Origin of the sequence: Alcanivorax borkumensis SK2 (assembly GCF_000009365.1) — a bacterium.
Lineage (GTDB): Bacteria > Pseudomonadota > Gammaproteobacteria > Pseudomonadales > Alcanivoracaceae > Alcanivorax > Alcanivorax borkumensis.
In genome coordinates this window covers 288,357-402,500 of the sequence record NC_008260.1, presented here as the reverse complement: position 1 = coordinate 402,500, position 114,144 = coordinate 288,357, and the positions used below count along the sequence as shown (strand labels likewise).

Sequence of the window (114,144 nt, the reverse complement as noted above, 5' to 3'; positions counted from 1 at the left end):
CAGCTTTCAACGCCTCAATGCGCTCATTTGAGCAGGCACTGAGCAACTCATAGTAGCGCCAAGTCAAACTGTCTGGAAGTGAGAGCAACTTACGGTACATTTCACCCGGAGCATCATTAACCCCTACATAGTTACCCAAGGACTTTGACATCTTCTGAACGCCGTCCAACCCTTCCAAAATCGGCATGGTCAGACAGATTTGCGGCGACTGGCCGTAAGTCTTTTGCAGGGTCCGACCCATTAGCAGGTTGAACTTCTGATCCGTACCGCCCAGCTCCACATCCGCCTCCAGCGCCACAGAGTCATATCCTTGGACCAACGGATAGAGAAATTCATGGATAGCAATGGGCTGATTACCTTTATAGCGCTTGTCAAAATCATCACGCTCCAGCATTCGCGCTACAGTATATTGGCCCGCCAGCTTAATCATGCCGGCCGCTCCGATCGTATTCATCCAGCTGGAATTGAATTCAACCCGAGTCTTACTTTCATCAAGAATCTTGAACACCTGCTCTTTGTAGGTGTCAGCGTTACGCAGTACATCCTCGCGACTGAGAGGCGGACGAGTGGCGCTTTTACCTGTAGGATCGCCAATCATTCCGGTAAAATCACCAATCAGAAAAATCACCTCGTGCCCCAACTCCTGGAACTGGCGCAGCTTGTTGATCAATACTGTATGTCCCAGATGCAAGTCCGGGGCGGTGGGGTCAAAGCCCGCTTTCACTCGTAACGGTCGGCCTAATGCCAGTTTTTTCCGCAACTCCTCTTGCTGGATGATCTCATCCGCCCCGCGGGTAATAAGTGCCAGTTGCTGATCCACCGTGGCCATACCTACCTCTAATTTCCAGACCCATTAACGAAAGCGCATCATTGTAGCACTTGAACGCGGCCAGAGAAGGCGGGTATCTTTGCAAGCCAGTTTTCCGCTGCGCTCCACGGAGCGCGCCAGTCTCTATTTACTCAACTCAGGCTTCACAGACTCTCAATGAAACAACTTATCTCTGCTGCCGGCAGGCTGGTGCGCCAGTTCCCACGCACCCATTTACTGCTGAGCATGGTATTGCTGGGCGGCGTCATCCTGATCGCTTTTCGCCCCGACAGTACCGAACCCACCCCGGAACGCATCCAAAACATAAGTCTGCCGGAACGCGTAACACCGACACCACAACCCACCAACAAGCCCGCCACTATTGCCACAGAATGGCAAACGGTGACGGTAAAAGCTGGCGACAGCCTATCTTCCCTACTCCAGCCTCTAGGTATTGGAGCTCAACAAGTTTACAAGCTGATCGGCAGTGATACACGGCTGGAGCGATTAGCCTCTTTGCGCCCTGGCGACACCCTGCAGGTTGCCATTAGTGACGAACAAACGCTGACCGCAGTACAGTATCACCCCTCCCGGGTGGAAACCCTCACCGCTCGCCTCAAAAATGGCCGCTGGCAGACTCGTATCAGCCAGCGCGAATATCAGAAACAAACCCGTTTTGCCCAGGCTCAAATTACCGACTCATTATTCCTCGCCGGTGCAGCCGCTGGAATCAGTGACAAGCTGACGTTACAACTAGCCAATCTATTCGCCTGGGATGTGGATTTTGTTCTGGATATTCGCAAGGGTGATCGCTTCCGCATCCTTTACGAAGAACTCTACTTGGACGGCGAAAAAGTGGGGGTCGGCGACATATTGATGGCCGAGTTCTGGAATCGGGACCGCCACCTGACAGCCTTTCGCTATAAAACCCTATCCGGGGATGTGGAATACCTAGATATCAAGGGGGGCTCCCTGCGTAAGGAATTCATCCGCACCCCGGTAGCCTTCTCTCGCATCAGTTCACGCTTCAGCCTAGGCCGTAAACACCCCATTCTTAACCGCATTCGCGCTCACAAAGGGATCGACTACGCCGCCCCCTCCGGCACCCCGATCAAGGCGGCCGGGGACGGCAAGGTCATCTTCGCCGGCATAAAAGGTGGCTACGGCAATGTATTAATCATCAAGCATGGTCAGAGCTACACCACCCTCTACGCTCACATGCGGAATTTTGCCAAAGACATGCGCGTAGGCCGCCGAGTGAAGCAGGGCCAAACCATTGGCTACGTGGGCATGTCCGGCCTAGCCACGGGCCCGCACCTGCACTATGAATTCCGCATCAACGGCGTTCACCGCAATCCACTGACCGTACCCCTTCCTAAGGCTCGCGGCATCAACGACAATGAGAGAGCGGAGTTTCTGATCGCCGCCAACCAGCTAAAGGCACAAATGACCCTGTTCTCCGAAGCCTCAACACTGGCCAGCAGCGATGTCTTCTAAGGCCCCACCCGCCCTATTCATAGGGCTGATGACTGGCACCAGTTTGGACGGTATCGACGCTGTCATCGCCAACATTAGTGACAACCATTTCACACTGGTCAGCACCCTGAGCCAACCCATCCCTGAGAGCCTTCGCGGCGAGATTCTCGGCCTCTGCCAGCCGGGCAATAACGAAATTGACCGGGCCGGCGCCGTCAGCCTTCAATTGGCTGAACACTACGCGAACACCTGCCAGACTCTGCTCGACCAGGCGGCCATCGCACCAGAACAAGTTCGCGCCATCGGTTGTCACGGACAGACCGTTCGTCACCGCCCACACGCTGCCGGCTTCAGCGTGCAGCTGGGCTGCCCAGACACCCTCGCTGTGAAAACGGGCATCGCCGTGGTTAGCAACTTCCGCAATAAAGACATCGCTCTGGGTGGACAAGGCGCCCCGCTAGTACCGCCCTTCCACCAACAGCTTTTCGCTCGCCCCGATCAACGCATCGCAGTAGTAAATATTGGCGGCATGGCCAATGTGACGCTACTAGAGAATGGCCAGCTCAGCGGCGGCTTTGATACCGGGCCGGGCAACGTATTGATGGATAGCTGGATTCAGCAACATCACCAGCGGGCCTATGATCGCAACGGCGACTGGGCTGCCAGCGCCCAGCCCGACTTAGCCCTACTCAACACCTTGCTGAGCGACCCCTATTTCCGGCTGCCCCCCCCCAAAAGCACTGGGCGGGAACGTTTCAGCCTTGACTGGCTAAACGAACAACTTGCGAATCATTCACTCACTACCAGCGTAGTCCAGGCCTCACTAGCAGAACTCACCGCCCACTCAATCAGCGATGCACTCAGTGACTTCCAACCGGACCAAGTGTTGATCTGCGGCGGCGGCGCCCATAACCAACACTTGCTAGAGCGCATCCAAGCGCTACTCAGCACCCCAGTCACCAGTACCGCCAAACAGGGATTGGCCCCAGACTGGGTGGAAGCTGCCGCCTTTGCTTGGCTGGCCTGGGCTCGCATGGAAGAAAAAGCAGGCAATGCGCCAGTGGTTACCGGCGCGTCAAGGCAGACCATATTGGGGCAGGTCACTTTACCGTGATCAAGAAGGCAAGGTGCCAAAGCACAGCTCGGCAACTATCAGTTGGCACTGCCAGCGCTTGGTGTCTTTCAGCTCGAAGCTGGCACCTTAAACCAGCCAGAGACCAATCATGGCACAGCCAAAGCCAAGGGCGGCTCCAGCAAAAATATCCGAAGGATAATGAACCCCAAGCAACACTCGCGACAGCCCTACCATCAGCGCCAAGCCCAACGCAAGAGCTATCACCGGCGGGTAAAACACGCAAAGCAAAGACGCCATCACAAAGGCTGCCGCAGTGTGACCAGACGGAAAGCTGAATCGATCCGCCGGCTGGATAAATGCCGACAGGCTTTCCAGCGCATCCGCCGGTCGAGGCCGCTTGATTAGATGCTTGAGCAATACAAACAACGGCATCTCAAGGGCGTAGGCCACCATCGCAGTGAGAGCAAACTCACTGCCACCCTGGCGATCCATCCCCCATATACATAGCGTCAAAGCCACATAAAACGGGCCATCGCCGAAGCGAGAGACCATCCGCGCCAAACGGGCACGACGGGCTGCCTGTGGCTGCTGTAGCAACCAGCACATGGCCCGGGTGTCTGCGGCGGTCATTCGTTGAAATGTCGGTTTTGTCGTCATCATGGGTTCAGTATCTACCCGAAAAGCGACGAATTGTTGATTGAACGGTGAATTTTTTATGACAGCAGCAGGCGTATCATGCAAAGCGCAAAATCTCAAGGGAACACAGAAAAGTCGGTCGCGGGCCACTGAAAAGTGGTCAAAATGTACTTAGAGCACATCAGTTGCGCTTTATTTAGATGGCTAAAGATGCGCAATCTAAAAGTTGCACCTAGATTGCGAACCGGCCTAAAAAGCTGAGCAGGCAAGAAGGTTTTCAACAGCCGACTAGACCGAGAAAGAAGACCCGCAACCACAAGTAGTAGCCGCATTAGGGTTGCTCACCACAAAACGTGAGCCCATCAGGCCTTTTTCGTAGTCGACCACGGAGCCATCCAGATACTGGATACTCATGGCGTCCACCAGCAAAATGACACCCTCTTTCTCTACCGAAGTATCGTCCTCGTTCACCGTCTCATCGAAAGTAAAACCATAAGAGAACCCTGCGCACCCACCACCGGTAATATAAACACGCAGCTTGAGGTTCGGATTTCCTTCGTCGTCACGCAGCTCTTTAACTTTGGCGGCGGCGGCATCGGTAAATGAAATCGGTGCTGACTCGATCATACTCTCGCTATCGGCTGACATTTGGGCAGAAGAAAAGCCACTCAGGTACGAACCCTCCTGAACGGACTGATCATGTTCTAGTACCCGACTAAAACAGTCAAGAATTATCCGCACTCCCCTTCCCTACCACATTCTCTTCGGCTGGCGTCTCAGCCGGTTCTGGCTTGGTAACCTTTTTGGCATCCGGCGCAGGCAGACTTCGACGTTCGTCATCCAGACGCACCAACTTGCCATTCACCTGCGCCCCCATGACCATCTCAACCATGCGATAGTATACATTGCCCTCCACTGAGGCCTTTTCTGCCAGCTCAAGATTCTCCGTGGCGTGCACATCGCCTTCTACACGCCCATTAATTACCACCTGAGCAACCCGAATTTCACCTTTAACCACACCGCTTTCACCGATTACCAAGCGGCCACCCTCCTCGCCCACACTGACACTGCCTTCCACGGTACCTTGGATATGCAAACCTCCGGAAAATTCAATATCACCACGGACGGTTGCGCTAGGCGCAATCAATGTGTGGTTACGGTAATCCTGGGACGACGATCCTGTAGTCATCGAGCTTTTTTTGTATCGGCTTAGCACACGATTCTCCTACTGCCACTTTATCGTTTTTTGTGTCTCGTAACGGCTCATGCCGCCGCTCTCAGCATCCACATCCAGCGCCTGCACCGCCACCCCTTCAGGCACCTTAAATCGGCCGTTCAGCTCTTGGAAGTAGCGAAATCTGAATTGGGTCTCGCTGCCCTCTTCAAGCCAATCGCTGCCAGCAACAATAAACGCTTTACCATTCTTTTCACCGCGCAACTGCAAGCTAATATCACCGGACAGATAACCCCGGTTATCCCCAGACTGTACCAGGACGACACGGTACAAATATTCGCCAGTGTCGCTATTGTGCTGCAGCGTCATCTTTTCAATCTGCAAGCCCCCCTCGCTACCGCCCGGTGCCATAACATTTTTATAAAATAGCACCGCCTCTTCGAGTTCCGCGACTTGATCCTGCAATGCCTTTATCTCCTGACGCACCTCTTCACGAGCCTCCAAAGTCAGCTCTGAATCCGCGCGAAAAACTGCCAGCTGGCTACGCGCGGTGTCCAATTCAGCCTGCAGGATCTTGGCTTCCCCACGCAGACGGCGGTTGGAGTCGGAGGCGTCCATGACACCTCCTGCGCCCAACCAACCGCCAATTAAAAACAGCAGCACCCCAGCAAACAGTGCCACTAACACCAAAACCCGACGCCGCTTCTTCTGCTGAGAAGGGCTCACCGGCATCAACACCACATCATCAATGCCCGCGCGGCTTTTTGGCTTCCTTGCCATGATTATGGCGCCAGCGGAACCACTGCCAGCCCCGCCCCCTCATCCAAGCCAAACATAATATTCATGGCCTGCACTGCCTGGCCTGACGCCCCTTTCACCAAGTTATCAATCACGGACAAAACAACAATCACGCTCTCACCCCGAGGCTGATGCAATGCCAGCCGGCACATATTGGCGCCTTTAACGAAGCGCGTCTCCGGGTGGCTACCCAGCGGCATCACGTCTACAAAGGGCTCATCGGCATAACGGGCTTCAAACGCTGCCTGAATTTCTTCCAACGGGGGCGCCGACGCGGTGAGCTGACCGTAAAGGGTGGAATGAATACCACGAATCATGGGAATAAGATGGGGAACAAATGTAGCGCTTACCGGGCCACCAGCGATATCCGCCAGCCCTTGCTCGATCTCTGGCAAATGTCGGTGGCCGCTGGCGCCATAAGCCTTGTAGCTCTCTCCAGCCTCCGCCAGCAACATCGGCACCTTGGCACTTTTGCCGCCACCACTGGCGCCACTGGCCGCATTAGCGATCAGCTGATCGGGTTTGATCCAGCCGTTTTCTAACAACGGCAAATAACCCAGCTGAATCGAGGTGGGATAACAACCGGCGCAGGCTACCAACCGAGCGTCACGAATCGCTTCGCGGTTCACTTCCGGCAAGCCATAAACCGCATCCGCCAGCAACTCTGGGCAGGCATGGGGCTCCCCGTACCATTCACTCCACAGCTCATGATCCCTCAGCCGGAAATCTGCTGACAGATCCACCACCCGCACACCGGCGTCCATTAGTTCGGGCATCATCCGCATAGCTACATTATGGGGTGTAGCAAAGAACACCACGTCACAGCCTGCCAGCCGCTTTGCGTCCGGCTCACTGAAGACCAGATCAGTTCGTCCTCGCAGGGAGGGAAACAGGTCAGCCACCGCCACACCAGCTTCGCCACGAGAGGTAATCACATCCAATTCTGCATGGGGGTGGTTAACCAACAGGCGCAATAATTCAACCCCGGTATACCCGGTACCGCCAACCACACCCACTTTCAGCGGTGCACTGGCTTGTGCTGGCTGAGAAGACATATCCCACTCCTGAACTGCATCAATAAAAGGAAGCCCTGCATGATAGGGGCGCCATCGATCAGCGGCAAGAAAGCCCCCATAACCGTCTCTCCTTCCAGGTTACGGTCACCCGGGCAGTTGCCGCTCGGGCTCTTTCCCTGCGCCCATCGACCCGGCTTTTTCGTTGCCTCGTTCCGCCGGTTTGTCCTGGGGCTTTTCCAGCGCCATACCCTGACCATCAGAAAGCCGATCAGCCAGAGAGTCATACAGCGGCCGAGGCCAGACAATTTTAGCCACCGCTGCCGACAGTAGCGCCCCCGCCATAAGCGGCAGCAGAATATCGTGGCGGTTGCCCGTCAGCTCCATCACGATCACAAAGGAGGTAATCGGTCGCTGTATCACCCCGGCCAGAAACGCCGCCATCGCCACCAGCGTTACCCCCACCAGCGACGAGCCAGGAAAGAAACCGCCCACCACGTTACCAACACCGGCGCCAGCAGCCAGACTAGGGGAAAACAGACCACCCGGAATCCCGGTAAAATAAGACACCAACGTGGCGGACATTTTCGCCAATGCAAAAGTCCAGTTACCCGGCTGTTCCCCGCTAAGCAAGGTAGAGGCCTGCTCATAGCCACTACCGTAGGTTGCCCCCCCGGTGATCAAGCCGAGAAAGACCACCACTAGCGCACACAGCACCACCACACGATAAGGGTGCTCCTTGGCATAGGGAGAGAGAAACTGGCTTCCCTTTATCAACAACCGGCTGAAGAAACCGCCCAGAAGACCACACACCAGCGCCGTCACGCCAATAGCGGCCCAGTCCCGAGTGATATCCAACGCCCCGTCTGGATGCCCGAAAAAACTGTAGTGGCCCATTATCATGAGCACCACCACACCGGAAAGAATAATCGCCATAATTAGCGTGCCGCTGGTGCGCTGCTCAAAAGAACCAGACAGTTCCTCGATGGCGAACACAATCCCCGCCAGAGGCGCGTTAAACGCCGCCGATACCCCTGCCGCGCCACCCGCCACGATTAAGGAATTATCCACGTATTTCTGATTAAGCTGGCCCACCCGACCCACCGAATACATCATCGCCGCGCCCATGTGCACACTAGGCCCCTCGCGGCCAATACTGGCGCCGCACAGCAGCCCTAGGCAGGTGAGCACGAATTTGCTGAGGATCACGCGTAACGACAGAAAGGCGGGGCGCAACCAATGGTAACGCTGCTTGAGCACCACCAACACTTGAGGAATACCACTACCCTGCGACTCGGTGCCCAGCTGCCTCATTAACCAGACAATAACCACCATGCCCACCGGGGTTATTAACACCGGCAAATATGGAGAACGGGCATGGATTTGGGTGAAAGTGTGGGACGCTAGCTCTGCCACCCAAGCAAACGCCACCACCAGCAAACCGACCATGACAGCGCCGGACCAGAACACCGCACGCAATTTCCAGTCCTGCCAAGAACCCAGCTGGCGGCGACTCAGACGCCGAGTGCGAAATAGGTAGTAACGCATCAGACGACTATGACGTGGCCGCTTATTCACAGCGCTCCTTTACGTAAGACGGCAGCAAGTGGACCGGAAAGAATAGAGTTAAGTCTGTATAGTGTACGCCCACTGGAAACATCTCTCCAATGCCTCCACCCATAAGGGAAATCCCATGCAGTTTGCGCTCGACTACTTTCTCTGGATCAAGGCCTTCCACTTGATTGCTATGATTTGCTGGTTCGCCGGTATTTTCTACCTGCCGCGCCTTTTCGTGTACCACGCCATGGCGGACGACCAGCCGAGCCGCGAACGTTTTAAAATCATGGAACGCAAACTCTATCGGGGCATCATGAACCCCAGCATGATTGTCACTGTGGTTCTTGGGCTATGGATGTTCATGACCAACATTGATGCGTATAAAGGCAGCGGTTGGATGCATGCCAAGCTAGCCCTGGTGTTCCTGCTGATTGGCTATCACCACGTTTGCTTGTCCTACATGAAGAAGTTCGCCGCTGATGCCAACACCAAGAGCGACAAGTTCTACCGCATCTTCAACGAAATTCCGGTTTTTCTGCTCATCGCCATTGTGCTATTAGTGATAGTGAAACCATTCTAAAGCGCACCTCGTACTGGGCGCCCTGCGGTACCTGCGCTAAGCCGCCGCCCAGCATTAAGCACTAGCATCAGGCCTTCCAATGAAACCCAACATTCTTGTTATCGCCGGCCACGATCCCTCCGGGGGGGCAGGCATCCATGCCGACATTGAAGCCATTCAGGCACTAGGCGGCTTCGCGTCTACCCTGATCACCGGGCTCACCGTTCAGAATAGCCAGAATGTGCGAGGCTTCCGGCTCACCGAAATAGACTTACTGCAACAGCAAGCTGACGCACTACTCGACGACATGGACTATCAAGCGATAAAAATCGGCATGACCGGCTCCATCGCCATCGTCGACTTCATCACCCAGCTACTCAAACGGCTGCCCAATGTTCCGGTGATTCTCGATCCGGTACTGGCCGCAGAAGCGGGCGGCAGCCTAGCGCAGGAATCCCTTGCCGAGGTAATGCTCGACACCCTGGCACCACTGTGCGACGTGATGACCCCCAATTTACCGGAAGCGCAGGCATTAAGCGGCCAACAGAGCGTTAGTGGCTGCGGCCAAGTCTTGGTGCAGCGTAGCGGCTGCGCTACGCTAATCACCGGCACCCATGACGATACCGATCAGGTAGTCAACCATCTGTTCACACCCTCCGGTGAAGAGCAATGGCACTGGGACCGATTGCCTCACCGCTATCACGGCTCTGGCTGCACCCTGGCGTCGTCCATTGCCTGTCTGCGTGGCCACGGTCAGTCGCTGCACAGTGCCGTGGCCAATGGCCAGGCTCACGTGGACAAATTCTTGCGCAATGCCTTTCAACCCGGGCAGGGACAATACGTACCCAACCGTCAACCCTGAGCCTGCCATGCCCCTCCATCGCCTCCACGGCCTCTACGCCATCACCGACCCGGCTCTGACTCCGGACGAGCACCTGCTGCCCGCCGCCGAAGCGGCGCTGCGTGGCGGCGCCAAACTGCTGCAGTACCGGGACAAAACCGCCAGCCCCACCCAGCGAGAATACCGAGCCGCCCAGCTGCGCCAGCTGTGCCACCAATACCACGCTCTGTTTATCGTCAACGACGACCCTGCCCTAGCGGCCCAAGTAAACGCTGACGGAGTCCACATCGGCCAGAGTGATGGCGGCATCAAAGCCGCCCGCGATCAACTGGGCGGCTCACGTATTATCGGCGTCACCTGCCACGGCGATTTGACATTGGCCGCCCGCGCCGCTGAAGCCGGCGCCGATTACTTGGCCATGGGCCGCTTCTTTACCTCACACACCAAACCCTTAGCGCCACCGGCCTCGCTGGCCTTACTGCGCCAAGCGTGCCAGCAGTTTCATCAACCCGTGGTAGCCATTGGCGGGGTGAATCCGGATAATGCGCCGCAACTGATCAACGCTGGCGCCGTGTCCGTGGCGGTCATCCACGCCCTCTTCGGACAAACCGACACGGATGCCATCGAAGCCGCAGCACGCCAACTCAGTGCCTGCTTTCAGACCAACCGGTCTGCCCCATAGCGAATTGATTCAAGAGGACACACCATGCCCCGCAAGCACTCTGAACAGCTTTTCCGCCAGGCCCAAAAACATATCCCCGGCGGTGTTAATTCCCCGGTGCGGGCATTCAAAAGCGTAGGCGGCACACCGGTGTTTTTCCATTCCGCCCGTGGCGCACACCTGTTCGATGAAGACGACAACAAATACATTGATTACGTGGGCTCCTGGGGCCCCATGATCCTCGGTCATAATCACCCCCATGTAGTCGCCGCCGTGCAAGCAGCCGTTGAGCAGGGTTTGAGTTTCGGCGCCCCCACCGCCACCGAAGTGGCCATGGCCGACAAGGTCTGCGAGCTCGTACCCTCCATGGATATGGTGCGCATGGTCAATTCCGGCACCGAAGCCACCATGAGCGCCATTAGACTGGCCCGCGGTTATACCGGGCGCAACAAAATCATCAAGTTTGAAGGGTGCTACCACGGCCATGTAGACAGCCTGCTAGTAAAAGCCGGCTCCGGCGCTATCGCTATTCCTGGCTCTCCCGGCGTGCCGGAAGCGGTGACCGCCGACACCCTGGTACTAGACTACAACGATGCCGCCAGCGTCACCCAAGCCTTCAAGGAACACGGCGACGACATCGCCGCCGTAATTGTGGAGCCGGTGGCCGGTAACATGAATTGTGTTCCAGCCACTGAAAATTTCCTGCAGACCCTTCGCCAACAATGTGACGACAACGGCGCGGTGCTGATTTTCGACGAAGTAATGAGTGGTTTCCGGGTTGCCTTGGGCGGTGCCCAGGGCCATTACGGCATCACCCCGGATATGACCACCCTAGGCAAGATTGTCGGCGGCGGCATGCCTGTGGGCGCCTTCGGCGGCAAGCAAGCCATCATGGAGCATCTGGCGCCGCTGGGTCCGGTCTATCAGGCGGGCACCCTGTCCGGCAATCCTGTGGCCATGGCCGCGGGCCTCGCGACTCTCAACCTGATCAGCGAGCCCGGTTTTCATCAAGCTTTGGCCGAAAAAACTACCCGATTGCTGGAAGGGCTGACAGCGGCCGCCCATGCCGAGGGGGTGGCATTCACCACAGCACAAGCCGGTGCTATGTTCGGGCTGTTTTTCACCGATCAAAATCGCATCAGCAGCTTTACAGAAGTCATGGCCTGCGACAGCGAGCGTTTCAACCGTTTCTTCCACGCCATGCTGGACCAAGGTATTTACTTGGCCCCTAGCGCATTCGAAGCCGGTTTTGTCTCTGCTGCGCACAGTAATGACGATATCGACGCAACCATCACCGCCGCTCGCAAGGCCTTCGGGAAAATTTAAACGCACAGCAGGCAGGATCACCTGTAGGAACAACGCTTAGGGTGAGAAACCCGCGGCAGCGCGAACTTGCCTGAAGGCAAGGAAACCTATCCCGTTACTCAGAGAAGCGGGTACGGCTTTCCTCGCCAAGGCGCAGGTTCACGCTTCCAGAGCGCGCCTACAGGCGCCTTTAATAGCGATCGCCTCAGTCGCGCACCAGCGCCACCATTTTCCCACCGGTCAGCGCCAGCAAATCCCGCGGCGCCATGGCGATCTCTAAGCCACGGCGACCGGCGCTCATGAAAATCTCCGCCTGCTCAGCAGCACTACTATCCAGATATAACGGCAAACGCTTCTTCTGCCCCAGTGGGCTAATGCCACCCAGCACATAACCGGTTAGCCGTTGGGCTTTGTCCGCCGGACACATCTGGGCTTTCTTTCCCCCATGGGCGCGGGCCAAACACTTCAGATCCAACTGATGGGCCACCGGCACCATGGCCACCACCGGGGCACCATCCACTAACGCTAGCAGCGTTTTGAATACCCGCTCCACCGGCAAGTTCAATGCTTGCGCCGCTTCCAGCCCGTAACTTGGCGCTTTTGGATCGTGCTCGTAACTATGCAGCCCAAACGCCACCTTGGCGCGTTTAGCGGCGTTTACCGCCGGCGTCATGCCTCAAGCGGTTTCGGTTCGCGCAATACCGCCGCACGCTCCCGAGCCGCTTTCGCTCCGCCCGCATCGCCCTGTCGATCCCGCGCGGTCGCCACCAACTCCCACAACCCGGCTTGATACTCCGGATGCTCCGGCGCTAACCGCAGTGCTTTAAGAGCAAAACCTTCTGCCCCGCGAGCATCACCCTCAGTGAGCCGCAAGTCCGCCAACTCCTTGTATAGCCAAGATGAGTCAGGGGCGATATTCAGCGCTCGCTCCAGATACCGTTCTGCCCGAGAGCTGTTTCCTTGCTGCCTCGCCTGTTCCGCACTGGCTAACAAGCTCAGTGCCGGGGAGCCCTCCAGTTCTTGGCTAGCGCTCATTGGTTGCTGCGGCTCGTGCATAACGGGCTTCACCGCACACCCTGCCATCACCACACTCAGCAGACACAATCGAACAAGCCTGTGAAAAAACAACATTCTGCCCCCTATTGTATTAAACGCGGGTTGAATTGAGAGGGCCATTGGGAAGGCCATTGAGAAAGCCGCCTAAACGGCATCGTGCTGGCCGCTAGCAACCCGCCCAAACCACAGTAATCATGGCCCTTAATCAAACAGCCCCTTAAACCACCCTTTGATGCCCTTACCGGTTTGCTTCACTGTGCCACAACCATCGCTATCTTCGGGAATGGATGCCACCAGCATAGGGTAACGGCGTGCATTGCCACAGCCTTCTGCGCTAACACGGCGGCCGTCCTTGTTCATCCATACCCATTTCACACTGGCAGGGGGCGTTTGCGACAGGCTGCGCTGGGGCAGCTTGCCCATCAATTTGGCCCACACGGGCAGAGCCCCGCTGGAACCGGTGATGCCCGCGTTCTTATTGTCATCGCGACCGACCCAAACCACCGCCAAATGATTGGCCGAGAAACCAGCAAACCAGGCATCACGGAAATCGTCACTGGTTCCGGTTTTACCGGCCACTCTCAGGTCCGCTGGCAACGACGCTCTGGCTGCCCGGGCAGTGCCTTGTTCGACTACCTGTTGCATGGCCCACTGGGTCAGAAACGCCGGCCCGGCGTCCACCACTTCATCAGTGCTAACCGGATAACGCGCTAACGGCCGCCCATCCTTATCCAACACATCGGTAATCGAGCGTAATCGAGTGCTAAAGCCGCCTGTGGCCAAGGGTTGATACATCATCGCCACCTCGAACGGCGTTAGCTCCAAACTGCCCAGCAAAATACTCGGGTACAGAGGAATGTTTCGAGTCACCCCCAAGGTCTTCATGGTATCGGCCACTTTATCTAACCCCACATCCAGACCCAGCCGGGCTGTGGCCTGGTTACGGGACAGCGCCAACACATCCACCATGGGCATGGCGCCCTTGGCCTTCTTATCAAAGTTTTGCGGCGACCACACGCTCCCATTGGGCAATTTCACCTGAATGGGGCCGTCTTCCACTAGCGTAGCCAAAGAGTAGGTTTTCGGTTGCTCGACGGCGGATAACACCACCGCCGGTTTGGCCAGCGAGCCCATCGGCCGTTGCGCATCCAGCGCCCGGTTAAAGCCGGCCTGTCGTGAATCGCGATTGCTCACCAACGCCAGTACGTCACCCTGAGCAGGGGCAACTACCACCACGGCACCGTTGAGCTTTTTAGCTTGCTTAGGGTCACGGTGATCCAAATGATCCTTCAGCGAGCCTTCTGCTGCCAGCTGAGCCAACACATCCAGGGTGGAGTGAATATGCAACCCTTCGTCGCTGAGCACTTCCGGCGGGTAGTCCCTCGCCAGCTGGCGGCGAACCAGATCAATAAACGCCGGAAAGGCATACAGTGCAGACGCCCCCCGCGGCACCACTTCCAGAGGCCTAGCGCTGAATTTCTCGTAATTCGCATTAGACAAGGCGCCTTCGTCGCGGGCCACTTTTAATACTGTATTGCGACGCTCCATGGCTCGTTCCGGGCGACGACGCGGGTCGTACCAGCTTGGCCCCTTGAGCAACGCCACCAAGGTTGCCAGCTGATGAGGCTCCAGTTCTGTTAGCGGCCGGCCGAACAGAAACTGAGAACCCAGCCCCATGCCATGAATAGCGCGGGCGCCATCTTGCCCGAGATACACCTCGTTCAGATAAGCCTCGAGAATCTGCTCTTTGCTATAATGCAGCTCCAATAGCAAGGCCATTGGCATTTCCATCAGCTTACGTGACAGGGTCCGGTCGGAGCTGAGCCAGAAATTTTTCACTAGTTGTTGCGTTAAGGTGCTACCGCCCTGCACTAAGCTACCGGCCTTGATGTTAGCCAGCATTGCGCGACTCAATCCGCGCAAAGAAATCCCGTGGTGGTCGTAAAAACTGCGGTCCTCAGTGGCAATCAGCATATCCACCAGCAACGGCGGCGCTTTATCCAGCGGCACCAACACCCGATCTTCCGCGTGCTGGGGGTGGATACTGCCAATTTGCAGCGGCTCCAGCCGGGCCAAGCGGTCACCTCCGGCTTCCAGACTGCGAATTTGGCCACCGGACAAGGACAAACGGATACGCTCTGGCTGCTCGCCGCCATCACTGTCGTTAAAGCCACGGGTATGAATCAGCAGAGAATGGCCTTGTACGGTAAAGCTACCGGGCGTGCTGGCTCGGGCATCACGCCGATAACGCATCAAATCCAGCAACTTGAGCATGTCATCTTTGGACAACACCCGGCCTTCATACAATTCCACCGGGCGAGCATAAACCCGTGCGGGCAATTGCCAAGCATGTGAATCGAACCGTTCGCGCACCAATGCATCCAAGTACGCCAAACCGGCCGCCCCCAGAACCAGACACACCAGGCTCACTTTCGCGATAAATGGCCAACTGAACCAACGCCGGCGCGAGGAGGAGGGTTTCTTTTTTCGACTGGGTTGCCGCCGCGATTTTGCGGGGGACTTTTTCGTTTTTTTCGCCATGGGCCGGAGTATAGAGAAAATTGTGGGTACTTTATGAGTGTGGAGGAACAAATATGTTCCCGGGGGGTAAACGCCTCACGTCTAGCGTACAAATTTTGCATGCTGCGCCCGGCAGCCCATAATAGCCGCCCCTGCAATCCGCTTCGGAGCTTCCATGACAAAGAAATATGACGTTTACGCCCTCGGTAATGCCCTAGTAGACACGGAAATCGAGGTCAGCGACGCCTTCTTACAGCGTATGGAAGTAGACAAAGGCCTAATGACGTTAGTGGATGAAGCCCGCCAGGCAGAACTGCTTGAAGCTCTCACCGATGAAGCCGAACCCCGCAAGCAAACCAGCGGCGGCTCCGCTTGCAACACCGTGGTCGCCACCCGCTATTTCGGCGGTAATAGTTACTACGCCTGCAAAGTGGCCGACGATACTACCGGCAGCATCTTTGTCGATGACCTAACCACTGCCGGTGTGGACACCAACATGAATGGGCCGCGAGACAGCGGCGTTTCCGGCAAATGCCTGGTGATGTTGACCCCGGATGCCGAGCGCACCATGAACACCCACCTAGGCATTTCAAGCCAAGTGTCCAACGCAGAACTGGACGAGGCGGCCATCGCTGCCAGCCACTATGTGTACCTAGAAGGCTATTTGGTCAGCGGCGACAGCTCCCGGGCTGCTGCCATCAAACTCCGCCAGCTGGCCGAGAAGCACGGGATTAAAACTTCACTGACCTTCTCCGATCCAGCCATGGTCCAGTTTTTCAAAGACGGCCTGAATGAAATGCTCGGCGAACGCGTAGACTTGTTGTTTTGCAACGAAGCCGAAGCCACCAGCTTTACTGGCACCGATAATGTAGACACAGCTTTGGCGGCGCTTAAATCACGCTGCGGCTCCGCCGTGATAACCCTCGGCGCTGAGGGCGCCTTGGCTTGGGATGGTGAACACACACACCGGATTGATCCGGTTCCGGTAAAAGCCATCGATACCAACGGGGCCGGCGACATGTTTGCCGGCGCTTTCCTGTATGCCATTACCCACGGCCATGACTTTGTCGCCGCAGGGAAATTGGCCTCAGCCGCCTCTGCGCGTCTCGTCAGCGAATTTGGCCCGCGCTTGCCGGCTGAGGTTCACCTGCAGCTTCGCAAAGCCACGCTAGGCGAATAGCCCTAAGACGGAAATTGGCGCTCGCCAATCTCCGTCTTTTTTCTACGACAGAGATAGCCTGTAAACATTTCCACCGAACAGCATTACGGAAAGCGCCGAACCATGGAACACATTTGCAACATCAACGACATTGAGCACGAAAGCGCACGGGAATATCAGAAAGATGGCCAACCCGTTTTAGTGGCAAAGTTCGACGGGCAAGTCCATGCCTACCTCAACTGGTGCCCGCATCTGGGCATTGAGCTGAACTTCATGCCCGATGAATTTATGGACAGCGACAGCCAGTTCATCATGTGCGCCAACCACGGCGCCCTGTTCGAAGTGGAAACCGGCAACTGCTTGTCTGGCCCCTGTAGTGGCGACAAACTGATCCCGGTGCCACTGGAAGTGCGGGGCGAGGAAATCTGGCTCGGAGAAGTGCCGCAGCCGGCGTAGTAAGCCGAATGCTCAAACCTGACGCCAGAGGCCAATACCGCAACAGCGTCTTCCTTACTTGTTGATCACATAGGCCGTCCATGTCTCATCCCTTCGATAACCTAACCCCCGATTACATGCTGGATGCCGTAGATGCCGCCGGCTTCCTCAGCGACGGCCGCCTGCTGCAACTGAACAGTTTTGAAAACCGGGTGTATCAGGTGGGACAGGAAGAGGGCCCTCCGGTGATTGTAAAGTTTTACCGTCCACAGCGCTGGAGCGATGAACAAATTCTCGAAGAACATGCCTTTAGTTTGTTCTTGGCGGAACGGGATTTGCCAGTGGTAGCCCCCATAGAGAAGGGTGGCACCAGCCTGTTCCACTGCGATGATTTTTCTTTTGCGGTCTTTCGCCGCGCTGGCGGCCACGCACCGGAACTGGCCAACGACGATCACTTGGAGCAACTGGGTCGCACCTTGGCCCGCTGGCATGCCTGCGGCAGTGACCGCCCCTACACGATGCGTCCCACCCTGCAGATCGTCGACGACATCCGTACCGCCAGCACCTTCCTTTGCGACGACGTAGTGGACCTGAACTACCGCGGCCAATATCGGGACGTAACCGGCCAGATACTGGAAAAGGTGGCGCAACAATTAAACGAAAGTGCGTTCCCGCTACTGAACGTGCATGGCGACTGCCACACCGGCAACATCCTCTGGCGGCCCAACGCCGACAATCAGGGCGGCCCCCACTTTGTGGATCTGGACGACAGCCTACGAGCCCCTGCCATGCAAGACATCTGGATGCTGCTCTCCGGCGATAACGATGAGCAGCAGCACCAACTACGGGTCCTTGCTCGCGGCTACGACACTTTCCTGCCGTTCCCCTGGAATCAGACACGCCTAATCGAGCCGCTGCGTCTTCGCCGCATTATCAACTACGACGCATGGCTGGCCAAACGCTGGGACGACCCGGCCTTTCCCCCCGCCTTCCCGTGGTTCGAATCGATGAACTACTGGGGTAATCAAGTGACCCTGTTGCAGCAGCAACTACAGGACCTCCCCTAATCAACGCCAGCCCTTTACTTGCAGGCCCCATTTCCCCAAGGGCACAGCACCGAGCCACAGAGGCGGCATCCCACATCCGGCGCAATGGGCATTAAATAAGCCCTACAAATCAAGGGGCAACGGCTCTTTTAGCCTGAAGCACTGCGCCGACACCTCGCTCTTCCAGGCCAGCACCTCCACGCCATTCTCTATCGCCTCGCGCAACAACTGTCCATAGCGGGCATCGATCTCATCCGCCGGTCGCGCCGCCGTGGCGCCACTGTGCTGAACGCAAAAGAACAACACCGCGCGTTTTCCCGACGCGACCACATCCATCAGCGTCTGCAAGTGCTTCTGGCCCCGCTCGGTGACCGAATCCGGAAAAGCGATGACGCCGTCATCCTTGTCATCTGGCCCCGGACCCAGGGTGACGTTTTTCACTTCAATAAAGGTATGTGGGTCGGCCCGCTCGCCCAGCGCCAGGTCAAAGCGACTGTCCCCGTATTTCACCTCCCGCTCCACGCCACTGGTTGAATCCAGCATGGGGAACTGTCCGGCCCGCACCGCTTCTTCCACCAACGCATTGGGGCGGGCGGTATTGACCCCGGCCCAGTGGCCGTGAGCCACCTGCAAGGCTTCCAGGGTGTGGCGATATTTGCGTTTCGGATTGCCACTATCCGAAATCAGCGCCTGCTGTGGCCCGCCCAACACACAATTTTTCATGGAGCCGGTGTTCGGGCAGTGCACGGTAATTTCGCTGCCATCGGCGCGAACCACATCTGCCATAAACCGTTTGTAGCGCCGCAATAGCGTTACGGTTTCCAGCGGGGGATCAAACTTCACAGGGACTCCAGATACTGTTCCAGCCGACGCAATGCCTCTGTTAGCCGCGCCTCGCTGCAAGTGTAGGCCAACCGCACAAAATGCCGGTGATCATGACCTTGACCAAAATCCAACCCAGGGGTCATAGCCACCTTGGCCTTTTCCAGCAGGTTCGCACAGAAAGCAAAACTGTCGTCGGTGTAATCACTCACATCCACGTACACATAGAAAGCACCATCCGCCCGCGACACCACCGGCAATTTCAAATGTGCCAAACCATTGAGTAGACACTGGCGGCGGCGCGCCAATAATTGATGTCGTTGCTCCAAAATGGTCAGGGTCGGTTCCTGCAGTGCAGCCAACGCCCCATACTGGGCCGGTGTAGATGGTGCAAGAAACAGGTTCTGAGCCAGCCGCTCAATGGCCGGCACCAGCGGCTCCGGGGCCACCAACCAACCTAACCGCCAGCCCGTCATGCAGAAATATTTGCTGAAACTATTGATCACCAACACAGGAGCCGAACCAGCCAGCACCGATGACGCTGGCTGGGTGTAACATAGACCCTGGTAGATTTCGTCCACCAACAAAATGCCGCCTTTTTCTTGCGCGCCCTGCGCCAGCTGCTGCAAAACCTCCGCCGGCACCATATTGCCGGTGGGATTATCAGGGCTAGCCACCATGGCCACTCGAGTATTGGCTTGCCACTGCGCCATAAACGCTTCGGAGTCCACATTGAAATGGTTGCCGGCCTGCAGTACCACCGGCTGCGGTTCGCCACCCACCAGGCGCACGAACTGTCGGTTACAGGGGTAACCAGGATCGGTCAGCAGCACGCCGTCCCCCGGATTGAGCAATGCCGCCAGCGCCAACTGTAGAGCCCCCGACGCCCCTGGCGTCACGACCACCTGCGCCGGGCTGACTTGAGCCCCAAAGCGCTTCCGGTAATCGTCCGCAATCGCCTCACGCAGGGCCGGCAGGCCAGCGGCAGGGGTATAGCCGGTGCACCCGTGCGTTACCGCGTCCTGAATGGCTGCCAGCACCGGCTCAGGGGTAGTGAAATCCGGCTCCCCCACTTCCAAGTGAATCACGTCATGTCCTTGAGCCGACAGTGCTTGTGCCCGCTCCAGCAAGGCCATCACATGAAAAGGCGGAACGCGCCGAGCAAATTCAGACAGGCTCGGTGTCATAGTCATACTCCCTGAAAATACGTGACTAACGGTGCCCGATAGCAACACCCTGATACGGCACAACAGGGCAAAAACACAGGAAAGAGGGCTCTGTGACAAGATTCCTCTTTCCTGTTGCGCCCGCATAGCTATAATCGGCTAGATTTTCACCAGCGACGGCTTGAAAATGTTCAGTGGCCCGCAGATTGGTGGCAACCCTTACCCTGACGGGGTAAGGTCGAAGATTACATTATGATCGGCCTTGACGATATCAGGCTGGCACCCAAGGATTGCGGGTTACCGATAGAGAGTCGCGAAGATGCTAAGGGAGTTAATTAAAATGGCCACCGGCAAGAAAAAAGCTTCCTCAAAGGCGGCTAAAAAACAAACCCCCGACTCTGCTTCCAGCAGCAAGAACCCCCCTGCATCGGTAAAAACGGCAAATAAGAAGACCCCAGCCAAAAAAGTGGCTGCGAAGAAGGCGACTGCAAAAAAGGCAACCGCTAAAGCCGCAACCAAGCCCGCTGCAAAAAAAGCCGCTGCGAAGAAACCTTCCACCACAAAAACGGCGAGTAAGGCAGTCGCAACTTCTAAGAAAGCCACGACTACCTCACCCGTAAAAGCCCCGGCAGCCAAACGCCAGGCCAAGGCCAAACCGGCCTCCAAGGCCGCCGCAAAAAAGGCCTCCACCAACAAGACAACCCTCGCGACACCGAGAACAAAATTACCCGCATCAGGCAAGGCTACCGCAGCCGCTCGATCTGCTGCTGCGAAAGCCACCGCACACGCGGGTTCTGCACGAACAGCAGCTGCCGGCAAAAAGACTTCGCCGAGCCGCTCCCCCTCTTCTGCTCAGGTAAATTCGAAAGTGAAAAAGAAAACCTCTAGTTCCTCTGCATCACAGGCCCAGGTTCACGGCTTCACGCCTTACCAACCCGGCCCTGATGAGGAATATATGAATGAAAAGCAACGCGAACACTTCCGCAACATCTTGCTGGCCTGGCGCCAGGAACTAATGGAGGAAGCGGACCGCACCATGCATCATCTGCAGGACGAGCAAGCCAACCTGCCCGACCCGGCCGATCGCGCCACGCAGGAAGAAGAATTTGCCCTGGAACTGCGCACCCGTGACCGCGAACGAAAACTGCTTAAGAAAATCGAGAAGACCCTCGATCTGGTTGACAAGGACGACTATGGCTTCTGTGAAGCATGTGGCGTAGAAATCGGTATTCGCCGCTTGGAAGCTCGCCCCACCGCAGAGTTGTGTATCGATTGCAAAGAACTGGCCGAAATCAAAGAACGGCAAGTGGCGGGATAAACCCTCAAGCTCCAAGCGACCACGCGTTATGACTTTCAAGATGAGTCAACTAGGGCCGCGCCCCAACTTGGGATGCGGCTTCCTCGTTTTCAGTCGCTGATGTTTTACTTATAGCTCGTAGCTTGAGGCTACCATGTCGTACCGAGGACGTTTCGCCCCAACCCCCTCTGGCCCACTGCACTTCGGTTCACTGGTAGCCGCACTGGCCAGCTGGCTAGAGGCCCGCTCCTGTGGCGGGACATGGCTGGTGCGCATTGATGATTTGGATCCACCGCGGGAAGTGCCCGGCGCAGCTGATCGAATTTTGAGGCAGTTGGAAGCATTCGGCCTACACTGGGACGAGACCGTTCGTTACCAGAGCCAACGCAGCGATGCCTACCAGGCGGCGGTGACACAATTGGTCGACAGCGGCCATGCCTTTCATTGCCGTCTGACTCGCAAAGAGCTAGCCAGCCTGAACCATTGCCACCCCGGCATCAGCGCCGCTGTGGCCGCTGATGCCGATACTGCCGTACGCCTGCATGTCCCAGACCGCCAACTTTGTTACTCAGATAACATTCAAGGGCACGTCTGCAATAACCTCCACCGTGATGGTGGTGCCTTTGTAATCCGCCGTCGCGATGGCCTGTTTGGCTACCAGCTCGCCTGTGCACTGGACGATGCCGATGAGGCGATTACTCATGTATTACGTGGTGCCGATCTACTTGGCTCAACCCTGCGCCAGCGCTGGCTATTGGAATGTCTTAAACGCCCTATACCCGACTATGCGCATTTGCCAGTGGTCTCCAGCGGTCGCAATGTAAAACTTTCCAAATCTGCAGGCAGTAACGCTCTGGATCCTAATCGGGCCAACCAGCTACTCTCCGCCGCCTTGAGCTGCATGGGCCTGCAACCACCAGCTGATTTGCAAAGCACAAGCCCCGCAGCCTTACTCGCGTGGGCGACAACCCATTACCCTGAACACCAGTGGCCTCCCGGCCACCAACAGCCGTTACCCGACGGGCTCAACGTTGAAGATACCGTTGAGCCCCCTCCGCAGCCAACATAGCCCTTGCCATAAATCGCTGGGGCTGCCTTACAACGCATTCGACTAACCCCGCGTTTCAACTTTCAATCCAAGACGTTCAACCCAGTCCTGCTTTTACACACCTCACCCCCTGACGTATGCTCTTGCACCAGAGGGCCTTAACCACCTATGTATACTGATCGCCTGCTTATTATTTTTATTCTCGGCACCTACCTGCTATCTCCAGCCATCATTGAATGGTGGAGCGAAGGTGGGCGTGCTTGGTATCGCCCCTACCTAATCTGGCTAGGCCTTATTGCCTTGAGTTACTGGATTGCCAAGATTAAGGATGCCGATGGTCTATAGCGTTAGCGACCTCATCCTGATCGCCTGTGGCTACCTTTTTTTCCTTTTTATGGTGGCCTGGATCACCGAGCGCGGCTGGTTACCAGCAAGGTTGGTCCGTCATCCCGCCGTGTACGTTTTTTCTCTGGGCGTATACGCCAGCGCTTGGGCGGTATATGGATCGGTGGGCTATGCTTACCAATACGGCTATAACTTTCTCTCCTACTTTCTCGGCATCTCCGGGATCTTTCTGCTCGCCCCCATATTGCTGGCACCGATACTACGCCTCACGGCCACTTACCAGCTAAGCTCGCTGGCAGACTTGTTTTCCTTCCGCTATCGCAGTCGCCTAGCCGGTGCCACAACTACCGTTATCATGTTGATCGGCGTTTTACCTCTGCTGGCTCTACAACTCAAAGCTGTGGCGGAGTCTATTCAGATCCTCAGCGACACGTCTGATCCCCGTGATCTAGCCGCCGGCTTCTGCTTTATGATGGTGATCTTTGCCATTCTATTCGGCGCCCGCCACGCTACTGCCAGAGAAAAACACGAAGGGCTAGTCGTCGCCATCGCCATGGAATCGCTGATTAAATTGTTAGCCTTTGGCGCAGTTGCATTACTGGGGTTATACGGCGTGTTTGACGGGCCGGAAAGCCTCGGCAACTGGCTGGACGAGCACCCTGAAATGCTGGCCCGGCTCTATTATCCCCTGCAGGATGGTAGTTGGCATTCCATGATCATGGCGTTTTTCGTCTCCGCCGTCGTGCTGCCACACATGTTTTACATGGCGTTCACCGAAAACTTGAATCCCCGGGCTCTGATCACCGCAAGCTGGGCGCTGCCGTTAATGTTTCTAATCATGGCCCTATGTGTACCTGTAATTCTATGGGCCGCCGCCGCCAGCAATGCCCCCACCTCCCCAGATTACTATGCGCTGGGTATTGGCATGGTGACCGGCGGGCATGGAGCCATTCTCGGTTATATTGCTGGCTTGGCCGGCGCCAGCGGCATGCTGATTGTGGCCACCCTAGCCTTGTCTGGGATGTGCCTGAACCACTTGGTACTGCCGGTCAGCCCGTTGCATCGGGGTCAAAACCTATACCGAAACTTGTTGTGGACCCGGCGCATTCTGATCGCCGCCATTCTCGCCCTAGCCTATCTGTTCTATCGTTTCACCGGCACCGAGCACACCTTGGTTGAGCTGGGCGTGCTGTCGTTCGTTGCCACCCTGCAGTTTGTCCCCGGACTGATCGGTGCTCTGTTCTGGCCTTCGGGCAACCGCAACGGTTTATTTGCCGGTCTCGTTCTTGGCTTCCTGCTATGGCTACTGTTATTGCTGCTGCCCATCACCTACCCACAATGGCAATTTCAAGGGCTCATGGAATTGCTCGGCATGCGCTTCCAAACCGGCGCCAACCAATGGCACCACGTGGCCATTGTTTCGGTCACCGCCAACACATTGCTGTACGCCATCATCTCCATTGTTACCCCGATGTCGCAGGCAGAGCAAAACGCCGCCCAAGCCTGTGCTGTGGGTAGCTTACGCCGCCCCTACCGATGGGAACTGAAAACCAAAAGCGTAGACAACTTCATTGAAGCGCTGACCCAACCGCTGGGTCCGATCACCGCCACACGTGAAGTAGAAATGGCGCTGCGCGACCTGCGCCTGCCGCGCACAGAAACACGCCCCTACGCCTTACGGCGGCTGCGCGATCAGCTAGAAACCAACCTTTCCGGCCTGCTAGGACCATCAGTATCGCACCAGTTGATGGACGACCATTTACCTTACCTGCCCGAAGAGCAGCAACGCTCCAGCGAAGATATCCAGTTTATTGAGTCACGCTTGGAGCAATACCGTGATCGACTCTCCGGGCTAGCGGCAGAGTTAGACAGCCTGCGTCGCTTCCATCGCCAAACACTACTCGAGCTGCCCATGGGGGTTATCTCGCTGGGCGCGGACCGGGAGATCATCGGCTGGAACCGGGCTATGGAAGAATTAACGGGGATTACTGCCGCCGGCACTATCGGCTCCCGATTAGCGGACCTAGCTTCACCGTGGGGCGAATTCCTGACCCAGTTCAGCCGTGATGACAACCCGCACCAACCGCAGCAATCTTTGGAGGTGGACCGACAGACCCGCTGGCTAAGCCTCCATAAATCCGAAGTCCTTGGCACCGGCACCTCGGAACAAGCCGGCGGCCAGGTGGTGGTAATTGAGGACATTACCGAGCTGCGCCAAATGGAAGCCCATCTGACTCATAATGAACGGCTTGCCTCTATCGGCCGACTAGCCGCCGGTATCGCCCACGAAATTGGCAACCCGGTTACCGCCATCGCCTGCCTCGCCCAGAATTTAGACAGTGAAACCGACGCCGAAGAACAACTGGAATCGAGCCAGCAAATCCTTGAACAAACCCGCCGCATTACCCGTATCGTGGAATCACTGGTCACCTTTAGCCATTCAGGGGGCATCAGGCACAGCCAGCATGTGCCAGTAAATATCCGCGACACCGTGGATGAAGCCGTATCTCTGTTACTGCTGGATCCAGACCACCGCCAGCAACCCTTCGACAACCGAAGTAAACCCGAACACTGGGTTCAAGGCGACCCTCAGCGCCTACTACAGGTATTCATCAATCTGCTGGGTAACGCCGCCGACGCCAGTATTGATAAACAACCGGTAGTCATTCTCAGCAACGCCACCGATCAAGCAGTGAATGTGATTGTGGAAGATCAAGGCCACGGCATTCCTGAAGAATTGCGCGACGCTCTATTTGAGCCTTTTGTTACCAGTAAGCCCCCTGGTCGCGGAACAGGCCTTGGGTTGGCACTGGTTTACAGTATTATCAAAGAGCACTTGGGCTCGATTCAGGTGGAAAGCCCTGTTGCTGAACAGGGCGGCACACGGTTTATTATTCAACTACCCATGCACACTCCTACCGACGGGGCGTAATACGCCGTTGAAAGACAGGACAGGATCAAGCCATTCATGAGTCACATTCTGATTGTTGAAGATGAGCCCGTTATTCGCGGCGCTCTGCGCAAGCTGCTGGTACGCCATGAACACTCGGTAGAAGAAGCGGAATCCGTTGAGCAAGCCCTCGAGAACAACCTCAATCAGTTCGACCTGATCATCAGCGACCTGCGCCTACCCGGTGAACCCGGCACCAATCTGATCGAGGCGGCTGGCAATACGCCAGTGCTGATCATGACTAGCTATGCCAGCCTACGCTCTGCGGTGGACGCCATGCGACTGGGCGCAGTGGATTACATTCCCAAGCCCTTTGACCACGATGAAATGCTACTCGCCGTGGACCGGGTGCTGAAAGAGGGTCGGCTAAACCGGGGCAACCGTGCCTTACGGCGCGATTTGGAGCGCAGTTTTCCTGTCCGCAATATGGTCGGAGACAGCCCCGCTATGCAGGAACTCAAGCACCGCATCAGCCGTGTGGCGCCCACCAACACACCGGTTCTGATTATGGGCGAGGCAGGCACAGGCAAAGAGCTCACCGCCCGCGCTTTGCACGAACACAGCAAACGAATCAACGGGCCTCTCGTATCAATACAGTGCGCAGCACTGCCCAAGAACCTGCAACTCACCGAACTCTTCGGCGATGATGAACAGCCCGGGCGAATCGAAGAGGCGGATGGGGGAACCTTGTTTCTTGATGAAGTAGGAGAGCTCGCCAGCGATGTGCAAAGCCGCCTGTTGACCTTGTTAACCCATCATGAAATTCACCGGCAAGGGTCTCTGTCCCCCCGCCGTGTCGACGTGCGCATTCTTGCCAGTAACCAACTGGATTTACCCAACCGAATTACTGACGGCAGCTTCCGTCAAGACCTTTATTACCGACTCAACGTCATGGAACTGACCCTTCCTCCGCTCAGAGACCGACACGAAGACCTAGAGCCTCTAGCTAACGCACTGCTGGCAAGGGGCAGTGAGAAACTCAACCGCCCAAACCTACATTTTACGCCACAAGCCTTGGGAGCCATGCACAGCTACAGCTGGCCCGGCAATGTACGTGAACTGGAAAATGTTATCGAGAGAGCCATTATTCTCACCGAAGAAGACGGTATCGGTCCTGCTCAATTGGGTCTAAACCCTAGCCGCCCCCCCCAACGAGTCAGCCGAGCAAGTCTAGACCCCAGCGAAGACCTGTCTCTGGAGGACTATTTCACCCGTTTCGTGATGGAAAATCAGGACAGCATGACCGAAACCGAGTTAGCTCAGAAATTGGGCATAAGCCGGAAAAGCCTATGGGAACGACGCCAACGGCTGGGAATACCGCGCAAGAAGTCCAGTATTCGACGCTAAACCAACCCGAGCTGACCACAAAGCCCAACTCGCCAATTATTAATGGTTAATCCAGAAAAACCTTAATTTAAGACACGAAAAAAGAAATAGGATCAGAAACACGCCCCCAAAGCACCTCAAGTGTTACCGCCCTACACAAGCAGGTAACACAAACGTTACCTGACCCTGACCGCATTTAAGATTGGTTCCCAGTAAAAATGTAAGGCCATGATTTTAATCATTTTTTCGATCAGTTGCATTACCAGGGGGGGACGGGCACTATGAATTCCACGCCAGCAAACAACAACAACAAGGGCGTTAAGGCTTAAACAATAACAACAAGAAAGAAGAACAATAATTTCACGAGCCGATGCAGCGCAGCTGCAACTGATGATTGCAGCAAAAGGCAGAAAACAACACAAACAATAATAATAAACAGAATCAGCGCAAAATATGGGAGTCACAACTTCGGTTGTGGCTCCTTTTTGCTTTCAGGTCTGCGCTCACTCGCCGCCGGCTTGGCCTACTACACCAAAGACATCTCAACTGGCGAAAAAAAGTGCTACTATCTCCGCCTTATTGCTTAATTTAAAGGCCGAATTTTTCGCATGCCCTGCAAGCTTCTCAAACATATGACACGCTGGTTTACTCCAAGTTCCGCAGATTCTGCCGGCCCGCTGGAACCCCGCGTCATTCCTCGCGATCAACATCCCATTTCCCGCCAGCAAGTTTCCCGCGCCGCCCTTAATGTGCTCTACGGGTTACACAAGGGAGGATTTGAGGCTTATCTGGTCGGGGGCTGCCTGCGCGACATCCTCTGCGGTCGCGAACCCAAGGATTTTGACGTTTCCACCAATGCCACCCCGGAACAGGTACAGCGCCTTTTCAAGCGCAGCCGCATTATTGGTCGACGCTTTCAAATCGTTCATGTTCGCTTTGGTCGCGAAGTCATTGAAGTCTCCACATTTCGAGCCAAGGCCAGTGACGACAACCAGGACCGAAATAAGCACCATGCTCATGAAGAAACCGGCATGGTACTGCGCGATAACACCTGGGGCAGCATAGAAGAAGACGCCCTGCGTCGCGATTTCACCATCAACGCCCTGTACTACAATATTGCTGATTTTTCCCTGCATGATTTTGTCGGCAGCATGGAAGATATTGACCAGGAAACAATCCGCCTGATTGGTGACCCGGAGCAACGCTTTCGCGAAGACCCTGTACGTATGCTGCGCGCGGCCCGTTTCGCCGCCAAACTGGGCTTCGAAATAGAAAAAAGTACCGCCAGTCGCATCCCAGATATGGCTGAATTATTGCTGCAGGTACCTTCCGCACGTCTATTTGACGAGGTACTCAAACTCTTCCTCAGCGGCCACGCCCGAGCATCGTATGAACAGCTACAAGAACTGGGCCTGTTCCGCTTCCTATTTCCGGAAACCCAGCAAGCACTGGAAGGAGACCAAGGCAAGACGTGGGAGGCCATGCTACTGGCCGCTATGGACAACACCGACCGCCGTCTGCTGATGGATAAGCCCGTTACTCCCGCTTTTATCTATGCAGTATTATTGTGGCCGGTGATCCAGCAGCGTCTTACCGGTTACTTGTCTAGTGGCCTACCCCCGGCACAGGCACTACACAAGTCCGCCACCAGGGCCCTCAACCTGCAAATCAAGCACACCGCTATCCCCCGTCGTTTCTCCACCGTGATGCGAGAAATGTGGGAGCTACAGCTGCGGCTGGACAAACGTGCCGGCCGGCGTGCTGATGCGATGATGGAGCACCCTCGTTTCCGGGCCGCCTACGATTTCCTATTATTGCGCGAGCAATGCGGTGAAATTGAACCAGGATTAGGCGACTGGTGGACCCGCTACCAGGAAGAAGATGAGAGCGGTCGCCGGGAAATGATCAGCGAACTAGGCAACCGCGGAGGCGGCAACAACAAACGTCGTCGCCGCCGGCGCCGGCCAAAGCCTGCTGCAGATAATTGATGCAAGCGTTTATTGGGCTTGGAAGCAACCTGGATCAGCCGGCACAACGGCTGACCAGCGCCTTGCTGGCCATGGCACACCTGCCTGGCCTTACCTTGCAACACCATTCCCGCCTGTATACTAGCGCCCCCATTGGCCCGCAGGACCAACCCGATTACGTCAACGCTGTCGCCGAAGTGCAAAGCTCATTAACGCCACATGCCTTGCTCAATAGCCTGCAGGCCTTAGAACTGGCCGCCGGCCGTCAACGCTTGCGTCATTGGGGGGAGCGAACCCTCGACCTAGATATTCTATTACTCGGTGATCAACGCATTGACACCGTCGACCTTCAGGTCCCCCATCCGCAAATGACCCAACGCGCTTTTGTGCTTCACCCGCTACTGGAAATCGCACCTCACTGCATCTTGCCCGATGGCACCGCTCTGAGTAGTTTCCTCGATCAGGTAACCGAACAAACGCTTTCACCGCTATCAGAACTGGATCGCGATGCACTCATCGACTGAATTAACCTTAACTGAACGAATTGAACAGCGCCGGCAAGCAGGCACCCTGCCTCGCTTTATCGCTGTGGAAGGCCCCATTGGGGCAGGGAAAACCAGCCTGGCCAAGCGGCTGGCCATGACCTTTGGCTATGATTTGTTACTAGAGCAAGCCGACGACAACCCCTTTCTGACCCGCTTCTATCAGGACCCGACCCGCTACGCGCTGCAGACCGAACTTTTCTTCTTGTTTCAGCGGGCGGACCAGCTGCGTCAGGTCCAGCAACAGGATCTATTTGCCGGCCCTCGGATTGCGGACTTTCTGATCGACAAAAACCGGCTGTTTGCTCAGGTCACTCTCGATGAAGATGAATTTCAGCTGTATAGCAATGTAGATGACCATCTAACGGTGGACGCTCCCCGCCCGGATCTAGTGATTTACTTGCAAGCCCCCTCTCAGGTGCTGCGCCAACGTATCGGCCACCGGGGCAACAATTTCGAGCAGGGTATTGCCAGCGATTATCTGGATAAACTCAGTAACGCTTATACCGAATTCTTCCATTTTTACGACCGCGCCCCGCTGCTCATCGTCAACGCAGCGGAGATAGACCTGGTCAACCATGATCGAGACTATCAGCAGCTGATCAGCGAGTTACTGGACATCCGCTCCGGTCGCCACTATTTTAACCCCCGGCCACTGGTAGGCTGAAAAACTAGCTTCGAGCTACAGGCTTCAAGCTACAACGCGACATGGCCCTGTGCGTACTATAGCCGGGAAGCCCAAAGGACGTTTGCGCGTGGGCATATTGCTCCGAAGCCTGACAGACTTGACCGTGTTGTAGCTTGAAGCCTGTAGCTCGTCCCTGAATTTCCCTGGGAGGTATCCCATGTCCATTACCATTCGAACCCTGCAAAAGCGCAAACAGGACGGTGGCAAATTTTCCGTGCTAACCGCTTACGACGCCTGTTTTTCCCGACTCATTTCCGAGGCTGGCGTAGAAGCGATTCTGGTCGGCGACTCCCTAGGCAATGTTATCCAGGGCCAGACCAGCACTGTACCGGTGACACTGGAGCAAATGGTCTATCACACCCAATGCGTGGCCCGGGGCAATCAAGGCAGTTTGATCATTGCCGACATCCCGTTTATGGGGGCTGCCACCCTGGAGCGCACGCTGAACGCTGCCACCGCGCTGATGCAAGCCGGCGCCAACATGGTAAAACTAGAAGGCAGCGCCTGGCTGGCTGAAGCCATCGAGGTTCTCAACCGTAACGGCGTTCCGGTCTGCGCGCATATGGGCCTGACCCCGCAAGCGGTGAACTCATTGGGCGGCTACCGGGTGCAAGGTAAGGATGACGACGGTGCCGCAGAGCTGCTCAACGCCGCCAAGATTCTCGATCAAGCAGGCACAGCCCTGTTTGTTCTGGAATGCGTACCGCGAGCGCTGAGCGCAGAGATCACCCGTGAAGTTGCGGCACCGGTCATCGGTATCGGGGCCGCCCCGGAATGCGATGGCCAGGTGCTGGTGATGCATGACATGCTCGGCATCAGCCCCGGCAAACCTGCCCGTTTCGTCCGTAACTTTATGGCCGAGACTGGCGATATGCGCGCAGCGTTCAAGGCCTATGACGACGCGGTGAAAGACGGCAGTTTCCCGGCCGACGAACATTGTTTTTAAAATAGCGACAAGCTATAGCGCGAATCAAGGCACGACATACGAAAGCGCGTCGATGATCAGGGTAAACCCAGCTGAGGATGGGCTGGGCCCTGGCCGGTTGGCATAGTATCTTCCACGTTGTGTAGCTTCTTATACCCTGAGGTTCCTAATGCAAACCGCTCATTCCGTCGCCCAGGTGCGCGAACATGTGCGCGGCTGGCACCGCAAAGGCCAGTCCGTAGGCTTTGTCCCCACTATGGGCAACCTGCACGATGGCCATATCAGCCTGGTTCGAGAAGCCCGAACCCGCTGTGATGTGGTCGTGGTATCGATTTTTGTCAATCCCACCCAGTTCGGGCCTAACGAAGATTTCGACCGCTACCCGCGCACCCTGGATGCGGACGCCGCGGCTCTAGTCGAGGCCGGTGCAGATCTACTGTTCGCTCCGTCAGTGGAGGAGATGTATCCGCTAGGTCAAAACCAGACCTGGGTGGACGTAGATCAGCTGGGCGACCATCTGTGCGGCGCCAGTCGCGAAGGGCACTTCAGAGGTGTCACAACGGTAGTTTCCAAGCTCCTCAACATCGTGCAACCAGACGTGGCCATCTTCGGTGAAAAGGACTTCCAGCAACTAGCTATTCTGCGCCGCATGTGTGAAGAACTGCTGTTCCCAGTGAAGATTGTCGGTGCTGCCACCAGTCGCGAAACCGACGGACTGGCACGCAGCTCCCGCAACGGCTTTCTGAGCGAAAGTGAGCGCACACTCGCGCCCCAGCTCTATGCTCACCTGCAACAGGTAAAAACGGAGATTATCGGCGGAGAACGAAATTATCGCGCGCTGGAAAGCCGGACTAGCCAATCACTGAATAGCACTGGATTCAGCGTTGACTATATCACCATCGCCAACGCCAGAACCCTTGCTCCGGCTGGGCCAGACGACACTGACCTAATCGTCGCGGTAGCTGCTAAACTGGGGTCAACACGATTGATCGACAATATATCGTTGGCCGTTGTGCGTGACCGGTGATTCATGCATACTTCCGGCCCCTTGAAGTGCCTGCATGCCATATAATATGGCGTATACAGCAGGCTTCGGGTCGCTTGAGAGGTAACCAACATGCAGTGCACCATGCTGAAAGCAAAACTCCATCAGGCTCGTGTCACCCACGCGGAACTTGAATACGAAGGCTCCTGCGCCATTGATGGTGATCTGATGGACATGGCGGGTATCCTGGAATACGAACAGATCCAGATCTATAACATCGATAACGGTGAGCGTTTCGAAACCTACGCAATCCGCGGCGAAGCCGGGTCCAAAATCATCTCCGTCAACGGTGCTGCAGCCCATAAGGCCCAGCCTGGCGATCGCGTAATTATTTGTGCCTACGCCAACTACACTAGCGCGGAGCTAATCAACTTCAAACCCAGCCTGATTTACATGGCTGAGGGCAATGAAGTGAAGGGCACCAGCAATGCCATTCCGGTTCAGGTTGCCTGATCCCGGGGTTCGCATGAAGAATTATTGAAACGCCGGCCCAACCGGCGTTTTTTTTTGCCACTTCCTGCCTTCGCTTAAGGACGTGCAAGCCTAAGAGAAAGGGCGTCGATGCCCAACTCCACTTTTACCCGCTCGTTTTTTATCTTTTTAACTGCCGACCTTCTTCTGCACTTGAGCATTGGCCTTCAAGTAACGCTTTGTTTACTCTTGGCATACCATGTCTACCCCCCGCTAGCACCTTTATAAGACCATGGTGGAATACACCCGAGCTAGCGCAACGATAATAATGATGAAAACTGGCTGGCAGTATCCCAAGGAGGCCCCAATGTCCCAAGTACATATTCACCCTGTTCCCGCCGACTATAAAAAGCAAACACTGATGGATCGCGAGACTTACGATCGCTGGTACAGCCAATCCATTAATGATCCGGGCACCTTCTGGGCCGAGCGCGCAGAACAGCTTCTGGACTGGAAAACTCCGTGGGACACGGTAAGCGAATGGGACTTTAACGAAGGCCGGGCCGCTTGGTTCAAAGGCGCCACCCTCAACGCCTGTTACAATTGTGTCGACCGCCACCTGCCGGAACGGGCCAACCAGACCGCCATTATCTGGGAGGGCGACGAGCCAGATCAGGACAAACACATAAGCTATCAACAGCTGTTCGAGGAAGTGAGCAAGTTCGGCAATGTGCTCAAGAATCGAGGTGTTAAGAAAGGCGATCGCGTTGTCATCTATATGCCGATGATTCCGGAAGCGGCCTACGCCATGCTGGCCTGCGCTCGCATTGGCGCCATCCACTCTGTTGTCTTTGGCGGTTTCTCGCCGGAAGCTCTGAAAGACCGCATTCTCAATGCTGAGGCTTGCGCTCTGATTACCGCCGACGAAGGGGTACGCGGTGGCAAAACCATCCCGCTGAAAGTAAATGCAGACAAGGCCCTAGACGGTATCGACTGTGTTCACACCTGCCTGACCGTAAAGCGCACCGGCGGAGATGTGGATTGGCAAGCACCGCGAGATGTCTGGTACCACGAGGCCATGGCGGATGCGTCCAGCGATTGCGAACCGGAGTGGGTCGAGGCTGAAGACCCATTATTCACCCTCTACACCTCTGGCTCCACCGGCAAACCCAAAGGGGTTGTCCACACCACCGCCGGCTATTTGCTCAACACTGCTCTAACCCATAAATACGTGTTCGACTATCAGGACGGGGACATCTACTGGTGCACCGCCGATGTGGGCTGGATCACTGGACACAGCTACATTGTTTACGGCCCGCTGGCTAACGGCGCCACCACGCTGATGTTCGAAGGCGTGCCCACCTACCCGGACGCCTCACGCTGCTGGCAGGTAGTCGACAAGCACAAGGTAAACATTTTCTACACCGCGCCTACCGCTATTCGCGCCCTCATGGGGCTGGGCGATGCCCCTGTGGAACAAACCTCCCGCGCCAGCCTGAAGCTGCTGGGCACCGTGGGCGAACCCATCAACCCGGAAGCCTGGGAGTGGTATTACAGGGTAGTCGGTGACAGCCGCTGCCCGATTGTAGACACCTGGTGGCAAACTGAAACCGGCGCCATCATGATTGCGCCGCTACCCGGCGCAGTGGACCTGAAAGCCGGGTCTGCCACTCTGCCCATGTTCGGGGTGCAACCCGGCCTAATGGACCCTGACGGTAACGAACTGGACGGTGCCGCCTCCGGCAACCTAGTGCTCAAGGCCAGTTGGCCTAGCCAAATTCGCACCGTCTATGGCGATCACCAACGCCTAATCGATACCTACTTCAGTGCCTACAAGGGCTGCTACTTCACTGGCGACGGCGCCCGCCGCGATGAAGATGGCTACTACTGGATTACTGGCCGGGTGGATGACGTGCTCAACGTGTCTGGCCACCGCCTAGGCACAGCTGAAATCGAATCCGCTCTAGTACTACACCCCAGCATCTCTGAAGCGGCCGTGGTGGGCTACCAGCATGACGTAAAAGGGCAAGGGATCTATGCCTACGTATCGTTAATGGCCGGCAAGGAAGGCAGCGAAGAACTGGTCAAGGCTCTCCGCGACCTAGTGACACAGGAAATTGGGCCCATCGCCAAGCCCGACCTGATTCACTTTGCACCGGGCCTGCCGAAAACCCGCTCTGGCAAAATCATGCGCCGTATTTTACGCAAAATCGCCGCGGATGAACTGGATAGCCTGGGCGACACCTCCACCTTAGCTGATCCCAGCGTGGTTGATCAGCTCATCGATAACCGCCAAAACAAGTAAGCCGCAACAGGAAACGGCGCAATTTCTGCGCCGTTTTCATTCCCACTGTGACTAATTGATGACCTACCGCTTCTCTGCATTTTCCATTGCGGGCACCCTAGGCGACTATTTGATATTCGTTGTTTGGGGCACTCACGTTGCTGCGTATAGCTTCAAACACACACTGCCATGCCTCTACGTCTTCAGGGTTCGCTGCCGAGCCTGGCAACGTTGGCACCTAGAACCCTAGCGCAGGCTTTGCCGCTTCCGTCAACTATCGCAAATAGCAGCGACTATCATTCGAATCAGCGTAGTTCGGATGCCACCAAAGGCAGGCATTTCTCAAGTGGAGATTGAGGGCGTGCTGCTCACCAAGACCCTTTGGCCTCTGCGCCCCCCTCCCGCCGTCTGTAGCGCCAAATCACAACCATAGATAACCGGCAAACCAAGCAAGCACCCAGCATAAAAAAAGGCCGGCAAATGCCGACCCTTTTTTGAAACCACAAGGCAGAAATTAATCTTCCTTAGCTTCCTTCATCGACAGTTTGATACGGCCACGCTGGTCCACATCAAGGACTTTCACCTTAATGATCTCACCTTCGTTCACGTAATCAGTCACTTTCTCAACACGCTCTTCAGCGATCTGGGAGATGTGCAGCAGGCCTTCAGTGCCGGGCATGATCGCCACGAACGCACCGAAATCAACAACCCGCGTTACCTTGCCTTCGTAGATTGCACCCACTTCAGCTTCCGCGGTAATCTCTTCTACGCGACGGACCGCTTCATCGGCTTTTTCACGGGTTTCACCGTAGATCTTCACGCTACCATCGTCTTCAATGTCAATGGTACAACCCGTTTCCTCGGTGAGGGCACGAATAGTCGCGCCGCCTTTACCGATCACATCACGGATCTTGTCCGGGTTGATCTTCAAAGTCAGCAGAGTCGGCGCGTTGTCAGATACCTCAGAGCGCGACTCGGCAATCGCCTTATTCATCTCACCCAGGATATGCAGACGACCGGCATTTGCCTGGTTCAGCGCTTTCTCCATGATCTCTTCGGTAATGCCTTCGATCTTGATGTCCATCTGCAAAGCAGTCACACCACGGGCGGTACCAGCCACCTTGAAGTCCATGTCGCCAAGGTGATCTTCATCACCCAGAATATCGGACAGCACTGCATAACGGCCGTCTTCTTCCTTCACCAGGCCCATGGCAATACCGGCCACCGGCGCGGTCAACGGCACACCAGCGTCCATCAACGCCATGGAAGTGCCACACACGGACGCCATGGAAGAAGAACCGTTGGACTCAGTGATCTCAGAGACCACACGAATCGTGTAAGGGAAGTCCTGCACGCTAGGCACAACGGCTTCCACACCACGGCGGGCCAGGCGACCGTGACCGATTTCACGACGCTTGGGAGAACCGATGAAGCCCGTCTCACCCACACAGTATGGAGGGAAGTTGTACTGCAGCATGAAGTGGTCCTGGTGGGACCCTTCCAGCGCGTCGATGAACTGCGCATCGCGCATACCACCCAATGTGGCAGTGACGATCGCCTGGGTCTCACCACGGGTGAATAACGCAGAGCCATGAGTTTTCGCCAAAGTGCCCACTTGGCAATCAATAGCACGCACCGCATCCAAAGCACGACCATCAATACGCGGCTTGCCGGATACCACGGCTTCACGCACCACGCTCTTTTCGATCTTGCCGAACAGGTCTTTCACTTCGTCGGCTTCCGGCGCACCGTCTTCACCGGTGGCAAACTCAGCCACACAAGCATCACGCAGCTCGCCCACTTTGGCGTAACGGGCCATCTTCTCGGTAATGGTGTAAGCCTCGCCCAACGCCGCCGCGAACTTATCTTTGATCGCCGCTTTCAGGGTCTCGTTCTGCTCAGCCGGTTTCCAGTCCCACGTTTCAGTGCCCACTTCGGCAGCGAACTCCTTGATGCCCTGGATCAGCGGCTGCATTTCCATATGGCCGAACAATACCGCGCCCAGCATTTGGTCTTCAGACAGCTCCTGCGCTTCGGATTCCACCATCAATACAGCAGGTTCGGTACCTGCAACAACTAAGTCCAGTGCAGACTCAGCCAACTCGGAATAGCTAGGGTTGAGGATGTACATTCCATCCTTGTAGCCCACCCGTGCAGCACCAATCGGGCCACTAAAAGGAATTCCGGAAATAGATAAGGCAGCGGACGTACCGATCAAGGCTGCAATATCCGGATCGCGGTTTTTGTCGGAAGACATCACCGTAGCCACAACCTGCACTTCATTCATGAAGCCCTTTGGGAACAGCGGGCGAATCGGGCGGTCGATGAGTCGGCAGGTCAGCGTTTCTTTTTCGCTAGGACGGCCTTCACGCTTGAGGAAGCCACCGGGTATACGGCCGGTTGCATAGGTCTTTTCCTGATAGTTAACGGTCAGGGGAAAGAAGTTCTGCCCTGGATTGGCTTCTTTTCTACCCACTACGGTGACCAACACTTGGGTGTCACCGATACGGACCATGACAGCGGCGGTTGCCTGGCGAGCAATTTGCCCGGTTTCCAAGGTTACCGTGTCACGGCCAAACTGAATTTGCTTGGTAATTTTATTGAACATATCTCGTCTCTTCTCTCTTCTTCACGACAATCTTCAAGGCCCATGCCTCTGACATACACTCTTCTTTCGTTCACGCATGATATCGAGAAACGCACCACGCATCACTCAGTATCATGGCTAAGGCTGCGCGGCCTTTTCCCCGCACCCTAAAACAACAAAAGCCCGGCTATGCCGAGCTTCTGTTGTTGTAACTTTGATCCATGCCTTAGCGGCGCAGACCCAGCTTTTCGATCAGCTGCAAGTAACGGGTGCGGTCTTTCTTGGCCAGGTAGTCCAGCAGCTTACGACGCTGGTTTACCATGCGGATCAGGCCACGACGGCTGTGGTGATCCTTCTTGTGGCCTTTAAAGTGATCCTGAAGACCATTGATATTGGCGCTCAGCAAAGCGACTTGAACTTCCGGGGACCCGGTATCATTCTCTTTGCGGCCATGCTCTTTCAGAATTTCAGCTTTTTGTTCAACGGTTAACGCCATGATGCTTCTCCAATATGCTCAATTAAGGTCACGGCCAGCCATGCATATTTATAGCTGCCGTCATTATCGGGCGAATCTCCTCAAGAGGCTCCGCCTGCAACCAGACGACGGGGAGCAATCCGCCCGTCTTCCAATATTTCTCCGACACCCAGAAATTCACCACTGGACGCCTGATAAACGCTAACCCAGCCGTCCAGAGGGCGGTCTGAGGCCATCACCGGCTGCCCTTGCTGCAAGTAGTAAGCAGCATTGTCACCCAACTCAACGCGCGGCCAGTCTGCCACGCTGGTGGATAAAGGCAAGAGCAGCTCATCGATTGCCTCAAAACCACCGGTTTCCTTGATTTTACCCAGCTGCTCTAAGGTCAGCATTCGCTCTGCCGGGTAAGGTCCCGCAGACAGGCGATGTAGAGCGGTCACATGCCCGCCGCACCCTAACAGAGCCCCTGTATCTTCCACCAGTGAGCGCACATAGGTGCCTTTAGAGCAGTCCACCTCGAACTCCAGCTCATCGCCGTCGATACGTAGAATTCGCAAATCATAAATCGTCACCGGCCGAGGCTTACGCTCTACGGTGATACCCTCACGGGCCAGCTTATAGAGCGGCACACCTTCATGCTTAATCGCCGAATACATGCTTGGAATTTGCTCGATATCGCCCTTAAATGACAACAACGCCGCTTCAATCTGGGCGGCAGAGGCGGACACTTCCGTAGTGTTCACCACATTGCCGTCCGCATCGCCAGTTTCTGTAGTCACTCCCAGCTTGGCGGTTACTCGGTAGCTCTTGTCCGACTCCAACAGAAACTGGCTGAACTTAGTCGCCTCGCCGAAACAGATGGGTAGCATGCCCGTGGCCAACGGATCCAAGCTGCCAGTATGGCCCGCTTTAGCGGCAGCAAACATTTTTTTTGCCATTTGCAGCGCGCCATTACTGCTCACGCCGGAGGATTTATCCAATAACAGGATGCCGTTGAGATCACGGCCTCTAGGACGACGCTTTGCCACCTGACAGCTCCGAGTTACTCGTTGTTTCCGGTTTCGTCGTCTTCAGGACGCAGCTCCCGGTCTTCTGCCCGGGCCTCATCAATCAATTGCGATAGATGAGCAGCCCGCTCCGGGGTCATATCGTAATGGAAACGTAATTTGGGGGTAGTGCGGGTATTCAAGCCCTGGGCCAGGCTGCTGCGCAGAAAACCGCTGGCCTTGGTGAGCACCTCTTCGGCTTCTGCGCCGGCCTCCTCGCCCTGTCCCAGCAAGGTGAAATACACCTCAGCATAGGACAGATCACGGGAAACCGTTACATCCTGAATCGTCGCCAGATTGACTCGAGGGTCCTTCATTTCGAACTGCAACAACCGGGACAACTCGCGCTGAATCTGGTCAGCGACTCGGTCAGTGCGGTTAAAGCCTTGGGGGCGGCGATGACGGCTCATAGCAAGGTTCGGGCACGCTTTCCCTTACAGGAAGCGAGCCACCTCCTTCACTTCGAAGACTTCGATCTTATCGCCTTCTTTCACGTCATTATAGCTTTTCACTGCGATGCCACACTCCATGCCGTTACGCACTTCCGGTACATCGTCCTTAAAGCGACGCAGAGACTCCAACTCGCCCTCGAAGACCACCACATCATCGCGCAGAACGCGGATCGGACGGTTCCGGTACAACGTACCTTCCACCACCATACAACCGGCAACAGCACCAAACTTGGAAGAGCGGAACACATCGCGCACCTGAGCCACACCAAGAATTTCTTCGCGTTTTTCCGGAGCCAGCAAACCGCTCATGGCTTGCTTCACGTCATCGATCAGTTCGTAAATTACGCTGTAATAGCGCAGATCGATGCCTTCCTGTTCGCACACTCGCTTAGCTTTGGAATCAGCACGAACGTTAAAGCCCAACAAGACACCTTCACTGGTCATCGCCAAGTTAACGTCGGATTCGTTGATCGCCCCCACGCCACTGGACACCAGGTTCACTTTCACTTCGTCTGTACCCAGGTCATTCAGGGCGCTGGTCAGCGCTTCCAGAGAACCGCGTACATCGGTCTTCAACACGATGTTGACGGTTTTGGTCTCTGCACTGCCCATATTTTCAAACAGGTTTTCCAGTTTGGACGCCTGCTGACGCTTAAGCTTAAGCTCACGGTCACGTTCCTGACGGAACTCAGCCACTTCCCGCGCCTTACGCTCATCTGTCACAACCTGGATCTGCTCACCGGCTTCTGGTGCGCCATTTAGGCCAAGCACTTCTACAGGAATAGATGGGCCAGCCTTCTTGATGGCTTTACCGTTTTCGTCAACCATCGCACGCACACGGCCAAAATGAGCACCGGCCAGTAGCATATCGCCTATCTGAAGCTCGCCACCCTGCACCAAGATAGACGCTACCGTTCCGCGGCCTTTCTCAATGCGAGATTCAATCACAACGCCGGTCGCGGAACCGGAGGCCTGAGCTTGCAGCTCTAGCAATTCTGATTGCAGAAGGATCGCATCCAGCAGGTCATCAACGCCCTCGCCAGAGTGAGCAGAAACGTTAATGAACTGGTATTCACCGCCCCACTCTTCCGGGATTACATCCTTGGTGGCCAATTCGTTACGCACCCGGTCTGGGTCTGCCTGTTCTTTATCAATCTTGTTGACCGCAATTATAATCGGCGCACCCGACGCTTTCGCGTGGTTGATCGCTTCTTCGGTCTGCGGCATTACACCATCATCGGCGGCAACAACAATCACCACGATATCAGTGGCTTTAGCTCCACGGGCACGCATGGCAGTAAAGGCAGCGTGACCAGGCGTGTCGAGGAAGGTAATCATGCCTTTCTCGTGCTCAACGTGATACGCACCAATGTGCTGGGTAATACCGCCCGCTTCGCCGCTTGCCACCTTGGCTTTACGAATATAATCGAGCAGAGAGGTCTTACCGTGGTCCACGTGACCCATAATGGTCACAACGGGAGCTCGGTGCTCTGAATCCACACTGTCACGGGTTACCAAATCAGCAGCCAGATGATCTTCCAGCAACTCTTCTTGCCCTTTACTGGCAACGGGCTTATGGCCCATCTCTTCTACCAGCAAGAACGCGGTTTCCTGATCAATCGGCTGGTTAACCGTGGCCATTTCGCCCATTTTCATCAAGGACTTAATTAAAGACTTGGCCTTGATGTTCATGCGTTGGGCCAGATCACCCACGGTAATTGTTTCTGGAACTTCGACTTCGTAGATTTTCTTCTCCGTCGGTGTTTTAAAGCCATGCTGCTTATTCATGGAGCTTTTCATCTTACCGTGCACAACGCCTGCCACCTTGGGCTTGCGGCGACGACGGCGAGACTGGCGCTCCTCACGCTGATAGCTGGCTTCCTGCGCGGCATTAACAATGGATGAGCCCTTGTCATCTTCCACCGCAGGTTTTTTCTCTTCCTGCTCGCCACGCTGCTCCAGCTCAGCCGCAATACGGGCGGCCTCTTCAGCGGTACGGCGAGCGGCTTCTTCTTCCGCTTTCTTGCGAGCTTCTGCTTCCTGCTTACGCTTGGCCTCATCCGCTTCACGCTGTTTGCGCTCGGCTTCTTCTCGCTTGGCCTTTTCTTCCGGCGTTTCTTCCTTCGCAGGTTTCTTGGTTGCAGAAACTTTTGGCACAGAAACACGCTTACTTTTTTCTTCCGCTGCTTTTTCGCCGGCCGCTTTGCGTTCTTGCTCAGCCTTAGCGCGAGCTTCATCTTCCTTCAGACGTGCAGCTTCATCATCCGCAGCACGCTTAGCCGCCTCTTGCGCTGCACGCTTCTCTTCTTCCGCGATCCGCGCAGCTTCTTCTGCCGCCAGGCGTTCCGCTTCTTCACGCTCTTCAGCTTCTACCACATCACGCTTCATGTAGGTGCGCTTCTTACGCACTTCCACATTCACGGTCTTAGACTTACCGGCAGCACCGGTGGTCTTAATGGTACTGGTGGACTTACGCTTCAGCGTAATTTTCTTACCACTACCTTCATCCTCGGCACCATGAGACTTGCGCAGATGCGCCAGTAGCTGCTGCTTCTGTTCATCTGAGACCACTTCGCTGGCATCGCCATGGGGCAACCCTGCGTCTTTCATCTGCGTAAGCAGCTTCTCGACGGGCGTCCCTACGATGTCGGCCAGTTTCTTTACGGTCGTTTCTGCCATGTCAGCAACACTCTCCTGTCCATCTCTGATGGTGCCTGCTTGTTCAGCCTGGAAATGGGCGTTACGCCCCGGCTTCGTCTTCACCTTCAAACCAAGGCGCGCGCGCAGTCATAATCAACTCGGCTGCACGCTCTTCGCTCAGGCCTTCAATTTCCAGCAGGTCATCCACTGCCTGTTCGGCGAGGTCTTCCATCGTAACAATGTCACGGGAAGCCAATTCAACAGCCAACTCGCGATCCATACCTTCCATGTTGAGAAGGTCTTCCGCGGGCTCGGCTTGATCAAACTTCTCTTCAGATACCAGGGCTTTAGTCAACAGCGCATCTTTGGCACGCTGGCGTAAAAGCTCTACGATCTCCTCATCAAAGCCGTCGATAGCCAGCATCTCTTCCTCTGGCACATAGGCCACTTCTTCAAGGGTAGAGAAACCTTCATCCACTAGCACACCCGCCACATCTTCATCTACTTCTAACTCGTTGATGAATGTTTGCAGGGCTTGCTCGGCTTCTTGTTCCTGTTTGCTCTCAGCGTCATCAATGGTCATGACGTTGAGTTCCCAGCCGGTTAACTCAGACGCTAGGCGAATGTTCTGCCCACTACGGCCGATAGCCTGGGCCAATGCAGACTCATCTTCCACGGCAATATCCATGGAATGGCTTTCTTCATCCATAACAATGGAAGCCACTTCCGCCGGCTGCATTGCATTAATCACTAGCTGTGCGGGGTTGTCGTCCCACAGGACAATATCGATACGCTCACCAGCCAGCTCATTGGAAACGGCCTGAACCCGCGCACCACGCATGCCTACGCAAGCGCCAACCGGATCAATACGCTGATCATTGGTCTTTACGGCAATTTTGGCTCGGGAGCCTGGATCACGAGCAGCGCCTTTAATTTCGATCAGCTCTTCACCGATCTCTGGCACTTCAATTTTAAACAGCTCCACCAACATGTCCGGGCAAGCACGGCTGGCAAACAGCTGCGGACCACGATTTTCTTCATTTACGCCCAGCAGATAGGCACGGACACGGTCGTTTTGGCGAACGGCCTCACGGGGAATCATGTGTTCACGAGTAATCAGTGCTTCGGCGTTGCCGCCCAAGTCCAGCACGATAGAATCACGGCTGGCTTTCTTTACCGTGCCACTGACCAAGTCGCCAATGCGATCACGATATTCCTCAACAATTTGACGACGCTCCGCTTCACGTACTTTCTGTACAATGACCTGCTTAGCAGTTTGCGCAGCAATACGACCAAAGGCTTCGGATTCAACTTCCTCTTCCCAGATGTCCCCGATCTGCAGAGACGTATCCTGCTCGTGGGCTTCATCCAATGTCAGTTGCTTACCGAATTCAAAGAGTTCTTCATCAGGCACTACGTGCCATACACGAAAGCTGCGGGCATTACCGGACTCACGGTCAATATCCACACGAATTTCCACGTCTTCTTGCTTGAACCGCTTCTTGGTAGCTGCCGCGAGAGCCAGTTCAATGGCCTCAAAAATTACGTCGCGGCTTACACCCTTCTCGTTTGATACGGTTTCCGCTACCAGCAGGATCTCTTTGTTCATGGCCAGGCCTTTACAAAGACTAAAGTTCTTCAGGGCGTACTCAATTGAAGCGGGGCTGCAACCGAGCACGATCTACCTGACTGTAAGGAACACGCAAGGTTTCGCCATCCAGCTCCACCACCAGCGTATCGCCATCCACGGCCACAATGGCCGCCGTCATTTTACGCTTGCCGCTTACCGGTGCCAGAAGCTTAAGTTGCACATCTTCACCGATATAATCGACATACTGCGTAATGTCGAACATGGGCCGATCCATCCCTGGCGAGGACACTTCAAGATTAAACTCACCGGGGATTGGATCTTCCACATCCAGCACGCCGCTCACTTCATGACTCACGGCCGCGCAATCATCTACCGAAATACCATCTGCATGGTCAATAAACACACGCAGAACAGCCCCGCGCCCCTGGATGTATTCCACACCCCAAAGCACGAAACCCAGATCTTCCACTACCGGAGCCAGCAGCTCGGTTAATTGTTCTGTGCGTTTTGACATAAATCTTTCCGCCGGTACAAACAAAAAATGGGCCCGAGGATGAACAGTAATTGCAGCATTCCCTGCAACGACCGCGGATCCACCGCCCATTTCCACCAACCGGGTCGGTTTGCAGATAACAAAAAGCCCCTACAAGAGGGGCTTTTTGTCCGCTTTGGACCAGAGATGTTTTTCTAGTCCGTCTAAGTGGTAGCGGGGGCAGGATTTGAACCTACGACCTTCGGGTTATGAGCCCGACGAGCTACCAGACTGCTCCACCCCGCATCAAAATCGAGCGCAAATAATACTCAGAGGCGCCCACTCTGTCAAGGCATTATCGAAAAAAGTATTTATTTTTCGAAGCCTTAGTATCAGGAAAAGCCACAGAACCTGATACTGACCAGCTTTCAAGCTGATCTTGGAAAAACCGATAATGCACATCGGTCTTTTTCCTTACGCTTCACTGACAACACTCGCCAGCAAAACGTTCCCTAATTGGTGCCGAAGGCCGGACTTGAACCGGCACGAGCGAAGCTCACTACCCCCTCAAGATAGCGTGTCTACCAATTCCACCACTTCGGCAAAGAACGCTTAACTTACTGCTCCGACTGAGGCACCTCAGTCGGGGCCGGGGATTCTACCTCAGCTTGAGGCACATCCGAAACTTCTTTTTGCTCTTCATTCGCATCCGGGGCCACTGGCACTTCAGTCATGCCCGCCGGAACCTCAGACGGAGACTCGTCAACAACAGGCACATCCTGGTGCTCAACGGTTTCCAGCTCCGGCAGAAAACTACGACTACTGTCCGCTTCCTGACGCGCCATCCAAGCCAAAACCAAACTGGTCACAAAGAATAGTGCCGCCAGTACTGCTGTGGCACGAGTAAGAAAGTTCGCCGACCCAGCACTACCAAAAACGGTTTGAGAACCGCCGCCGCCAAAGGAAGCACCCGCATCAGCGCCTTTACCGTGCTGAATTAGCACCAGACCAATCAGCCCAAGGGCTGCCAATACGTGTACTACATGAACAACAATATCCATAATGTCTCTAATTATTCCGCCGCCTGACAGATCGCAATAAAGCTGTCGGCTGTTAACGATGCCCCACCGATCAGACCCCCATCGATGTCTGACTGGGCAAATAGAAGGGCGGCATTATCCGCCTTTACGCTGCCGCCGTAAAGCAACCGCAGCGATTGAGCGATATCCGGGTCGTCTTTCGCTAAAAATTGACGCAAACAAGCGTGAACAGCTTGAGCCTGCTCGGGGCTAGCCGTCTTCCCAGTGCCGATCGCCCAGACCGGCTCATAGGCCACTATCGCATTAGCAAAAGCCGCAACGCCAACCGCATCCACAACCGCGCGTAATTGCCCACAGACGATGGTGTCAGTATTGCCAGAGTCACGCTCTTCCAGCGTTTCACCCACGCAAAGAATCGGCACCAGACCCGCAGCCTGAGCGTGGGCGAACTTGCTGGCAATCTGCGCATCCGTTTCACCGTATAACGCACGGCGCTCGGAATGCCCAATAATCACGTAACCACAGCCCACCTCGGCTAGCATCGGCGCAGATACCTCTCCGGTAAAAGCGCCATCCTCTTGCTCACTCACGTTCTGGCTACCGATACCAACGGCCCCCGGCATCGCAGATCTGGCCGCAGCCAAATACGGAAAAGGTGGACAGATGACCACCTCAGCAGCACCAGCATAACCCGCCAGAGCGTCTGCCATTTCGGTAAGCAAGTCCTTGCGCCCGTTCATTTTCCAGTTGCCCGCAACCAGAGGGGTTCTATTCATTATTGTCTCTCTTATCTGTAACTCGCTCACACACAATAGATATTCACGCTATGTATTGCGTGAAGCCTGCTGAGTGCCGCTTAATTGATTGCCTTTTCCACCACTTCGGCCAGCTCACGGCACAGGCTTTCCACCCGATCCACATCCTTGCCTTCAATCATCACCCGCACCAAAGGCTCAGTGCCGGAGGGTCGCAACAGGATACGGCCATTACCGGCCAGCCTATCTTCTACATCTGCCATGGCCGCCTGCACATCCCCATTTTCCATAAATCCATCACGATTTGGGCCACGTACATTGATCATCTTCTGGGGGAGCATGGACACGTCTGCGACAGACTCGGCCAAGCCTTGCTTACGACGGGACAAGGCCGCCAACACCTGCAATGCAGAGACGGTTCCATCCCCCGTGGTGGTGCAATCCAGGCACACCAGATGCCCGGAGGATTCGCCACCGATGTTCCAGCCACGCTTATCCAACTGCTCCATGACATAACGATCACCGACCTTGGCGCGTACAAATTCAATGCCTTCAGCCTGCAGCGCCAGCTCCAACCCGAAGTTGGACATTAGCGTTCCTACGACCCCATCCATTTCCGCGCCGTTTTCTTTGCGATCGCGGGCCACCACAAACAACAGCTGGTCACCATCAACTAGGTTACCAGCATGATCGACCATCAATAATCGATCCGCATCGCCATCCAGCGCCACACCGAGATCGGCTTTTTCTTCCACAACCTTGCGCTGCAACGCCTCGGGATGAGTAGAGCCACAATCGCGATTAATATTGAAGCCGTCGGGCTGATTAGCCAGCGGCACCACAGTGGCGCCTAGCTCTTCGAACACATCCGGGGCAATGTGGTAAGCCGCACCGTTGGCGGTATCCACCACAATTTTCATTCCATTAAGGTCTAGGCCTGGCGCCGTGCTTTTGCAAAATTCAATATAACGACCGCGGGCATCATCTATACGTCGCACCTTACCGATCTGATCCGTGGACACCACCGACATTTGCTCATCCAGCAAGCGCTCAATTTCGAGCTCAATTTCATCATTGAGCTTTCGACCATCCGCCCCGAAAAACTTAATGCCGTTATCCGTATAAGGGTTATGAGACGCAGAAATCACAATGCCGGCTTGAGCCGAAAGTGTGCGCGTCAAATAGGCAATTCCCGGCGTGGGCAACGGCCCCAACAAGCGCACATCCACTCCAGCTGCAGAGATCCCCGCTTCTAAGGCTGACTCAAACATATAGCCGGAAATACGGGTATCTTTACCAATCAATATCTTGCTGCCACCACGAGCCCCCAGTACCTTGCCGGCAGCCCAGCCCAGCTTGAGCACAAAATCAGGCGTAATGGGAAACTCCCCCACCGTACCTCGCACCCCGTCGGTGCCGAAATATTTGCGCGTCATGACAACTCCTTTTGCGATTCTCTTTGTGATTCCATAACCGCATGGGCGAAACGCACCACGTCCACGGTTTCTTTAACATCGTGAGCGCGCACAATGCTGGCACCGCGCTCCACGCACATTACGGCCGCCGCTAGGCTGCCTGGCAATCGTTCGTTCACATCGCGCCCCAACACTTTGCCAAATAAAGATTTCCGCGACACCCCAATCAGAATAGGCAACGCCAGAGTCTGAAGCGCATCCATCTCATGCATCAGCTGCAAATTGTGCTGTACCGTCTTGGCAAATCCGAACCCCGGATCCACCAACAGGCGCTCCCGCGAAATACCTGCCCGCTCACACGCGCCGATACGCTCACGGAGCAAGGCGACCACCTCGGCAGTAACATCATCGTAACGGGGGTTATCTTGCATGTTGCCGGGCTCACCCCGCATATGCATCAAACAGACCGGGAGCTGACTGGCCGCTGCTGCCTGAATGGCACCGGGGCGACGCAAAGAGCGGACATCATTAATCATGCCTGCGCCAGCCGCCGCACTCGCGCGCATCACTGCCGCGGTGCTGGTATCCACAGACACTAGCGCATTCAGCTCATAGCTTAGCGCCTCAACAATAGGGACAACCCGGTCAAGCTCATATTGCTCAGACACCGGCGAAGCACCAGGCCGGGTAGACTCTCCCCCCACATCAATAATCGCCGCTCCGTCACGCAACATCTGCTCTGCCTGACGCAGCGCGGCATCGCGCTCGGTAAACCGGCCACCATCGGAAAAGGAGTCGGGGGTCACATTAAGGACCCCCATAACGACAGGCGCGGACAGGTTCAGTGTCCGCGCCCCACAGCTAAGTGTCTTTTGATGCATCATCAATCAGTGCGTGTTAGCAGGCCCACCGATCGGGTCATCACCGGAGGCACTATCACCAGAAGCGGCAGCGCCATTACCCGGCCCCTGATCCCGCCAATCTTTCGGCGGTCTCGGCTTGTGACCACTCATTATGTCTTCGATCTGATCGGCATCAATGGTTTCATACTGCATCAATGCATCCGCCATCAGCTCCAACTTATCGCGATTACGCTCTAGGATTTCTTTGGCGCGACCGTAACAATTATCAATGATGGCCCGCACTTCACGGTCAATTTCTTCCGCGGTTTGTTCAGACATATGCTTGCGCTGCCCCACCTGCTTGCCAAGGAAGACTTCACCTTCTTCTTCCTCATAGGCCAGCGGGCCCATTTTTTCACTCAGGCCCCATTTGGTCACCATGGCACGAGCCAGCTTGGTAGCGCGTTCGATATCATTAGAGGCGCCAGTGGTAACACCATCAAAGCCCAACGTCATCTCTTCCGCGATACGCCCACCAAACAACGAGCAGATGGACGACTCCAAACCACGCTTGGATTGTGAGTACTTGTCTTCTTCAGGCAGATACATTGTCACACCCAGCGCACGGCCTCGCGGAATAATGCTCACCTTATAAACCGGGTCATGCTCTGGCACCAGCCGCCCAACGATAGCGTGGCCGGCTTCGTGAAAAGCGGTGTTCAGTTTTTCTTTCTCGTTCATCACCATGGAGCGACGTTCCGCCCCCATCAGGATCTTGTCCTTAGCTTTCTCAAATTCTTCCATGGAAACCATGCGCTTGTTGGCACGGGCAGCAAACAGCGCAGCTTCATTCACCAAGTTGGCTAAATCAGCACCGGAGAAGCCGGGGGTACCACGGGCAATCAACGCTGGCTCCACATCATCGGCAATTGGCACCTGACGCATGTGCACTTTCAATACCTGTTCGCGACCGCGAATATCCGGCAACGGCACGGTTACCTGCCGGTCGAAACGACCGGGGCGCAACAGCGCCGGGTCCAGTACGTCAGGGCGGTTGGTCGCGGCAATAACGATGATCCCTTCATTGCCATCAAAACCGTCCATTTCTACCAGCAACTGGTTCAATGTCTGCTCGCGCTCATCATGACCACCGCCGACACCGGCGCCCCGGGAACGCCCCACCGCATCAATTTCGTCAATAAAGATAATGCAAGGGGAGTGCTTTTTGGCTTGCTCGAACATATCGCGAACACGGCTAGCACCAACCCCCACAAACATCTCCACAAAATCAGAACCAGAGATACTAAAGAAAGGCACCTTGGCTTCCCCTGCAATAGCCTTGGCCAACAGGGTCTTACCGGTGCCAGGAGAGCCCACCATCAGCACACCGCGGGGGATCTTGCCACCCAAGCGCTGGAATTTGGCTGGGTCACGCAGAAACTCCACTAGCTCCTGCACTTCTTCCTTGGCTTCTTCTACGCCTGCCACATCGGCGAATGTGGTTTTGATTTGGTCTTCGCCCAACAACTTGGCTTTGGATTTACCAAACGTCATGGGGCCACCGCCGCCACGGCCACCACCCTGCATCTGGCGCATAAAGAAGATAAAGATGGCCAAGATCAACAGGATCGGTAACACAGACAGGAACAGCTGCGTCAGAAAACTCTGACGCTGAGGCTCCAAGCCCACCACATTCACATCATTCTGAATCAGCGTGGGCATCAGATTAGTATCCAGGGTCGGCGGCTTAACCGTGCGGAACTGGCCACCATCCGTGTAGGTCCCGGTAATCGTACTTTCGCCAATCTTGGCCTCCTGCACCTTGCCGGCTTCTACCCGCGAAATGAAGGTGGAATAGGGCACATCTGCGGTGGCAGGTTGAGTACTGAGACTAGATGCCACCACGTACAGGACGCCGGCAATTACCAGCCAGAGCACAACATTCTTGGTCATATCGTTCAAGGGAGACCTCGATTAATTCGGGCGCTCGCGCGCACACTAACGAATTTACACCTTACACCATTTACCGGAATCAGCGTAATGCCGGTTCGGACAACAAAATAGCGTATTTGCAGCTTATTTCAGCCCAAAACCCAGCTGATAAACTTCAGTAGAGCGGGCACGACTGGCCGCCGGTTTACGACTGACAACGCGTTTGAAGCGGCTTTGTAGCGCTTTGCGATAATCTTCAAACCCCTCGCCCTGGAACACCTTGACCAGAAACACACCATCAGGCTCCAACACCCGCTCAGCCATATCCAACGCCAACTCTGCCAGATACATAGCCCGCGGCTGATCCACCGCGCTATTACCACTCATATTGGGGGCCATGTCCGACATTACAAGGTCTGCCCGCTGATCCCCCAGCGCCATAAGGATTTGCTCATAGATCACCTCCTCACGAAAATCCCCTTCGATGAAGGTCACATCCGGTAAAGCATCCATGGCAAGAATATCACTGGCTATCACCGTGCCCCTGCCGCCAATCAGCTGACCCGCCACCTGGCTCCAGCCCCCGGGGGCCGCCCCCAAATCCAGCACCGCCATGCCCGGCCTGAACAAACGGTCCTTTTCATTCATCTCCAGCAGCTTGAAACTGGCCCTGGAGCGATAACCCTGCTCCTGGGCCTTAGCTACCCACGGATCGTTAAAATGCTCTTTTAACCAAGCTTTGCTGGTTTTGGAACGGCTGGACTTCGCCATGAACCACTCTCTCCTGAATTTTCTACATCCTCATGTTCTTAGCCAATGCACAGGATGGCTGCTTTTCCCGCGGCTAATCCGTAGAATACGCGCACAGCAACCCTTTCTGGAGTCACACCGTGCCGCTATCTACCCAGGACATCAAACGGTTACGCCGTATTGGTCACCACCTGAAACCCGTTCTCATCTTTGGCGACAAGGGACTCAGCGACAATTTCGTAGAAGAGCTTAATTTGCGCCTTGAGGATCACGAACTTATCAAGGTAAAGGTCAACGCGGAAACCCGCGACGAGCGAGCAGCGATTGTGCAGGCGCTGACTGAAAAAGGCAGCGCCGAGCTAATCCAGCGCATCGGCAACATCGCCCTACTCTACCGCCCAGCCCAACAACCCAACGCGAAACTATCGAATATTTTGCGATACCAGAACGCTTGAGCACTACCCACCTAGTAGGCTACCCGCGGCAGCCATTAAAAAGGCGACGTTTTAACGTCGCCTTTTTTTACGTGCTGTCCGCAAGCGTGACGCACAGAAAACCTAGATATGCTCCACTTGATCAACTTCATACTCACGAGTACCTCCGGGAGTATCGATCTGCACCACATCCCCTTCCTCACGGCCAATCAGGCCACGGGCAATGGGTGAGTTCACACTCAGCTTGCCTTCTTTGATATTAGCTTCGTCGTCACCGACGATCTGATACACCTTGGTTTCATCAGTATCCACATCAAGGATAGTCACGGTAACACCAAAAATAACCTTACCGGTATTCTCAATATCCTGAATATCAATGATCTGCGCATTGGAAAGTTTCCCTTCAATATCAGCAATGCGCCCCTCACAAAAACCCTGCTGCTCGCGGGCCGCGTGATATTCTGCATTCTCTTTCAAGTCGCCGTGCTCACGAGCCTCTGCAATCGCAGCAGAAATACGCGGACGATCTTCTTTTTTCAGTTTTTCCAGTTCCTCGCGCAAGGCTTTAGCGCCCTTGGCGGTCATCGGTACGCGTTGCATAATTATCCTCGTGTCTTTTAACAGGCCGTTGAACATGCCCTGTTAACGGAACCGCCCGGAGCACTCTGCTCCGAGCGCTCCCGACGACGATTTATTTCATTTCTGCGTGCAGGTCCTGCAAGCGACGAACAGTAGGCTCACCACTAATACCCAGCGCCTGGCAAACCGCATGGGCCGCGGCAATGGTCGTTGTATAGAACACTTTGTGCTGCAGCGCCGAGCGACGAATCGCAAAAGAATCACGGGTCGCCTGCTTGCCTTCCGTGGTGTTCACAATCAGAGCAATCTGATCATTCTTGATCATGTCCACAATATGCGGACGCCCTTCCAGCACCTTGTTCACAACCTTCACTTCAAGGCCCGCCTCACCCAGCACCTTGGCGGTACCTTTTGTGGCAACCAGGCTGAAGCCACGTTCAATCAACATGCGAGCCACTTCCACAGAGGCAGGCTTGTCGACTTCGCGCACAGAAATAAAGGCCGTTCCAGTTTCCGGCAGTTTTTCTCCGGCCCCCAGGGATGCCTTACCAAAAGCTTCAGCAAAGGTCTCGCCAACGCCCATCACTTCCCCGGTAGATTTCATTTCCGGGCCTAAGATCGGATCAACCTTCGGGAACTTGGCGAACGGGAACACCGCCTCTTTCACGAAATAGTGCTGAGGTTTGACCTCTTCGGTGAAACCTTGTTCCTTAAGACTGGTGCCTGCCATGCACCGAGCAGCCACCTTCGCCAGAGACACGCCGATGCACTTGGACACATACGGCACCGTCCGTGAAGCACGCGGGTTCACTTCCAGCACATACACCTCGCCGTTTTTCACCGCGAACTGCACATTCATCAAACCCACCACGCCCAGCTCCAATGCCATATCTGCAGCCTGCTGACGCATGACGTCCTGAACATCGTCGTCCAGCGAATACGGAGGCAGAGAGCATGCGGAATCACCGGAGTGAACACCCGCCTGCTCAATGTGCTGCATGATGCCACCGATAACCACATCCGTTCCGTCACACACTGCATCCACGTCCACCTCAATGGCGTCGTCGAGGAAGCGATCCAGCAATACCGGGGAGTCATTGGAAACCGATACCGCGTTCATCATGTAGTTACGCAGTTCTGCTTCACCGTAAACGATTTCCATGGCACGCCCCCCCAACACATAGGAAGGACGAACCACCAACGGATAACCGATTTCTTCTGCTAGGCGCACACCGTCTTCCATGGAACGAGCGGTGCGGTTGGGCGGCTGCTTCAGGCCAAGCTTATTAACCATCTGCTGGAAACGTTCACGGTCTTCCGCTTCATCGATGGCATCCGGCGGCGTTCCAATAATCGGCACACCGGCCGCCTGCAGGGCACGAGCCAGCTTCAGCGGTGTTTGACCGCCGTATTGAACAATCACACCCTTAGGTTTTTCTTTTGCCACGATAGCCAACACGTCTTCCAACGTAATAGGCTCGAAGTAGAGACGATCGGAGGTATCGTAATCGGTAGACACGGTCTCTGGGTTACAGTTGACCATGATGGCCTCGTAGCCGTCGTCCTTCATGGCAAACGCCGCATGCACACAGCAATAATCGAACTCGATACCCTGACCAATCCGGTTGGGGCCACCACCGATGACCATGATCTTGTCACGGTCGGAAGGGTTAGCCTCGCACTCTTCGTCGTAGCTCGAATACATGTAGGCGGTATCGGTGGCGAATTCCGCCGCACAGGTATCCACCCGCTTATAGATCGGCAGCACATTCAGCTCTTCACGCTTGCCGCGCACATCCGCTTCCTTCACGCCCAGCAACTGAGCCAGGCGGGCATCGGAGAAGCCTTTGCGCTTGAGCGCATAGAGGCTGTCGCGAGTCAGGCTGCTAAAGGTGCTGTCGACCAGCTGCTGCTCGGCACGAATCAAGTCCTCAATCTGCACCAAATACCAACGATCAATCTTGGTGATATTGAACACATCATCCACGGTCATGCCGACCCGGAAGGCATCGCCAACGATCCAGATACGCTCAGGGCCCGGCGTAGCGAGTAACTGCGCCACCTGCTCACGGGCGTCCGGCGCGGCCGGGTCCACATGCGGGTCAAAGCCGATGGATTCCGTTTCCAGACCACGCAACGCCTTCTGCACAGATTCTTGGAAATTACGGCCAATGGCCATCACTTCACCAACGGATTTCATCTGGGTGGTCAGCACGGCGTCAGCTTCAGCGAACTTCTCGAAGTTGAAGCGCGGAATCTTGGTTACCACATAATCGATGGACGGCTCGAACGAGGCAGGGGTTTTGCCGCCGGTAATTTCGTTCTGCAGTTCATCCAGGGTGTAACCCACCGCCAGCTTTGCCGCCACCTTGGCGATCGGAAAACCGGTGGCTTTGGAGGCCAACGCCGAAGAGCGACTGACCCGCGGGTTCATTTCAATCACCACCATGCGCCCGTTGTCCGGATTAATGCCGAACTGGACGTTGGAGCCACCCGTCTCTACACCGATTTCACGCAGCACTGCCAAGGAGGCATCACGCATGATCTGCAGTTCTTTATCGGTGAGCGTCTGGGCCGGCGCCACAGTAATAGAGTCACCGGTGTGCACCCCCATGGGGTCAAAGTTTTCGATAGAACAAACGATGATGCAGTTATCCTTTTTATCGCGGACAACTTCCATCTCATATTCTTTCCAACCCAGTAAAGACTCGTCGATCAACAACTCATTAGTGGGCGACAGGTCCAAGCCACGCTGGCAGATTTCTTCGAACTCTTCACGGTTATAGGCGACGCCCCCACCGGACCCCCCCATAGTAAAGCTGGGTCGGATGATGCAGGGAAAACCCAACGACTCAAGAGCGGCGCTGGCTTCTTCCATGTTGTGGGCAATGGCAGAGCGCGGACACTCTAGCCCTATGGACTTCATCGCCTTGTCAAAACGGGAGCGATCTTCCGCTTTGTCGATGGCATCCTCTGTGGCGCCAATCATTTCCACGCCAAATTCTTTGAGCACCCCGTTATGATCCAAGTCCAGGGCACAGTTCAGCGCAGTCTGCCCGCCCATGGTGGGTAGCAGCGCATCCGGGCGCTCTTTTTCAATGATCTTGGCCACGGTCTGCCAGGTAATCGGCTCAATATAGGTCGCATCCGCCATGGCCGGGTCGGTCATGATGGTCGCAGGGTTGGAGTTAACCAGAATCACCCGGTAACCCTCTTCGCGCAGCGCTTTACAAGCCTGGGCGCCGGAATAGTCAAACTCACAGGCCTGGCCGATCACAATCGGGCCAGCACCAATAATGAGGATGCTTTTTAAATCACTTCTTTTTGGCATAGTCACTAACCGTCAAACGTTAATTTCAGTTGCCAGCGCGTCAGACGTCGAGCGTCGGACGTCGGACGCTTATTTCGCTTCCATCAGCTCGATGAAATGATCGAACAATGGCGCACAGTCGCGCGGCCCCGGGCTCGCTTCCGGGTGCCCCTGGAAACTGAAGGCGGGCACATCAGTGCGCTCAATACCTTGCAAGGTGCCGTCGAACAGCGACACATGGGTCACCTTTAGGTTGGCTGGCAAGGTATCTATATCCACCGCAAAACCATGGTTCTGACTGGTAATCATCACCGTGTCATCGGCCAGAGTTTTTACCGGGTGGTTAGCACCATGATGGCCGGTAGCCATTTTCATGGATTTGGCACCGCTGGCCAGCGCCAGCAACTGATGTCCCAAGCAGATGCCGAACACAGGCAAACCGGTGCCAACAATTTCCTGAATCGCGGAAATCGCGTAGTCGCAGGGCTCCGGATCACCGGGTCCGTTAGACAGGAAGACACCATCCGGCTTCATCGCCAGCACTTCGGATGCAGGCGTTTGCGCCGGCACCACGGTGAGCTTGCAGCCGCGCTCGGCCAACATACGCAGAATGTTGCGCTTAACACCGTAGTCATAAGCCACCACATGGAAGCGGGTCTCACCCTGCTCGGTGTGGCCCTGCTCCAGATCCCAGGTGGACTCTGTCCAGCTATAAGGCTCGGCAACACTCACCACCTTGGCCAGGTCCATGCCTTTCAGGCCAGGAAACCCCTTGGCCGCAGCAAGCGCCTGCGCTTCATCCACACTTTCGCCGGCCAAAATGCAGCCATTTAGGGCGCCTTTGTCACGCAAAATGCGCGTCAAGCGGCGCGTGTCGATATCGGCGATGGCAACGATGTTGCGATCACGCAGGTAGTCCGAAAGAGATTGCTCACTACGCCAGTTGCTCACTGTCATGGCCAGATCACGAATCACCAGGCCGGAGGCCCAGATTCGAGAGGACTCTTCATCCTCGGCAGTGACGCCAGTGTTACCAATATGCGGATAGGTAAGGGTTACAATCTGCTTGGCATAGGAAGGATCCGTCAGGATCTCCTGATAGCCAGTCATGGCGGTGTTAAACACCACCTCACCCACGGTTTCACCCGTGGCACCGATTGCAACACCCCGAAAGATGCTTCCGTCTTCAAGAGCGAGAATGGCGGGAACCGTCAACGCAACCTCCAGGCTGATAGGGAATAGGGAGATCTGCGGCGGGTGCGCTCGCAAAAAAGCGAGATGGATTCCTCCACCTCGCTTTTTCTAAATTCTTAATTCGGCGCCCCGCACGCCCATCACGGGCTGCGCGCTATTTTAGGGCTTTGTGGCCCCGCTGTCACGCAGCAATCCCGTTGATAGACCAGTGGCACACTCAGGCCTTGCCCCAACCGGCGCTTTCACCAGCCAGACCAAGCACATCCTGCATGTCGAACAACCCCTTGTCGTGACGGCCCAACCAAGCAGCCGCACGCACAGCACCGCGACCGAACGACATACGACTGGAGGCCTTGTGGGTAATTTCCACCCGCTCACCCTCTGCGGCAAACATCACAGTGTGGTCGCCGACAATATCGCCGGCCCGAATCGTCTCAAAACCAATGGTATGGCGCTCGCGCTCGCCGGTGCGGCCTTCACGACCGTACACCGCACACTCGCTCAGATCGCGCCCCAAGGTCTGAGCCACCACCTCACCCATGCGCAACGCCGTACCAGACGGCGCATCGATTTTATGCCGATGGTGGGCCTCAATCACTTCGATATCCACCTCATCGCCCATAATCTGCGCCGCCGTTTCCAGCAATTTGAAGCACAAGTTCACCCCAATGGAGTAATTGGGCGCAAAACAGATAGCGATATCATCACCGGCGGCACGCACGGCCGCTTTCTGCTCATCATCCAAACCGGTAGTGCCGATCACCAACCGCGTGCCCGCCGCGCGGCACACCTCAAGATTCTTCACCGTGGCTTCCGGCACAGTGAAGTCGATGAACACATCTGCCTCATTTACCACCTTGGCCAAATCGTCCACCAGCAACACACCACAGGCTCCTTGCCCCACCAACTCACCGGCATCCGCGCCGATCAAACTGGAACCAGGGACATCCACCGCCGCCGCCAGCGTGGTATCCGGGTTAGCCAGCGTCGCCTCAATCAGAATACGCCCCATGCGACCCGCCGCACCGATAATACCTACTTTCATGGTGTCTCCTTGATTAAAAACCGGACGTCGGACACCAGAAACCTCGCGCGCCTGTCAACCCAAACGGGAAAACGAAGCGAAGAGAGCCTGGTATCAAGCTGCTTATTCTAGCAGAAAGGGCGATAGGGTCATCGCGCAACAACGAACACCTTCCTAGCAGCAATGAGCAAAACCTCCAGCACACGGACAAGGCCCACAAAAAAGCCCGGAGCGGAAACCACGCCGGGCTTTTTTATTACGCCAACCCTTACTTGGTATCGAAAAAACGCTTAACGCCTTCGAACCAGTTATTCTTGCGTGGGTTGTGACGATTGCCGCCGCTCTCCAGAGATTCCTGGAATTTACGCAACAACTCTTTCTGCTCGCTAGACAACTTCACTGGCGTTTCAATCACCACCTTGCACAACAAATCTCCCGGGGCGCCACCACGTACCGGCGCCACACCCTTGCCGCGCAAACGGAACAGCTTACCGCTCTGGGTTTCCGCCGGGACTTTCAGCTTAACCTTGCCATTCAGCGTGGGCACATCCAGCTCACCACCCAAAGTGGCATCAACAAAACTGATCGGCACTTCACAATACAAATTGTCGCCGTCACGCTGGAAGATATCGTGTTCACGTACAGCCACCTGAACGTACAAGTCACCAGACGGCGCACCGTGCACGCCCGCCTCGCCTTCACCAGCAAGACGAATGCGGTCACCGGTATCCACTCCGGCAGGAATCTTCACCGACAGGGTCTTGGTGTTCTGTACACGGCCTTGCCCCCCACAGTTACCGCAAGGGTCTTTAATAATCTTGCCTTCACCCTTACAGGTTGGGCACGCTTGCTGCACGGTGAAGAAGCCCTGCTGCATACGCACTTGACCGACGCCGCCACAAGTGGTGCACGTTACTGGCTGGCTACCTTCCTTCGCGCCACTACCATGGCAAACATCACAACTATCCCAGGTGGGAATGCGAATTTTTTCATCGCAACCGCGCACAGCCTGCTCTAGGCTCAGCTCCAACGTATAACGCAGATCCGCACCCCGGGACGGGCCGCGACGTCCGCCGCCGCCGCCAGCGCCACCAAATATGTCGCCGAAGATGTCACCAAAAATATCACCGAAGCCGCCAGCACCCGCGCCAGCACCTGGCCCACCGCCCTGACCATTAACGCCGGCATGGCCGAACTGGTCATAGGCCGCGCGCTTCTGCTCGTCGGCGAGGACTTCGTAGGCTTCTTTCGCTTCCTTAAATTTGGCCAACGCCTCTTTATCATCCGGGTTACGGTCCGGATGGTATTTCATCGCCAGCCGGCGATAAGCCTTTTTTAGGTCTTGGGCACTGGCATCTTTCGCCGCACCCAACACTTCATAATAATCACGCTTGGACATAGATAAGCCTTTGGCTTAGCCAGACGCCCGACGCCGGAGGCCAGACACAGAAGCCAAAGAGCATCCGCATCCAACGTCCGGCGTCAGGCGTCAGGCGTTACTTACTTCTTCTTGTCGTCGTCGACTTCTTCAAACTCTGCGTCGACTACGTCATCACCCGCTTGCGGCTGCTCACCTTCAGCACCGGCAGCGCCTTGGGCCTGCTGAGCTTGCTCGGCGTACATTTTCTCGGCCAGCGGTGCGGACACTTCAGACAGCGCCTTGATTTTGGCTTCGATGTCATCCTTGTCGCTGCCCTTGGCGGCTTCTTCCAGCTCGTCCACGGCTTTGGTGATGGCTTCTTTCTCTTCATCGGTGGCCTTGTCACCCGCTTCTTCAAGCGTTTTGCGGGTAGCATGCACTAAGTGATCCGCCTGGTTGCGAGTCTGCACCAGCTCTTCGAACTTTTTATCTTCGTCCGCGTGAGCTTCGGCGTCCTGCACCATTTGATCAATTTCTTCATCAGACAGACCAGAAGAAGCCTTGATCTGAATGGTTTGCTCTTTACCGGTAGCCTTGTCTTTCGCACCCACGTGCAAAATACCGTTGGCATCAATGTCGAAGGTCACTTCGATCTGCGGCATACCGCGCGGCGCCGGCGGGATATCTTCCAGATTGAACTGGCCCAACGACTTGTTCTGGCTCGCTTGCTTACGCTCACCCTGCAACACGTGCACGGTCACGGCCGTCTGGTTGTCATCCGCCGTGGAGAACACCTGCGACGCATTGGTCGGAATAGTGGTGTTTTTCTCGATCAGCGGAGTCATCACGCCACCCATGGTTTCAATACCCAAGGTCAGCGGAGTCACGTCCAGCAACAGCACGTCGGTTACGTCACCGCTCAGTACCGCACCCTGAATCGCAGCACCCATGGCAACTGCTTCGTCCGGGTTAACGTCTTTGCGCGGCTCTTTGCCGAAGAACTCAGTAACGCTCTTCTGCACCATTGGCATACGGGTCTGACCACCCACCAAAATCACATCCGTGATATCGGCCGTTTTCACCCCAGCATCCGCCAATGCGGTTTTACACGGCTCAAGTGAACGGGTCACCAGATCACCCACCAAAGACTCCAGCTTGGCGCGCGTCACCTTCACCACCAAGTGCTTGGGCCCAGTGCTGTCGGCAGTAATGTACGGCAGATTAACTTCCGTCTGTTCGGCGGAAGACAGCTCGATTTTAGCTTTTTCAGCCGCCTCTTTCAGACGCTGCATAGCCAGCGGGTCGCCGCCCAGATCGATCCCGGAATCCGCCTTGAACTGATCAGCTAAGAAGTTGATCAATGCCAAGTCGAAATCTTCACCACCCAAGAAGGTGTCACCATTTGTGGCCAACACTTCAAACTGATGCTCGCCATCCACTTCGGCGATTTCGATAATTGAGATATCGAAAGTACCACCACCCAAGTCATACACAGCGATGGTGCGATCACCACCTTTCTTATCTAGGCCATAAGCTAGAGCAGCCGCAGTGGGCTCGTTGATAATACGCTTCACATCCAAGCCAGCGATGCGACCGGCATCTTTGGTGGCTTGGCGCTGGGAATCGTTGAAGTAAGCCGGCACGGTGATAACGGCCTCAGTGACAGCCTCACCCAAGTAGTCTTCCGCGGTCTTCTTCATTTTCTTCAGCACTTGCGCAGAAATCTGCGGCGGCGCCATTTTCTCGCCCTTCACTTCTACCCAGGCGTCACCATTGTCAGCCTTGGTGATCTTGTAGGGCACCATCTTGATGTCCTTCTGAACCACCTTGTCGTCAAAACGACGGCCGATCAGACGCTTCACCGCATACAGAGTGTTTTCCGGGTTCGTCACCGCCTGACGCTTGGCAGCCTGGCCAACCAAAGTTTCTTTATCGTCGGTGTAGGCGATAATGGACGGCGTTGTGCGAGCGCCCTCTGCGTTTTCGATAACCTTAGCTTTGTCACCTTCCAGCACGGCCACGCAGCTATTGGTCGTACCTAGGTCGATACCGATAATCTTACCCATAGTCGTTCTATCTCCTTCACACTAGCCGGAACCCTTTCGGCGCCCCAGGCAGTTGAATTATTAACTCGTCTGGCTCCTATATGGCGTTCGTTGCCATCATTTCAAGGGAGCTTGTCGATTTTCAGTGCTTCAACTTCTGTAATCACTTTGAGGCCAAAGCCCGCAGCCGGCGCCACTTTCACACCTAATATCAAGCTCAAGCGGCGGGTCAAACACCTATCAAGGAGCCTTACTAACCACCACCCGAGCCGGGCGAATCAGACGACCATTCAGCTGGTAGCCTTTTTCTAGCACTTCAATCACGCTATTGGGGTCCACATTGGGCACCGGCACCATGGTCATCGCTTCATGCAATTCGGGGTTAAACGGCTCGTCTGCGGGATTAATCTGTTCGATGTTATAACGGGCAAACGCGTCCAACAGAGACTTCAGCGTCAACTCGATACCTTCACGGGCGCCCTTTAGTGCATCGTCTTCGGCATCCAGCGCCGCTAGACCACGCTCCAAGTTGTCCGCCACACTTAGCAGATCACCGGCAAACTTCTCCAAAGCGAACTTGCGGGCATGCTGCACGTCACGCTCGGCGCGCTTACGCACATTCTGCACTTCCGCCTGTGCACGGACATCCGCTTCAGCCAATGCCTTCTTAACCTTGGCCAGCTCCACTTCTACTTCAGCCAGCTTCTCTTCAGCGGTGGGCTCAACCGCCTCTGCAGCGGCCGCAGCTTGCTGTTCTTCAACCGTTTCTACCTGTGGTTCGGCATTGTTCTGATCTTTTTCCTGCTCACTCATTGGTCACTCCACATCCCTATCCGGGCTTTTCCAGGAAAGCGGGCAAAGATATGGGAACTATCGGGCAGGATTCAAGGGGGGAAATGACAAGCCTCAAGCTTCAAATCGCAACACGGGCCAAGCGGCAGCCATTCATCACAGCATAATAACCCGCGATCCAACCAAGGAAACACGCCGCTCGCCGATTAATTGCCGCGAGAAAGACCGCAACACAGGGCACGCCGATTTGCGTTGTAGCTTGTGGGTTATTTTAAAGCTGGGTAAGCGCCGCTGAGAGGATCTTAGCGGTGATGTCCACAGTGGGGATAACTTTCCCATAATCCATGCGGGTGGGACCAACCACTGCCAACACCCCCATCGGACCATCATCCGTCGTGTAAGGAGCGGAAATCAGCGAATAATCCTCAAACGGCTGAAACCCTGATTCTCGGCCGATAAAGATCTGCACCCCATCGGCTTTCATGGAGCGTTCAAGCAAATGCAAAATGTCACGCTTATGATTAAAGGCATCAAACAAGTTACGTAGCTGCCCCAAATTTTCCGCCTCAGCGGTCTGAATCAGGTTGGATTCCCCGGATACCACATAATCAGAGTCGGGACGCTCAGTACGCAGCGCCTTATCCGCCACAGCCACCGCCGTCTGCATCAGCGCATCCATCTGCTGGCGATCCGTATTCATGGTATCGAGCAAACCATCGCAAATGCTGTTCAAGTCCCAGCCTGCATAGGTATGGTTGATGTAGTTAGCCGCCTGGCGCAATTCCACTCCATCGTAATCCCGGTCGGTATGAATAATCCGGTTCTGCACTTCGGAGCGATTGACCACCAGCACCACCAGCACCCGCTTGCCCGACAATGGCAGAAATTCCACCTGGCGCAGAGTAGACACCTCGCGACGGGGCACCGCCACCAGCCCGGCCATGCGCGTCAATTCCGCCAGGGTTTTCGATGCCTGGGCGATCAACTCCTGGGAAGACTGCTCCGGCGCCAGCAACTGACGCAGCTCTTTTTTCAAATGCCGATGATCCGGGCGCTCCATCACGCTGGTCGCCAATAGCGAATCCACGTACAGCCGGTAACCCAGCTCTGTGGGAACTCGCCCCGCCGAAGTGTGCGGGCTACTCAACACCCCCAACTCTTCAAGCTCCGACATGATATTGCGCACAGTGGCAGGACTCACTGCCAAGCCGCTACCGCTGGCCAGCGTTTTCGAGCCCACCGGCTGGCCGTCACGGATATGCCGCTCGACCAGTGTCATCAGCAGGCGCTGCTTGCGTTCGTTGAGATCCAGCTTTGTCATAGGTGTATATGTACCAGAAAATCGCCGCACTATTATATAGAGAACCGTAGCCGGATTTCATTGAGCAGGGGCTTACACTCCCAGCGCGAATCCCCTACCATTAACCGGCACTGACCATAAGAACAGTCATCATTGCAAGGATGTCATCATGACCGGCGAAACCCCAAGCAATCCTTACCAGACTCCGGACAGCATAACCCAGAAGCCAAACAACCCCGGAGCCCCTGAACTGGCCAGCCGACTGTATCGCTTTCTCGGCGCAATCATTGATGGCCTAGTGCAAATGGTCATTATCGGCCCAATCATCTATTTCAGCGGGATCTGGGACGCCATGATGCAAAGCAGCGGCACTATCAGCTTGACCACCAGCATCGGCCTGTTCATCGCCGGGGAGCTGATCTTCCTAGCCCTGCAAGGCTGGCTACTCTTTAACCGCCAGCAAACCATTGGCAAAGCCCTTCTCGACATGCGTATCGTCGGCATGGAACAGGACAGCGTTCCCGCCGGCAAACTCTACGGGCTACGTTATTTTGTTTTCCACGTGCTCGCCCAGCTGCCCGGCATCAACCTGATCATGCTTATCGACCCGTTATTGATTTTCCGCTCAGACCGCCGCTGCCTGCACGACCACCTCGCCGGCACCCAAGTGATTCAAACCCAAAGAACGACCACCTAATCACGATTTCGCCTGTTGCAGAGGAACACCATGCTGACCCACTTAAGCGTTCGCCACTTTGCCACCGTTGACCAGCTGGAGCTAGAGCCCGAAAATGGGCTCACCGCCATCAGCGGCGAAACCGGGGCAGGCAAATCTGTCATCATCGATGCCCTAGGGCTCACCCTAGGGAACAGGGCCGACTCATCGATTGTTCGCCACGGCCACGACCGCGCCGAAGTGCTGGCCACCTTCGACCTGCGCAACAACGCTGCCGCACAGCAATGGCTGATCGAACGGGAGCTGGATGATGAAGAACAATGCCTGCTTCGCCGTACCGTGCGTGCCGACGGCCGCTCCCGGGCTTATGTGAACGGCACCCCCACCCCGCTGTCGGAGGTACGAGAGCTGGGTGAACGTCTGATCAGCATTCACAGCCAGCACGAGCACCAAGCACTACTAAAAAAGGATGCCCACCGGCAGTTGCTGGACAATTTCGCCCATGCTCGCGACTTGGCCAACAGCGTGCGCGAGCACTGGCGCCACTGGCAGAGAGCCCGCCGTGCCCACGATGACGCCCTGAACCAAGCCCGTGAGCAAAATGAGAAAGAAGAACTGTTACGCTTCCAACTAGAAGAGCTGGACGCCCTCGCCCTGCAGGACGGCGAGCTGGAGCAACTGGAGCTGGAGCAACAACGACTGGGCAATGCAGAAAACTTGATCCGGCTTTGCCAGCAGTCCCTTGACGCACTTTATGAAGGCGAGGACGGCACCTGCAACGACCACCTTAGCCAAGTTAGCCACTGGTTAGACGATGCGCGCAATAACGACGGCGACTTGGGCAGCATTGCCGACACCGTGGAATCCGCCCGCCTGCAAGTGGAAGCTGCCGCCGACGACCTGCGTCATTACTTGGAAAAATTGGATCTGGACCCGGCGCGCCTCAGCCAGGTGGAAGAACGCCTGAGCCAAAGCTACACCCTGGCCCGCAAGCACCGCGTTCGCCCGCAAGAGCTGGTAGAACATCATCGCAGCCTGCTGGCCGAATCCGATACCCTGGGCAATGTGGATGCCCAGCTGCATGCTCTGGCGGAACAAGAAACGACCGCCCAGCAGCACTACATGGACAGCGCCCGCAAGCTAACCAAGGCTCGCCGCAGCGCCGCCAAGACTCTCAGCCAGCAAGTGCAAAAGCAACTCACGGCTCTGGGCATGAAAGCCGCGCAACTGGATGCCTGCCTGAGCGAGTGCCCCCCGAGCCTGGAGGGCTTGGAGGAAGTGGAGTTTTTGTTTACAGCCAACCCAGGGCAGCCACTCAAACCACTGGGCAAAGTCGCTTCCGGTGGCGAATTATCGCGGGTCAGCCTGGCCATCCAGGTGATCTGTGCGCGCAACCTGACCGTGCCCAGCCTGGTGTTCGATGAAGTGGACGTGGGCGTTGGCGGCGGCGTAGCCGAGATTGTGGGCCGATTACTGCGCGAACTGGGGCAGCATGCTCAAGTGCTGTGCATTACCCACCAGCCACAGGTGGCCAGTCAAGGGCATCAGCATTGGCAGGTGCACAAAATTCAAGAGGATGAGACCACCCACACCCGCATCCAAGAGCTAGATGACGCCGCCAGAGTGGAAGAATTGGCGCGAATGCTAGGAGGAGTAGAAATTACCGAGTCCACCCGTAACCATGCCAAAGAAATGCTGAGCAAGGCGCAGGCGGCGTGACAGAAAACGCAACCTACACGCCACGCCAAACCTCCACCCTAAAGCGCCTACGTGTCGCCTACTTCTTGGGTTTGACGTACAGCACCAGTGAGTGATCCACAATCTCGTAACCATACTCCTCGGCAATAGCATGCTGGCGCGACTCAATCACGTCATCCATAAATTCGACCACCGCGCCGGTTTCCATGCACACCATATGATCATGGTGCTCTTCATCAGCCAGCTCGAATACAGCAGAGCCACCTTCAAAGTTGTGGCGCAACACCATGCCAGCCTGCTCGAACTGCGTCAGCACGCGATATACCGTCGCCAAGCCCACGTCTTCGCCGGAATCCATCAACGACTTGTAGATATCTTCCGCGCTCAAGTGGCGCTCTGCGGACTTCTCCAGCTGCTGAAGGATTTTCACCCGCGGCAGGGTCACTTTAAGGCCCGCTTTTCTAAGATCCTGATTATCCAATGCGTATGCTCCATCTGCCAATCAATGGCGGTTTTGAAAAAGGCGGGAAATTTGTACCACCAAGAGTACCAAGGCGAACTCATCGCGCCGCGAGCTGTCAATAAAATATGACCCTATCGTCAGACCGGAGTTTGTCATAGGTTCCCAAGTCTGTATTATCGCCCGAACACTTAGCGAAGTCGAAAATCATGTCCCGCATTCTAGTTACACTATTACTAGTATCACTTCTAGCCTCTGCCGGATGCAGCACGCTGCGCTTTCCTGGCGTCTACAGAATTGATATTCCGCAAGGTAACTTTGTCACCGAAGATATGCTCAGCGAGCTGCAGCCGGGCATGACTCCGGAGCAAGTACGCTACGTCCTCGGCGCACCCACCTTGGTGGACCCGTTCACTCCGGATCTGTGGCTCTACCCAATGACCTATCGGCCCGGCAAAGGTGACAAGGTTAGCCAGAACATCGCTGTTTACTTTGAGGATGGCGCTTACAGGCGCTATGAGGGCGAGGTTATAGAAGACATCAAGTCCAAAACCTCCGGTCGCAGCGACATCGAATTACAACGTAAAGCCGCAGACCGCAGGAATGACGCTCAATAGCCTTCGGTCTTGCGCTGCCCCCTCACGCTTAGTTCGATGCTTTACCTGCTGATGCCTTTTCTTTTGCGCGCCTCTTACGGTTAAGTTTGGGGTCGGCCGTCAGCGGACGGTAGATTTCCACCCGCTCGCCAGGCTTCAATATATGCCCAGCCGGGTTTGCCACCACTTTACCGAACACCCCCATGGGCGCCTTATCTAGATCGAGATCGGCAAATTGCTCGCCGATACCCGACAGCTTAGCGGCGTCCAGCATAGAGGTACCATCAGGCACATCAAGACCTATCAGCCGCTGCTTTTGCGGTAACGCGTAGACCACCTCCACATGAATCATTGTTTCGCTCACCGTACAGGCACCTGCTCAGCCGGGGCAGAAGGCACCCCATCCACGTCACCGGGCTCAATCGGTTCCGTCACCGGAGCCGGGGTCGGAGTATCGGCTTCGGCGGCACCATGCATCTCGAACACCTGAGCATCAGGCTCCGTCATCTCTGCGGGCAACGCCCGTTGCACAGACCCAACCTCATCAGCGGGCGCCACCGCACTCCAGATGGAATACACAAATAAGGCTATCACTGCCGCCGGAGAGAAAATCCGCACCAGCGCACGCCACACCAGATACAACTTGAAGTTCTTGATGCCCAATTCCTTACGCGCCTGGGTTTCCTTCATCACCCAGCCGGCAAAGATAGCGATTAACAAGCCACCCAGCGGCAACATCACCGTGGTGGACAGAAATTCCATGTTGTCGAAGAAAGTGCCAGCCAGGAAGGTATTATCCTCCCACACATTGAACGACAGCACCGAACCGACACCCAATAGCCAAGCGCCCAAACCGACCAGGATGGCGGCTTTCACCCGGGTCAGACCTTTTTCCACCAACCAGGCCACCACCGGCTCACCCAAGCTAATGGACGAGCTCCACGCCGCGCACACTACCAACAGGAAGAACAAAGAACCGAACAACACGCCACCGGGAATATTCCCGAACGCCAGAGGCAGAGTAACAAACATCATTCCCGGCCCCTGGCCCACTTCCAACCCGCCAGAAAACAACAACGGGAACATGGCCATGCCAGCACCCAGTGCCACCAGAGTATCCAGTATGGCAACGATGGCCACCGTAGAAAGAATTGATATCGGCTTCTTTTTGCCCGTCTTCTGGTCGGTCACCTCGCGCGGCATATAAGCCCCATAGGCCATGATCGCGCCCATGCCCAGGCTCAGCGTAAAGAATGCCTGCCCAACCGCCACCAGTACCGCTTTGCCAGTGAGCTTGGAGAAATCAAACGCAAACAGGAAATTCATGGCGTCGCTAAAGCCAGGCGTCGTCGTCGCGTAACCCACCAGCACCAGCAGCAGCACGAACAACAGCGGCATCAGCACCTGTACGGCTTTTTCCAGCCCACCTTTCACGCCACGAGCAACCACCACCATAGTGAGCAGCATGAACAACGAATGGAAACCTAGCATCAACCAAGGGTTGGCCAACATGGTGTCAAAATGCGCCTCGGACTGGGTGGCCGTAATGCCGTCAAACGCCCCACGGGCCGCTTCCCAAGTGTAATATAATGCCCAGCTGGCCACCGCAGAATAAAACGACAGAATCAGGAATGCCGACAGCGCGCCCAGTATCCCAATGCCAGCCCAACGCTGGGTGACTTTGCTCTCACTGGCAAGCTTGCGCATGGTGTTGATCGGACTCAAACCGCCTTTGCGACCTAGCATGACTTCTGCGGTCATAATGGGAATCCCCACCACCGCAATACACAATAGATACAACAACACAAAGGCCCCGCCACCGTTTTCCCCGGTGATATACGGAAAGCGCCAAATATTACCCAACCCCACTGCCGACCCAGTTGCCGCCAAAATAAAGACCCAACGGCTGCCCCACACTCCATGGACCGACTTGTTTTCTTGCTTCATAACACCATTACTCTTATTCGCGTGGCGGTATTGTCTTTTTTTTGGCAGGGCGGCTCAAGTGACAGCCAGTAACATCGTAAACATTGGTACATAGTCACCTACCCGACACCAGCCCCCGACAGACAAACCGCTATCAGCCAGTCACCCCTTGCTCTATAATTGCCGCCCTATGGGAAAAGCCAACAAAAAAGCCAAAGCACCGTCGGCCACCATTGCGCAAAACCGCAAGGCACGCCACGAATATCATCTGGAAGAGCACTTCGAAGCCGGCCTAGTACTGGAAGGCTGGGAGGTGAAATCTCTGCGTGCCGGCAAAGGCAATCTTACAGAAGCCTATGTCTTGCTAAAAAACGGCGAAGCTTTTCTGTTCGGTGCCCGCTTCGAGCCACTCAACACCGCCAGCACCCACGTCAACCCTGATCCGACACGCACACGCAAATTGCTACTGCATCGTCGTGAGCTAGGCCGAGTATTTGGGGGGGTACAGAAAGACGGCTTCACCTGCGTACCGGTGAGCCTATATTGGAAGAAAGGATTCGCCAAATGCGACATCGCATTGGCCAAGGGCAAGCAGAAATTTGACAAGCGCGCCACAGAGAAAGAGCGCGACTGGAACCGTCAGAAACAGCGCGTACTGCGGCAGAGATAACGCGGTTAAGGCGCTACCTCTGCTCGCTGGGCACTGTCTGAAACTGGGTCATTACGCCGTGTGATGGGTGTCCACATCCTGCGCACGGCTATCGCCACGTAACTGCCAGTAAAATTGCAGCCAAGCGCGCAGCACCGCAGGCATGAAGTAGACAGCGAACAGAATCACAGGAATCCGTACTTCCGGGGTCGCCATATCCACCAAATAAATGCCCGCTGCATACGCAACCAGCGCAAATATCAGCTGCAAAGCCCTGTAAAGCAGCGGCTGAGCCTTCAAAGGCGACAGTGCCTTCTCGGAAACTTGCCCTGCTGACCGAAAGATCGTGTTCATCATCCTTCTCCTTCAATGAACGACAACGCTTTGATCAGCGGCCTTCTTGAAATCTCAATCTCAAGGCTCGCTGTAAAGCCATTGTGTGGTACACAATTTTTGAGCCAGATGTTTTGGGCGCTCATAGCTTCCCGTTCATCTTTTGCCCAACCCCACCACCGAACGATGTAACAATTAGTGGTGACACCGCTATAATGCGCCCGAAGAATGGTAGAACAAGCCCGCACTGTAGGACTGTTAGACAAAAATCGTGTAGAGAGGTAACACTTTTCACAATTTAAAGCACAACCCGCGCGGCCATCATATTGCAAGCCACAAAACCAGGGGCCGCATCCCCGCCCTCTCTCTCAATACTCTCCCTAACATTGAAAATCGACTTCCCTGCCCCCATCCCTTAGAATGAACCCATCACAGGGGCCGACCTGGATTCGACGCCGGTACTGAATTCTGTGGTGCATGCCGAGAAGGTCACGAGTCTCGTAAATCATTTGTGGCATATTAAAGCAATCGCAAACGACGATTCTTACGCACTAGCAGCTTAAACCCTGCTTATCGCCAATCGACCCTGCCTGTGGGGAAGAGCGGCGAGCATCGCAACACAGGCTCGCAGCAAAGTCCGCCCCGGATGGCGCTGTTAAAACTCTTAGGGGCCCGGCTTTCACGTCCTGCCAGTTGGGCTGTGAAGGCTTAAATCAATAAACATGGCTAAGCATGTAGATCTGCAGATGGATTGCTGACGGACGCGGGTTCGATTCCCGCCGGCTCCACCAAACAATAAAGAATAAGCCATTGAAATACATGGCTTATTCTTTATCTTTCAAAGAAAACGCACTGACAAGTGTCCGAATCTTGTCCACCCACAAAGCATGGAAGCCTTGGGGCATGAGAATCACAAACCCTATTTCAAAATCAGGCTTTTTCTGGCTCCCCTCCACCCCAGATCACAAAATCCCTGGGGAAATTACCATTTCGAACGGCGGCAAAGTCGAAATTGAGACCATTGGACACTTCAGGAACTCGCCCACACAGCTAGCGCAAATTTTGGCTGGAAACCATGACGGGGAGGCGCGCATACATGGCCATGTCCAAGAGTTTGGGGATGTAACAGTTGATGACTGTATATATACCAACCAAACACTCTCAACTCTGGGAGGGACTACCCTCTCAGCTAGAAACGCCTATCTAGGTGCCCTCATCAGTGAAAAAGAACCACCACTATTCGATAGCGTCGACTTCTCATTTGATGGACTGAATGAATGGGCAAGGCAAACATCGCTGTCGCAAAGCCGAAGCGAAGATCGAAATGAAATTTCAATTACGTATAAGAAGCCAGAAAACATTGATCTGCGCATTGGTGAGGGAGTATCACTTCATATTATCTACGACTATTCTTCTTCTGGATCTCCTGGAACTCGAACATTAAAGTCAACAACCTCACTCCGACTCTCCTTTGAAGAAGCCACAAATATAGAAGAGGCAATTCGTCTCATTCATCGCATCCAAAACTTTTTCAGCTTCGCAATGGACGAGACAACACACCTACTTCAGATAAACGGAACACATGAGAAATATATAATCCAACATGCCAACAATAGAGAAACTCTAAAACCGATAAAGATTTTCTACCATGGAGCCTATGACCCCGGCACAGAATCACCGTCAATTCTTGCTCCGAGCATGCTGTTCCATCTTCGCCTAGTCAAAGAAACACTAGAAAAAAACCTAACGGAATGGCTTCGTTACTATGAAGTCATAACACCAACACTGAACCTCTATTTCAGCCAAAAATCCGGAGCTTACCGATTTCTAAACGGAAGGTTCCTTGCTCTTGCTCAAGCAATCGAGACACTCCACAGAAACACATCTAATGAAAAGTTTATGGATGAGGCCGCATTCAAAGATATACGGCGACAGATAATCACAGGCTGCCCAGAGGCTTTTAGAGGTCGGCTAAGCCCGATGCTGATTCATGGGAACGAACTAAGCCTAAAAGAGCGACTAGAAAGAGTAATAGACCCACACTCAAAATACTTTGGCGGCAATGAAAACGTCGAAACCCTGATAAAAATGATAAAAGACAACAGAAACTATCTAACCCACTACGATAGAGCATTAGAAAATAAATTATTGGATGGACCGAAACTATATGCTGTTTGTCTGAAGATTGAGGCCATACTTCAAATAAAATTCATGGAACTTATCGGCTTTGAAGAAAGCCTTCTAGACCAAATCATAGAAAGAAGCCACGCCATAGCAAACAAGTTAAGACCCACCTTAACTGACAGTTGAGAGAGGATTTAGCCTCACAGCATCCTGCAGGTGATCAGGCGACAGGTGGGCATATCTCATGGTCATATTGATCGAGGCATGCCCCAGAATTCTTTGCAGCGTTAGAATATTTCCACCATTCATTGCGAAATGGCTTACGCAAAACATGCTCAGACTGTCCTTTTGGCAGCTTAATTCCCGAAGCAATCAATGCTCTACGAAAAGCGCTAAGAACTATTAGCCGAAATTCTCTCAACCTGCCCTCAATCTTCAGAAGAATGATCAATCTACAGAAATGTGGATTCACTCACCTCCCATCGGCAAAGAAATGCTTTAGATTTCGCATGCGAAACTAGAGCGTCTGGATCTTCACCCGCCCTGACATAGAAAAAAACTATGAAATGTATTTCATTGATTGTCACACTGATTTGCTCCACCGTTCATGCAAGCCAACATTGGTGGATACTTGATAGCAATACCGGGCTCTGCAAATTGCATGAGTTCTCCCCCTCAGATGCTTCTTGAGGCCAATAAAGATGCTAGGGTCGATTTATATCTTGAGAAAGCTGGCATCGTTTCGATATGGCTTCCATACGAGCAAAAGCACATCTACTTCGCTACGTCCCTCGATGCTTGCAACCGGGCTAAACTGGCTGCCTCAAAGCCCTCAAAGTGACCACATTTTGTCCATTTAGCAGTGCTTTTATGTGCCAGAAAGCTCACCGACCAAATCATAACCAACTGATTTATATGAGAAAGTGTAAATTAGTGTCAGATTGACCAGTTCGAGAAGCGGGTTCGATTCCCGCCGGCCCACCAAACAAAGAAGGCGCAAGCCATTGATAGCACCATATTCTTGCTATCTTTGGCTTGCGCTTTTTTTATGGCACCGGAAAAGCCTCGCAAAGCAGAAGAAGCTATCACGTATTTCAGCTCATTAGCCGTCCGCCAACGATGTGTAGTGGCGTTGTGAGCACAAGCTTATGGCGCAAGGCGTTCACGCTGCCAGCAGCCATCTCCTTGCTTCACGTACCGAAAACGGTCATGCAAACGACTGGGGCGGCCATGCCAAAACTGGATCTCGGTGGGGATGATCCGGTAGCCCCCCCACTGCTCCGGGCGAGGCACCGGCGCCGAAGGAAATTCCTGCTCCAGCCTCGACACCTCTGCCTCCAACCATTCCCGGCTAGCGGGTCGGCTCTGGGGGGAAATGGCTGCACTCACCTGGCTGGCATAGGGGCGGGAGGCGAAGTAACTGTCTGATTCTTCCTGATCCACTTTTTGCGCCTCGCCAATCACTATCATTTGGCGATCAAATGGCTGCCAGAACATGGTGAAGGACACCTTGGGGTTGGCCGCGATCTCTTCACCCTTGCGGCTGTCGTAGTGGGTAAAAAAGGTAAACCCCTGATTCTCGATTCCCTTGAGCAGGACCACTCGCGAAGAAGGCTGGCCATTGGCGCTCACCGTGGCAAGCGTGATGGCATTGGGCAGCGGCAATTCAGCTTCAATCGCTTCATCTACCCAACGACGGGCCTGCTCCAGCGGATCATCATGGAGGGTGGCTTCGATCAGGCCGTCAGCGTGATATTCTTCGCGCACGTCTTTCATGGTTTCCCCGGCTGGCTGTCATTCTGAGCGGGCAGTATAACGCCCGAGGAGGCCATGGCAGAAGGCTCTCTACACTTCTCTGGCAACACCGCCGGGCTGGCGCGCGGCTAAACGAGGCAACAAATGCCCTGGTGCTACATCGCCTAGGGCGACCAAAGCATCCAACCGTTACGCCAGGATTTGATTGCGTTATTTGATTGTTTTTCTGGAGCTAAAAATGTCCGCCTGCCCATGCCAATCCGGCCTGGATTACCGCCAATGCTGTCAGCCTCTGCATGAGGGCAAACCCGCACCATCCCCGCAAGCGTTGATGCGTTCACGGTTCTGCGCCTTTGCCCTAAACAATACCGCCTACCTGACCAGCAGCTGGCACCATAGCCAGCGTCCCGCCACCCTCACGCTGGATAGTGACGAACAGTGGCTGGCATTGGAGATTCTTCACTGCGATACCGATGGTGACACCGGCACCGTCCATTTCCGCGCGACCAGCCAACATCGCCAAGGCCTCAGCGTCCTGGAAGAAAACTCCCGTTTTGTTAAGGAAAATGGCCACTGGTTTTACCTGGACGGCACACCCAAATCGAGCGTGTTAAAGCTTGGGAGAAATGATCCCTGCCCTTGCGGTAGTAGCAGGAAGTTCAAGAAATGTTGCGGATAAAGAACATTATACGGCCTTACATCCTTTGCAAACTGGATGGCCCGCGCCGACACCAGTAATTCAGCAGAAGACGCGCGCTCCCATGGCCGTCGAAATAGGCCTTGCCAGAGCCTGAATGGAGCCTTCTGCCCTGCCCGTGCGTGATCTCACTGGTTACGCATTGGCGCCTCAATGGCTTAGGATAGCCTCAAAGCCAGACGTTCTAGTTACGCTGATGTTATTGATCCATTTCGCTGATTCTTTAAGGTGTCCCCATGAGCGATTCACAATTTGATGTGGTGGTCTTCGGTGCCTCCAGCTTCGTTGGCCAGATTCTCTGCCAATACCTCTTTGACACCTACGGGGCCAATGGTGAATTGAAGTGGGCAGCCGCCGGACGCTCGCAGAACAAGCTGAAACGAGTAAAAGCCTCTCTCGGCGACGGCGCCAGCACCCTCCCCTTGATCATCGCCAATGCCAACGACGCCGACAGCCTAGACGCCCTCTGCGCGCAAACTCGCGTAGTGGTTTCAACGGTGGGGCCCTACGCCTTGTATGGCGAGCCCATGATCAAGGCCTGTGTCAACAGCGGTACTGATTACTGCGACCTCACAGGGGAAGCCCAGTGGATAGCGGAAATGCTAGAAAAATACGAAACCACCGCCAAGAAAAATGGCGCACGTATCGTGCACTGCTGCGGATTCGATTCCATTCCCTCTGACATGGGGGTCTACTTTCTCCAACAGCAATCTCAAGCGCGCTTTAACGCCCCCGCCAGCACTGTGCACATGCGGGTAAAGGTCGCCAAGGGTGGTGTATCCGGCGGCACCGTCGCTAGCATGATGAATATTGCAGAAGAAGCAGGCAAAGACCCGGCTCTGCGCAAGAAATTGGCCGACCCGTACCTGCTCTGCCCTCCGGACCACGGCTTCAAGAGCCGCCAGAACAGCATCGGACTGGCCAGTTACGATAACGATTTCAACGCCTGGGTTGGCCCTTTTGTGATGGATGCCATTAACAGCCGCGTGGTGCATCGCTCCAACGCCTTGAGTGGCAAGGCCTACTCCGATCACTTCATCTATAGCGAGGCCATGCTCACTGGCAATGACATGGGCGGGCGCATGAAAGCACTGGGTATCGGCGTCGGCACCGGCCTGTTCTTTGTCGCCGCCGCGGTCAAGCCCACCCGCTGGGTGCTAAACACATTTGTAATGCCGCAACCCGGCGAGGGGCCCAGCCCAGAAGCACAAAAAGCCGGCTTCTATGACATCCGTTTTGTTGGCCACACCGACAACAGCGAAACCCTGAAAGTAAAAGTCACCGGCGATGCGGACCCCGGTTACGGCTCCACGGCCAAACTGCTTGGGCAAGCCGCCGCCTGCCTGGCACAAGACGTGGCAGAAGACGCCCCCGGCGGCTTCTGGACAACAGCCACTCTGCTTGGCGAGCCCTTACTGAAACGACTACAGGATAATGCCGGCATGACCTTCACCGTCATCGACTGAAAAACTCGGCCTGCGAGCCTTGCTCGCGGGCTGGAGCTTGCTAAAAACACCCAGTGATCACGACCCTACAAGGCGAGGGCACGGACCACCGCACTGGCCCCGTGATGCTAACCGAGCTGCCGCACACTATTGAGACAGTGAATTCCGCCTACGAAAAACCACACCAATACACAAAACGAGCTCGAGTAATTGCCGTTCTGCACTGCTGACTTCACACCAAAACCAAAATGTTCTCGTTTCCTATTAACCCGACTTACTGGAGCTGAAAGTTCTTTACCGGTAAGGGCGCGGGTGCAACATCCCCCAACGCGTCCGCAACGGAAATCTCATGGATACGACACAAGGCATCCAACGGCAGGTCATTAGGGGCACGCCCGAACGGGGTTTCTAGGTGCTCAGAAAGGCGATCAATACCGAAGAAGGTATAGGCTACGACGGCGGTGAGAATGGGTGACACCCATCCCATGCTTCCAGTCAATACGAAAGGCAACAGGTAGCAATAGACATAGGCTGTACGGTGAACCAACAAGGTATAGGCAAACGGCAGAGGCGTAGTCGCAATTCGTTCGCTGGCAGCCTGAACCTTACTCAGCGCGGCCAAACGCTCATCAAGCATCCTCAAACCCATACTATCCAACGAGCCCTGACGATACTGCTCACCCAGCAGGCTGCCAGCCTGTGCGATAAAGGCATCGGCGGGATTCGCGGTTGCCAATGCTAGATCACAGTCTTCACGCGACACCCAGGCCAACAAATCCTCGCCAACATTTTCTTCCCGTAGCTGCCCTTTCAGGGCGTGGGCATAGGCAAGGGCCCTCATCAGTATAGCTCGCCGGGCAGGCGCATCTTCCCCTAGCAGCGCACCGCTAACCCGAGCCAGGCTGCGTATTTCATTAACCATCTGCCCCCACTGCTTCCTGGCTTCCCACCACCGGTCATAAGAGGCATTGTTGCGAAAACCAAGCAGAATCGACAAAACGATTCCAAGCAGGGTCACCGGCATGATAGTCAGACTTTGCAAACCAATCAGCTGATAGTGGCTAAGCGCTGCAACCGCCACGGAAAACAACGCAACAAAGGCAATATGCGGCAAAATTTCCGGCACTACCGAGCCTCGCAGGGCAAGCAATAGGGCAATAGCGTTAGGACGCTCTCGAACGATCATGGTAGTAATCCGCAGAAATGTCGGGGCTGGCGCCAAACGGCGCCGCTAGCCAATCGGTAGCGCGAGCACCCCCACTAGCAACCGCGCTTACTCACTCACTTAGCTCTTCAATTTATAACCGGTTTTGAAAATCCACCACACCAGCCCCATGCACAGGGTCAGGAAAAACAACGTCATACCCAAGCTAACACCAATGTGTACATCGGCGACGCCGAAAAAGCTGTAACGGAATCCACTAATCAAATAGACAACCGGATTGAACAAAGTCACCGTCTGCCAGACCGGCGGCAACATATCGATGGAATAGAAACTGCCCCCCAGGAAGGTCAGCGGTGTAATAATCATCAAAGGAATGATCTGCAACTTCTCAAACGTATCTGCCCACACCCCGATAACAAAGCCAAACAAACTGAACGTCACTGCCGTAAGCAACAGAAAACTGATCATTAAAAGTGGATGTTGCACGTCATAATCCACAAATAATCGAGCGGTAAGAAGAATAAGCAACCCCAGAATCGTCGACTTGGTAGCCGCAGCCCCCACATAGCCGATCACAATCTCCACATAGGACACAGGAGCAGATAACACTTCATAAATGGTGCCGGAAAAGGTGGGCATGTATATACCAAAAGACGCGTTGGAAATACTCTGCGTCATCAGAGACAACATGATCAGCCCAGGAATAATAAACGCGCCATAACTAACACCATCAATCTCGACCATACGTGAACCGATGGCGGACCCGAACACCACAAAATACAACGATGTGGAGATCACTGGTGATGCAACACTCTGCATCAGAGTACGCCAGGTTCGCGCCATCTCGAATTTGTAAATCGCGCGAATGGAGTGAATATTCATTTTTCATCCCCCGGTACATTGGGTTTTTCACTGGTGGCTCCATTCGAAACCGGGCTAGCGCCAGGCTTACCGTTATGAACTAGATCCACAAAAATATCTTCCAGCGAACTTTGTCGTGAGTGCAGGTCTTTGAAATCGATACCCTGCTCGTTCAGGTGACGTAGCAGTTCGGCAATGCCGGTGTTTTCCTGGTTGGCATCGTAGCTATACACCAGTGAGAAGCCTTCATCGGCCAACGCCAGTTCCTGCCCTGCCAACACATCCGGCACTGCCGTCAATGGCTCAGACAGATGCACGATCAGCTGTTTGCGGCCTAGCTTCTCCATCAGGCGCGATTTTTCATCCACTAGAATAATTTCACCCTTGCTGATAATCCCCACTCGGTCGGCCATTTCCTCGGCCTCTTCAATGTAGTGGGTAGTCAGGATGATAGTGACTCCTTGCTCACGAAGCTGACGTACCATTTCCCACATTTCACGTCGCAACTCCACGTCCACGCCCGCGGTGGGCTCATCAAGAAACAAAATTCTGGGTTCATGGGACAGCGCCTTGGCTATCATCACCCGACGTTTCATGCCACCGGACAACGTGATGATCTTGCTGTCTTTCTTGTCCCACAGAGACAATGCCTTTAACACTTTTTCGATATGGGCATCATTGCGCGGTTTTCCAAAAAGGCCACGACTAAAACTCACCGTTGCCCAAACTGTTTCGAAGGCATCCGTGGAAATTTCCTGAGGCACCAACCCAATGGCACTTCTTGCGGCACGAAATTCGGAAATGATGTCATGGCCTGCGGCCCGCACCGTACCCGAAGAAGGATTAACAATACCGCAAATAATACTGATCAGCGTGGTTTTGCCCGCACCATTGGGCCCCAGCAAGGCAAAGATCTCGCCAGCGCGAATATCCAGATCCACGCCTTTGAGCGCCTGAAACCCGGATTGATAAGTCTTGTGCAGGTTCTTGATCGAAACCACTGCATCCACACGCATTCTCCCTCAATGGCAGCACATCAGGGCTGCCCACTTGCATTAATTCAGGCGCCTATTATGCACACCCGGCAGGCCCTTGGCGCATCGTTCTGGAGCCCCTAGTCCCTTCGCATCAAACCCCAGACAACGTCATTACCGCTACGGCCCCGCGCAGACCGCTGATGTGCTAATATAGCGAACCACAATCAGGTCCGGCGCAGCACGATACAGCGCGACCTCCTGCGCCCGCCCACCCGGGCAACAGCGCAGGATCTCCACGCCAGCGCTGTTGCCAGCCTGAACACGAGAGCCGAGCTCACACCGCGAGCATCACGACTTAGGTCGGACTTCATCTTGCCCGCCAGCGTGCCAGAATAGGGACCACCCCTCAGTCCGGCACAAACTCGGACACTACGGTTTCACCCTCACCAACCGCAATCAGGAGGCAATATGAACGAGAACACCGTAACCGTTATTCCCGGGGACGGAATCGGGCCGGATATCGTGGATTCCACAGTGCGAGTTCTGGACGCACTGGATTGCGGGCTCAAGTTTGAATATGCCATCGCAGGACAGACCGCTCTTGATAAAGGGCTGGAACTGGTACCCGAAGAGACTCTCACCATACTACGTCGCAATCGCCTAGCCCTAAAAGGCCCCATCACCACGCCAGTGGGCGGCGGCTTTACTTCCGTTAACGTCACCCTTCGCAAGACCTTTGACCTGTTCGCCAATGTGCGCCCCGCCCTCTCCATTCCCGGCGTGAAGTCCCGCTATGACAATGTGGACATCATGACCATCCGAGAAAATATCGAAGGCATCTATTCTGGTTTGGGGCAAACCGTCAGCGACGACGGCGAAACCGCCGAGCTGCGTAGCCGTATCACCCGTACTGAGTCCGAACGCTTACTGCGCTTTGCTTATGAAACGGCGACCAAACAAGGCCGAAAAAAGGTCACGGTGGTACATAAAGCAAACATCATGAAATCCACCTCTGGGCTATTTCTAGATGTGGCACGCAAGGTGCGTAAGGATTACCCAAACCTGGAACACGAAGAAATGATTGTGGACGCCTGCGCCATGCAGCTAGCCATGAACCCACACCGTTTCGACGTGCTGGTCACCACCAATCTTTTTGGCGATATTCTCTCCGACCTGTGTGCCGGGCTGATCGGTGGGTTGGGCGTGGCCCCAGGGGCCAACATCGGGGAACATGGCGGCCTATTTGAAGCGGTGCATGGTAGCGCCCCAGACATCGCCGGCAAAGGCATCGCCAACCCCACTGCCATCTTACTGGCCGGGGCGATGATGCTTGATTACATGGAGCAACACGACAAGGCAAAGAAACTGCGCCGTACGGTACGCCATGTGGTCGGCCAAGGTGAAGTAGTGACTCCAGATCTAGGGGGCCGCGCCAGCACTAGCGAGTTTACCGACGAGCTAATTCGCCACCTCACTAACCAATAGCCGCCACCAAAGTAAGTACCCGCCCGGTGGCCCGACATCGTCGGCAACCGGGCTATTGCTCAAACGTTACCTGTAACCTTTTCGAGCGTGCGCAGGCCTGCAGATCTTCAATACCCGGCTTATCAATACGTCCATTTGGCTGAACACGCCCATACGCCTGATAAGCCATGGGCCATTCTCTAGCAGCTTCCGCCGGCGTGTTAGCACGCATCAACGTAACGTAACCATTGCTTCCGGTAGTATTGAATCGTTCCCCGAGACAACTAGCCACTCGATCTAGGCCTGATCCACGGTCAGCCTTGAATTTGTACTTTCCAGAAAACCAGACAATCCGCTGAGCATCTGAATAATAATTCGTTTGCAAATCAGCATTACATTTTGAGCACACATAGTAATACTGAACCAGGCCATCGTATTTACCGTTGAAAACAAGAGCCTCGGATTCCTCATTCGTTAGCACCATAGATTTAGATAACGTTTTCGACCCTCTTATGTTCGTTATATCGACCCTTAACTTAGCGCCCGAGTCCAATCGAGAGAAATCGAACCAGTCATTCACCGTCCAAACGTATGCGACACGCATTTCTTTTCCGCTAAACCCAGACAGCCCCTGTCGGTTAACCTGCTTTCCATTGGCATAAATCTGAAGGTAGAGGCCCCCCTGAGAATCAGTGTAATTCCTCTCTACTATCTCCACCTCCTCGGTTCCCAAACGCCCCGCCGGTAAATCGTTATGAAAGCAATGGATTTAAACATCATTTACCCCGACAACAGACACAATAGAGGTCCCGTACTAAGGCAGGGAACCTCTATTACAAAATAGCAAAAGGAGACGGCCTATCGCATACCCCAATTTGGGTATCAACCCCATTGCTAGTCCTGTTAGGGTGGACTGTCAGGGCAGAAAGCCCTGCAGGTTATCTTCAACAAGTTGGGCCAGAGCATCCAGGTGGGCAGGTTCAGCATTAAGTGCGGAGATATAAGCAAAAGACTCACCGCCAGCTTCTTCAAAATACTCACGGTTTTCTTGGTCAATTTCTTCCACGGTTTCCAGGCAATCCGCAGAAAAGCCTGGGCAGAATACCTGTACTGATTTCACGCCTTCACCGGGGAGGGATTTCATGGTGGCATCAGTATAGGGCTGCAGCCACTCTTCTGCGCCAAAGCGGGACTGGAACGTGGTCATCCACTGGCCATCACTCAGCCCAAGCGCCTTGGCCAACAACTGTGATGTTTGGTGGCACTCATGGAAATATGGATCGCCCTTGAGCAAAAAGCGTTTCGGCACACCGTGAAAGCTAAATACTAACTTGTCCGCACTACCGTTCTTTTCTCGGTAGGCACGAATATGCTCAGCCATGGCTTGAATATAGGGCGGGTAATCCGGGTAATGGCTAATAAAGCGTAGATCAGGCAGCAAGCGTCGGCCCATAAAATCCTGGGCCACGGCATCAAAGGTAGAGCCATTGGTGGAACCGGAATATTGCGGATACAACGGCAACACAACCAGCTTACGAATGCCCTCGTCCTCAAACGCCTGCAACTGGCTGGCAATGGACGGATTGCCGTAACGCATGGCCACACGCACCACCACATCATCGCCATATTTACTCTGCAAGCGCTGACGAATACCTTCCCCTTGGGCAAGGCTGTACACCAACAACGGCGAGCCCTCTTCCGTCCACACGCTTTTGTAGGCTTCCGCAGACTTACGAGGGCGAATGACCAGAATCACCAGATTAAGGATGAAAAACCAGATAAAGCGGGGAATCTCCACCACTCGGGGATCAGAAAGAAACTCCCGCAGATAACGGCGCAGGGCGCCTGTTTCCGGCGCATCTGGGGTTCCCAGGTTTGTAATGAGCACACCAACCTTGCGGGGGTTGAGGTGCTCTAGGTTTTCCTGTCCCTTGTAGGCCATCCTGATTCTCGCTCAGCAATACATGTTGATTCGTTAGTGTAGCGCTAGCACCTCAAAGCGCCATGAAGCCCTATCTATTGCAACGATTAGCTTTCTGGTAGCTCGCCTTCGTGCTGGGCTAAAGCGTCACGGAGATCATCGGGCAGCGGCGCTGAGGCCTGCGTCTTGTGGTCAAAATACACCTGAACGGCCCGCCCTCTGGCCACCAGAGCCCCGTTCTGCCATGCCTGCTGAATCACCACAAAGGAGCTGTTGCCAATGCGCTCAATAGCTGCACGCAGGATCACGTCACTGCCATAGTAAATCTGAGCGACAAAATCGACCTCCACTCGGGCGAGAATCAACGGCATTGATGCTGGATTTTCCGCGTCACCGAAAAGCCGAAACAACGGCGCACGACCGGTTTCAAACCAACCAGTGACAACCGTATTATTCACATGGCCAAAAGCATCGGTCTCGTAAAAGCGGGGGGTAATGGTTTGTTCAAACATGGCTGAATCCAATACAGGAAAGAAGCCGCCATGATACCCATAGCCTCCCATAAATCGAAGCCTTGATGATCACGAGCCGGGGCTTAGGGAACGCCTTGCAGATGATCCAAGTCCGCTCGCAATTTCTCGACGGCCTCTTCCTGGGAATACTGCTCCACCTGCAACTGATCCACCCGCGCCATTAAGGCCTCGATGCCCTCACTGGCCCGCTCCATGGGCTCTCCCATTTCGCTGGATTGCTGCGCGCGTTCTTCCAATTCCCGCAACTCCTCATCCTGCACCGAGAGCTGCTGGCGCGCACGGCGCAACCGATCAGAGACATCGATCAAGGCTCGCTGCTCATCCAGCAGCAAGCGTCGCAGCCGATTGAGCAAGGACTGGTAAGCATCGCTACCCACGGTTATTTGCTGCCAATCGGCGAAGCGCTGCCGCAACAGGGAGGCCGGCAGGCCAGCAGGAAGGTCCGTAAGCGACAAGCTAATCCGCGCCTGGGTCACATCGTCCTTATCGAACAGTCCGGTCTGTTCGCCTTCAATTTTCGCCACACCGGGCAACACTGCTCGCTCCCCTGCCCGAGCCCCCGCCGTCACCACCAGTTCCCGAGTATCTGCATCTGCATAACGCACCCGCTGCAGATCCTCCTGCAGCAGCAGAGCCACATCAAACAGGTAATGGGTAGCAGAATGGTCCTCATGCCCCTCTTCATTGCGCCCCGTCACGGTCAGAGTATCCACCCGCCAAACGCTCAGGTTGTTATCCTGCAAGGTCTGCCGTACCTGCTGTTGCAGATACGCTTGCTTGCCATCATTGCTACAAGAACCAACAGCCAAAAGCGCCAGCAACCCCGTGGCGAGCCCGATCAGGGTGGATTTTATAGTCATGGCCCCTCGCTTTCCTGGTTTGTCTGCTTAATACGCGCCTTCTTGCTTAATTCTTCACCCCACCCATACCGCCCGGCGGGACTGTGTTTTGCCTGACAAGCCGGTACAATGCCGCCTCTTTCTCCCCGCCGGTTGCTGAGAGTACTCCGCAGCCGTCGATGGCGTGCCCCCGCCGCTCTCTCGTTACAGGATAGTCCTTTGATTTCTACCGCGAACATCACTATGCAGTTCGGCGCCAAGCCACTGTTTGAAAACGTTTCCGTCAAATTCGGCAACGGCAACCGTTACGGCCTAATCGGCGCCAACGGCTGCGGCAAATCCACCTTCATGAAGATTCTCGGTGGCGAACTGCAGCCCAGCAATGGTCAGGTCATGCTGGATTCCAATGATCGCCTTGGGAAATTGCGCCAGGACCAGTTCGCCTTCGAAGAATACACGGTTCTGGACACCGTGATCATGGGGCATACCGAGCTGGCCACGGTAAAAGCCGAACGCGACCGTATCTACAGCCTGCCGGAAATGAGCGAAGAAGACGGCATGCGCGTGGCGGAACTGGAGATGCAGTTCGCAGAAATGGACGGTTACACCGCCGAAGCCCGTGCCGGGGATCTGCTGTTGGGCCTTGGCATTCCCGAGGAGCAACACGCGGGCCCGATGACCGCAGTGGCCCCCGGCTGGAAACTGCGCGTGCTGCTCGCCCAAGCGCTGTTTTCCGATCCGGACGTATTGCTGCTTGATGAGCCCACTAACCACTTGGACATCCATACTATTCGCTGGCTGGAAGATATTTTGGTGGCCCGTTCTAGCACCATGATTATTATCTCCCACGATCGCCACTTCCTGAACAGTGTATGCACCCACATGGCGGATCTCGATTACGGTGAACTCCGCTTGTTCCCCGGTAACTACGACGAGTATATGACCGCCGCCACCGCCGCCCGTGATCGGCTGTATGCAGATAACGCCAAGAAGAAAAAAGAAATTGCTGACCTGCAAAGCTTTGTTAGTCGCTTCTCGGCTAATGCCTCCAAGGCCAAACAGGCCACCAGCCGGGCCAAGCAAATCGACAAGATCCAGCTGGAAGAGGTAAAGCCCTCCAGCCGCATTAGCCCCTACATTCGTTTTGAACAAAGCAAAAAACTACACCGCCAAGCGGTAACCCTAGAAGGGCTCGGCAAGCATTACGATGACCTGACCCTATTCCAGGACCTGAGCCTGCAAGTAGAGGCCGGCGAACGGGTAGCCATTATCGGCCCTAACGGCATCGGTAAGACCACCCTGCTGCGCTGCCTGGCCGGCGACCTGACCGCAGATACCGGCACCGTAAAATGGGCGGAAGCCGCCGACCTCGGTTACTTCGCTCAAGACCACAGCCATGACTTTGAACAGGACATGATCCTGTTCGACTGGATGGCCCAATGGACCAGCGATGGCGAGCAGGCAGTCCGTGCGGCGCTTGGCCGCATGCTGTTTTCCAACGACGAAGTAATGAAATCCGTGAAGGTGATTTCCGGGGGAGAACAAGGCCGCATGCTGTTCGGCAAGCTGACGCTGACTCAGCCCAATGTCTTGTTACTGGACGAACCCACCAACCATCTGGACATGGAATCCATCGAAGCGCTCAACCTAGCGCTGGAGAACTACCCAGGCACACTGTTCTTTGTCAGCCACGACCGGGAATTCGTCAGCTCCTTGGCCACCCGCATTCTGGAAATCACCCCGGACGGAGTGCGCGATTTCACCGGCAGTTACGATGATTATCTGAAGAGCATTGAGGCCTGAAGGCACGTAAAGAACAGCAAAGCGGAAATGCCGGCAAGGCGTTTCCGCTGTTTTATGCCCCCCTTCTATAAGGGCCTCACCAGATAGGGATTTCAGAACCGGGAGAATCCAATGGCCGATATTGATCAAGCCAGCAAAACCGAGATGGAAGCCGCCGCGTTTCGCCACCTGCTGCGGCATCTGGATGAACACAAAGACGTGCAAAATATCGACCTGATGATCCAGGCAGATTTCTGCCGTAATTGTTTGGCTAAGTGGCTAATGGAAGCGGCGACGGAGCAAGGCGTGGAACTGGATTATGACGGCGCACGGGAATACGTCTACGGCATGCCCTTCGCTGAATGGAAAACGCTCTACCAGAAACCCGCCAGCGAGGCACAACTGGCAGCCTTTGAGGCCAAACAAGCCGCCCGTAAACGCTAAGCTGCTTTAGCAAAACGAATTTCCCCGGCCCCAAAAAGGCGGCCCGCAGGCCGCCTGACAACACACAGGGCTTGTATTTTATTGCCGTGATTTATTCGCTGAAGACACTTTGCACTTCATAGATGGCGGTGGAGCCACTGACTTCGTTCCCCACCACCAGCAGCGCCTTGCCGTTGGCAGAATCCGCAGCCGAAATAAACACCAACCCTTCCGGACCCAGATCCCCATACCCATCCAGGTTGCCCGCTTCCGGAGCCACATCCCAGGTTTCACGGCTGTTCAAATAATCCTGATAGACCGGCGCCGCCGGATCCGTAATGTCATACACCAGCACGCCCCCCATGCGCTCCAGCCCCAAGAACAAGAAATGCTTGTCGCCAATCTGACCGATGGTCAGCCCTTCCGGCTCAGGCCCCTTGGCATCACTGCGGCTGTCTATGGCATTGCCTTCATCGTGGCCGCTGTTGAAATAGTCGGCACAATCGATTGATCGCTCGGAGCCCAACTTGCAGTCGTCGCTGGCCAGAAACTGCTCAATGGCATCGCCGCTATCAAACACCAGATCACCACTGTCATCGCGAATGGAGAACGAACGACCACCATAGCTGTAGAGCGTGTCGTACATGATATGCGTACCCACCTCGTCTCCTTCAGGCTGCGAACCATTGGCCATGAATTTCAGCGGTTGGCCATCGACGTCAGTCTTGTAACCCATCGTCCAGGTGATGTTCAGGCGCCCCAGCACATCGTCTTCACGGCAATCGCCGGAATCGCCCGCTGTGGCACCGCAATAGCCGAAGACCGCAGGATCCAACAGGGCTCCCTCTGCCAACGCGCTCAGCTGCGGCGGCAAATCATCGCCACAACGACGGGCAAACCCGCTGTTATGCACCAGATGCTTCACGCGGAATTCTTCAACAAAGCCCTGGCTAGCATCCGGCTCACAAGCGACCGGCGGCACCACCTTTGCATCCGCTTCTTCGCCCCAGTAGTCGTCATTGTCTTCGCCCCAGGCCCGAGCATCCCCTTCGTTGGCGGTCACCAGGTAGGTCTTGCCGTTCACGGTATAGCCATGAATCGAGTCCGGCAGGTACAGCCCCACTACACCGGCAAAAGTCCTGATATTGATAACTTCATCGTCATCGCTGGCATCAATCCCGTTACCTTCTACGCTGCGATCAATTTCTCCCAGAGAAACGATGTCGGTTATCGTCGCTGTGGCGATATCCACTTTCGCCAGCGCATTATTTTCCTGCAGGGTCACCCAGGCTGTGTTGCCATCAGCTGAAACCGCAATGTACTCCGGCTCCAGATCCTGCGCGGCGGATGCCCCCGGACCATAAATGCGAACCCCTTGGTTACGCAGGCTCTCTTCCTGGCCGTTATACGCCGTGAAGTCTGCAGTACTAACCACCGGGTTGGACGGATCACTGAAATCCACAATGCTGATAGAGCCCTCAGGGTCTGTTTGATAATCATCACTGGGCTCGCCTTCGTTGGCGGTGAGCACGCGGGTTCCATCCGGGGTAAACGCCACCATGTCTGGCTGGGCGCCAACCCGCTGGCTGCCCAGCAAGGTCAAATCACTGGCCTGATACAACGCCACAAAGCCATTATCAGTTTTCGGCTCCGCCTCAATGGCCACCGCCACCAAACCATGGCTGGCAGCGACGCTATTCACTTCCGCGCCCGGCGCAATGCCTGCGACACTAATCGCATCGATCTTGACCGGGTTCTCAGGGTCACTCAGGTCCAGCACATCCAGTTCGCCCTGCTCCGCATTCACTACGAACAAACGCTGGCTTGCCGCATCATAAGCCGGGATTTCTGCGGCGGAGGCATCAAAACTGCCTGTGGAATAGCGACTGACATAGGAGAGCTTGATACTGTCCGGTGTGCGCACCGCCTCATCCACAACCGCGTCAGGCTGATTGCTGTCGCCACCACAGGCCGTCAGCGTTGCCGCCAGAATGACACCAGCTCCCAGATACAAATTCTTCATCGGTTTCCCCTGTTATCTGCAGATCCCCCAAACGGATTGCTCACAGGGTTTTACAGGGCAGGAATGAAGCCAGCACGACAGTGAAATGACGACTTGATGACAGCTACCGGGCGGCCACGGACAGAGCACCGTTCCACAGAGGGAATTGACCCAAGGGTACAGAGAGCCTGGAAGGGGTAATCCAACAACTTTCAATGCGGCATAAAAAACGCGGCACCTGCCAGGCAGGGCCGCGTTTACCGAGCGAAACCAAGCTGATTCACATCAGACGGTTTCGTAATCGTTCTCTTCAAAAGCGGCCATCTGTGCCGCGTACTGAGTGGCAAACCCTGGGTACATGGTGGCATTGAAGCCGTCTTCGGTGAGATACCAGCTCTTGCAACCTGAATTCCAGTTAGTTTTTGCCAGCCGTTTCTGCATGGCCTGGTTGTGCTTACGCTGAACATCTTTTTTCACATCCAGCATCTTCAGGTCTTCCTGAAGAATTTTCTGCACCCCTTTCACCGCGTAATCAAGCTGGGACTCCATATACACCAGGGCGGAATTATGACCGGGCCCAGAATTAGGCCCAAAGGTCATATAGAGATTGGGATAACCGGACACATTAATGCTCTTGTAGGCCTGGGCACCGCCTTGCCACTCGTCACCCAACACCCGACCCTTACGCCCTTTAACGGGGAAAGGCGTGCCGGAATGGCTGACATCGAAGCCCGTAGCAAACACGATGCAGTCGGCCTGATGCTCAATACCTTCTACCGTACGAATCCCTTTTTCACTAAGGCGAGCAATGGGCCAGGTAATCAGTTTGGCATTGTCTTTTTGCAACGCAGGGTAATAATCATTGGAGACCAACACCCGCTTGCAGCCGATGGTGAAATCCGGGGTCAACTGACGACGCAACCAGCGGTCTTTCACTTGCCGGCGTAGATGCATCTTCGCTACCCGTTCAGCAACGCGGGTCAGCGGCGAGTTCCATATTACCGCCAGCGCCATGCTTTCATGGGTCCAGAAGAGAAGATTACGCATGGCCTGCTGGCTGGCCGGCAACTTGCGAAAAAGGGCTTTGTTCCAGGCCGGAGTGACAAAATCAGGACGCGGCAGAACCCAGCCCGGAGTGCGCTGAAACACCTTCACGTGGGCCGCCTGTTTGACCAGTTCGGGAATGATTTGGATACCGCTGGCACCGGTACCAATGACAGCCACTTTCTTGCCGGTAAAATCGTACTCATGATCCCAGCGGGCGCTGTGAATCTTGTGGCCCTTGAAATCCTCAATACCAGTAATCGCCGGGAAACTGCAGTTCGACAAGGGCCCCTGAGCCATCACTGCGGCCCGCCCAGCAAACTGCTCCCCCTTATCCGTCGTGGCGGTCCAGATGCCTTTCTTTTCATCAAAAGACAGCTCTTGCACGTTTTTCTCGAAACGAATGTACGACTCCAACTCGAACTCAGCCACCAGATGCTGGATATAACCCAGGATTTCTTCGCTGCCCGAGAAGCTCCGTGACCAGTTCGGGTTGGGCGCAAAAGAATACGAATAGAGATTGGAGGGAACGTCGCAAGCGGCCCCAGGGTATTGATTGTCTCGCCAGGTGCCGCCCACCGCGTTGGCTCGTTCCAGAATCACGATATCCTCAATACCGGCCTGCTTGAGACGAATGGCCATCCCTAGGCCGGCAAACCCCGCGCCCACAATCAGGACCGAGGCCGGTTTTATCACTGGTGTTTTTGTTACCGCCGGCTCTTTCGTTGAGGAAGAACGCTGACGGGAAGCCGATTTGCGAACGGCCTTTTTAGGGGAAGTAGGGGATGCAGTCATAACAAAATCTCATCAAAAAGCAGGAGACCACCATCATCTGCCAGGCACATGATGGTGGTCTTCGGTAACATCAAGCAATGGGGTGATAAGTCAGCTCATTCACCCAGGAAGGCACAGCAGGCAGCATCCGGGGCGGTATCATTCCGGTCAACTTGACTAGACCATCCACGGGTACGTGATAAACACGTTTATTGCGATCTACCATAAGTTTGGCGTGGTGACGGACCAACTGATACCAAGGGTTACGACGGCCATCTTCGGTACGCCCACCAATTGTTTCGAATTTGGCCATCGCGGCATACAGGCGCTCTTCCGGCAGCCCCATACCAATAATGTTGTCGCGCATCTTGTTGAGCAAAGGCAGATAGGAGGCCATACCTAACAACAGGCGAGGATTCAGCAGGGGGGCCAGCATTTTGGCGGCACCAATAAAGGTCTTCCCGCGCCCCTGCATTTCCATCACGCTAAAGCCGACGCCCAAATGACGGGATTCGTCGTCATTGATTTTTTCAAAGGCCTGATGACAAATCGGGTCTTTTACGGTCTCCAGCAGGAAGGTACACAAGGCACCATCCAGAGCAATTTCTAGCATCGGCACCATTGTGCCCAACACATAAATCGGCATCTCATCGCTGTAACGATCCAGCCACTCAATCGCCAATCGTAAGTTGATATTAGGTTCGGGAATACCTTCTCCCTCGAGCATCCCCCAACGTTTCATCAGTGCCATTTCGACATTGGCATGGCGCTGCTCTTCCGCGTGAAAGTAGGTATAGATTTGACGCAAGGTTTCTGTGGGCGCTTTCTTAGCCATGGCGGCAAAGGCCCTGGCGCCCACGTGCTCAATCCACATCACATCAGCCATGAAAGCTTTCAGCTTGGGCCATTGTTCTTCGGTAATCAGCTCCGCGCCGGGAGCATCCCAGTCGATATCTGACAGGGCCCACTGGGTGGATTGAATCTTTGCCAACATTTTTTCCAAATCGATAGAAGCCATGATGCTCTCCTGTTATTGCGATACGGCTTTGAAGCCGTTTAACGGCATTCGGTTTATGCTTTTGCGGACGCCAAGCGGCTGAGCAGCCCGGCACCACGGGTATAGACGGAGGGCAGATAACGCTTCGCCCGCCAGATCATTCGTGCATCCATTTGCGGCAGCACATAAAGCTGCCCGCGATCTAAAGCCTTGAGAGTGGTGAGCGCGACACCTTCGGCGGGCACGCCAGTAAGCTCCACAAGTCTGTTCATCAGCGGCGTGATCCCGGCATCGATCCGGCCAGTGGTGAAAATATTGGTGTTTACCACTGTAGGACATAGCACCGTTACGTTAACGCCGGTGCCGGAAGTTTCGGCTGCCAGTGTCTCTGACAGCGCCAACACCCCTGCCTTGGTCACGTTGTAGGGCCCCATCAACGGGGCCGCCGCAAAACTGGCCGTAGAGGCCACATTGATAATCCCACCGTACCCTTGCGCCTTGAGTCTCGGTGCAAAAACGTGGCAACCATGGATCACACCCCATAGGTTAATGCCCATGGTCCAGTGCCAATCGTCCATGGAAGTCTCGCCTACCGGTTTGCCGCCCACGCCTACGCCCGCGTTATTGATCACCAGATTCACCGGCTCTGGGAGCAGCGCATCTGCTTGTTCGGCCAGCGCTTCTACCTCTGCTTGGACACTGACGTCGCACTGCACCGCCCACGCCCTCCCGCCCGTGCTGACAATGCGGTCAGCCGTTTCCTGGGCGGTCCCCAGATTGATATCCGCACAGACCACCGCCCCATTGCGCCGAGCCAGCTCTTCGGCAAACGCACGGCCTATGCCGCTTCCTGCCCCGGTGACAACAGCGGAGGCATTCGCGCTAATGGTTTTATTACGACCAAACATGCCGTCTGCTCCATCAAGTCAAAATAGCCATTGCATCAAGGCAACGGTTTATTGTTACATCCTCTAATGTGACAGTAGATCGAATGCTTGTTCGGATTCAACTCGGAAATCATTATGGCTCGCAAACCCAAACAACAGCGCTCCAAAGCCACCGTCGATGCTATCGTCGAGGCCGCCCTAATCTCGATTGCCCAGCAGGGGCCATCGGCCACCACAACACGCCAAGTTGCCGACATCGCCGGCATCGGCGTGGGCTCTTTATATGAGTATTTCGAGGACAAGGACGCCATACTGAAAGCCGCCGGCGCCCGTTTCGTGGACGATACCGTGGCCATGATTAAGCCGCTGACTCCGGAACTGGTACGGATGAATATCCGCGATGCAGTGAGTAAGCTGCTGTTTACCTTTCGCGATTTTCTTGAAGAAAATCGCCAGCTGTATCTGAACTGTGCACGCCACGCTTTCAGCCAAGACATGGTGATGCATCTGGAGCCCATCAATCGCGCCCTGTTGGACCTGTTTACTCAATACCTGATGCACCACCCGGAGCTGTTGCGTATGCCTAATATTCCGGCGGTGTCCTATTTTTATATCAACGGCGGGGTTTTCACCGTGGTACGCCATCTCTCGGAAGAAAAACCAACCCAGAGTTTCGAGGAACTGACCACGGTGTTCGGAGACTTTCTTGCCAGTTATGCGGAACACAAACTGGGCGCCAGCAACGCCACGCAATAGCGCCGCACGACTCAAAAACGAACACCATAAATAATAATAAAATCAGGAGGCACCATGCAGACACCCAAGTCGGAAACGCCACCACCTGGGCCGCCCCCTCGTATTCCCAACCTGGCGGATTGGCGTTTCAACCGCTATCTGACCATGCAGCTGATGCCGCTGTTCTATCTTCTGCTGATTGCTGGCGCACTGATTGTGGTCGTTAGCGTAGTTGGCTTGTGCTTTTGGTTCTCTACGCTGGCCGGCATTATTGCCGCCGTTATTGCACCACTTGCCTTTGTGGTAATGGTGGCGGTGATCCGCGCGGCACTGGAATACATGATTATGGCCCACCGCATCATGCGCATCATCGAACGCATGGACGCCCTCCCCGGCCAGGTAGCAGACTTATCAGTACGTGTTGACGGCATTACCAATCATGTAGACGAATTGAGCGGGCATGTAACCGATATCCATGAAACACTGATGCACGCCCGCCCGTTGCTACGCTCCGCGGGCTTACCCAGCCGCCTGCTCAATGCATTGCGGCGCCGAACGCCTGACGCCTGAGGTTCGCAAGCCGCATCCGCCCTCATTCACGTCCACATCAACCCACAGATTGTCGTTTTCGGTGCTGACATCGCCACATGTATACCGCACTATTATGCTCCTGAAAGCGTCCCACTTTTTTCGGTGGCGCTCACCTTGTGAGATGAGGAGTTCCCATGGCCCTACCTGCCTCCCTGCAAAACAGCCTGCAGCTACCCGTTGTGGCATCCCCCATGTTCATTGTGTCCAACCCGGAGCTGGTGATCGCCCAGTGCAAAGCCGGCATTGTCGGCTCTTTTCCCGCCCTGAACGCTCGTCCCGCAGAAGAGCTGGAAGTATGGCTCAAGCGCATTACCGAAGAGCTCGATGCCTGGAACCAGGCCAACCCTGACAAGCCTGCGGCCCCATTCGCGGTAAACCAGATTGTGCACAGATCCAACAATCGGCTGGAGCATGATCTGGAGCTATGTGTGAAGTACAAGGTGCCTATCGTAATAACCTCACTGGGCGCACGAGTGGATGTGAACGAAGCCATTCATAGTTATGGCGGACTGGTATTCCACGACATCATCAATAACTTCTTCGCCAAAAAAGCCATAGAGAAAGGTGCTGATGGCCTGATCGCTGTGGCCGCTGGCGCGGGCGGCCATGCAGGCACCCTCTCCCCGCTGGCCCTGGTGCAGGAAATTCGTGAGTGGTTCGACGGGCCACTGCTGCTCTCCGGTGCGATCGCCACCGGGGACGCCGTTCTCGCTGCTCAGGCCATGGGCGCAGACTTGGGCTATATCGGCTCCGCCTTTATTGCCACCGATGAAGCGAATGCGGATGAGCGCTACAAACAAGCCATTGTGGACAGCGGCGCCAGCGACATTGTTTATTCCAACCTATTCACTGGCGTGCACGGTAACTACCTGCGCGGGTCCATCGAAGCCGCGGGTCTGGATCCGGAGAACCTACCGGAAAGCGATCCGTCAAAAATGGACTTCGGCGATGGCAGCTCCAAAGCCTGGAAAGACATCTGGGGTAGCGGTCAGGGTATCGGTGCGGTGAAGAAAATAGGCCCAGCAGCAGATCTGGTCGACCGCCTGAAGCGAGAATACTCAGCCGCACGCCAACGGATTAATGCTTTACCTTGGAAATAGTTAAACGTTAAAAGAGGCGCTAAAGCCTGGCGATTATTCGCCATAAGCTCTGCCCTCATTAACAGATAGCAGCACTAAAAAGGCCGCACCCTTTTCAGGATGCGGCCTTTTTAGTGCTGGCCCTAGCTAGGCCCGCTGTCCATGCCTACTAGGGTAACAGCACCGTAAATGGCGCTTTTTTTCAGCTTTCAGCTCAAGCACCCAACAACGACGCCACCAGCCCTTTCTTTTTCACCGGCTGATAGTTATCGAACTCAAGGAACCCGTCATCAATGGCGCCCAAACGCAGCTTGGGCAAATCAACCATATAATTCTGCACCACCTTCCACGGCTCCTTTGAACCCTGGCGCGGCAGCCGATCATTGGCACGCTGAATGTAACCCGATTGCATGCCGAGGAAGTTATCGTCGGTAATGCAATTATCCTTGTCACGGGGAATCACTGTCTGGGCACCGGTTTTTTCCATATGGTTTAGCAAGCGGCAAACATACTCGCAGACCAAGTCGGCTTTCAGAGTCCAAGACGAGTTAGTGTAACCAAACACTAGCGCCATATTCGGCACGTCCCGCAACATCATGCCCTTGTAAACCAGCGATTCGCGTGGCTCCACCGGCTTACCATCAATGGTGCTTTTTACCCCCCCAAGCATCTGAAGGTTCAGCCCCGTCGCAGTAATAATGATATCCGCATCCAACTCCTTGCCAGACTTGAGCAAGATCCCTGTTTCAGTGAAACGTTCGATGTGATCGGTCACAATCTCAGCATCGCCATTGCGCACGGTCTTGAACAAATCGCCGTTGGGCACTGCACACAGACGCTCGTCCCAAGGGTTATAATGGGGCCGGAAATGCGCCATATCCACGTCATCACCTAGCTGTCGTTTGGCCGCAGCCAACAGCGCACGGCGAACCAGCTTGGGGCGCTGTGTGGACAATTTAAACACCATACGCTGAAGACCAATATTACGCGCACGGGTTAACCGGTAAACCATCATCTCCGGCATAAACCGGCGCATGCCCACCGAGATTTGATCCACTTCCGGCACGGTGGCGATATAGGTTGGCGAGCGCTGCAACATGGTGACTTTGGCACCTTCTTTAGCCATTGCAGGCACCAGCGTTACGGCGGTAGCGCCGGAACCAATCACCACCACTTTCTTGCCTTTATAGTCCAAATTCTCCGGCCAGTGCTGAGGATGAATGACTTGGCCTTTAAAGTCTTTCTCACCGGGGAAGTCCGGCTTATAGCCTTCGTCATAGTTATAGTAACCACCGCATGAGAACAGGAAGTTAGCGGTAAAGGTTTCTTGCTCACCGGTTTTCTCGTTGGTGGTTTCCACCGCCCAGTGGTTATCGGCACTGGACCAATTCGCCTTGATCACCTTGCGACCAAAGCGTATATGTTTTTTCACATCGTACTCTTCCGCAGTGTCTTCCACGTACTGGCGAATAGAGTTGCCGTCCGCCAACACCTTAGGTTCGGTCCAAGGGCGAAAGTTGTAGCCTAGTGTGAACATATCGGAATCAGAACGGATACCGGGATACTTGAACAGATCCCAGGTGCCACCGATGCGTTCGCGGCGCTCCAGGATCGCATAGGTGCGATTCGGCGCCTTGCGAGTCAAATGGCAAGCCGCACCAATGCCGGAAAGGCCGGCGCCAACGATCAATACATCAACGTGTTTATTAGACATATACTTTACCTCCAGCCTCTCAGGCTGCCCGATTCTCTCAGCGCAAACATTGACATCGATCAATGGCACGTTTTAATGGCGGACAGAATAGCCGCACTAGAGGGTATGAGAAAAGGCCCAAACGGGCCGTTAATTGGCTTTAGCGCCGAAGGAAAGCGCCGCTAAAGACGGCCATCTCGCTGTAACCGTTATAAACATTGGGCTTGAGTCACCATTCAGCCCGATACCAGGGCCTAGGTTTTAATCGCGCCCGGCGCCTCATTTTAGGTCATTCTGCTTGCAGGCCTAAATCAGGTTGCCCTTAGCCGCGTATTCCGGGCACCCCACCACGCCCAGCACTCACAACCCGGCGCAGCTAATAGCTCACGCTCAAGACCTAAGAGCTTTCAGGCGGCGCCATAGATTAGCTCCAGATTCCCGTTTCCTGTTCAGCACTGATCGGCTTGAGCCGTGAGGGTCCGGCCTCCGCCAACTGGGATCTGCTCGGAGGGTCACCCGCGCGAGCATGTATGCCAATCCGCTGTCACTGGATCAGACAACGGTTCTGCTTTCATTGAGCCGCCCGTTACAACGCCATTTTAACTTTTAGCTTTCAACATCCCGCAAAAACGCCAACTGATCCGCCAGGCTGATCTCCCGGGCCTCGCCTTGGTAGACATCAAAATGTCCCACCGGATAACGTTTCACGCTGGCTCGAGCCATCGCTGCAGCCGCTTTTTCTGCCGCCGATGCCGGCGCCACCGTATCGGTTTCGCAAATAAGGATCAGCGCCGGGCAAGTGACCTTACTGGCCTGGGCCACAGGCCGAAATAGCGGCAGCGCCAGCGCAACCCGCCCGGCCACCTCGTTAGGCACGTGGGCCGGCATCAACGCGGTGTACCCATCATAAGCGTCATCGCTGGACATAGCCGCCAGCTCACCGGGGCGCCCTGCCGAGGGCAACATTTTAGGCCCCAGCCCCAATGCACTGCTGGCCAGGTCCCACAGACCAATACCGGTCATCTTCAACGCCTGCCCCACACCCGCATAACGAATCACCTCCAACACTGACGCCATGCCGTCCATCATCGGACACTGCGCAATAATACCCGCCACCGGCTCCCGGGCCGCCACCACAGTGACCAAACCACCACCAAAGGAGGTACCCCACAAAACGATGCGCTGGTTATCCACTTCAGCTAGCTTGCGCACACAGGCCAGCGCCGCCTGCCAATCAGCCACCTCCCGATAGGGCAACAACACCTGGCGGGGCATTCCTTCGCTTTCACCAAAATGGCGGTAATCGAATAGGAACACGGCATAACCGGCCTGTACAAAAGCGTCGCGAAACGGTGCCAACCCGCATTCCTTGGTAAGCCCAAAACCGTGGCCCATGACCACTGTCAGAAAAGGCCCCTCGCCTTCAGGCAAATACAGATCGCCCCGGCAGGATTGCCCGTCACTAACGAAACGTAATTCACGCATTGCACTCATGGGAAACTCCTTGTTTGGCCTGCTAACACTAATAATGAAAGCGCAGGACACTCTGAACCCCGTGCCGGAGAGGGGCTCACGCCCATCAACCGTTCAAGGCCGGAGCGATAAAGCGCCATTGTTCAATACTTTGCCCCAACACCAGAAAGAACGGATTAAGAATGTCCTCTTTGTTGTACTGCAAGGGCGCAAAGTCGGTGTTCACTACCACCCCCCCGGCGGCGGCAACCACCGCGTGGGCCGCAGCCGTATCCCACTCGCTGGTAGGCGCAAGGCGCGGGTAAATATCCGCACTGCCTTCCGCCACCAGACACAGCTTAAGAGAGGAGCCCATGGAAGCGCGCTCCACTTCCCCGATCTCTTCTCGTATAAAAGCTTCCAGTTTTTCCACAGCCTCACCACCATGGCTACGGCTGGCCACCATCACCACCGGCGTGGTGCGCGCACGGCACTCAATGGCTTGGCGCTCACCGTTATGTTCTTTAAAGGCGCCCACGCCCTTTCCGCCCATATAGGTCACAGCCGTTACCGGCACGTGCACCACCCCCAGCACCGGAGTATCGCCCTCCACCAGCGCAATATTGACGGTGAACTCACCGTTACGCTTAATGAATTCCTTGGTGCCATCCAGCGGATCTACCAGCCAGAAACGCGGCCAGTCCTTACGGTCCGCATAGGCAATACCCCCTGACTCTTCAGAGAAAACCGGAATATCCGGCGTCAGCGCCTGCAATCGAGTTTCAATAATTTTGTGGGCTGCCAAATCTGCCTCGGTAATCGGCGACTTGTCATCCTTAGTTTCCACACCCAGATCATCGCGCTCGTAAACCTCAAGAATCGCCTGTCCCGCGGCACGGGCAATCTCACCAAGCGGACCCAGCAGGGCATTTAAATCCGTCATTTCCATTTTCCTGTGATTAATTCAGAGACGTGTTGAACTATCTTTTCTCCAACAACCGCTTGGTCATCAACAACGCAGCGATCACTCTCGCCTCGGTCACATCATCGCGCTCAATCAAGCGATCCAGTTCCGATAATTTCCAGGTCACCACTTCTAGCTCTTCCGGCTCATCACCGGGAAGCGATTCCTCATAAAGGTCTTCAGCCAACACGACTTTAATGCGGTGCCCCATGTACCCGGGGGACAAGGTCAGCTCCTTCATCAGGCTCATACGCCGCGCGCCGTAACCCGCCTCTTCCTTTAATTCCCGGTTAGCCGCATCGCGCCAATCTTCACCGTGTTCATAGGCACCCTTAGGCAGAGTCAACTCATAGCTTTCCGTACCGGCGCCATATTCACGGATCATCACCACGGTATCGTCATCCAGTAACGGCACCATCATCACCCCCGCGATCGGCGGCGTGCGCAAGCGCTCGTAGGTGCGTTCCTCTCCGTTGGTAAACCGCAGGTGTAACTCTTCAATTCCGAACAGGCGGCTCTTTGCTATCAGCCGGGTGTCGAGAATCTCCGGTTTCTCATCCATAATTACCTCTGAGCCTACTCACCAAGGCAAGACTAACCCGAACACGCAGGAAATTCATGATTGACTGGCAATCCGTGGACACCGTGCTGCTGGATATGGACGGCACACTGCTGGACCTGCAGTTTGATAACTGGTTCTGGCAACAACATGTACCCAACTGCTACGCCCAGCAACGGGGCTTAGAGCAGGTCGAGGCCAACCGCATCATCCACGACTGGATCACCAGCCACCAAGGCACCCTGAACTGGTACTGCCTGGATTTCTGGACCGCCGAGCTGGGGCTGGAAATTGCCCACTTGAAAAGGGCGGCTGGCGACCGCATTTCCGTGCGGCCTGGCGCGGAAACGTTTCTACAGAAGCTTAAGGCATCAGACAAGCAAGTCATCATGGTGACCAATGCTCACCGCGATGCCTTACACCTGAAAATTGCGCGCACCGGCATTGATCAATATTTTGACGAATTGGTCTCCAGCCATGATTACGGTCACCCCAAAGAAGCCCAGTCATTTTGGCAGCACCTGCAACGACACCTCCCTTTCGAGCGAGACCGCGCCCTGCTGGTGGACGACTCCTTGCCGGTCCTGCACAGCGCTCGGAAATACGGTATTGGGCAGCCGGTGAGCATCCTCCACCCGGATTCCAGTCTGCCAAAACGTTCGGATACGGCCCCGTTCCCGGCCATTGATGATTTCCTGACCGTGCTGCCCTAACGGCCAACTCTGGAGAAAGCGATGGAAAGCGTACGTATAGACTCCTGGCTCTGGGCCGCACGGTTCTTCAAGACCCGCACCTTGGCCAAAAACGCCATTGAAGGCGGCAAGATCCATATCGACGGCAACCGGACCAAAGCCAGCAAGGCAGTGCAATCCGGCCAGACAGTGACCATCAGCAAAGGCACTGAGCATTTCGAGGTGGTCGTCCGCGGTCTGAGCAACAAACGTGGCCCGGCAAAGGTGGCCCAGACACTTTATGAGGAAACCACCGAAAGCGTGGCCAAACGGGAAATGAACAGTGAACAGCGCAAACTGGCCCGAGCCGCAGCCGCTGCACCGGACCACAAACCCAGCAAAAAGGAACGTCGGGATATCCAGCGCTTCAAACGAGACAATCTGGAATAACTGCTTTTTCGCGCTGAATTTACCGCAACAGCCCAACCTCAGGACCTCATAATGCAAGACCACAAACAGCGCTTTCTTTTCCCCGACTCCGACATTCGTGGTGAGCTGGTTCAACTGGAAAGTAGCATTAGCCGTATTATAGAAGGGCAAAACTACCCACTGCCGGTGCAGGGGTTGATCGGCGAAGCCGTGGCCGCTGTGGCGTTGCTGGCCAGCACTCTCAAATTTAAGGGCCGGCTCGCCCTGCAAGCCCAAGGCAAGGGGCCGGTGTCTCTGCTACTGGCCGAATGCAGCCATGATGGCGAGCTGCGTGCCCTAGCCCGCCACAGCGACGGTCAAGACTGGAGCCACGGCGACATTCAAACCTTGATCGGTGAAGGCACCATGGTAATCACCATCACCCCCGATCAGGGGCGCCAGTATCAAGGCATCGTACCGCTCAGCGGCGACACTCTTGCCCAATGCCTGCAGGGATACTTCCAACAATCCGAACAACTGCCCACCCGGCTGTGGCTGGCCAGCGGCAACAATCGCGCGGCGGGCCTGCTGCTGCAGCGCCTGCCCAACCAGCTGTCCACCACCGACGGCAACACCCAGATGTGGGAACACTTAGAGGCGCTGGCGAGCACCCTGCAAATGGAAGAGCTACTAAACCTAGATGACCAAACCATCCTGCGCCGGCTGTTTCACGACACCCCACCCCAGTTGCCCGACGCCCAACCTCTGCGCTTTGGCTGCACCTGCTCCCGGGAACGCAACCGAAATGCACTCATTTCCCTTGGCAATCAGGAATTACAGCAATTACTGGAGGAAGACGGGGAAGTCACGCTGACCTGCGACTTCTGTCGCCATCAGGAACATTTTGATGCCGTGGACCTGGCGGAAATGCTCCGAGAAAGCCGATAGGAATACCAAGAATAGCTAACCCGCGATTCCTGGCCTCGACAGCCAGAGGCAAATAGCAGGCGACACCGCATTTGCCTCCCATCTTTTCCTGCGCCCTTTCCCTGCGTCGCGTGCCTTGACGCATTAAAAGGGTGGCCCTGCAGCCGTGACCGCACAGTCCGAAGGGGAATCGCCACTGATTCCCTTTTCTGGCATAATCGCGCGCCTGTGCTGATCAGTGGCGCCACTACTGGTCCCTTATTGGTCTTGTCCGGTCTTTGATCCGGGCACGAGACCGGCACTGTGTATCCGCAATGCGAACTTAAAGGTTGCGCGGCCATACCCGTTGCAACCGCACGGCCACAAGCCCAGGAATAACCATGACAGATCCAATTGTTTATAACGATCTCAGCCCGGCCCAGCTGGTAGAGCTGGCTGTTCAGCGTAACGAAGGCCGCCTGGCCGACAACGGCGCCCTGGTAGTGGAAACCGGTCATCGCACCGGCCGCTCACCGATGGACCGTTACATCGTTGACGAGCCAAGCACCAGCGAACACATCCACTGGGGCGCCATTAACCGTCCCATCGACAGTGATAAATTCGACGCCTTGTGGGACCGTGTGACCGCGGCCGTTGCAGAAAGCGACGCTTTTGTTTCCCACCTGCACGTCGGCGCTGACGCTGATCATTACCTGGCCGTGAAAGTGACCGCGCAAACCGCGTGGCACAACCTGTTCGCCAACACTATGTTCATCCGCCCGGAGAAGTACAACGCCCGCAACAAGGAAGAATGGCAGATCCTGCATGCCTCGCACTTCCAGTGTGACCCGGAGCGTGACGGTACCAACTCCGACGGCTGCGTTATTCTTAACTTCGCCCAGCGCAAAATTCTGATTGCCGGCATGCGCTACGCCGGTGAAATGAAAAAAGCCATGTTCTCCGTGCAGAACTTCCTACTGCCGGAAAAAGACGTGCTGCCCATGCACTGCTCTGCCAACGTCGGCGAAGACGGCGGTGTGGCTCTGTTCTTCGGCCTGTCTGGCACAGGCAAAACCACCCTGTCCGCAGACCCTGCCCGTTATCTGATTGGTGACGACGAGCACGGCTGGGGCAAAGATGTGGTCTTCAACATCGAAGGCGGCTGCTACGCCAAGTGTATTGATTTGAGCCAAAAGAACGAGCCGGTGATCTGGGACGCCATCAAGTTCGGCGCGGTACTGGAGAACGTCATCATCAATGACGAAACCCGCACCGCTGATTACGCCGATGTGTCCCTGACCCAGAATACCCGTGCTGCCTATCCGCTGGAAAACATCGACAAGAAAGTCGAAGAAAACCGCGCGGGCGAACCCAAGCACATCATCTTCCTGACCTGCGACCTGACTGGCGTCCTGCCGCCCGTATCAAAACTGTCCAAAGAAGCCGCAGCCTACCACTTCCTGAGCGGCTACACCGCCCTGGTCGGCTCCACAGAAATGGGGTCCGGCGGCGGCATCAAAAGCACCTTCTCCACGTGCTTCGGCGCCCCCTTCTTCCCACGTCGTGCCGGCGAATACGCCGAGCTGCTGATCAAACGCATGGCAGAATTCGGCTCCCAGGTATACCTGGTGAACACCGGCTGGACCGGCGGCCCTTACGGCGAAGGCGAGCGTTTTAGCATCCCCACGACCCGTGGCGTGGTTAACGCAATCCTGTCCGGCGAACTGGACACCGCCGAAACTGAGCACTTGGACATCATCAACCTGGACGTGCCCAAAGCCGTTACCGGTGTCGACAGCAATCTGCTGCAGCCCAAGAACACCTGGGCTAATCCGGAGAACTACGAAGCACGCGCCCGCGACCTGGCAGAACAGTTCCAGAAGAACTTCGCTGACAAGTACGCAGATGTGTCCGACGAAATTCGCGCGGCCGGCCCCAAGGCCTAAGCCGCGAGCATCCACGAAAAAGCCCGCCACCGGCGGGCTTTTTCGTTGTCGCCCGACGAGCAGACCCGCACGTATGGGAAGACGCAAGGAAAGCCTCCGGTTCAGAAGCGGCCTACCACCCAGCCTGAACTCAGCATCCGTTCTGCCGCGCAAGGCAGAATGACGCCCCACAAGGGCCCGTCTCATTAACCCTGTTCCCGCACCCATGAATATGATTGACTGACGGCCTCTCCCCCAAAGGTCGACAGCCTGACAGGAGCCCCAATGAGCAAACCCAAAATTGTTGTTGTCGGCGGTGGTGCCGGCGGTCTTCCGCTGGCAACCAAACTCGGCGCAAAGCTCGGCAAATATGGCAATGCCGATATCACCCTAGTGGACTCGTCCAGCATCCACGTTTGGAAGCCCCGTTTTCACGAAGTGGCCACTGGCGCCATTGATGCCGATCTGGACGCCGTGGATTACCGCGCCCACGCTCAACTCAACCACTACCGGTTTGAACCCGGCACCATGACTCAGATGGACACCACCGGCCAGACCCTGACCCTGGCACCACTGTACGATGCCCACGGCAGCGAAGTCCTACCGGAACGCCAACTGAGTTACGACTATCTGGTGCTGGCCACCGGCAGCCAGAGCAACGATTTCGGCACCCCCGGCGTTCGTGACAACTGCCTGTTCATGGACAGCCGGGGCCAAGCGGAGCGCTTTCGCGAACGGTTCCTTAACGCTTGCCTGCATGCCAACTATGAAAACAAACCGATTTCTGTAGCGATTGTCGGCGGCGGAGCCACCGGGGTGGAACTGGCCGCAGAACTTCATCATGCCGTGAGCATGCTCAACTTCTACGGCCACGAGCACCTAGATCGAAAACACTTGCAAGTGGATATCATCGAAGCCGCACCGCGCATTCTGCCGGTGCTTAGCGAGCGAGTGTCCGCCACCGCCACCAAACGATTGGAAGGCCTGGGAGTAAAGGTGCGCACTGGCGTCATGATCGCCGAAGCAACCCCCGAAGCCTTGGTGCCTAAAGACGGCGATCCAATCAAGGCAGACCTACTGGTCTGGGCTGCCGGGGTAAAATGTCCAAAATGGCTGAGCCAAATCGACGGCCTCAGCACCAACCGTATTAATCAGGTAGAAGTCGAGCCGACGCTGCAAGCCAAGGGCCAAAAAAATATTTTCGTCATCGGTGATGCGGCATTCTTGATCCCAGAAGGCTCGGAACGCCCGATCCCGCCACGGGCCCAATCCGCCCAGCAAATGGCGCAGCACACTGCCCGCAGCCTGCAACGGCTGCTAATGGACCGCGACCCGAAGCCCTTCGAGTACAAGGACCACGGCTCTCTAGTATCGCTGTCCAATTACAGCTCGGTGGGCATGCTGATGGGCAACCTGAAGGGCGGTAACTTCTTTGTGGAAGGCTGGCTCGCCCGAATGATGTATATCAGTCTGTATCGCATGCACCAAGCCGCGCTTTACGGCTGGCCACGTACCATCATGCTGTTAATTGCCGGGCGCTTTAACAAGCTGGTACGCCCTAGGCTAAAGCTGCATTAAAGGACCCCGCAAGCAATACGCTCACTCCATTACGGAGTCTAAGCGTGATCGCTTCAACAGCCATGTAGTCGCCGTGTCTAAAACAGTGGGACGGCGACTCATGCTTCTCGCAGCATCCATCACCAACCCACTTGGAGGAACCCCATTCCCGCGCTATTGAATCCAAGACTTTCAACGTCTAAGCCTCCCCCGCTACACTAGCACTGCTAGCAACTTCATGGACGATAGTAGCCCGATGAAAGACTCTTTCCTGTATTGGTTCAGTATTCTCAAACGCAGTGTAACCCTGTGGCTGGAGGGTAACGCCGTAAGCTATGCCGGCTCATTGGCTTTCTTTACCCTGTTTTCTCTCGCCCCAGTAATCATTCTGGCGGTAAAAGTCATCTCCTTGGTGATGACCAGCGATGCCGCAATGGCAGAAATTCTCGGTCAATTGGAAGCCACCATTGGCCCGGAAGCGGCCAACGAAGTGCGCAACGCCATCGCCAACACTCAAACGCCCCGCCAAGGTTTGCTCGCCGGCTTGCTCAGCTTACTAGTAATGGTCATTGGTGCCACCACAGTCTTTGCCCAGATGCAGCGCTCCATGAATGCCATCTGGGAGGTAATGCCGCGACCGTCACGCAACACCATTGCGGCCTTGATCAAAAGTCGGCTTTTGTCTCTCACCGTGGTCGTTTCTCTGGGTTTTGTACTGCTGGTTTCGCTCCTTCTGAACGTAGTGGTGCAGGCGATCATCGTCTACGCGGAGGGCTGGCTACCGATTCATAGTAGTGTGGTGGTGATCTTTGAAATGACGGTTTCACTTGTGGTCATCGGTCTGCTGTTTGGCACCATGTTCAGAGTACTGCCCGATGTAGTGCTAAATTGGAAAGCAGTAATGCCAGCGGCCCTGATCACCGCCATTCTGTTTTCTGTGGGCCGCGCGCTAATCGGCTTGTACCTAGCCCATACCGCCACGGCGTCTACTTACGGCGCTGCCGGCTCTCTGGTGGTACTGCTGATGTGGGTATATTTCTCCTCCATGATCCTGCTGTTCGGGGCCGCTTTCACCCGCGCCCATTGCGAGGCACGGAGCATGGAAATCGTAGCGCGAAGCAGCGCTATTCGGGTAAAACGTCAGCAGATTGATCTACCCGCCCAATAAAGCGTCGGAATACATTTGTAGACGCGCGCTAACCAATGTAAACCTCGCCCTCCGGATAACGCACCACCGGTTGGCGGGGGCGCGTCAACAGAAATGACAGGGTCAACGGACCGATCCGCCCCACAAACATCACCAGCATAATCACCCACTGGCCCGCGGAAGACAGCTCATCGGTAATACCCCGTGATAACCCCACTGTGCCAAAGGCAGACACCACTTCGAACACAAGATTCTCGAATCCCAATTGCGCATCGGTGACCGACAACGCCATCAAGGCCGCGAACAATACCCCGCAGCCAATAAAGGTAATCGCCAGGGATTTATATACTAAGGTGGAAGAAATCTGCCGGCCAAAAATCACTGGCAGGGGGCGGCCACGCAAAAAAGCACGGGTAGCCAACAACAAGACCATAAAGGTAGTGACCTTGATCCCGCTACCGGTGGAATTGGTGCCCGCACCGATAAACATCAGCAGCAGATAAAGCAAACTGGTCGGCAATAACAACGCACGCACATCCACCACATTAAACCCGGCAGTACGAGGGGTTACCGCATGAAACCAAGAGGCTGCCAGTTTGTCGCTGAGGCTCATGCCCCCCAGGGTGCCTGGGTTATTCCACTCAGCTAGCATGAAAAACACTAACGTTACCGACAACAGCACCGCTGTACCCACCAACATCAGCTTGCTGTGCAACGATAACCCTCGCCAGCGCCAGCCTTTGCCGAAATCCGCCAGCACCGTAAAGCCCAGCCCCCCGACAATAATCATGGCGGTAATGACCAGCACAATACCCCAGTGGCCGCCCCAGCTGGTGAGGCTATCGGCACTAAGGCCAAAGCCGGCATTATTGAAGGCCGACACCGTATAGAAAAGGCTGTGAAAGGTCCCTTCTCCCCAGCCCAGCGCAGGCACCCAGATGCACATCAGCAACGCCATGCCCACCGCCTGCACCACCACAACCACGACCAGAATCCGGCGGATTAGCCAAGCAATATCACTGACCCGGCTATAATTCATGCAATCACGAATGAGCTGCTGCTCGCCAATACCTAAGCGGTGCCCAATGGCCAGCAAAGTGGCCGCCGCGAAGGTCATAATGCCAATGCCACCCGCCTCGATCAGCAGTAACAACACCCACTTCCCGAACAGAGTGAATTGTCCGCCCACCTCCACCACCGACAGGCCGGTTACCGTCACCGCCGAAGTAGCCGTGAACATCGCCTGCAACCAACTAATCGGGGAATGGGTCGCCATGGGCAACTTAAGCAACAAAGAGCCCAGCACAATCAACAGAAGAAAACTGCCGGCCAGCGCCGCTGGCGGTGACACTAGAGGCTTGTGGGTATGGGAACGGGGCGCCCCGAGCCGGCGAGCGAACCAGGGCCTCATTGCGCTTTAGAAAACCGCAGCAGGTCGTTCAATGTGCCCATCAGCACCAACTGATCCCTCTCTTGCAACAGTAAGTCTTCAAAGGGCGACTGCCAGACCTGGGTCCCTCGCTTGACTAGCGCCAAGCGCAGCTCATCATCGCCCAAAGGCAATTCAGACGCGGCCTTGCCCGCAAATCGCTTATCCACCTTGACCTCAACCACCAACCAGTCATTCCCTAAGGAGATATAGTCGAGCATTTCCGGGTGAACGATAGTCTGGGCAACCCGAATACCCATTTCATGCTCAGGATGAATGATCCGGTTGGCGCCCAGCCGCGACAAGATCCGGTGGTGAGGCTCGCTGATCGCTTTCACCCACACCTGCTCCACCTCCGCACTTTTTAACGCTAAAGTAGTAAGAATGCTGGCCTCCAGGTTCTCACCAATGGCCACCACAACCGCATCAAAAGCCGTCATCTCCAGCTCGGCAATCACCTTGTCATTGGTACCGTCGGCAATCAGAGTCTGTGACAATTTGTCGGCATAACACTCCACCCGTTCCCCATCGATATCCACCCCCATCACATCATGGCCCAAGCGGGTAAGCTCCTGCGCAATGGTCGAACCAAAACTGCCCAAACCGATCACAGCATACTGATGCTTCACAGGCCCTCCTTGCTTGAAGCCGTGGCGAAAACAAAAGTCTGCACCTTTTATTTGCCGCTGTCATTGCGGCGAGAGCGCACCGTCAAGAAACCGTTTTTCCTCTTTTTTCAGTTTTGTTGCCACAACTGAGCAGCAACAGCGTTATGCTTTGTGACGCATTATCCTGACCGATTCCCTATGACGGTGGAGACCTCATGCCCTCGATTCGCGCCACCCTGTTTGCCGGTAGCACTCTGCTCGCCAGCCATGCCAGCTATGCCCTGGATAAGGCCGAGTTTGAACAATGCATGGCCCAATTACGCGCCCAGGCCCATGAGGAAGGCATCCCCGCCCAGGTGATAAGCCGTAGCTTAAATACCGTAAAGCTGAACGAGCGGGTCATTGAACTGGACCGCAGCCAGCCGGAATTCACCAGCAGTTTTTCCGATTATTACACCCGCCGGGTGAGCGAAACGCGCATTGAAACCGGCCGCAAGAAATACCGGGAGCAACAACCCCTACTGCAAGAGCTGGCCCGTGAATACGGTGTTCCCGGCCATTACTTGGTGGCTTTTTGGGGCTTGGAAACCAACTATGGCGGATTCCTTGGCAGCATTCCGGTGCTGGATTCCCTGAGCACCCTGGCCTGCGAAGGCCGGCGTGGAGAGTATTTCTCCGGCGAGCTATTCAATGCCCTGCGTATCATTCAGGCCGGCGACGCTGAAGCCAAGCAAATGGAAGGCTCCTGGGCAGGCGCCATGGGCCAGACCCAATTCATGCCCGCGGTATTCCTACGCTACGCGGTGGACCATGATGGTGACGGAAAACGCAATTTGTGGAAGTCCACCGATGACGCGCTGGCTTCAGCCGCCAATTTTCTGCAAGGACTCGGCTGGGAACGCGAACAACGCTGGGGGCGTGAAGTGCGCCTACCTAAATCCTTCGACTACCAACTCACCGGGTTCAGCCACCAGCGCTCTCTGAGCGACTGGGCTGACATGGGCATCACCATGCCCAATGGCCAACCGTTGCCACAGGCAGACATGCAGGCCGCTGTGATTGTGCCTTCCGGCCATAATGGCCCGGCTTTCCTTGCCTACCAGAATTTCCGCGTGATCATGGGCTGGAACCGCTCAGAGTCTTACGCCATTGCCGTGGGGCGGCTAGCTGACCGCATCGCCGGTGGCGGCGAGCTGGCCCAAGCACCGGTACCTGCCCCACGCCTAACCCGAGAACAAGTTACCCGGGTACAGCACACCCTGAACGAAAAAGGCTTCGATGCGGGTGAAGAAGATGGCCTGATGGGCCCAAGCACCCGCAAGGCCATCGGCCGTTTCCAGCAAGCCAACGGTATGGTCGCCGACGGCTTCCCAGACCAAGAGGTACTAACCCTGCTTAGTGCATTCAGCGAGACTGACTAATCGAGGCTGGCCCAACCATAACGCGTCCGATGCGCTAGGCACCTAGGTAGGTAAGAATAGCTTTGGCCATCGGCCAGCGACTGTATTTCTGGCAGGAGGGTCCCTGAAGGAAGGTCATCATCACTGCTCTCAGCGCCAAGCCGAGCTCCCCGCACCTTTGATGACTCAATCAATAAAGGCATCTGTGGTTAGCAGGTAACAAGGCTCCTTATCTCACGCCCGCAGACAAGGGTTCCGGTTGCACAAACTTTCCGGTTACCGGAAACCGCACTTCAACCAATAGTCCACCATGAGGATGGTTGGCTAAACGGATTTCACCGTGGTGCATATCCACAATCCGTTTCACGATGGCAAGGCCCAAACCACTGCCACTCAAGGTGCGAGCCTTTTCACCTCGGGAAAATGGTTGCAGCAGCAACGGGATATCCTCTTCGCGGACACCGCGGCCATGATCACGCACCGTTAATAGCACCTTGTTCTCGGCAACAGCGGTGCGCACCTCTACTGGTGAGGCGCCGTACTTAAACGCATTGCCCACCAGATTAGCCAGCATCCGCTTTATGGTTAGGCGCTTGAGCATAAGCCGGGGTAAGTCTTCTAGTTCAAACCGCAATTGTTCCGGCGAATACTTACCGGCCACTTCCTGAATCAAGTCATTCAAATTCTCAAAATCCGGCTGCTCATCGGCACCGTCACGGATAAAGGAAATAAACTGATCCAGGATCGCGTCCATATCCTCAATGTCCTCGATAATGCCTTTTGCCAACTCTTCGTCCTGCATGAATTCTGCGGATAAACGCAGGCGCGTGAGTGGCGTACGCAAATCATGGGACACCCCGGCCAACAACAATGCTCGATCTCGCTGGGCATGCTGTAAATCACGGGCCATTCGGTTAAAGGCGCTATTTACCGCCTGAATCTCTTCCGTCCCAGTGGTGGTATCCAATACTGGCACCGCTTCTCCACGCCCCACTTTCAGAGCCACTTTGGCCAGCCGGCGCAACGGTAAATTCAGCCCCCTGGCAATCAGCAAGCCACCGATAATCGCGAGTAACGGCACCGTCACCCCCCAGCCCAACAACAGGTAGCGATCGTAATCCCGGAAGAACGCCATAGGCACGCGCACCCACTGCTTGCCAAACGACGGCGCATTGACCCACAGAACAGGTTGGCGGCTGTCCCCCAGTCGCACCGTCACAGGCTCTTCGAGCATACTTTCCAGCTCTTCCTGAAAACGCCCCACCACCGGACGCGACAGCAGCATGATGCCATCGTGCAGTTCTTCTGGAATGGCCACCGTAATACCAGAGGCACGGCCCAGCCGATCGGCCAGGTCCTGATCCGCTAATGCCCGCGGGGTATCAAAGGTCAACTCTGCCTGCAAAACTGTCAGGCGAGCATATTCACGAATGCCAGGCAGGTAGGCATTACGGGCGAAGAACAACAGCGTCAACGCCTGACTAATACCAATTACCAGCCCCACCACAACAGCGGAGCGGACAAAGGCAGTACGGGGATAGAGTGTCATTGATAAACCGCCAGAAGCTAGACGCTGAACGCCAGACAAAAAAAGACCCTCCGACTTTAAGCGTCAGGCCTCCGGCGTCAAGGTCCGGCACGTTCAATCAGGTACAAATACATACCCCACACCCCATACGGTCTGGATGTAGCGGGGCTTAGAAGGATCGTCTTCCAGTAGGCGGCGCAAGCGTGATACCTGCACGTCAATGGAGCGCTCCATAGCAGACCACTCACGGCCACGGGCCAAGCTCATCAGTTTGTCCCGAGTCAGCGGCTCACGAGGGTTCTGCAACAGCGCCTTAAGCACGGCGAATTCACCCGTGGTCAAGCTCTGTGGGTCACCGTCACGGGTTAGCGTGCGGTTGCCCAGATCAAGCAGCCAAGGGCCAAACGTCACCGACCCTTCTTCCTTACTCGGTGCACCGGGCAACTCTCGCACATGCCGACGCAAAACCGCACGGATACGGGCATCCAGCTCCTTGGGGTTGAACGGCTTAGGCAGATAGTCATCGGCCCCGGCATCGAGCCCCTCAATGCGCTCTGCATCATCGCCCTTGGCGGTGAGCATAATGATCGGCATGATATTTTCAGCTTCGCGCAGACGCCGGCATATGGACAATCCGTCCTCTCCCGGTAGCATTAAATCCAAGACCATTAGAGAATACAGCTCACGAGACAAGGCTCGGTCCATCTGCTCGGCATCCCCCACGGCCTTCACCGTATAGCCCGCCTCTTCAAGAAAACGTTGCAACAGGCTGCGCAGTCGCGCATCGTCATCCACGACTAGAATCTTGTCTTGTTGTTCGCTCACGGCGCCTCCGAAGGTTTCACTGCCCCTGATTTACGCTTTGTGGCCCGAACGTGCAAGAAAATGACACGAAGAGATTGTATAAAAACATTGCCAACGATGAAGGTAGAGGCCGCGAATTAGGAACTCTTATAAGAAAACGCTAAAATACCTGGCTGAGAATTATTATCGATAAAGGAATTCCCTTGCGAGACCGCCTGAAACGAACTCCCCCGGTTGCCCGCGTTATTCTGGGCACCGTTCTAGCGATTATTTTACTTGCCGTACTCAAGCCCTCGGCCCCCACTCGCGACGTGGCCGACAACAATGCCAGGGTACGCTTTGAGCTAGCCGATCCGCAGGCACGTTCTCCGCAAATTCAATTGTTAGGACGGGTTCAATCCCCCCGAGCCGCCAGCCTGACCGCTGTGGTCACCGCTAATGTAGACAGTATCCCCGTACGTGCCGGCCATCGAGTCTCGAAGGGTCAAGTACTGATCCAACTGGACGATACCGAGGCAGCCCTAGCCCGAGATCGCGCCAAGGCTGCCCGCGACGAAGCCGCAGCCCAGCTAGAAACCTCTCGACTGCGCCACCAAAGTGACAAAAATAATCTGGAGCTGGAAAAGAAACTGGCCAAGTTGGCCGCCGACAATCTGGAGCGTATCCGAACCTTACGTGAGCGTAAGCTGGTAGCCCAGACCCAGTTAGACCAAGCCGAAGAAGCGCAAGCACGAGCAGACCTGTCACTCAGCCTGCGCCAGCTCAGTGTCAGCGATTTTGGTAATGAGCTCGCTCGCATGAAGGCCCGGCTAGCCAGCGCCGAAGCTCAATTTAAGCAGGCACAAATTGATCTGGCCCGCACCACCGTCAATGCCCCTTTCGATGGCACCGTGACTCAGGTAAGTGTGGCCCCCGGCGAGCGGGTTCGCCCTGGCGAGCCCCTTATCAAACTGTTTGCAGACACCGAACTGGAAGTCCGCGCGCAGATTCCCGATCGCTATTTGCCCGCAGTCCGTAAAGGTTTGATCGACGGAGACCTATCCGCCAGCACCCAGCTGGAAGGCTATACCTTGCCCCTCAAACTGAAACGGCTGGCCGGGGATGCCGCCGACGCTCGCGGTGGTATCGATGGCCTTTTTGCCTTCAGCGGCGACGGAGCCAAAGGTGCACCCACCGCGGCCCTGGGCCGTCCATTGACCATTACCCTGACACTCCCCGCGCAGCCGCAGCTGCTGGCCCTGCCTGCCACTGCTCTGCACGGGCTTGATCGACTCTATCGTATCGACAGTAATAACCGCCTGCAGCGAGTGTCCGCTGAAATCGTCGGTGAAGCAATTGATAGTGAAGAGCCCCGTTTATTGCTGCGTGCCGATGCTTTGCAAGGCGGCGAACGCATTATGACAACCCAATTGCCCCAGGCCATCGTCGGCCTAGCAGTGGACGCACAGCCTGTACCCGGCAGTAATGCCGATACCAGTACCCAAAACAGTCTAGATACAGGTGGCGAGAGCCCCCCACCCCCAGTGAACGCAACAGAGCAGAACAGCGAGGGCAGCGACAGTGAATGAGTCGCGAGGCCTGATTGCCAGCTTTACCGAACACAAAGTTGCCTCCAATCTGCTGATGGTGCTGATGATCATGCTCGGGGTGCTAGGCCTAACCCGGCTTAACACCCAGCTATTCCCCGACTTCGACTTTGAATATGTCACCGTGACCATCCCCTGGCGCGGTGCCAGCCCGGAAGATGTGCAGCGCTCCATCACCATCCCCGTTGAGCAGGCCCTAAAAACCTTACCCAACACCCGTAAATTTATCGCCCGCTCCCAGCAAGGCGCCAGCGCTATCTTTATCGAACTGGAAGACGGCAGCGACCTGGGCCTAGCCCTAGACGAAGTACGTCAACGCATCGACTCCATCCGCAACCTGCCACAAGATGCGGAACGCCCGGTAATCCAGAAAATCACCCGTTATTCACCGGTCACCTCGATTCTAGTCTCCACAGAAAACGGCAGCCGAGAAGAACTCCGCCCACTGGTGCGGGAAATGGAAGACGAACTGCTGGCGCTAGGCGTCGGCAAAGTTGAATTCATCGGCCTTCCCGAAGAAGAAATGGCCATCCAGGTACCCACCAGCACCCTCCATGACTTGGGCATGACCCTCGGGCAAATCGGCGATAAAGTACGTAGCTTCAGCCAAGACACCCCCGCCGGCACAGTGGGCCGTGACGACGCCGCCAAGCAGCTGCGTGCTCTGGGCCAACGCCGTGATGAAAAGACGTTTGCCGAACTCCCTCTGATTACCACCGCCGACGGCCAGCAGCTAACCTTAGGCGACGTAGCCATCATCGAACGACGTCCCCGGGATGACCAAGCAACGCTCACCTTCGAAGGCAACCCCGCCATTGAGCTACAAGTGATGCGCGGCGAAGACGACGACATGCTCGACCTGGCAGAAAAGGTCCGCACCTGGGGAGCAGAGCACAAACACTCGCTGCCCCAGGGCGTCAAAATGACGTTCTACTTCGAAGCCTGGAAACACGTACAAGAGCGCATATCCACCCTGTTATGGAATGGCATCTCCGGACTAATACTGGTCATTCTCACCCTCTATTTCTTCCTCAACGCCCGGGTGGCCTGGTGGGTGACCGTGGGCATTCCTGTGTCGTTCATGGCCACCCTGGGCATCCTTTGGGTGTTCGGCGGCACCATCAACATGATCAGCCTATTCGGCCTGATTTTGGCTCTTGGCTTGATTGTGGATGACGCCATTGTGGTGGGCGAAGACACGCTCACCCATCTGCAGCAAGGGGAATCCGCCCAGCGCGCGGCCCTGGGGGGCGCACGGCGCATGTTCTGGCCGGTGGTGGCCTCGTCGACGACCACCATTGCCGCCTTCCTGCCGCTGGGCATGATGGGCGGCGCCATGGGCAAAATTGCCTTCGACATCCCCTTCGTCATGATTTGTGTGATCCTTGCCTCACTGATGGAATGCTTCCTGGTTCTGCCCGGGCACTTACACCACAGCTTCCGCGGTATAGAGGTAAAGGCTAGCGGCCTGCGCGAACGTATCGACGTCGGCTTCAACCGCTTCCGTGATGAGCGCTTCCGCCCTTTGGTAGAATGGTCGATCAAACACCGCAAACTGGTCAGCGTGTCCGCCATATGTGCCTTTATCATGGCACTGTCTCTGGTGGCTACCGGTTGGCTCAAATTCACTTTTTTCCCGCCGGTGGACGGCGACCAGTTGCGTGCCGTAGTGGAATTTTCCTCCGGTACCGACAAGCAACAGGTGAACACCTTCCTTGCCGAGCTGGAACACACCCTGGAAGAGACCAACGAAGAACTGGGTGGGCATCTGGTCCACACTATTATCAGACACCATGGCGCCGCCGCAGGCTTCGCCAATATCGGTGGCCGACAGGACCAATTCGGTGATGAATACGGCACTCTGGTCGCCGAGGTTTATACCGGCTCGGATCGAGAAATCTCCAACGACGAACTGATGCAGGCCTGGCGTGAAAAACTTTCCATGCCCGCGGGCTTGGATCGTCTTACTATCTCCCAGCCACAAGCGGGCCCTCCAGGCAAACCCATTGAGGTGAAACTCACCGGCAGTGATGCCGCCACCCTGAAAGCAGCATCCCTCACCTTGCAGGAACGCCTAGACGAATTCTCTGGCGTCAGCAACGTG

The 114,144-nt window shown here is 55.5% G+C and carries 101 protein-coding genes, 2 tRNA genes, 1 other RNA gene and 1 pseudogene (2 of these 105 running past the window's edge); 45 read left to right on the top strand and 60 right to left on the bottom strand.

Features of this window, described 5'->3' with window-relative positions:
• Positions 1 to 829: the 5' portion of a tyrosine--tRNA ligase gene (gene tyrS / locus ABO_RS01865; protein WP_011587661.1), read on the bottom strand. Its footprint begins 371 nt before the window's first position; 829 of the gene's 1,200 nt are visible here — the first part of the coding sequence; its start codon is at positions 827 to 829; the stop codon falls past the left edge of the window.
• Positions 830 to 985: 156 nt separating this feature from the next.
• Between tyrS and ABO_RS01860 the strand changes: the two genes are divergently transcribed.
• Both ABO_RS01860 and ABO_RS01855 read left to right on the top strand, forming a co-directional pair.
• The gene (locus ABO_RS01860; protein WP_011587660.1) at positions 986 to 2,305 is read left to right on the top strand and encodes an OapA family protein; all 1,320 of its coding nucleotides are present in this window, start codon (positions 986 to 988) and stop codon (positions 2,303 to 2,305) included.
• Entirely contained in the window at positions 2,295 to 3,398 is a 1,104-nt protein-coding gene (locus ABO_RS01855; RefSeq protein ID WP_011587659.1) for an anhydro-N-acetylmuramic acid kinase, read from the top strand. Before ABO_RS01860 ends, ABO_RS01855 begins: the two co-directional genes overlap by 11 nt.
• 87 nt (positions 3,399 to 3,485) lie before the next feature.
• Here ABO_RS01855 and ABO_RS01850 read toward each other — a convergent pair whose 3' ends face one another.
• The 6 genes from ABO_RS01850 to ABO_RS01825 form a co-directional block, all read right to left on the bottom strand.
• A complete protein-coding gene (locus tag ABO_RS01850) occupies positions 3,486 to 4,019 on the bottom strand; it encodes a phosphatase PAP2 family protein (protein ID WP_011587658.1) in 534 nt (177 codons plus the stop codon).
• A 264-nt stretch (positions 4,020 to 4,283) separates the two neighbouring features.
• Positions 4,284 to 4,643 (bottom strand): iron-sulfur cluster insertion protein ErpA, encoded by a 360-nt coding sequence (erpA, locus tag ABO_RS01845; RefSeq protein ID WP_041704763.1) that lies wholly within the window; start codon positions 4,641 to 4,643, stop codon positions 4,284 to 4,286.
• Between the two features lie 76 nt (positions 4,644 to 4,719).
• The gene (locus ABO_RS01840) at positions 4,720 to 5,211 is read right to left on the bottom strand and encodes a bactofilin family protein (RefSeq protein ID WP_011587656.1); all 492 of its coding nucleotides are present in this window, start codon (positions 5,209 to 5,211) and stop codon (positions 4,720 to 4,722) included.
• Positions 5,212 to 5,220: 9 nt separating this feature from the next.
• Positions 5,221 to 5,949 (bottom strand): DUF6776 family protein, encoded by a 729-nt coding sequence (locus tag ABO_RS01835; protein WP_011587655.1) that lies wholly within the window; start codon positions 5,947 to 5,949, stop codon positions 5,221 to 5,223.
• Positions 5,950 to 5,951: 2 nt separating this feature from the next.
• The gene (argC, locus tag ABO_RS01830; protein ID WP_011587654.1) at positions 5,952 to 7,022 is read right to left on the bottom strand and encodes an N-acetyl-gamma-glutamyl-phosphate reductase; all 1,071 of its coding nucleotides are present in this window, start codon (positions 7,020 to 7,022) and stop codon (positions 5,952 to 5,954) included.
• Between the two features lie 105 nt (positions 7,023 to 7,127).
• On the bottom strand, positions 7,128 to 8,558 hold the full coding sequence (locus ABO_RS01825) for a chloride channel protein (RefSeq protein WP_011587653.1): 1,431 nt from the start codon (positions 8,556 to 8,558) through the stop codon (positions 7,128 to 7,130).
• Positions 8,559 to 8,673: 115 nt separating this feature from the next.
• On the opposite strand from ABO_RS01825, the gene hemJ reads away from it, so the two are divergent.
• From hemJ to hemL, 4 genes are all read left to right on the top strand, one after another.
• Complete coding sequence (gene hemJ / locus ABO_RS01820; protein ID WP_011587652.1) at positions 8,674 to 9,117, top strand: protoporphyrinogen oxidase HemJ; 444 nt, start codon at positions 8,674 to 8,676, stop codon at positions 9,115 to 9,117.
• A gap of 79 nt (positions 9,118 to 9,196) precedes the next feature.
• Entirely contained in the window at positions 9,197 to 9,958 is a 762-nt protein-coding gene (locus tag ABO_RS01815) for a bifunctional hydroxymethylpyrimidine kinase/phosphomethylpyrimidine kinase (RefSeq protein WP_011587651.1), read from the top strand.
• 7 nt (positions 9,959 to 9,965) lie between these two features.
• Positions 9,966 to 10,619: a thiamine phosphate synthase gene (thiE, locus tag ABO_RS01810; protein WP_041704752.1), complete on the top strand. Its 654-nt coding sequence runs from the start codon at positions 9,966 to 9,968 to the stop codon at positions 10,617 to 10,619.
• A 24-nt stretch (positions 10,620 to 10,643) separates the two neighbouring features.
• Positions 10,644 to 11,924 carry a glutamate-1-semialdehyde 2,1-aminomutase gene (gene hemL, locus ABO_RS01805; RefSeq protein WP_011587649.1) on the top strand — a complete coding sequence of 427 codons (1,281 nt, stop codon included), beginning with the start codon at positions 10,644 to 10,646 and terminating at the stop codon, positions 11,922 to 11,924.
• A gap of 184 nt (positions 11,925 to 12,108) precedes the next feature.
• Here the strand turns inward: hemL and ybaK are convergent, their stop codons facing one another.
• The 3 genes from ybaK to mrcB form a co-directional block, all read right to left on the bottom strand.
• Positions 12,109 to 12,576, bottom strand: a complete 468-nt coding sequence (gene ybaK, locus ABO_RS01800) for a Cys-tRNA(Pro) deacylase (protein WP_011587648.1) — start codon at positions 12,574 to 12,576, stop codon at positions 12,109 to 12,111.
• On the bottom strand, positions 12,573 to 12,938 hold the full coding sequence (locus ABO_RS01795; protein ID WP_232501279.1) for a tetratricopeptide repeat protein: 366 nt from the start codon (positions 12,936 to 12,938) through the stop codon (positions 12,573 to 12,575). Before ABO_RS01795 ends, ybaK begins: the two co-directional genes overlap by 4 nt.
• 222 nt (positions 12,939 to 13,160) lie before the next feature.
• Positions 13,161 to 15,500 (bottom strand): penicillin-binding protein 1B, encoded by a 2,340-nt coding sequence (gene mrcB / locus ABO_RS01790; RefSeq protein WP_041704747.1) that lies wholly within the window; start codon positions 15,498 to 15,500, stop codon positions 13,161 to 13,163.
• Positions 15,501 to 15,654: 154 nt separating this feature from the next.
• Here mrcB and ABO_RS01785 point away from each other — a divergent pair, with 154 nt between their 5' ends.
• The 3 genes from ABO_RS01785 (at position 15,655) to ABO_RS01775 (ending at position 18,140) form a co-directional block, all read left to right on the top strand.
• Positions 15,655 to 16,659: an adenosine kinase gene (locus ABO_RS01785; RefSeq protein ID WP_011587645.1), complete on the top strand. Its 1,005-nt coding sequence runs from the start codon at positions 15,655 to 15,657 to the stop codon at positions 16,657 to 16,659.
• Between the two features lie 102 nt (positions 16,660 to 16,761).
• The gene (locus ABO_RS01780; RefSeq protein ID WP_011587644.1) at positions 16,762 to 17,094 is read left to right on the top strand and encodes a Rieske (2Fe-2S) protein; all 333 of its coding nucleotides are present in this window, start codon (positions 16,762 to 16,764) and stop codon (positions 17,092 to 17,094) included.
• Between the two features lie 80 nt (positions 17,095 to 17,174).
• Entirely contained in the window at positions 17,175 to 18,140 is a 966-nt protein-coding gene (locus tag ABO_RS01775; protein ID WP_011587643.1) for a serine/threonine protein kinase, read from the top strand.
• A 102-nt stretch (positions 18,141 to 18,242) separates the two neighbouring features.
• Here ABO_RS01775 and sfsA read toward each other — a convergent pair whose 3' ends face one another.
• Together sfsA and ABO_RS01765 are read right to left on the bottom strand one after the other, a co-directional pair.
• Positions 18,243 to 18,962: a DNA/RNA nuclease SfsA gene (gene sfsA, locus ABO_RS01770; protein ID WP_011587642.1), complete on the bottom strand. Its 720-nt coding sequence runs from the start codon at positions 18,960 to 18,962 to the stop codon at positions 18,243 to 18,245.
• Positions 18,959 to 20,134, bottom strand: coding sequence for an aminotransferase class I/II-fold pyridoxal phosphate-dependent enzyme (locus ABO_RS01765; protein ID WP_050731496.1), 1,176 nt, complete (start codon positions 20,132 to 20,134; stop codon positions 18,959 to 18,961). The genes sfsA and ABO_RS01765 overlap by 4 nt, the downstream gene beginning before the upstream one ends.
• 928 nt (positions 20,135 to 21,062) lie before the next feature.
• On the opposite strand from ABO_RS01765, the gene dksA reads away from it, so the two are divergent.
• The 12 genes from dksA to acs all read left to right on the top strand — a co-directional run bounded on the left by dksA (position 21,063) and on the right by acs (position 34,956).
• Positions 21,063 to 21,425 carry an RNA polymerase-binding protein DksA gene (dksA, locus tag ABO_RS14360; RefSeq protein WP_197540936.1) on the top strand — a complete coding sequence of 121 codons (363 nt, stop codon included), beginning with the start codon at positions 21,063 to 21,065 and terminating at the stop codon, positions 21,423 to 21,425.
• A 133-nt stretch (positions 21,426 to 21,558) separates the two neighbouring features.
• Positions 21,559 to 22,473: a tRNA glutamyl-Q(34) synthetase GluQRS gene (gluQRS, locus tag ABO_RS01755; protein WP_011587639.1), complete on the top strand. Its 915-nt coding sequence runs from the start codon at positions 21,559 to 21,561 to the stop codon at positions 22,471 to 22,473.
• Positions 22,474 to 22,620: 147 nt separating this feature from the next.
• The gene (locus tag ABO_RS14500) at positions 22,621 to 22,797 is read left to right on the top strand and encodes a hypothetical protein (protein ID WP_011587638.1); all 177 of its coding nucleotides are present in this window, start codon (positions 22,621 to 22,623) and stop codon (positions 22,795 to 22,797) included.
• Positions 22,787 to 25,729 (top strand): ATP-binding protein, encoded by a 2,943-nt coding sequence (locus ABO_RS01745; protein ID WP_144412667.1) that lies wholly within the window; start codon positions 22,787 to 22,789, stop codon positions 25,727 to 25,729. Before ABO_RS14500 ends, ABO_RS01745 begins: the two co-directional genes overlap by 11 nt.
• A gap of 36 nt (positions 25,730 to 25,765) precedes the next feature.
• Positions 25,766 to 27,094, top strand: coding sequence for a sigma-54-dependent transcriptional regulator (locus ABO_RS01740; protein ID WP_011587636.1), 1,329 nt, complete (start codon positions 25,766 to 25,768; stop codon positions 27,092 to 27,094).
• 611 nt (positions 27,095 to 27,705) lie between these two features.
• Complete coding sequence (gene pcnB, locus ABO_RS01735) at positions 27,706 to 29,061, top strand: polynucleotide adenylyltransferase PcnB (protein WP_101235060.1); 1,356 nt, start codon at positions 27,706 to 27,708, stop codon at positions 29,059 to 29,061.
• Positions 29,061 to 29,564: a 2-amino-4-hydroxy-6-hydroxymethyldihydropteridine diphosphokinase gene (gene folK, locus ABO_RS01730; RefSeq protein WP_011587634.1), complete on the top strand. Its 504-nt coding sequence runs from the start codon at positions 29,061 to 29,063 to the stop codon at positions 29,562 to 29,564. Before pcnB ends, folK begins: the two co-directional genes overlap by 1 nt.
• Positions 29,548 to 30,249, top strand: a complete 702-nt coding sequence (locus ABO_RS01725; protein ID WP_011587633.1) for a deoxynucleoside kinase — start codon at positions 29,548 to 29,550, stop codon at positions 30,247 to 30,249. Before folK ends, ABO_RS01725 begins: the two co-directional genes overlap by 17 nt.
• A gap of 178 nt (positions 30,250 to 30,427) precedes the next feature.
• Positions 30,428 to 31,216, top strand: a complete 789-nt coding sequence (panB, locus tag ABO_RS01720; protein WP_011587632.1) for a 3-methyl-2-oxobutanoate hydroxymethyltransferase — start codon at positions 30,428 to 30,430, stop codon at positions 31,214 to 31,216.
• A 148-nt stretch (positions 31,217 to 31,364) separates the two neighbouring features.
• Positions 31,365 to 32,222 (top strand): pantoate--beta-alanine ligase, encoded by an 858-nt coding sequence (gene panC / locus ABO_RS01715; protein ID WP_011587631.1) that lies wholly within the window; start codon positions 31,365 to 31,367, stop codon positions 32,220 to 32,222.
• A 90-nt stretch (positions 32,223 to 32,312) separates the two neighbouring features.
• Entirely contained in the window at positions 32,313 to 32,693 is a 381-nt protein-coding gene (gene panD / locus ABO_RS01710; protein ID WP_011587630.1) for an aspartate 1-decarboxylase, read from the top strand.
• Positions 32,694 to 33,018: 325 nt separating this feature from the next.
• Positions 33,019 to 34,956: an acetate--CoA ligase gene (gene acs, locus ABO_RS01705; protein WP_011587629.1), complete on the top strand. Its 1,938-nt coding sequence runs from the start codon at positions 33,019 to 33,021 to the stop codon at positions 34,954 to 34,956.
• 493 nt (positions 34,957 to 35,449) lie between these two features.
• Here acs and pnp read toward each other — a convergent pair whose 3' ends face one another.
• From pnp to rlmE, 15 genes are all read right to left on the bottom strand, one after another.
• Complete coding sequence (gene pnp / locus ABO_RS01700; protein ID WP_011587628.1) at positions 35,450 to 37,543, bottom strand: polyribonucleotide nucleotidyltransferase; 2,094 nt, start codon at positions 37,541 to 37,543, stop codon at positions 35,450 to 35,452.
• 205 nt (positions 37,544 to 37,748) lie between these two features.
• Positions 37,749 to 38,018, bottom strand: coding sequence for a 30S ribosomal protein S15 (gene rpsO / locus ABO_RS01695; RefSeq protein WP_007148581.1), 270 nt, complete (start codon positions 38,016 to 38,018; stop codon positions 37,749 to 37,751).
• An 80-nt stretch (positions 38,019 to 38,098) separates the two neighbouring features.
• Positions 38,099 to 39,025: a tRNA pseudouridine(55) synthase TruB gene (truB, locus tag ABO_RS01690; RefSeq protein ID WP_011587627.1), complete on the bottom strand. Its 927-nt coding sequence runs from the start codon at positions 39,023 to 39,025 to the stop codon at positions 38,099 to 38,101.
• Between the two features lie 14 nt (positions 39,026 to 39,039).
• A complete protein-coding gene (gene rbfA / locus ABO_RS01685; protein ID WP_011587626.1) occupies positions 39,040 to 39,453 on the bottom strand; it encodes a 30S ribosome-binding factor RbfA in 414 nt (137 codons plus the stop codon).
• Positions 39,454 to 39,477: 24 nt separating this feature from the next.
• The gene (gene infB, locus ABO_RS01680; RefSeq protein WP_011587625.1) at positions 39,478 to 42,174 is read right to left on the bottom strand and encodes a translation initiation factor IF-2; all 2,697 of its coding nucleotides are present in this window, start codon (positions 42,172 to 42,174) and stop codon (positions 39,478 to 39,480) included.
• Between the two features lie 61 nt (positions 42,175 to 42,235).
• Positions 42,236 to 43,744 (bottom strand): transcription termination factor NusA, encoded by a 1,509-nt coding sequence (gene nusA / locus ABO_RS01675; RefSeq protein WP_035459392.1) that lies wholly within the window; start codon positions 43,742 to 43,744, stop codon positions 42,236 to 42,238.
• Positions 43,745 to 43,784: 40 nt separating this feature from the next.
• Positions 43,785 to 44,240, bottom strand: coding sequence for a ribosome maturation factor RimP (rimP, locus tag ABO_RS01670; RefSeq protein ID WP_035459394.1), 456 nt, complete (start codon positions 44,238 to 44,240; stop codon positions 43,785 to 43,787).
• Between the two features lie 187 nt (positions 44,241 to 44,427).
• Positions 44,428 to 44,504 (bottom strand) — tRNA-Met (locus ABO_RS01665).
• Positions 44,505 to 44,715: 211 nt separating this feature from the next.
• A tRNA-Leu gene (locus ABO_RS01660) sits at positions 44,716 to 44,801 on the bottom strand.
• 14 nt (positions 44,802 to 44,815) lie between these two features.
• On the bottom strand, positions 44,816 to 45,259 hold the full coding sequence (gene secG / locus ABO_RS01655; RefSeq protein ID WP_011587622.1) for a preprotein translocase subunit SecG: 444 nt from the start codon (positions 45,257 to 45,259) through the stop codon (positions 44,816 to 44,818).
• Between the two features lie 11 nt (positions 45,260 to 45,270).
• Entirely contained in the window at positions 45,271 to 46,014 is a 744-nt protein-coding gene (tpiA, locus tag ABO_RS01650) for a triose-phosphate isomerase (protein ID WP_011587621.1), read from the bottom strand.
• Between the two features lie 80 nt (positions 46,015 to 46,094).
• Positions 46,095 to 47,429, bottom strand: a complete 1,335-nt coding sequence (gene glmM, locus ABO_RS01645; RefSeq protein ID WP_011587620.1) for a phosphoglucosamine mutase — start codon at positions 47,427 to 47,429, stop codon at positions 46,095 to 46,097.
• A complete protein-coding gene (gene folP, locus ABO_RS01640) occupies positions 47,426 to 48,289 on the bottom strand; it encodes a dihydropteroate synthase (protein WP_011587619.1) in 864 nt (287 codons plus the stop codon). The genes glmM and folP overlap by 4 nt, the downstream gene beginning before the upstream one ends.
• A 6-nt stretch (positions 48,290 to 48,295) precedes the next feature.
• Positions 48,296 to 50,203: an ATP-dependent zinc metalloprotease FtsH gene (gene ftsH / locus ABO_RS01635; protein WP_144412615.1), complete on the bottom strand. Its 1,908-nt coding sequence runs from the start codon at positions 50,201 to 50,203 to the stop codon at positions 48,296 to 48,298.
• A gap of 123 nt (positions 50,204 to 50,326) precedes the next feature.
• Positions 50,327 to 50,953, bottom strand: a complete 627-nt coding sequence (gene rlmE / locus ABO_RS01630; protein ID WP_011587617.1) for a 23S rRNA (uridine(2552)-2'-O)-methyltransferase RlmE — start codon at positions 50,951 to 50,953, stop codon at positions 50,327 to 50,329.
• A 119-nt stretch (positions 50,954 to 51,072) separates the two neighbouring features.
• On the opposite strand from rlmE, the gene ABO_RS01625 reads away from it, so the two are divergent.
• Positions 51,073 to 51,387: a YhbY family RNA-binding protein gene (locus tag ABO_RS01625; protein ID WP_011587616.1), complete on the top strand. Its 315-nt coding sequence runs from the start codon at positions 51,073 to 51,075 to the stop codon at positions 51,385 to 51,387.
• 102 nt (positions 51,388 to 51,489) lie between these two features.
• Here the strand turns inward: ABO_RS01625 and greA are convergent, their stop codons facing one another.
• The 8 genes from greA to hrcA form a co-directional block, all read right to left on the bottom strand.
• Positions 51,490 to 51,966 carry a transcription elongation factor GreA gene (gene greA, locus ABO_RS01620; RefSeq protein WP_035459409.1) on the bottom strand — a complete coding sequence of 159 codons (477 nt, stop codon included), beginning with the start codon at positions 51,964 to 51,966 and terminating at the stop codon, positions 51,490 to 51,492.
• Between the two features lie 91 nt (positions 51,967 to 52,057).
• The gene (carB, locus tag ABO_RS01615) at positions 52,058 to 55,276 is read right to left on the bottom strand and encodes a carbamoyl-phosphate synthase large subunit (RefSeq protein ID WP_011587614.1); all 3,219 of its coding nucleotides are present in this window, start codon (positions 55,274 to 55,276) and stop codon (positions 52,058 to 52,060) included.
• Between the two features lie 69 nt (positions 55,277 to 55,345).
• Positions 55,346 to 56,470 (bottom strand): glutamine-hydrolyzing carbamoyl-phosphate synthase small subunit, encoded by a 1,125-nt coding sequence (carA, locus tag ABO_RS01610; protein WP_011587613.1) that lies wholly within the window; start codon positions 56,468 to 56,470, stop codon positions 55,346 to 55,348.
• Positions 56,471 to 56,666: 196 nt separating this feature from the next.
• Entirely contained in the window at positions 56,667 to 57,494 is an 828-nt protein-coding gene (gene dapB, locus ABO_RS01605; RefSeq protein WP_011587612.1) for a 4-hydroxy-tetrahydrodipicolinate reductase, read from the bottom strand.
• Between the two features lie 247 nt (positions 57,495 to 57,741).
• The gene (gene dnaJ, locus ABO_RS01600) at positions 57,742 to 58,872 is read right to left on the bottom strand and encodes a molecular chaperone DnaJ (RefSeq protein ID WP_011587611.1); all 1,131 of its coding nucleotides are present in this window, start codon (positions 58,870 to 58,872) and stop codon (positions 57,742 to 57,744) included.
• A 101-nt stretch (positions 58,873 to 58,973) separates the two neighbouring features.
• The gene (gene dnaK, locus ABO_RS01595; RefSeq protein ID WP_011587610.1) at positions 58,974 to 60,899 is read right to left on the bottom strand and encodes a molecular chaperone DnaK; all 1,926 of its coding nucleotides are present in this window, start codon (positions 60,897 to 60,899) and stop codon (positions 58,974 to 58,976) included.
• A gap of 219 nt (positions 60,900 to 61,118) precedes the next feature.
• Positions 61,119 to 61,691, bottom strand: coding sequence for a nucleotide exchange factor GrpE (gene grpE, locus ABO_RS01590; RefSeq protein WP_011587609.1), 573 nt, complete (start codon positions 61,689 to 61,691; stop codon positions 61,119 to 61,121).
• A gap of 250 nt (positions 61,692 to 61,941) precedes the next feature.
• Positions 61,942 to 62,991, bottom strand: a complete 1,050-nt coding sequence (gene hrcA, locus ABO_RS01585) for a heat-inducible transcriptional repressor HrcA (protein WP_041704730.1) — start codon at positions 62,989 to 62,991, stop codon at positions 61,942 to 61,944.
• A gap of 148 nt (positions 62,992 to 63,139) precedes the next feature.
• On the opposite strand from hrcA, the gene ABO_RS01580 reads away from it, so the two are divergent.
• Together ABO_RS01580 and recN are read left to right on the top strand one after the other, a co-directional pair.
• The gene (locus ABO_RS01580; protein WP_011587607.1) at positions 63,140 to 63,667 is read left to right on the top strand and encodes an RDD family protein; all 528 of its coding nucleotides are present in this window, start codon (positions 63,140 to 63,142) and stop codon (positions 63,665 to 63,667) included.
• Between the two features lie 30 nt (positions 63,668 to 63,697).
• A complete protein-coding gene (gene recN, locus ABO_RS01575; protein ID WP_041704727.1) occupies positions 63,698 to 65,365 on the top strand; it encodes a DNA repair protein RecN in 1,668 nt (555 codons plus the stop codon).
• A gap of 58 nt (positions 65,366 to 65,423) precedes the next feature.
• Here the strand turns inward: recN and fur are convergent, their stop codons facing one another.
• The gene (gene fur / locus ABO_RS01570) at positions 65,424 to 65,825 is read right to left on the bottom strand and encodes a ferric iron uptake transcriptional regulator (RefSeq protein ID WP_011587605.1); all 402 of its coding nucleotides are present in this window, start codon (positions 65,823 to 65,825) and stop codon (positions 65,424 to 65,426) included.
• 188 nt (positions 65,826 to 66,013) lie between these two features.
• On the opposite strand from fur, the gene ABO_RS01565 reads away from it, so the two are divergent.
• The gene (locus ABO_RS01565; RefSeq protein WP_011587604.1) at positions 66,014 to 66,421 is read left to right on the top strand and encodes an outer membrane protein assembly factor BamE; all 408 of its coding nucleotides are present in this window, start codon (positions 66,014 to 66,016) and stop codon (positions 66,419 to 66,421) included.
• A gap of 28 nt (positions 66,422 to 66,449) precedes the next feature.
• Here the strand turns inward: ABO_RS01565 and ABO_RS01560 are convergent, their stop codons facing one another.
• Positions 66,450 to 66,764, bottom strand: a complete 315-nt coding sequence (locus ABO_RS01560) for an RnfH family protein (RefSeq protein WP_011587603.1) — start codon at positions 66,762 to 66,764, stop codon at positions 66,450 to 66,452.
• Positions 66,761 to 68,347, bottom strand: coding sequence for a sodium-dependent transporter (locus ABO_RS01555; protein WP_011587602.1), 1,587 nt, complete (start codon positions 68,345 to 68,347; stop codon positions 66,761 to 66,763). Before ABO_RS01555 ends, ABO_RS01560 begins: the two co-directional genes overlap by 4 nt.
• 169 nt (positions 68,348 to 68,516) lie before the next feature.
• Here ABO_RS01555 and smpB point away from each other — a divergent pair, with 169 nt between their 5' ends.
• Positions 68,517 to 68,996 (top strand): SsrA-binding protein SmpB, encoded by a 480-nt coding sequence (smpB, locus tag ABO_RS01550; RefSeq protein WP_035459423.1) that lies wholly within the window; start codon positions 68,517 to 68,519, stop codon positions 68,994 to 68,996.
• 51 nt (positions 68,997 to 69,047) lie between these two features.
• On the opposite strand, the gene ABO_RS01545 is transcribed toward smpB, so the two are convergent.
• Positions 69,048 to 69,332: a hypothetical protein gene (locus ABO_RS01545; RefSeq protein WP_011587600.1), complete on the bottom strand. Its 285-nt coding sequence runs from the start codon at positions 69,330 to 69,332 to the stop codon at positions 69,048 to 69,050.
• A gap of 410 nt (positions 69,333 to 69,742) precedes the next feature.
• Between ABO_RS01545 and ssrA the strand changes: the two genes are divergently transcribed.
• Positions 69,743 to 70,099: a transfer-messenger RNA gene (ssrA, locus tag ABO_RS14190) on the top strand.
• 112 nt (positions 70,100 to 70,211) lie between these two features.
• Positions 70,212 to 71,618 (top strand): HEPN domain-containing protein, encoded by a 1,407-nt coding sequence (locus ABO_RS01540; RefSeq protein WP_041704720.1) that lies wholly within the window; start codon positions 70,212 to 70,214, stop codon positions 71,616 to 71,618.
• Here the strand turns inward: ABO_RS01540 and ABO_RS14520 are convergent.
• Together ABO_RS14520 and pdxH are read right to left on the bottom strand one after the other, a co-directional pair.
• A pseudogene (locus tag ABO_RS14520) lies at positions 71,604 to 71,823 on the bottom strand (tyrosine-type recombinase/integrase); the annotation flags it as partial. The gene ABO_RS01540 and the pseudogene ABO_RS14520 overlap by 15 nt on opposite strands.
• Positions 71,824 to 72,578: 755 nt before the next feature.
• Positions 72,579 to 73,208, bottom strand: coding sequence for a pyridoxamine 5'-phosphate oxidase (gene pdxH / locus ABO_RS01535; protein ID WP_011587598.1), 630 nt, complete (start codon positions 73,206 to 73,208; stop codon positions 72,579 to 72,581).
• A 217-nt stretch (positions 73,209 to 73,425) separates the two neighbouring features.
• Between pdxH and ABO_RS01530 the strand changes: the two genes are divergently transcribed.
• Positions 73,426 to 73,866 (top strand): YchJ family protein, encoded by a 441-nt coding sequence (locus ABO_RS01530; RefSeq protein WP_011587597.1) that lies wholly within the window; start codon positions 73,426 to 73,428, stop codon positions 73,864 to 73,866.
• Between the two features lie 254 nt (positions 73,867 to 74,120).
• Positions 74,121 to 75,350: a saccharopine dehydrogenase family protein gene (locus ABO_RS01525; RefSeq protein ID WP_011587596.1), complete on the top strand. Its 1,230-nt coding sequence runs from the start codon at positions 74,121 to 74,123 to the stop codon at positions 75,348 to 75,350.
• 253 nt (positions 75,351 to 75,603) lie between these two features.
• On the opposite strand, the gene ABO_RS01520 is transcribed toward ABO_RS01525, so the two are convergent.
• The 3 genes from ABO_RS01520 to ABO_RS01510 form a co-directional block, all read right to left on the bottom strand.
• Positions 75,604 to 76,515 (bottom strand): bestrophin family protein, encoded by a 912-nt coding sequence (locus ABO_RS01520; RefSeq protein ID WP_041704716.1) that lies wholly within the window; start codon positions 76,513 to 76,515, stop codon positions 75,604 to 75,606.
• A gap of 99 nt (positions 76,516 to 76,614) precedes the next feature.
• A complete protein-coding gene (locus tag ABO_RS01515) occupies positions 76,615 to 77,376 on the bottom strand; it encodes an ABC transporter permease (RefSeq protein ID WP_011587594.1) in 762 nt (253 codons plus the stop codon).
• A complete protein-coding gene (locus ABO_RS01510; protein ID WP_011587593.1) occupies positions 77,373 to 78,371 on the bottom strand; it encodes an ABC transporter ATP-binding protein in 999 nt (332 codons plus the stop codon). The genes ABO_RS01515 and ABO_RS01510 overlap by 4 nt, the downstream gene beginning before the upstream one ends.
• Before the next feature lie 429 nt (positions 78,372 to 78,800).
• Between ABO_RS01510 and ABO_RS01505 the strand changes: the two genes are divergently transcribed.
• Positions 78,801 to 79,817 carry an isocitrate dehydrogenase gene (locus ABO_RS01505; RefSeq protein WP_011587592.1) on the top strand — a complete coding sequence of 339 codons (1,017 nt, stop codon included), beginning with the start codon at positions 78,801 to 78,803 and terminating at the stop codon, positions 79,815 to 79,817.
• Between the two features lie 52 nt (positions 79,818 to 79,869).
• Here the strand turns inward: ABO_RS01505 and ABO_RS01500 are convergent, their stop codons facing one another.
• The 4 genes from ABO_RS01500 to ABO_RS01485 form a co-directional block, all read right to left on the bottom strand.
• Positions 79,870 to 80,400: a hypothetical protein gene (locus ABO_RS01500; RefSeq protein WP_148201415.1), complete on the bottom strand. Its 531-nt coding sequence runs from the start codon at positions 80,398 to 80,400 to the stop codon at positions 79,870 to 79,872.
• 312 nt (positions 80,401 to 80,712) lie between these two features.
• Complete coding sequence (gene hemH / locus ABO_RS01495) at positions 80,713 to 81,738, bottom strand: ferrochelatase (RefSeq protein ID WP_011587590.1); 1,026 nt, start codon at positions 81,736 to 81,738, stop codon at positions 80,713 to 80,715.
• Positions 81,739 to 81,824: 86 nt separating this feature from the next.
• Positions 81,825 to 82,229: an acyl-CoA thioesterase gene (locus ABO_RS01490; RefSeq protein ID WP_041705216.1), complete on the bottom strand. Its 405-nt coding sequence runs from the start codon at positions 82,227 to 82,229 to the stop codon at positions 81,825 to 81,827.
• Between the two features lie 83 nt (positions 82,230 to 82,312).
• On the bottom strand, positions 82,313 to 83,110 hold the full coding sequence (locus tag ABO_RS01485) for a hypothetical protein (protein WP_011587588.1): 798 nt from the start codon (positions 83,108 to 83,110) through the stop codon (positions 82,313 to 82,315).
• Positions 83,111 to 83,308: 198 nt separating this feature from the next.
• Between ABO_RS01485 and ABO_RS01480 the strand changes: the two genes are divergently transcribed.
• Positions 83,309 to 84,892 carry an ABC-F family ATPase gene (locus ABO_RS01480; protein WP_041704711.1) on the top strand — a complete coding sequence of 528 codons (1,584 nt, stop codon included), beginning with the start codon at positions 83,309 to 83,311 and terminating at the stop codon, positions 84,890 to 84,892.
• Positions 84,893 to 85,003: 111 nt separating this feature from the next.
• A complete protein-coding gene (locus ABO_RS01475) occupies positions 85,004 to 85,315 on the top strand; it encodes a DUF1244 domain-containing protein (protein ID WP_011587586.1) in 312 nt (103 codons plus the stop codon).
• Positions 85,316 to 85,406: 91 nt separating this feature from the next.
• Here the strand turns inward: ABO_RS01475 and ABO_RS01470 are convergent, their stop codons facing one another.
• The 4 genes from ABO_RS01470 to ABO_RS01455 all read right to left on the bottom strand — a co-directional run bounded on the left by ABO_RS01470 (position 85,407) and on the right by ABO_RS01455 (position 91,019).
• Positions 85,407 to 87,317, bottom strand: coding sequence for a choice-of-anchor I family protein (locus ABO_RS01470; RefSeq protein ID WP_011587585.1), 1,911 nt, complete (start codon positions 87,315 to 87,317; stop codon positions 85,407 to 85,409).
• Between the two features lie 264 nt (positions 87,318 to 87,581).
• Positions 87,582 to 89,135: a flavin-containing monooxygenase gene (locus ABO_RS01465; protein ID WP_011587584.1), complete on the bottom strand. Its 1,554-nt coding sequence runs from the start codon at positions 89,133 to 89,135 to the stop codon at positions 87,582 to 87,584.
• A 70-nt stretch (positions 89,136 to 89,205) separates the two neighbouring features.
• The gene (locus ABO_RS01460) at positions 89,206 to 90,132 is read right to left on the bottom strand and encodes a hypothetical protein (protein ID WP_011587583.1); all 927 of its coding nucleotides are present in this window, start codon (positions 90,130 to 90,132) and stop codon (positions 89,206 to 89,208) included.
• 53 nt (positions 90,133 to 90,185) lie between these two features.
• Positions 90,186 to 91,019: an SDR family NAD(P)-dependent oxidoreductase gene (locus tag ABO_RS01455; protein WP_011587582.1), complete on the bottom strand. Its 834-nt coding sequence runs from the start codon at positions 91,017 to 91,019 to the stop codon at positions 90,186 to 90,188.
• A 114-nt stretch (positions 91,020 to 91,133) separates the two neighbouring features.
• On the opposite strand from ABO_RS01455, the gene ABO_RS01450 reads away from it, so the two are divergent.
• The 3 genes from ABO_RS01450 to ABO_RS01440 all read left to right on the top strand — a co-directional run bounded on the left by ABO_RS01450 (position 91,134) and on the right by ABO_RS01440 (position 93,424).
• Positions 91,134 to 91,754, top strand: a complete 621-nt coding sequence (locus ABO_RS01450; RefSeq protein WP_035458946.1) for a TetR/AcrR family transcriptional regulator — start codon at positions 91,134 to 91,136, stop codon at positions 91,752 to 91,754.
• A 54-nt stretch (positions 91,755 to 91,808) separates the two neighbouring features.
• Positions 91,809 to 92,303: a DUF4282 domain-containing protein gene (locus tag ABO_RS01445; RefSeq protein WP_011587580.1), complete on the top strand. Its 495-nt coding sequence runs from the start codon at positions 91,809 to 91,811 to the stop codon at positions 92,301 to 92,303.
• A gap of 155 nt (positions 92,304 to 92,458) precedes the next feature.
• Positions 92,459 to 93,424: an NAD(P)H-dependent flavin oxidoreductase gene (locus ABO_RS01440; RefSeq protein WP_011587579.1), complete on the top strand. Its 966-nt coding sequence runs from the start codon at positions 92,459 to 92,461 to the stop codon at positions 93,422 to 93,424.
• 193 nt (positions 93,425 to 93,617) lie between these two features.
• On the opposite strand, the gene ABO_RS01435 is transcribed toward ABO_RS01440, so the two are convergent.
• From ABO_RS01435 to nudE, 4 genes are all read right to left on the bottom strand, one after another.
• Positions 93,618 to 95,117, bottom strand: a complete 1,500-nt coding sequence (locus ABO_RS01435; protein ID WP_011587578.1) for a flavin-containing monooxygenase — start codon at positions 95,115 to 95,117, stop codon at positions 93,618 to 93,620.
• Between the two features lie 585 nt (positions 95,118 to 95,702).
• On the bottom strand, positions 95,703 to 96,590 hold the full coding sequence (locus ABO_RS01430) for an alpha/beta hydrolase (RefSeq protein ID WP_011587577.1): 888 nt from the start codon (positions 96,588 to 96,590) through the stop codon (positions 95,703 to 95,705).
• 85 nt (positions 96,591 to 96,675) lie between these two features.
• Complete coding sequence (cysQ, locus tag ABO_RS01425) at positions 96,676 to 97,491, bottom strand: 3'(2'),5'-bisphosphate nucleotidase CysQ (protein WP_041704703.1); 816 nt, start codon at positions 97,489 to 97,491, stop codon at positions 96,676 to 96,678.
• Positions 97,492 to 97,528: 37 nt separating this feature from the next.
• Positions 97,529 to 98,074: an ADP compounds hydrolase NudE gene (gene nudE / locus ABO_RS01420; RefSeq protein ID WP_011587575.1), complete on the bottom strand. Its 546-nt coding sequence runs from the start codon at positions 98,072 to 98,074 to the stop codon at positions 97,529 to 97,531.
• 56 nt (positions 98,075 to 98,130) lie between these two features.
• Between nudE and yrfG the strand changes: the two genes are divergently transcribed.
• The 6 genes from yrfG to ABO_RS01390 all read left to right on the top strand — a co-directional run bounded on the left by yrfG (position 98,131) and on the right by ABO_RS01390 (position 104,706).
• Positions 98,131 to 98,784, top strand: coding sequence for a GMP/IMP nucleotidase (gene yrfG, locus ABO_RS01415; protein WP_011587574.1), 654 nt, complete (start codon positions 98,131 to 98,133; stop codon positions 98,782 to 98,784).
• A 21-nt stretch (positions 98,785 to 98,805) separates the two neighbouring features.
• A complete protein-coding gene (locus ABO_RS01410) occupies positions 98,806 to 99,192 on the top strand; it encodes an RNA-binding S4 domain-containing protein (protein WP_011587573.1) in 387 nt (128 codons plus the stop codon).
• A gap of 51 nt (positions 99,193 to 99,243) precedes the next feature.
• Entirely contained in the window at positions 99,244 to 100,098 is an 855-nt protein-coding gene (gene hslO, locus ABO_RS01405) for an Hsp33 family molecular chaperone HslO (protein ID WP_011587572.1), read from the top strand.
• A 359-nt stretch (positions 100,099 to 100,457) separates the two neighbouring features.
• Positions 100,458 to 102,002: a phosphoenolpyruvate carboxykinase gene (locus ABO_RS01400; RefSeq protein WP_011587571.1), complete on the top strand. Its 1,545-nt coding sequence runs from the start codon at positions 100,458 to 100,460 to the stop codon at positions 102,000 to 102,002.
• Between the two features lie 264 nt (positions 102,003 to 102,266).
• The gene (locus tag ABO_RS01395; RefSeq protein ID WP_011587570.1) at positions 102,267 to 103,559 is read left to right on the top strand and encodes an NAD(P)/FAD-dependent oxidoreductase; all 1,293 of its coding nucleotides are present in this window, start codon (positions 102,267 to 102,269) and stop codon (positions 103,557 to 103,559) included.
• Between the two features lie 217 nt (positions 103,560 to 103,776).
• Positions 103,777 to 104,706, top strand: coding sequence for a YihY/virulence factor BrkB family protein (locus ABO_RS01390; protein ID WP_011587569.1), 930 nt, complete (start codon positions 103,777 to 103,779; stop codon positions 104,704 to 104,706).
• Between the two features lie 28 nt (positions 104,707 to 104,734).
• Here the strand turns inward: ABO_RS01390 and ABO_RS01385 are convergent, their stop codons facing one another.
• On the bottom strand, positions 104,735 to 106,036 hold the full coding sequence (locus tag ABO_RS01385; RefSeq protein ID WP_231483371.1) for a TrkH family potassium uptake protein: 1,302 nt from the start codon (positions 106,034 to 106,036) through the stop codon (positions 104,735 to 104,737).
• A gap of 56 nt (positions 106,037 to 106,092) precedes the next feature.
• Positions 106,093 to 106,743, bottom strand: a complete 651-nt coding sequence (locus tag ABO_RS01380; RefSeq protein WP_011587567.1) for a potassium channel family protein — start codon at positions 106,741 to 106,743, stop codon at positions 106,093 to 106,095.
• 194 nt (positions 106,744 to 106,937) lie between these two features.
• Between ABO_RS01380 and ABO_RS01375 the strand changes: the two genes are divergently transcribed.
• On the top strand, positions 106,938 to 108,143 hold the full coding sequence (locus tag ABO_RS01375) for a lytic murein transglycosylase (protein ID WP_011587566.1): 1,206 nt from the start codon (positions 106,938 to 106,940) through the stop codon (positions 108,141 to 108,143).
• Positions 108,144 to 108,351: 208 nt separating this feature from the next.
• Here the strand turns inward: ABO_RS01375 and ABO_RS01370 are convergent, their stop codons facing one another.
• Positions 108,352 to 109,671, bottom strand: a complete 1,320-nt coding sequence (locus tag ABO_RS01370; RefSeq protein WP_011587565.1) for an ATP-binding protein — start codon at positions 109,669 to 109,671, stop codon at positions 108,352 to 108,354.
• 93 nt (positions 109,672 to 109,764) lie between these two features.
• Positions 109,765 to 110,475 carry an osmolarity response regulator transcription factor OmpR gene (gene ompR / locus ABO_RS01365; protein WP_011587564.1) on the bottom strand — a complete coding sequence of 237 codons (711 nt, stop codon included), beginning with the start codon at positions 110,473 to 110,475 and terminating at the stop codon, positions 109,765 to 109,767.
• Between the two features lie 182 nt (positions 110,476 to 110,657).
• On the opposite strand from ompR, the gene ABO_RS01360 reads away from it, so the two are divergent.
• Positions 110,658 to 112,022: an efflux RND transporter periplasmic adaptor subunit gene (locus ABO_RS01360; RefSeq protein ID WP_011587563.1), complete on the top strand. Its 1,365-nt coding sequence runs from the start codon at positions 110,658 to 110,660 to the stop codon at positions 112,020 to 112,022.
• A protein-coding gene (locus ABO_RS01355; RefSeq protein WP_011587562.1) for an efflux RND transporter permease subunit crosses the window boundary here: on the top strand, positions 112,015 to 114,144 show its 5' portion. The gene runs 1,482 nt beyond the window's last position; the window shows 2,130 of its 3,612 coding nt (coding positions 1-2,130); the start codon lies at positions 112,015 to 112,017; its stop codon lies beyond the right edge, outside the window. Before ABO_RS01360 ends, ABO_RS01355 begins: the two co-directional genes overlap by 8 nt.

What these genes read in the sequence shown, in the direction of transcription:
- ABO_RS01860 (WP_011587660.1), top strand. Translation starts at nt 986, where the DNA reads ATGAAACAACTTATCTCTGCTGCCGGCAGGCTGGTGCGCCAGTTCCCA.
- ABO_RS01855 (WP_011587659.1), top strand. Translation starts at nt 2,295, where the DNA reads ATGTCTTCTAAGGCCCCACCCGCCCTATTCATAGGGCTGATGACTGGC.
- ABO_RS01850 (WP_011587658.1), bottom strand. Translation starts at nt 4,019, where the DNA reads ATGATGACGACAAAACCGACATTTCAACGAATGACCGCCGCAGACACC.
- erpA (WP_041704763.1), bottom strand. Translation starts at nt 4,643, where the DNA reads ATGTCAGCCGATAGCGAGAGTATGATCGAGTCAGCACCGATTTCATTT.
- ABO_RS01835 (WP_011587655.1), bottom strand. Translation starts at nt 5,949, where the DNA reads ATGGCAAGGAAGCCAAAAAGCCGCGCGGGCATTGATGATGTGGTGTTG.
- argC (WP_011587654.1), bottom strand. Translation starts at nt 7,022, where the DNA reads ATGTCTTCTCAGCCAGCACAAGCCAGTGCACCGCTGAAAGTGGGTGTG.
- hemJ (WP_011587652.1), top strand. Translation starts at nt 8,674, where the DNA reads ATGCAGTTTGCGCTCGACTACTTTCTCTGGATCAAGGCCTTCCACTTG.
- ABO_RS01815 (WP_011587651.1), top strand. Translation starts at nt 9,197, where the DNA reads ATGAAACCCAACATTCTTGTTATCGCCGGCCACGATCCCTCCGGGGGG.
- thiE (WP_041704752.1), top strand. Translation starts at nt 9,966, where the DNA reads ATGCCCCTCCATCGCCTCCACGGCCTCTACGCCATCACCGACCCGGCT.
- hemL (WP_011587649.1), top strand. Translation starts at nt 10,644, where the DNA reads ATGCCCCGCAAGCACTCTGAACAGCTTTTCCGCCAGGCCCAAAAACAT.
- ybaK (WP_011587648.1), bottom strand. Translation starts at nt 12,576, where the DNA reads ATGACGCCGGCGGTAAACGCCGCTAAACGCGCCAAGGTGGCGTTTGGG.
- ABO_RS01795 (WP_232501279.1), bottom strand. Translation starts at nt 12,938, where the DNA reads ATGAGCGCTAGCCAAGAACTGGAGGGCTCCCCGGCACTGAGCTTGTTA.
- mrcB (WP_041704747.1), bottom strand. Translation starts at nt 15,500, where the DNA reads ATGGCGAAAAAAACGAAAAAGTCCCCCGCAAAATCGCGGCGGCAACCC.
- ABO_RS01785 (WP_011587645.1), top strand. Translation starts at nt 15,655, where the DNA reads ATGACAAAGAAATATGACGTTTACGCCCTCGGTAATGCCCTAGTAGAC.
- ABO_RS01780 (WP_011587644.1), top strand. Translation starts at nt 16,762, where the DNA reads ATGGAACACATTTGCAACATCAACGACATTGAGCACGAAAGCGCACGG.
- ABO_RS01775 (WP_011587643.1), top strand. Translation starts at nt 17,175, where the DNA reads ATGTCTCATCCCTTCGATAACCTAACCCCCGATTACATGCTGGATGCC.
- ABO_RS01765 (WP_050731496.1), bottom strand. Translation starts at nt 20,134, where the DNA reads ATGACTATGACACCGAGCCTGTCTGAATTTGCTCGGCGCGTTCCGCCT.
- dksA (WP_197540936.1), top strand. Translation starts at nt 21,063, where the DNA reads ATGAATGAAAAGCAACGCGAACACTTCCGCAACATCTTGCTGGCCTGG.
- gluQRS (WP_011587639.1), top strand. Translation starts at nt 21,559, where the DNA reads ATGTCGTACCGAGGACGTTTCGCCCCAACCCCCTCTGGCCCACTGCAC.
- ABO_RS14500 (WP_011587638.1), top strand. Translation starts at nt 22,621, where the DNA reads ATGTATACTGATCGCCTGCTTATTATTTTTATTCTCGGCACCTACCTG.
- ABO_RS01745 (WP_144412667.1), top strand. Translation starts at nt 22,787, where the DNA reads ATGGTCTATAGCGTTAGCGACCTCATCCTGATCGCCTGTGGCTACCTT.
- ABO_RS01740 (WP_011587636.1), top strand. Translation starts at nt 25,766, where the DNA reads ATGAGTCACATTCTGATTGTTGAAGATGAGCCCGTTATTCGCGGCGCT.
- pcnB (WP_101235060.1), top strand. Translation starts at nt 27,706, where the DNA reads ATGACACGCTGGTTTACTCCAAGTTCCGCAGATTCTGCCGGCCCGCTG.
- folK (WP_011587634.1), top strand. Translation starts at nt 29,061, where the DNA reads ATGCAAGCGTTTATTGGGCTTGGAAGCAACCTGGATCAGCCGGCACAA.
- ABO_RS01725 (WP_011587633.1), top strand. Translation starts at nt 29,548, where the DNA reads ATGCACTCATCGACTGAATTAACCTTAACTGAACGAATTGAACAGCGC.
- panB (WP_011587632.1), top strand. Translation starts at nt 30,428, where the DNA reads ATGTCCATTACCATTCGAACCCTGCAAAAGCGCAAACAGGACGGTGGC.
- panC (WP_011587631.1), top strand. Translation starts at nt 31,365, where the DNA reads ATGCAAACCGCTCATTCCGTCGCCCAGGTGCGCGAACATGTGCGCGGC.
- panD (WP_011587630.1), top strand. Translation starts at nt 32,313, where the DNA reads ATGCAGTGCACCATGCTGAAAGCAAAACTCCATCAGGCTCGTGTCACC.
- acs (WP_011587629.1), top strand. Translation starts at nt 33,019, where the DNA reads ATGTCCCAAGTACATATTCACCCTGTTCCCGCCGACTATAAAAAGCAA.
- pnp (WP_011587628.1), bottom strand. Translation starts at nt 37,543, where the DNA reads ATGTTCAATAAAATTACCAAGCAAATTCAGTTTGGCCGTGACACGGTA.
- rpsO (WP_007148581.1), bottom strand. Translation starts at nt 38,018, where the DNA reads ATGGCGTTAACCGTTGAACAAAAAGCTGAAATTCTGAAAGAGCATGGC.
- rbfA (WP_011587626.1), bottom strand. Translation starts at nt 39,453, where the DNA reads ATGAGCCGTCATCGCCGCCCCCAAGGCTTTAACCGCACTGACCGAGTC.
- infB (WP_011587625.1), bottom strand. Translation starts at nt 42,174, where the DNA reads ATGGCAGAAACGACCGTAAAGAAACTGGCCGACATCGTAGGGACGCCC.
- nusA (WP_035459392.1), bottom strand. Translation starts at nt 43,744, where the DNA reads ATGAACAAAGAGATCCTGCTGGTAGCGGAAACCGTATCAAACGAGAAG.
- rimP (WP_035459394.1), bottom strand. Translation starts at nt 44,240, where the DNA reads ATGTCAAAACGCACAGAACAATTAACCGAGCTGCTGGCTCCGGTAGTG.
- secG (WP_011587622.1), bottom strand. Translation starts at nt 45,259, where the DNA reads ATGGATATTGTTGTTCATGTAGTACACGTATTGGCAGCCCTTGGGCTG.
- tpiA (WP_011587621.1), bottom strand. Translation starts at nt 46,014, where the DNA reads ATGAATAGAACCCCTCTGGTTGCGGGCAACTGGAAAATGAACGGGCGC.
- glmM (WP_011587620.1), bottom strand. Translation starts at nt 47,429, where the DNA reads ATGACGCGCAAATATTTCGGCACCGACGGGGTGCGAGGTACGGTGGGG.
- folP (WP_011587619.1), bottom strand. Translation starts at nt 48,289, where the DNA reads ATGCATCAAAAGACACTTAGCTGTGGGGCGCGGACACTGAACCTGTCC.
- ftsH (WP_144412615.1), bottom strand. Translation starts at nt 50,203, where the DNA reads ATGACCAAGAATGTTGTGCTCTGGCTGGTAATTGCCGGCGTCCTGTAC.
- rlmE (WP_011587617.1), bottom strand. Translation starts at nt 50,953, where the DNA reads ATGGCGAAGTCCAGCCGTTCCAAAACCAGCAAAGCTTGGTTAAAAGAG.
- greA (WP_035459409.1), bottom strand. Translation starts at nt 51,966, where the DNA reads ATGCAACGCGTACCGATGACCGCCAAGGGCGCTAAAGCCTTGCGCGAG.
- carB (WP_011587614.1), bottom strand. Translation starts at nt 55,276, where the DNA reads ATGCCAAAAAGAAGTGATTTAAAAAGCATCCTCATTATTGGTGCTGGC.
- dapB (WP_011587612.1), bottom strand. Translation starts at nt 57,494, where the DNA reads ATGAAAGTAGGTATTATCGGTGCGGCGGGTCGCATGGGGCGTATTCTG.
- dnaJ (WP_011587611.1), bottom strand. Translation starts at nt 58,872, where the DNA reads ATGTCCAAGCGTGATTATTATGAAGTGTTGGGTGCGGCGAAAGATGCC.
- dnaK (WP_011587610.1), bottom strand. Translation starts at nt 60,899, where the DNA reads ATGGGTAAGATTATCGGTATCGACCTAGGTACGACCAATAGCTGCGTG.
- grpE (WP_011587609.1), bottom strand. Translation starts at nt 61,691, where the DNA reads ATGAGTGAGCAGGAAAAAGATCAGAACAATGCCGAACCACAGGTAGAA.
- hrcA (WP_041704730.1), bottom strand. Translation starts at nt 62,991, where the DNA reads ATGACAAAGCTGGATCTCAACGAACGCAAGCAGCGCCTGCTGATGACA.
- ABO_RS01580 (WP_011587607.1), top strand. Translation starts at nt 63,140, where the DNA reads ATGACCGGCGAAACCCCAAGCAATCCTTACCAGACTCCGGACAGCATA.
- recN (WP_041704727.1), top strand. Translation starts at nt 63,698, where the DNA reads ATGCTGACCCACTTAAGCGTTCGCCACTTTGCCACCGTTGACCAGCTG.
- ABO_RS01565 (WP_011587604.1), top strand. Translation starts at nt 66,014, where the DNA reads ATGTCCCGCATTCTAGTTACACTATTACTAGTATCACTTCTAGCCTCT.
- ABO_RS01555 (WP_011587602.1), bottom strand. Translation starts at nt 68,347, where the DNA reads ATGAAGCAAGAAAACAAGTCGGTCCATGGAGTGTGGGGCAGCCGTTGG.
- smpB (WP_035459423.1), top strand. Translation starts at nt 68,517, where the DNA reads ATGGGAAAAGCCAACAAAAAAGCCAAAGCACCGTCGGCCACCATTGCG.
- ABO_RS01545 (WP_011587600.1), bottom strand. Translation starts at nt 69,332, where the DNA reads ATGATGAACACGATCTTTCGGTCAGCAGGGCAAGTTTCCGAGAAGGCA.
- ABO_RS01540 (WP_041704720.1), top strand. Translation starts at nt 70,212, where the DNA reads ATGAGAATCACAAACCCTATTTCAAAATCAGGCTTTTTCTGGCTCCCC.
- pdxH (WP_011587598.1), bottom strand. Translation starts at nt 73,208, where the DNA reads ATGAAAGACGTGCGCGAAGAATATCACGCTGACGGCCTGATCGAAGCC.
- ABO_RS01530 (WP_011587597.1), top strand. Translation starts at nt 73,426, where the DNA reads ATGTCCGCCTGCCCATGCCAATCCGGCCTGGATTACCGCCAATGCTGT.
- ABO_RS01525 (WP_011587596.1), top strand. Translation starts at nt 74,121, where the DNA reads ATGAGCGATTCACAATTTGATGTGGTGGTCTTCGGTGCCTCCAGCTTC.
- ABO_RS01520 (WP_041704716.1), bottom strand. Translation starts at nt 76,515, where the DNA reads ATGATCGTTCGAGAGCGTCCTAACGCTATTGCCCTATTGCTTGCCCTG.
- ABO_RS01515 (WP_011587594.1), bottom strand. Translation starts at nt 77,376, where the DNA reads ATGAATATTCACTCCATTCGCGCGATTTACAAATTCGAGATGGCGCGA.
- ABO_RS01510 (WP_011587593.1), bottom strand. Translation starts at nt 78,371, where the DNA reads ATGCGTGTGGATGCAGTGGTTTCGATCAAGAACCTGCACAAGACTTAT.
- ABO_RS01505 (WP_011587592.1), top strand. Translation starts at nt 78,801, where the DNA reads ATGAACGAGAACACCGTAACCGTTATTCCCGGGGACGGAATCGGGCCG.
- ABO_RS01500 (WP_148201415.1), bottom strand. Translation starts at nt 80,400, where the DNA reads ATGCGTGTCGCATACGTTTGGACGGTGAATGACTGGTTCGATTTCTCT.
- hemH (WP_011587590.1), bottom strand. Translation starts at nt 81,738, where the DNA reads ATGGCCTACAAGGGACAGGAAAACCTAGAGCACCTCAACCCCCGCAAG.
- ABO_RS01490 (WP_041705216.1), bottom strand. Translation starts at nt 82,229, where the DNA reads ATGTTTGAACAAACCATTACCCCCCGCTTTTACGAGACCGATGCTTTT.
- ABO_RS01485 (WP_011587588.1), bottom strand. Translation starts at nt 83,110, where the DNA reads ATGACTATAAAATCCACCCTGATCGGGCTCGCCACGGGGTTGCTGGCG.
- ABO_RS01475 (WP_011587586.1), top strand. Translation starts at nt 85,004, where the DNA reads ATGGCCGATATTGATCAAGCCAGCAAAACCGAGATGGAAGCCGCCGCG.
- ABO_RS01470 (WP_011587585.1), bottom strand. Translation starts at nt 87,317, where the DNA reads ATGAAGAATTTGTATCTGGGAGCTGGTGTCATTCTGGCGGCAACGCTG.
- ABO_RS01465 (WP_011587584.1), bottom strand. Translation starts at nt 89,135, where the DNA reads ATGACTGCATCCCCTACTTCCCCTAAAAAGGCCGTTCGCAAATCGGCT.
- ABO_RS01460 (WP_011587583.1), bottom strand. Translation starts at nt 90,132, where the DNA reads ATGGCTTCTATCGATTTGGAAAAAATGTTGGCAAAGATTCAATCCACC.
- ABO_RS01455 (WP_011587582.1), bottom strand. Translation starts at nt 91,019, where the DNA reads ATGTTTGGTCGTAATAAAACCATTAGCGCGAATGCCTCCGCTGTTGTC.
- ABO_RS01450 (WP_035458946.1), top strand. Translation starts at nt 91,134, where the DNA reads ATGGCTCGCAAACCCAAACAACAGCGCTCCAAAGCCACCGTCGATGCT.
- ABO_RS01445 (WP_011587580.1), top strand. Translation starts at nt 91,809, where the DNA reads ATGCAGACACCCAAGTCGGAAACGCCACCACCTGGGCCGCCCCCTCGT.
- ABO_RS01440 (WP_011587579.1), top strand. Translation starts at nt 92,459, where the DNA reads ATGGCCCTACCTGCCTCCCTGCAAAACAGCCTGCAGCTACCCGTTGTG.
- ABO_RS01435 (WP_011587578.1), bottom strand. Translation starts at nt 95,117, where the DNA reads ATGTCTAATAAACACGTTGATGTATTGATCGTTGGCGCCGGCCTTTCC.
- ABO_RS01430 (WP_011587577.1), bottom strand. Translation starts at nt 96,590, where the DNA reads ATGAGTGCAATGCGTGAATTACGTTTCGTTAGTGACGGGCAATCCTGC.
- cysQ (WP_041704703.1), bottom strand. Translation starts at nt 97,491, where the DNA reads ATGACGGATTTAAATGCCCTGCTGGGTCCGCTTGGTGAGATTGCCCGT.
- nudE (WP_011587575.1), bottom strand. Translation starts at nt 98,074, where the DNA reads ATGGATGAGAAACCGGAGATTCTCGACACCCGGCTGATAGCAAAGAGC.
- yrfG (WP_011587574.1), top strand. Translation starts at nt 98,131, where the DNA reads ATGATTGACTGGCAATCCGTGGACACCGTGCTGCTGGATATGGACGGC.
- ABO_RS01410 (WP_011587573.1), top strand. Translation starts at nt 98,806, where the DNA reads ATGGAAAGCGTACGTATAGACTCCTGGCTCTGGGCCGCACGGTTCTTC.
- hslO (WP_011587572.1), top strand. Translation starts at nt 99,244, where the DNA reads ATGCAAGACCACAAACAGCGCTTTCTTTTCCCCGACTCCGACATTCGT.
- ABO_RS01400 (WP_011587571.1), top strand. Translation starts at nt 100,458, where the DNA reads ATGACAGATCCAATTGTTTATAACGATCTCAGCCCGGCCCAGCTGGTA.
- ABO_RS01395 (WP_011587570.1), top strand. Translation starts at nt 102,267, where the DNA reads ATGAGCAAACCCAAAATTGTTGTTGTCGGCGGTGGTGCCGGCGGTCTT.
- ABO_RS01390 (WP_011587569.1), top strand. Translation starts at nt 103,777, where the DNA reads ATGGACGATAGTAGCCCGATGAAAGACTCTTTCCTGTATTGGTTCAGT.
- ABO_RS01375 (WP_011587566.1), top strand. Translation starts at nt 106,938, where the DNA reads ATGCCCTCGATTCGCGCCACCCTGTTTGCCGGTAGCACTCTGCTCGCC.
- ABO_RS01370 (WP_011587565.1), bottom strand. Translation starts at nt 109,671, where the DNA reads ATGACACTCTATCCCCGTACTGCCTTTGTCCGCTCCGCTGTTGTGGTG.